Below are 110,171 nucleotides of genomic sequence, written 5' to 3'. Positions count from 1 at the left end.
GCGCAGCACGAGTGGGCGAACCGCGTCAGTGCGCAGGTCTCCTTGGAAGACCTGCGCACGACGCTCGCCACGATGACCGCGTTGGTCGCGGCTACTTCCTGATGCCCGGCAGGGGGTGGGGCATCGGGGTTTCTAGCCGATCGTGGTGGTGGTCAGCACGGGGCTGGGGTCCGGGTAGCCCTTCGCGGCGGCGTTGATCGGGAACCCGATCACCACGACGACGGCGGTGAAGGTGAGGCCTGGGGCGTCGTAGCTGGTGCCACCCAGCTTCGTGGTGATCGTCCCGGTGCCGCCGGCCTGAAGGTTGATCGTGACGGTCGGCAGCTCGAAGTCGGCGCCGCCCTTGATCGGACCGGGCACGCTCAGCACGACGTCGTTGCCCGACAAGGCGACCGTCGGCGTGCCACCCAGCCCGGAGCCGCCGGACAGCGACGCGGACTGGAACTTCGAGTTGGCGGGCACCGGCAACCTGAGCGCGAGACCCTTGATCTCCCGCACCTGCCGGCCACCGGCCTCGGTCGGAATCTTGTTGGGCGCGGGGTCGATGGTGACCTTGACCGTGCCGTTGGGCGCGACGGTCGCCGGCGCCGACGCGTCGACGCCCTGGTCGAGCGTGAAGTCCGACGTCTGCCCGACGGCAGTCGCCCGGAGCTTGTAGGTGATCGTCTGCGGAGCGGCGGCGGACGCGTTGGTGGCGAACATCAACATCGGTACCAGTGCGGCTGCGGCAATTCCGGCTAGCTTCATGGCCTCTCCCCGTTGAGTGGACGAGGGACATTTCCAGCACGCGGCGTAATCACCTGACTACTCATGAGTAGGTTTCACGTCAACAGTTCACAGTTCACATCGCCCGAACGGCTCTGCGCATTCGATCTTGTGGCGGCGGCTGAAAGTGGCGTCCGTTCACTCGTAGCCACGGGCGGCGTTGAGCTGCCGGGCGAGGCTCTTCCACGACGGCGGGTCGATCTCGTCCCTCGGGTAGTGCGGGCGGCCCTCGACGACCATCGCCTGCAGCCAGGAACCCCACCGTTCGAGGAAGATCCCCATGTCCGAGTGCGCCCAGCTGCCGTCGTAGTACGGGTTGCCGCTGGCCTTGGCCTTTCGCCTGTCCTCCGTGAAATCGGCGCTGAGCAGGTGCAGGTAGGCGACGAAGTCCGCGGCCGTTTCGACGGCTTCGGAGTCGTGGATGTCGCTAGGGGTTGCCATGGGGGCGATCGTGGCAGCCGCCAGGTCGGCGGGGAAGGCCGCAGCGGTTGGGCTCAAATGTGCTAGGCTGTTCGCATAGCCTCTGCCACTAGGTGGAGGAAGTGAGCCCAGGTGCGCTTCCGGACGGTTGCTGCCTGGGCTTCGCGCTTTTCAGGGCTGGACGCGGGTCACCACAGGATTGATCCGCCGCACCCAGTCGCCACCAGCTCCCAGGCACCACGCGACCGCGTCGCTCACCCACAGCGCCGGTTCGGCGGACGACTGGATGTGCTCGTAGACGATGCCCGCATCGCGGGCCTTGGTGCGAGCGAGCACCACACGGTCGCGCCCGTTGCCCGCGTGGTCACGGGAGTCGAGAACGAGCCTGCTCACGCCTCGGTCGATCGCCTCTGTCACCAGTCGTTCCAGCAGGACGGCACGCGCGGAGTCGCCCTTCTCGCAGCTGGACACCACGACTACTTCGAAGGTTCGTTCAACGAGGCGCGACACGATGAACTTGCGACGGCTGTCCTTTTCGGACTTGAAGTGCACTCGCCGCTCGCCGGGCAGGAGGAGACTCCGCATCAGTGACCGGGTCGAGTGCAGTGCGGCGGGAGCGACGAGCGTCGCGGCAAGCAGGTGACCGCCGCGTTCGGTCTCGTCGACGAACATATGCATCCAAACAGGATCGCAGGCGACCCCGACAAATCCCCATCGGGTGATCAGGCCGCAGGGGGAAGCCAGCCCCGGCTCATCGCCACGGTCACCGCGGCCGTCCGGTCACTCACGTCGAGCTTGCTGAACACGTGCAGCAGATGGCTTTTCACCGTCGCCTCACTGACATTCAGCGCCTGACTGATCGCGCCGTTGGACAGCCCACGCGCCACAAGCCCGAGCACCTCGGCCTCACGTGCACTCAGTCCAGGTCGTTGCACCGCACTCACGAGCTTGGTGGCGACAGGGGAAGCCAGCACGGTCTGGCCGCGCGAAGCCGCCCGCACCGCGTCGATCAGCTCCTCGCTCGGCGCGTCCTTCAGCAGGTAGGCCGTGGCGCCGGCCTCGATGGCGCGCAGGATGTCGCCGTCGGTGTCGAACGTCGTGAGGACGACGACTCGGCAGGTGGTCGCCGCGACCACGGCGGCGGTGGCGGTGGCGCCGTCGATGCCGGGCATCTTGAGGTCCATCAGCACGACGTCCGGCAGGAGTTCCGACGCCAGCCGGATTGCCTCGGAGCCGGAGCCGCATTCGCCGATCACGGTCAGATCCTCTTGTGCCTCAAGGATTGTGCGCAGGCCGAAGCGGACGACCGGGTGGTCGTCGACCAGCAGCACCCGGATCACGCGTCCTCCAGTCGTACGTGCACGCGGACTCCTGAGCCCGGCGCGGAACGGATGTCGAACACACCGCCCGCGGCGCGCACACGGTCTCGCAACCCGTCGAGGCCGTAGCCGTGCGGGGTGTCTGAAGAGAAACCGCAGCCGTCGTCGGCGATAGACAGCGAGACGCCGGCCGAGTAGTCGAGAGAGACGGTCACCAACGAGGCGTGTGCGTGCTTGCGGACGTTCGCCAGCGCCTCCTGCGTGACGCGCAGCAGCGTGACTTCGTGGTTGGGCGGCAGCGTGCGATACGTGCCGTGAACGGTCATCGATGCCGAGAGTCCTAGCTCGCGGCCCAACCGAGAAGTGAGGCGTTCCAAGGCCGCGGGGAGGGCGGCGCCGTTCAGCTCGACCGGTGTCAGCGCTGCTACCAACGCGCGGATCTCGGCCAGGTTCTCGGACGTGGTCTGCTCGGCCAGCGCCAGATGGTGGTCGCGCGCAACGGGATCGGTGGCGGTTCGGGCCGCTCGCAACAGCAGGAGCACCGAGGTCGCGCCCTGGGCGAGGGTGTCGTGCAGGTCGCGGGCCAGGCGTTCGCGTTCGGTGAGGACGCCGGCTTCGTGGCTGGCCACAGCCAGCTCGGCCCGTTCGCGGCTCTGCGAGATGATCCGCGCGATCCACAGGCCCAGCATCACGGCGGGGACGACGCTCAGGAAGATGACCACCGCCGCGCCGATCGAGTTCTCGCTGAAGCTGCCGGACACGAGCACGACGGTCCCGATCGACAGGGACGTCAGCGCGGTCGCCCAGATGGCGAGCCTGGGTTCCAGCAACGACCAGATGTGCGGGTACAGCGTGAAGAACAGCACCGACAGCGCGGGCACCAACGCGAACATCGCGATCACCAAAGGAATCGCCACGGCCAGGTAACGCACGCCGCGTGCGTCGCGGGCCAGTGGTGCTCCGACGCGCCAGTACCAGACACAAAGCACGGCCAGTAGCACCAGAGCGGCCGGCACGAACCGGTCTTCCGCGAGCACCAGCACCACGCTGACCAGAGCGAACACCGCGAAGGCCACGTGCCAGGCGACTTTGGTGCGGTCCCAGGCGTCATCGGAGGACACCGGAAAACTGTGCGGCCACGCGCGCGAAAACACCAGTAGCCGGTCGACTGAGCGCGAAACCCACCGGTCCGTCGATGCGCTCGGAATCCGAGAAGCCCGAGGATTCGGAGCCATGACGAGGAAGAAGTCCGGACTGGTCCTGCTGATCCTGTCGATGGTCTACGCGGCCGTCATCGCCCTGCTCGCGGTCGCCGATTCGAGCGCGCTCACCGCCGTCGCGATCGCCGGGGGAGCGTTGCTCGGCATCGGCTGGGCGACGGTCGGATACCTGTCGAACCAGAAGAGCTAGGCGGCGACGGTCTGACGTGCCAGGGCGAAGTCGTACCGGTCCAGCACGAGCTGCGCGACCTCGACGTCGTCCCCCAGCGGTCGCGCGACCACGGCGTCGCCCGCGAGCGTCGCCACCTTGTCCGGCAGCAGGCCGGGAGCGAGGAACCACGACGACACGGCGATCTTCGTGGCCCCCTTCATCCTCAACCGCTCGATCGCCTCGGGCACGGTGGGAGAGGCGATCGACGCGAACGCCGCCTCCACACCGGCCCAGCCCGACTCGCGAGCCCAGCGCCGGGCCACGCGCGCCACGGCCTCGTTCGCCGGAGCGTGCGAGGACCCGGCGCCGGCCAGCACCACGCCCAAGTTCTTGTCCCCGAACGAGACCCCGGCCTCGGACAGCCGGCGCAACGCGGCCGATTCCAGCCGTGGGTCCGGGCCGAGCACGTCGGTCACCACGGCGGGCACCCGAGACTCGGCCACGGCGGCCGGAACGTCGACGCGGGCGTGATAAGCCTTGCCCAGCAACAAGGGCACGACCACCGCGGGCTCGCGCAACACGTCGTGAAGCCGGGGCGCGCACAGGTCGAGGAAGCAGCCGCGCACGTCCAGTTCCGGCCGCAACGACCGCACCACGTCCAGCAACGCGTGGATCGACGCCGCCGAACGCGGGTCACGACTGCCGTGCGCAACGGCCACAAGCGGTGTCACAGGGCCCCCGTCAGACCACGAGCCCGCAGCACGGCGCGCTCCAGCGGACGGAACAGCAGCAGCTCGATCCCGATACCCACCAACAGGATCAGGAAGATCGCCGCGATCACCATGTTGATGTCGTTCAACGACGACCCGTTGTGCAGGTACTGGCCAAGGCCGACGCCGAGCTGGGGCGAGGTCGCGATGATCTCCGCGGCCATCAGCGACCGCCACGAGAACGCCCAGCCCTGCTTCAGACCGGCCAGATACCCGGGCAGGGCCGCGGGAAGCAGGATGTGCCGCGCCGAAGCCAGCCGGCCCGCTCCCAGAGCACGCCCGACTCGAGGCAGCAGCGGGGGGATCTGGTCGATGCCCGCCACCAGGCCGTTCGCGATCGACGGCACCGAGCCCATCAGCACGACGAAGTAGATCGTGGACGGCGTGACGCCGAACCACAGGATCGCGGCCGGAACCCAGGCGACGGAAGGAAGCGACTGAAGACCGGTCAGCAACGACCCGATCGCCGCGCGCACCACCCGCACCTTGGCGATCAGCAGCCCCAGCGGCGTGGCGATCAGCACCGCCGCGAGGAACCCGAGCACCGCGCGGTGCAACGAGGTCCACAGGATGCCGAACGCCTCACCGGTGGAGATCGAGCGGACGAGCTCGTTCCACACGTTGACCGGCGCGGGCAGCTGGAACTCCGGCAGGATCGCCGAGGCCCAGAGTCCCTGCCACACGCCGAGCAGCAGTGCGAAAGCGATGATCGGTGGCACGCCGGTCTTCAGGAAACGCTGCCACAGCGACGCCTTGTGCGCCTCTACGGGCACATCCAGCGCGTCGAGGCCGGCTCCGACCTTGTCGAGCGTGTCAGGAGGCGTGGCCACTGATGACCTCTCGCAGATGAGTGTTGATCTCGTCCAGAACCTCGTCCCGCGAGTCCGTCACGTCCCACTCCCGCACGACGCGGCCGGGACGTGACGACAGCAGCACCACCCGCTGGCCGAGGCGCACGGCCTCGCGCACGTCGTGCGTCACGAAGATGATCGCGGTGTTCGTGGTCTCCCACACCCGGATCAGCTCGGCCTGGAGCACGTCGCGCGTGATGGCGTCGAGCGCGGCGAACGGCTCGTCCATCAGCAGCAGGGCGGGAGAACCGTCCGCGGACACGGTGGTGGACGCCAGCGCGCGAGCCAGAGCCACGCGCTGACGCATACCACCGGAAAGCTCGTGCGGACGCTTGTCCGCGACGTCGCCGAGCCGCACCAGTTCGAGCAGCTCCTGGGCGCGACGCCGGCGCGCCAGCCGGCCGACACCGGCGAACCGCAGCGCCAGCTCGACGTTGCGCGACGCCGTCAGCCACGGCATGAGAGCGGGCTCCTGGAACATCACGGCCGGGCGCGACGTGTTGAGCTCCAGCGAGCCCGACGTCGCGCCGTCCAGACCGGCCACGATGTTGAGCAGCGTGCTCTTGCCGCAGCCGGACGCGCCGAGAAGGCACACGAACTCACCGGGCTTGACCTTGAGATCAACCCCGTCGAGCGCCACCACGGCCGAGTTGCCGTGGCCGAAAACCTTGCGGATGCCGGACAGTTCGACGGCGGTATCCACAGTGGACAGAGAAGTGGTCTCGAGCGTGGCGGTCATGGTCGTGTGCCTTCCCCTCAACGTCTCGGAACTACTTCTTGTCCAGGCCCGCTGCTTGCACCTGCGGCTTGCCCTGTGCCTGAAGAACCTTGTTCAGCAACGTGAAGTCGGCGTACCCGGCGACGTTCGCGGCCTCCTTGGCCACCCCGGCGGTCACGGCGTCCTTCGCGAGCTGCGGGAAGTGCTTGGCCTGCGCGTCCGTGGTCAGCTCGATGTTGTCCCACGCGGCGTCGAGGATCTTGTCGCCGAGCTTCTTGGACGTGAGCTTCTCCAGATGGGCGTTCGCGGCCTTCTTGGCCTCGTCCTTGTTCGCCTTCGCCCAGTCGATCGCCGCGACGTGACCCTTCAGCACGGCCTCGACCGTCTCCGGGTGCTCCTGCAGGAACTTCGTCCGCACGATGACCACGGTGGTCGGGAACGCCCCGCCGTCCCACAGCGTCTTCTCGTCGAGCAGCACCTTGCCGCCACCCTCGTTGACGATGCGCGCCGACCAGGGCTGCGGCGCCCACGCCGCCTGGATGTCGCCCTTCTTGAACAGGTCGAGCGACGCGGCGTTCTCCACGTTCTGCACGGTGACCTGGCCGGTCAGGTTCTTCTCCGCCAGGTACTTCTTCAGCGACACGTCCTGCGTGTTCGCGAGCTGCGGGGTGGCGACGATCTTGCCCTTGAGGTCCTCGATCGAGTTGATCTCGGGCTTCACCACGAGCTGCGCACCGCCCGAGGTGGCGCCCGCGATGAGCTTCACGGCCTCACCCTTGGACTTCGCGTAGGCGTTGATCGCCGGCCCTGAGCCGATGTAGGCGATATCGAGGGACTCGCCCAGCAGGGCGTTCACCTCGTCGGGTCCCGCGTTGAACGTCTGCGTCGTCAGCTTGGTGTTGCCGAGTTCCTTGGCGTACAGACCCTTTTCGACGCCGATCAGCGCGGCGGCGTGGGTGATGTTCGGGAAGTACCCGAGGCGGACCTCGGCGGCGGCGCCCTTGGACTCGGCGGCGGGAGTCTCGGAGGTGCCTGCGCGGCTGCAACCGGACAGGGCTGTCAGTGCGATCAGTGCGACGGCGATGGCGGGCTTGAGGTTCACGGGGAAGAGGCCTTTCAGGGACCGGGGGAGACGAGGGCATGGGTGTCGGGGGTGGCGTTGACGCCACCCCCGGTACAGCTCTCCACGCCGTCCTCAAGCAGCGGCAGCGGAGCCCCGACCAGTCCGGCGGCGAGCGTGGAACCATCGCTCGCGTCGATCACCAGGAAGGATCCGGTGCGCCGGCTGAAGCTGTAGTCGTCCAGCGGAACAGGCTCTGCCAGGCGCAAAGCCACTCGGCCGATCTCGTTGAGCTCCAACGAACTGGGGCTGTCCACACTGGACAGGTTCTGCTCGTCGAAGCGGTCGCGCAGGTCGGTGACCATCGCCTGCACGGTGCGCGTGCCGTGCTTGACGAGGACTCGGGCGCCGGGTCGCAGCGGCTTCTCCGCGAGCCAGCAGAGAGTGGCGTCCAGTTCGTCCGTGACCGTGGGCTCGTTGCCCGCCACCGAGATCAGGTCGCCGCGGGAGATGTCGATGTCGTCGGCCAGCAGCAGCGTGACGGACTGGCCCGCCGCCGCCTCGGTCAGCTCGCCATCGGCCGTGTCGATCTTCGTGACCGTCGAGCGACGGCCCGACGGCAGCACCACGATCTCGTCGCCCGGCTTGACCGTGCCGGCCGCGATCAGACCGGCGTACCCCCGGTAGTCGAGGTGCTCGGCCGTGCGCGGGCGGATCACGTACTGCACCGGGAAGCGGAACGGCGCGTCGTGCGGGTCGGGCTCGACCGGCACGTTCTCCAGGTGCTCCAGCAGGGTCGGGCCGGAGTACCACGGCGTGTTCGCCGACTTGTCCACCACGTTGTCACCGGCCAGCGCCGACACCGGGATCTCGACGACCGCGTCCTCGGTGTAGCCGAGAGCCGTGGCGTGCGCGGTGAACTCCTTGGCGATGCGGGAGAACGTCACCTCGTCGTAGTCCACGAGGTCGATCTTGTTGACGGCGAGGACGAGCCTGGGCACGCCCAGCAGCGCGAGAACCGCCGCGTGGCGCCGAGTCTGCTCGATGACGCCCTTGCGCGCGTCGACGAGCAGCACCGCGAGCTGCGCGGTGGAGGCGCCGGTGACCGTGTTGCGGGTGTACTGCACGTGGCCAGGAGTGTCCGCGAGCACGAACGACCGCTTCGGCGTCGCGAAGTACCGGTACGCCACGTCGATCGTGATGCCCTGCTCGCGTTCCGACCGCAGGCCGTCGACCAGCAACGACAGGTCCGGCGTCGCGAGACCGCGGTCGGCGCTCGCCCGGTGGACGGCGTCGAGCGTGTCCGCGAGCACGGACTTGGTGTCGTAGAGCAACCTGCCGACGAGCGTGGACTTTCCGTCGTCCACGCTACCGGCGGTAGCCAACCTCAACAGGTCGCTCATTTAGAAGTAGCCCTCCCGCTTGCGGTCTTCCATGGCGGCCTCGGACAGCCGGTCGTCGGCACGTGTGGCGCCGCGCTCGGTCAGTCGTGACGCGGAGACCTCGGCGATCACCGCGTGGATGTCGGCGGCGTCGGACTCGACGGCACCCGTGCAGGAGCCGTCACCGACCGTGCGGTAGCGAACTGTCTTGCGCAGCAACGTTTCGCCGTCGCGCGCCGTGCCCCACGGGCCTTCGGCGAGCCACATGCCGTCGCGCAGGAACACGTCGCGCTGGTGCGAGTAGTAGATGTCCGGCAGCTCGATGCCCTCGCGCTCGATGTAGTTCCAGACGTCGAGCTCGGTCCAGTTGGACAGCGGGAACACGCGGACGTGCTCACCGGCGCGGTGCCGGCCGTTGTAGAGGTTCCACAGCTCGGGCCGCTGGCGCTTCGGGTCCCACTGGCCGAACGCCGTGCGCAGACTGAAGATCCGCTCCTTGGCGCGGGCGCGTTCCTCGTCCCGGCGTCCGCCGCCGAAGACCGCGTCGTACTTGTGCTGCGTGATGGAGTCCAGCAGCGGCACGGTCTGCAACGGGTTGCGGGTGCCGTCCGGACGCTCTTCGAGGCGGCCGTCGTCGATCCAGTCCTGGACCTTCGCGACCTCCAGGCGCAGACCGTGCTGCGCGACGACGCGGTCGCGGAACTCGATGACCTCGTCGAAGTTGTGCCCGGTGTCGACGTGCAGCAACGGGAACGGCACCGGCGCCGGGTAGAACGCCTTGATCGCGAGGTGCAGCAGCAGCGTCGAGTCCTTGCCGCCGGAGAAGAGGATCACCGGCCGGTCGAACTCCCCCGCCACCTCGCGGAAGATGTGGATCGCCTCGGATTCCAGGCGTCCCAAGGTGTCGAGCGCGAGTGTCATCCGTGCAACCCACATTCCGTCTTGGACTGACCGGCCCACCGGCCGCTGCGGGCGTCCTGCCCCGGCAACGGCTTCGCGGTGCACGGCAGGCAGCCGATGGAGGGATATCCCTCCTGCACCAACAGGTTCTCGAGGACGCCCTTCTCGCGGATGTAGGCGTTGAACTCGTCGTCGCTCCACGGCGCGATCGGGTTGATCTTCACCAGGCCGTTGCGGTCGTCCCACTGCACGATCGGCGTGTTCGCCCTGGTCGGGGCGTCCACGCGGCGCACACCGGTCACCCACGCGTCGTACTTCGCGAGCTCCCGGCGCAGCGGCACGACCTTGCGCAGGTTGCAGCACGTGGCCGGATCCGACTGGTACAGCAGGCCGAACTCGCGTTCCTGGTCCTCGACCGACTGCTCGGCCGCGGCGTTGACGATCCGCACGTCCGGGTAGACGACGCCGACGGCGTCCCGCACGCCGATCGTCTCCGGGAAGTGGTAGCCCGTCTCCAGGAACAGCACGTCGAAGTTCGGCTTCACCTTGGCGGCGAGGTCGATCAGCACGGCGTCCTGCATGTTGGAGGCGACGATGTAGTTGTCACCGAACGTCCGCGCGACCCACTCCAGCGCCTCTTCGGCGTTCGCGTCCTTCAGCTCCAGCTCCGCAGCCTCGGCGACGATCTTGAGGTCTTCCTTGAGATCGCTCACTTCTTCACCTCCTGCGGCAGGTTGAGCCCGACGAACGAGACCTTGAAGACGCGGCGGCACCCGGTGCACAGCCACGCGTAGCTGGGTTCCTCCTGCGGCCGGAGGTCCTCGTCGCCGCAGTAGGGGCAGTAGAACGGCGTCGCGCGTTCGGTCATCGCAGCGAACCTTCTTCCGCCCGGCCGACCCACTGAGCGAACCGCTCGTCGGTCTCCCGCTGGGCGACGAAGTTCCGCACGATCCGCTCGACGTACTCGGGCAGTTCGTTCGCCGTCACCTTGTGGCCGCGCAGCTTCCGGCCGAACCCGGCGTCGAGACCGAGTCCGCCACCGAGGTGCACCTGGAAGCCCTCGACCTGGTTGCCCGTCTCGTCCGTGACGATCTGGCCCTTGAGGCCGATGTCCGCGGTCTGGATGCGGGCGCAGGAGTTGGGGCAGCCGTTGATGTGCACGGTGATCGGCGCCGTGACGCCGTCGACGATGTCCTTGAGGTTGGCTTCGAGCTGCGTGACGAGGTCGTTGGCGCGGGCCTTGGTCTCGACGATCGCGAGCTTGCAGAACTCGATGCCGGTGCAGGCCATGATGCCCCGGCGCCACGGCGACGGGTCGACCTGGAGGCCGAGCTTGGCGAGACCGTTCTTGAGCTCGGGGACCTCGGACTCGGCGACGTCCAGCACGATGATCTTCTGCTGCGGCGTGAAGCGGACGCGCGTGGAGCCCGCCCGTTCGGCGATCTTCGCGACCTCGACCAGGATCGAGCCCGAGACGCGGCCCGCGACCGGCGCGGCGCCGACGTAGAACAGGCCGTCCTTCTGCCTGTTCACACCGATGTGGTCGAGCTGCTGCTTCAGCGTCTCCGGCGCCGGGCCGTCGATCATCTTGCGCTTGAGGTACTCGTCCTCCACGACCTGGCGGAACTTCTCCGGGCCCCAGTCGGCGACGAGGAACTTGATGCGCGCACGGTGCCGAAGCCTGCGGTAGCCGTAGTCGCGGAAGACGCTGATGACGGCTTCCCACACGTCCGGCACCTCGTCGAGCGGCACCCAGGCGCCCAAACGCTTGCCCAGCATGGGGTTCGTGGACAGACCACCGCCGACCCAGAGGTCGAAGCCCGGCCCGTGCTCGGGGTGGTTCACGCCGACGAACGCGATGTCGTGGATCTCGTGCGCGACGTCCTGCAGACCGGAGATGGCGGTCTTGAACTTGCGAGGCAGGTTCGAGAACCGCGGGTCGCCGATGTAGCGCTCGAGGATCGTGTCGATCGCCGGCTGCCCGTTGATGATCTCGTCCTCGGAGATGCCCGCGACCGGCGAGCCGAGGATGACGCGCGGGCTGTCGCCACACGCCTCCATCGTCGTCAGGCCGACGGCTTCGAGCTTCTGCCAGATCGTGGGAACGTCCTCGATCGCGATCCAGTGGTACTGGATGTTCTGCCGATCGGTGATGTCCGCGGTGTCGCGCGCGTAGGTCTGCGAGATCTCGCCGAGGACCTTCAACTGCTGCGTCGTGAGCGCGCCACCATCACTGCGGACGCGCATCATGAAGTACTCGTCGTCCAGCTCTTCCGGCTCCAGCGTGGCCGTGCGGCCGCCGTCGATGCCGGGCTTGCGCTGCGTGTACAGGCCGTACCAGCGGAAACGCCCGCGCAGGTCGGCCGGGTCGATCGAGTCGAAACCACCGTGGGCGTAGATGTTCTCGATGCGGGTGCGGACGTTGAGCGGGTTGTCGTCCTTCTTGCTCCGCTCGTTGGGGTTCAGCGGCTCTCGGTAACCGAGTGCCCACTGCCCCTCGCCGCGACGCTGCTTGGCGCGCGGTGACGTCTGCGGCGGGACCATCGCCATCCTCCGGGGTTTCGAGGCGCTCGGTGCGCATGCGAGCCCGGAGGTGCTTGTGGTGGGGGCGTCGTCAGCGCGCCGGGCGCCGACGGGAACAAATCAGCGCGCGGTCAGGCCGAACGACGGCACATCGCGCTGGAGACACGACGGAAGTCGACGTGGCGGCGGGCCACGAGGCGGACTCCAGTCGAATGCATGTCCTCAGTGTGCCTCGCGTCCAGTACCTGGTCCACCAGCAACCGAATGCTGGGATTGACGAGGGGAAGTTGACATCCTCGGCTGGTTTCACTCCGTAATACTTCTGTCACCGACAGATACTTTCCCTGGTCGAACACCGCCATTCGGGCCGTGTAGGGGACACTGGGAGTCATGCCCTCCGCTCTGCCCGAAGGCGAGCCCGCGCCCGCCGACGGTTCGCTTCCCTCTTCCGCTCTCGCCGGTGTCGGTTCGCGCCCGTTCGGCATCTACGTGCACGTGCCGTTCTGCGCGACCCGCTGCGGCTACTGCGACTTCAACACCTACACGCCCGGTGAGCTGGGTTCCTCCGCCTCGCCCGAGTCGTGGCTGGAGGGCCTGCGTCGCGAACTGGACCTGGCCGCGTCCGTTCTGGGCACCGCTCCGTTGGCCGAAACCGTGTTCGTCGGCGGCGGTACGCCATCTTTGCTGGGCGCCTCGGGCCTCGGCGAGGTGCTGGACGCCGTGCGTCAGTCGTTCGGCCTGGCTCCCGGCGCCGAGGTGACGACGGAGTCGAACCCCGAGTCGACGTCCGTTCCGTTCTTCGAGGGCATCCGTGCCGCCGGCTACACGCGCGTGTCCTTGGGCATGCAGTCCGCGGCCCGGCACGTTCTGGCCGTGCTGGACCGCAAGCACACCCCCGGCCGTCCGGGGGAAGCGGCGCTGGAGGCCCGGAAAGCCGGCTTCGAGCACGTGAACCTGGACCTGATCTACGGCACGCCGGGGGAGCGGCCCTCCGACCTGGCTTCGTCGCTGGACGCCGTGCTGGCCGCGGGCGTCGACCACGTGTCCGCCTACGCGTTGATCGTAGAGGACGGCACGGGTCTCGCCCGCCGGATTCGCCGCGGCGACCTGCCCATGCCCGACGACGACGTGCTGGCCTCGTCCTACGAGATGGTCGACTCGGTGCTGTCCGGCGCGGGCTTCTCCTGGTACGAGGTGTCGAACTGGGCGACCTCCGTCGAGGCCCAGTGCCGGCACAACGTCCTGTACTGGAAGGGCGCGGACTGGTGGGGCTTCGGGCCCGGCGCGCACAGCCACGTCGGGGGAGTGCGCTTCTGGAACGTGAAGCACCCGGCCCGCTACTCGTCCCTGCTGGCCGAGGGCAAGTCGCCGGCGGCCGGTCGCGAGCTGTTGTCGGCCGAGGATCAGCGAGTCGAGCGGGTGTTGCTGGAACTTCGCTTGGCCGAAGGGCTGCCCGTCGACGTGCTGGACGAGGCCGGTCGGGAAGAGGCCAGGCAGGCGATCGCCGACGGGCTGCTGGAGCCGTACGACGATCGCTGCGTGCTGACCGACCGGGGACGGCTGCTGGCCGACGCCGTGGTCAGGCGATTGCTGCCGTGATCAGCGGGCGCGCAGGTCGTGCTGACTGCGCACCTCGGTGACCGTGCGACCGTTCTTGTCGTACGTCACCGTGCCCCACCAGAGCCCGTCCTCCCTGCGGGCCTCTTCCCAGACAACTGAGCCCCTCCACCACTCGTCGTCGCTGAGCACCAGGCATGGTTTGCCGGGTGGCCGCAGCCACACCACGTTGTCCACGTTTGGACCCTAGCGACCGCCACCGACAGAAACGGTCGAGCGAGCCTGCTCGTAGAACCACTTCAACGTCTCCCGGACAACGGCACGCGCCGCGGGATCGAGGAGCACCTCGACGGGAAAGCTCGGCCGCAGCTCGATCCGGTCCGCCGCGATGTCCACGCCGGGGGCCTCGTTCAGCCGTTGCCGGAGCTCCTCGCGCAGCGCTGCCTGGTCGAACGGCGGCCGGATCATGAGGTGCTTGAACACCACTTCCACCCTGCCGCTCGGATAGATCGCGAGCGGCCAGATGTTGCCGCCCTCGTCGTCCTTCTGGCGAGCGAAGAGGAAGCACGACGTCTCGCGACCAGCGCCGAACCCGATGTCGCCGCCGAGTTCGTCCCAGACCTCGATGAGCTCCGTGAGCGCCATCGTGACCTCGTCGCCGTGTTTCTCGTTCAGCTGAAGAAGAAACCGGTCGGGCAGTGCCTCGGTGGACGGCTCGGCTGCGGGCTCCACGTCCAGGCCGATCAGCTCGGCGAGTTCCTCGAACCAGATGCGCTGCTCGGCGGACGCCTGCCCGTGCTCGTCGATCTCCACCCCTTCTGAACGCAGCAGGTCGCGGGCGTCGGGCGGCACCAGGCCACCTGCTGGGAGCACGCGGTGCGCGTGGGGCGTCGTCGTGGTGGCAAGCCGGGTGACGACAGCAGGGGAGTCCCTGCCGATGATCGACGCGATGTCGCCACAGGTCGTCCACGATCCCGCCGGCAACGCCGCCAGCACCGTGTTCATCAGATTCCACGCCGCACTCGTGACGGGTGTTGTGCCCGCCAGCGGACCGGGCCACGCGGCGATGACGCGCTCGGCCAGCGCGTCGGCCCTGGCGAGGATCTGCGGCCGGCCCCACCCGGACTGCTCGGCGATGTGCTGGTTCATCACGAGGCCGCTCTTGGCGAGCTTGGCTCTCTTCACGTCGAACGGGCTGTTGCTCAGCTCCGAGTTGTAGCCGGTCAGGGTCAGGTTGCCGAGCGTGTGCACCAGTGAGCTGTGCACCTGCTCGTAGGTCTCGCCCGGCTCCAGGGCCTCGCTGACTGCCTGTTCCCACTCGTCGGTGGAGGTCTGCGGCAGGACGTGTTCGATGGTCAGCGAGGAGAGGTCGACGGGTTCCTTGCTGCCGTGTTCCGCTTCCAGCCAGCGCAGGATCGACGTTCGCTGGTTCGCTCTTCCGTTCAGGTAGTACGGGACCGTGCGGACGAGGGCGCGGATCTCGTCGTCATCGGCGTAGTGCTTGCGGCCGGTCGAGAGGTAGGCGTGCACTGCCTGGTCGACGGGTTGCGCGCGGTCCATCTCGGTCACGACCGAGAGCAGGATCCGGTTGATGTTGGCGGTCGCACGGCCGATGAGCTGGCGTCTGACGAAGAAGCTCTCGACGTACAGCATCGCCGACGCGATCTCTTCGGAGGTGGAGCCGCCTTGCCGCCGCCGGTCGAGCAGGTGGAGCAGCAGCGGATAAACCGTTGTGGTGCCCCAGTCCTTCAGTCGTTGGAGCCTGGTGCGCACGGCCCTGTCGGCCTCGGTCTCCGGGTGCAGGATCGTGTGGAGCAAGGTGCCCAGGCCGCAGAGCCTCGCCACCTCCGCCTCGATGGCCTCCTCGCCGTCCAGGCGGTCGAGCCGGGCCTGCTGTTCCGCGTAGGTGTCGGTCTGCTTGATCCGTGCGTCGCGCTGGACGAGGTCGAGCCAGAAGAGCAGTTCGAGGTTCTTGGGTTTCTCCAGCTGGTCCTGCAGAGGGAGCCAGAGCGATCGGTAGACCTGCTCGCCGCGGGTCGGCAGGCGCATGAACAGGTAGTTGCGCAGCAGATCGGCCTGTGTGAGCGCCGCACCGGTGTTGTTCAGCGACTCGAAGATGCGGTGGGCGTTGTCGCCGGGGTGCGTGGTGATCGACACGAGAGCCAGTCCGCTGATGACCGCGTTCTCGAGCCGTTCGACGTCGAGCGGGTCGTCGGGGTCGTCCAGTTCCACGAGCTTGGCCGCGAAGAAGCGGTAGGCGGCGCCGATCGGATCCCTGCCGCCGGCGTGCGGTGTCGAGTCGACGCACGCCTGGTAGGCCTCGCGGTCGGTCTGCGTCGGCATGACCTTGAGCCGCTGCGCTTCCGGCTTGTACGGGTTCGTCAGGTACAGGTCGTTCATACGGCCGCGGTGGATCGGGTCCTCGTGCGTAGCGCGGTGGTCGCGGATCGCGCACAGCAGCAACGTGAGAGTGGTGAGCCGTTGCTGTCCGTCGACGACCAGGTACTGAGGCACGCCCGTCGGGCCGTTGCCCGGGCTGGGCGCGAGAACCACCGATCCGATGAAGTGGGTGGTCGAGTCCTGGGTGACGCGGTCCTCGGCCAGCCCGACGACGTCGTTCCAGAGCTGAGAGAGCTGCTTCGTCTCCCAGGAGTACGTCCGCTGGTACAGCGGAACCCGGTACTGCTTCGAGCCTTCCAGCAGATGCTGAAGCGTCGTTTCGTTCGCGGTGACCACTCGCGCACGCTATTCGCGAGGGGCCGTGCGCGGGTTCTTTCGGTTCCTTATCACTCGAACGGCCCCAGCGGGCCGTACCCAGGTTCAGAGCGCGCACCAGGCCCGAATCCGGCTGGGTAAACTCGGGAGTAGTGGACACGGAGGTGAACAGCGATGAACGCCGATGAGCGTCGGTTCGAGGTGTTGCGCGCCATCGTCGCCGACTACGTGTCCAACCAGGAGCCCGTCGGGTCGAAAGCCCTGGTCGAGCGGCACAACCTGGGTGTGTCGAGCGCGACCGTGCGCAACGACATGGCCGCGTTGGAGGACGACGGGTACATCGCCCAGCCGCACACCAGCGCCGGGCGCGTGCCGACGGACAAGGGCTACCGGCTCTTCGTCGACAAGCTGAGCGAGATCAAGCCGCTCTCGCAGGCCGAGAAGCGGGCCATCCGCAGTTTCCTGGACGGTGCGATCGACCTCGACGACGTGATGCGCCGCAGCGTGCGGTTGCTCGCGCAGCTGACCCGGCAGGTGGCGGTGATCCAGGTGCCGACGCTGTCGCGTGCGGCCGTGCGTCATCTGGAGGTGCTGCCGATCACGCCGTCGCGGCTGATGCTGGTGCTCATCACCGACACCGGCCGCGTCGACCAGCGGATCGTCGAGCTCGGGGACGTGATCAGCGAGGAGCACACGGCGCAGTTGCGCGGCGTGCTGAACCAGGCGATGGCGGGGCAGCGACTCGCGGAAGCGTCGGCCAAGGTCGCCGAGCTTCCGGACGAGGTTCCGCCGAACCTGCGCGACCCGATGCTGCGAGTCGCTACTGTGCTCATCGAGACGCTGGTGGAGCACCCCGAGGAACGGCTCGTGCTCGGCGGTACCGCGAACCTCACGCGCAACATCACCGACTTCCCGGGCTCGCTCCGGCAGGTGCTGGAGGCGTTGGAGGAGCAGGTCGTCGTGCTCAAGCTGCTCGCCGCCTCCCGCGACCCCGGTCGCGTGCTGGTGCGCATCGGCGAGGAGAACGAGGCCGCTGAGATGCGCAGCACTTCCGTGGTGTCCATCGGCTACGGCAGCCGTGACAATCCGCTCGGGGGCCTGGGTGTCGTCGGACCGACGCGCATGGACTACCCCGGAACCATGGCGGCCGTCCGCGCGGTCGCCAACTACGTCGGTGAGATCCTGACCGGTCGTTGACCACACGTACTTGCAGTAGTTGATGAACATGAAAGCGAACAAGGTGGCCAGGGATTACTACGGCATCCTCGGTGTCTCGCAGGACGCGACGCAGGATGAGATCAAGCGCGCCTATCGCAAGCTCGCCAGGCAGCTGCACCCGGACGTCAATCCCAACGAGGAGGCTCGCTTCAAGGAGGTGACGGCCGCCTACGAGGTGTTGTCGAACCCCGAGAAGCGCCGCGTCGTCGACCTGGGAGGCGACCCGCTCGACTCGGGCGGCGGTGGCCGCCCAGGCGGAGACCCGTTCTCCGGCTTCGGCCTCGGCGACATCATGGACGCCTTCTTCGGCGCCTCGACCGGCGGTGGCCGTGGTCCTCGTAGCCGCGTGCAGCCCGGTTCCGACGCGCTCATCCGGCTCGACATGACGCTGGAGGAGTGCGCGGCGGGCGCCACCCGTGAGCTGACCGTCGACACGGCGATCCTGTGCGACCGCTGCCACGGCGCGGGCACCCAGAACAACTCCAAGCCGGTCCAGTGCGACACCTGCCACGGCCGCGGCGAGGTCCAGTCGGTGCAGCGCTCGTTCCTCGGCCAGGTCGTGACGTCGCGCCCGTGCCCGGTGTGCCGCGGCTACGGCGAGGTCATCCCCGACCCGTGCCAGCAGTGCGCCGGTGACGGCCGCACGCGTTCGCGCCGCACGATCTCCGTGAACATCCCCGCCGGTGTCGCCGAGGGCATGCGCGTGCGCCTCGCGGGCCAGGGCGAGGTCGGCCCCGGCGGTGGCCCGGCCGGCGACCTCTACGTCGAGGTCGAGGAGCACCCGCACGAGATCTTCGAACGCGATGGCGCCGACCTGCACTGCATCGTCCAGATCCCGATGACGACGGCCGCCCTGGGCGCCACGTTGCCGTTGAAGACCCTGGACGGCGAGGAAGAGCTCCAGATCGACCCCGGCACGCAGCCGAACACGCAGCTCGTCATGACGGGCCGCGGCATGCCGAAGCTGCGTTCCACCGGCCGTGTCGACGGCCGCGGCGACCTGCACGTGCACCTCGAGGTCCTCGTGCCGACCAAGCTCGACGCCGCCCAGTCCGCGTTGCTGCGCGACCTCGCCGAGATGCGCGGCGAGAACGAGCCCTCCCTGTCCCACAACGGCAAGGGCGGCGGCGGACTGTTCTCCCGCCTGCGTGCCTCGCGCGGCCACCGGTGACGCTGCCGGTCTTCCTCGTCGAGGCTTTGCCCTCCGGCGAGGAGCTCGTGCTGGACGGACCGGAAGGCCGCCACGCCGCGACCGTGAAGCGTCTGCGCGTGGGCGAGGAACTCGTGCTGTCCGACGGATCCGGCGCCCAGGTGCGCTGTTCCGTGACGGCCGTGGAGAAGGACGCGTTGGCGTTGCGCGTGGTCGAGCGCTGGGTGGAGCCTGAACCGGCGCCGCGCGTGGTGCTCGCCCAGGCGCTGGTGAAGGGCGACCGCGGCGAACTCGCGGTCGAGCTCGCCACCGAGGCCGGAGTGGACGGTGTGGTGCCGTGGCGTGCCGCCCGGTGCATCACCAAGTGGGAGGACGGGCCGCGCGGCGCGAAAGCGTTGGGGCGCTGGCGATCCACCGTCCGCGAGGCGGCGAAGCAGGCCCGCCGTTCGCGCGTGCCGGTGGTCGACGAACCCGTGAGCACGACTCAGCTTTCTCATCGCGTGTCGTCGTCCGCGTTGACGCTCGTGTTGCACGAGAGCGCGACCGAACGGCTCGCCGACGTCCCGTTGCCCGACTCCGGGGACGTGCTGCTCGTCGTGGGTCCCGAAGGCGGAATCACGCCCGAGGAGCTCGACGCTCTGCGATCTTCGGGTGCGCGGATCGTCCGATTGGGCCCAACTGTTCTGCGTGCATCTACCGCTGCGGCGGTTGCTCTTGGTGCCATTGGGGTACGTACAGCACGCTGGTGACCCCGATCACTCCTGAGATGAACATCGGATGGATTGGCTTGACGGAAGTTGTAGCGAATCCCAGGCAACTGGGGTTACCCTAGTTCGTAGAGGGGCTGATTGGTCTATCCGGAAACGGAGTAGACGATTAGACCTTCTGACCAAAAGACTCGCCGGACACCTCCCCCCTCGGTCCGGCGTCGGCGCCTCGCGGCGAAGCGACCCCCAGGCTTCGGACCGCGAGGCGCCTCCAAACTTCTTTCGCATTGGCTGCTCGGCGCCTGCGGCGCCTCGCCTCCCAGCGAAGTTTGCGTATCTTTTGGGGGCCGAGCCCCCAAGCCCCACGCCGGGGGCAAGCCCCCGGACCCCCGGCCACCTCGCCTTCGGCATCGGGTGGCCCATCAGGTGTAGGGGCGCGGCGGCTTGTTCGGCGTATCAAGTCCGGCGTTTGAGGCGGCGGTCGCTGTCGGTTGTTGTGTCTTCCTCGTTATTTATTGGCGTTCGCGTAAGTTCTGCGTGTGCAGCGAATTGCTTACGGTGACCACCCCAGTCAGTTTGGCGAGCTTTACCTTCCTGACGGTGTTGCTCTGGGTGCTGTTGTCGTCATTCACGGTGGTTTTTGGCATCAGCGGTATGGGTTGGAGCTTGGGCGGCCGCTTGCGGACGTGCTCGTGAGTGACGGATTTGCCGTGTGGAACGTCGAGTACCGGCGAGTCGGCGGTGGCGGTGGGTGGCCGCAGACCGGTGAGGACGTGCTCGCGGCCATTGACGCCGTCGACATCGGGCCCGTCGTGACGCTCGGACACAGCGCTGGAGGGCATCTCGCTGTGTGGGCGGCCAAGCACAGCGCGCGAGTGGTCGGAGCGGTGGCCCAGGCGGCGGTGCTGGACTTCACGAAGCACATCACGCCGCGGGCGTTGGAGCTGTGCACCGAGGAGCAGTTCGCGGAGGCCTCGCCCGCCGCGTTGGTTCCCATCGGCAAGCCGGTCGTGTGCGTGCACGGTGATCGGGACGAGGACGTTCCGGTCGAGCAGTCCGTCGAGTTCTGCGCGGTGGAGCCGCAGGCGGAGCTCGTCGTGGTGGAAGGGGCCGGGCACATGGACATGATCACGCCGGGCACCGAGGCGTGGGAGAGGTGCCGCGCGGCTGTCGGCCGGCTTGCGCGCGACTGCTAAAAAGGGCCGGTGCCGAAGGTTGTCGACCATGACGAACGCCGCCGCGAACTCGCTGAGGCCGTGTGGCGCATCGTGCAGCGGGACGGGATAGACCACGCCTCCGTGCGCGCCGTCGCGGCCGAGTCCGGGTGGTCGAGCGGGTCCTTGCGCCACTACTTCCCGACGCAGGACGCGTTGCTGGGGTTCGCGATGGAGCTCGCGTACCGGCGGTTCATCGCGCGGCTGGAAAAGATCGACACCTCGGCCGGGAACCGGGAGGTGCTGCGGTCCTTCGCGCACGAGATGCTGGCGATGGACGACGATCGCCGGGTCGAGGCGGCGGTGCTGCTGTCGTTCCTGCCGCGGGCGATGGTGGAGCCGTCGTTGCACGAGCTGGAACGCCTCGGCACGCGCGAGTTGTACGGCGAGATCGCGCGCGTTCTCGTTGCCTCGCAGGAAGCCGGTGAACTGCGGGAGGGCGTCGTGCCGATGAAGGCCGCGCGGCGGTTCATCGTGCTGATCGACGGGCTCAACATCCACCACGGGCTCGGGCCCGACGAGCTCACGGTCGACGACATGGTCGAGGCCGTCGACGAGCAGCTGGACCGGCTGTTCGTCTAGCTTGGGGCATGTCCTGTTTGTTCTGCCGGATCGTCGCCGGTGAGATTCCCGCGACGATCGTGCACGAGACCAAGACGACGCTCGCGTTCCGCGACATCCAGCCCAAGGCGCCCGTGCACGTGCTGCTCGTTCCGCGCGAGCACGTGCCGAACGCCGTCGACCTGAACGGCGACCAGCTCGGCGACCTCTTCGCCGCCGCGAAAGAGGTCGCCGAAGCCGAGGGCGTGGCCGAGTCCGGATATCGCCTGCTGTTCAACACCGGGCCGGACAGCGGGCAGGAGGTCTTCCACGCCCATCTGCACGTGCTCGGCGGCCAGCGGCTCTAGCCGAGAGCCTGGAGCAGCGGCGCGTGGTAGCGGGTGCGGTCGCCGGGCAGCTTCTCGGCGCCCCGGACCATCCAGGTGGCCTCACCCCACGACTCCAGGCCGTGTTCCCGTACGAACGCGATCACTTCCGGGTCGTGCACGTCCACGCGCACACGGCCGTTGCCGACCGCCGAGTCGGCGATGAGCGCGCACGCGTCGGCGGGGGAGTCCGCGATGACCGGGCCGATCAGGAGCAGGTCGTCGCTCACGCGCAACGACCCGGCGATGCCGTGGTCGGAGACCCTGACGGATCCCCTGGCGAGCAACGACTCCCACAGGAACGGCCGGGTGAGACCGGTGACCTTGGTGTCGAGCGCGACGAGGTCGTCGAGGTCGGCGGCCGTGGCGATATGCGATATATCGGCTGCCTGGCCCCTGCTTTGGTCAACGCTGAACGGGCCTGCGTGGATGTCGGTGAAGCCCACGGCGTGGAAGCCGAGCTGTTCGTAGAGCGGGCGGCCCATCGACGTGGCGAACAACGTCGACACACCCGTATCCAATACATGGGATACCAGCCGGCGGGCGTGGCCCTGGCGCGCGGCGCGTTCCGCGACCAGCACCATGCTGATCGACGCCAGCTCGGGATAGCGCGTCACGATCGTCGTGCCGACGAGGCCTTGCTCGTCGAACAGCCCCCAGCCCTCGCCGTGCGTGAGCAGGAACGCCCACTTGGTCTCCTCGCGCGGCCACGACCGGCTCTCGGCCAGGTCGGAGCACGCGGGGAGGTCGTCCAGTTCGAGTCGTCGCAGTTCCACCAGAGAATCCCCCAGCTATCCGAGTGCGTGCGAGGCGGGAGCGAAGTACCGCGAGCGGTCGCCCGGTACGTCCGCGGCGCCGTGCACCATCAACTTGCAACCGCCCGTGCGTTGCTCAAAGCCTTGTCCCAGCAGGAAAGTGCTCACATCGGCGTTGTCGGTGTCGACGCGGACCCGGCCGGCGCCGGACGCCATGTCCGCGATCATCTCGCACGCGGCCGAGGCGGAAGGGGCGATCAGCGGACCGATCGTGACCCCGTCGGGATTCGGGCGGGTGGCGATCACACCGGAGTCCGACATCCGGACCTCGTACGGCGTCGACGGGTCGAGCAGTCGTTCCCAGAGGACGGGCCGGGTGTAGCCACTGACCTCGCGATCCAGCTCCGCGAGCAGCACGGCGTCGGCGGGAGTGGCGTGCCGCGTCACACCGGGGGCGGCATCGGTGAACACGCCGTGGAAGTCGGTGGTGGCCCCGACGGGGTGAAAGCCGAGCCTCTCGTACATCGGCTCGCCCATCGCCGTCGCGTACAGGGTCGAAGGGCTGATATCCAATATATTGGACATCAGCCGGGTGCCGATGCCTCTCCGGCCCGCCCAGGACGCGACCAGCACGCCGCTGATCGCCTGCATCTCGGGATACGGCGTCGTCAACGCCGTGCCGAGCAGTTCGGACGAGTCGAAGGCACCGAACCCCGGACCGAGGGCGAGCATCATCTCCCACTGCGCGGGCGTCCAGCTCCAACCCCGGTCCGTGATCAGCTTCATGCACTCGGGTATGTCGTCGACACCAAGCCTGCGGATCTCCACGCCCCTGAGCACACACCGTGAGCAATGCGCTAGCCACTCATTTTCGGCCGGACTAGCATCGACGGCACCAGATCCGAGCGACAGGAAGCAGGCCGGGGCCACGTGGCCGACGAAACACAGCAGAGCAACAAGGAAGGTCAGTCCCGGTTCGCCGTGCCGGAAGGTGCGGTGCTCACGCTGCTCGGGTCGCGCGACGAGAACCTCCGGCTCGCGGAGGAACTGCTCGACGCCGACGTGCACGTGCGCGGGAACGAGATCACCTTGTCCGGCGACCCCGCCGACGTGGCCTTCGCCGAGCGCGTCTTCTCCGAGCTGATCACCCTCGCGGGCCGCGGTCAGGCCATCGACCAGAACGCCGTCCGCCGCATCATCGCGATGCTCAGCGCGAACGAGGCCGAGTCGCCCGCCGAGGTCCTGAGCCTCGACATCGTGAGCCGCCGCGGCCGCACGATCAGGCCGAAGACGCTGAACCAGAAGCACTACGTCGACGCGATCGACAAGAACACCATCGTGTTCGGCATCGGTCCCGCCGGCACCGGCAAGACCTACCTCGCCATGGCCAAGGCCGTGCAGGCGCTGCAGGCCAAGCAGGTCAACCGGATCATCCTCACCCGTCCGGCCGTCGAGGCGGGCGAGCGCCTGGGCTACCTGCCCGGCACGCTCTACGAGAAGATCGACCCGTACCTGCGCCCGCTCTACGACGCGCTGCACGACATGGTCGACCCGGAGTCGATCCCGCGCCTCACGCAGGCCGGCACGATCGAGGTCGCGCCTCTGGCGTTCATGCGCGGTCGGTCGTTGAACGACGCTTTCATCATCCTGGACGAGGCGCAGAACACGACGCCCGAGCAGATGAAGATGTTCCTCACCCGCCTGGGCTTCGGCTCGAAGGTGGTCGTCACGGGTGACATCACCCAGGTCGACCTCCCCGGTGGCCAGCGCAGCGGCCTGCGGGTCGTCAGGGACATCCTCGAAGGCGTCGAGGACGTGCACTTCTCGACGCTGACCAGCCAGGACGTGGTGCGGCACCGCCTGGTCGGCGACATCGTCGACGCGTACGACAAGTGGCAGGTCCAGCAGGACCTCGTCGACCAGAACGGGCAACACCACGGACCCGGTGCACGCCGGGGGAACCAGCGGCGGGGACGATAGGCGCCGTGAGCATCGAGATCGCCAACGAGTCGGGTGTCGGAGTCGACGAAGGGTCCATCGTCTCCGCCGCCCGCTTCGCGCTGGACCGCATGGGCGTGAGCCCGCTGGCCGAGTTGTCCGTCCTGCTCGTGGAGCTGGACGTCATGGCCGACCTGCACGAGCGCTGGATGGACCTGCCGGGTCCGACGGACGTCATGGCCTTCCCCATGGACGAGCTGGACTCCGCGCGCCGCCCCGACGCCGCCGGCCTCGGCCCGGCGTTGCTCGGGGACATCGTGCTGTGCCCCGCGTTCGCCAAGGACCAGGCCAAGAAGGCGGGCCACGGCCTGCTGGACGAGCTGCACCTGCTGACCGTGCACGGTGTGCTGCACCTGCTCGGCTACGACCACGCCGAGCCCGCCGAGGAACGTGAGATGTTCACGTTGCAGAACCGCATCCTCGGCGACTTCCGCACCGCGCGGGACGAGGCCGAGCGGGCCGCTCACCAGCGCAGCACCGACGACAAGGTGCTCGGCGCGGTCGGCCTGGACGAGAAGAACGAAGAAGCCTGACGCGATGACCGCGAACCCTGCCAGTGTGATCGTGCTGGCCGTTCTGCTCGTGCTCGCCGCCGGTTTGTTCGCGTGTGTGGATGCCGCTCTCGGCACCGTGTCGCGTGCACGGGTGGAGGCTCTGCAACGGCAGGGTCGCTGGGGCACCGGGCAGTTGCTGCACGTCCTCAACGACCGGCCGCGGCACGTCAACCTGTTGTTGCTGCTGCGCCTGGCCTGCGAGATGTCGGCCGCCGTGCTGACCACGACGGTGTTCCTCGACTTCGTGGAACAGGACGGGCTCGCTGTCCTGTACGCCTGCCTGAGCATGCTCATCGTGTCGTACGTGCTCGTCGGTGTCGGACCGCGCACCATCGGCCGTCAGCACCCGTACGGCGTGAGCCTGCTCGCCGCGGGCACCGTCCGGCAGCTCGGGCGCGTGCTCGGGCCGCTGTCCAAGTTGCTGATCCTCATCGGTAACGCCATCACGCCCGGTAAGGGTTTCCGCGAGGGTCCGTTCAGCTCCGAGGTCGAGCTGCGCGAGCTGGTCGACATGGCGCAGGAACGCGGCGTCGTGGACGAGGGCGAGCGCGAGATGATCCACTCGGTGTTCGAGCTGGGCGACACGATCACGCGCGAGATCATGGTGCCGCGCACCGAGATCGTGTGGATCGAGCAGTCCAAGTCGCTGCGGCAGACGCTCGCGCTGTCGTTGCGCACCGGCTACACCCGCGTCCCCGTGATCGGGGAGAGCGTGGACGACGTGCTCGGCGTGGTGAACCTCAAGGACCTGATGCGGGCCACGCTCGCCGAGGGCGAGGACCCGAAGAGCGTCTCCGAGCTGATGCGCCCGATGAGCTTCATCCCGGACTCGAAGCCCATCGCGGACCTGCTGCGCGAGATGCAGGTGTCGCGCCGGCACATGGCGATCGTCGTGGACGAGTACGGCGGCACCGCCGGTCTGCTGACCATCGAGGACATCCTCGAGGAGATCGTCGGCGAGATCACCGACGAGTCCGACACCGACGACCGCCCGCCCGTCGAGCACCTGGAGGACGGCGCGGTGCGAGTGAGCGCGCGCCTGCCGGTGGACGACCTGGACGCGTTGTTCGGCACCGAGCTCGACGACCACGAGGTCGAGACCGTCGGCGGCCTGCTCGCGCAACGGCTCGGGCGCGTGCCGCTGCCCGGTACCGAGGCGGAGATCGCCGGCCTGCGCATGCGGGCGGAGGGCGGCAAGGACGAACGCGGCCGCATCCGGGTCACGACGGTGCTCGTACGCCCCGCGCAGAAGGAGAACGAGGATGACTGACGTCGATCCGGAGAACGCCAAGCTCATCACGCTCGCGCGGTCCGTCCGTGCGCGCAACGGCGCCGAGGAGGGCGCGGCCGTGCGGGACCTGGACGGCCGCACGTACAACGCGTCCACGGTCTCGTTGCCCTCCCTGAAGCTCACCGCGCTGCAGGCGGCCGTCGCCGCCGCCGTGTCGAGTGGCGCCGAGGGCCTGGAGGCGGCGGCCGTGGTCTCCGAGGCGAACCGGGTGGACGGGGAGTCGCTGGCGGCCGTGCGCGACCTCACGCCGACCGGCCCGGTGCTTTTGGCGAACACCTCCGGTGAACTGCGCAAGCAGTTCTAGACGCCCCGCGAACGGCCATAACCAGCAAGAGGGACAATGGGGCAATGGATGGTTACCGCTCCGGGTTCGCGTGCTTCGTCGGCCGCCCGAACGCAGGGAAGTCGACGCTGACGAACGCGCTGGTGGGCACGAAGGTCGCCATCACGTCCAGCAAGCCGCAGACCACCCGCCACACGATCCGCGGCATCGTGCACCGCGAGGACGGCCAGCTCGTGCTGGTCGACACGCCCGGTCTGCACCGGCCGCGGACGTTGCTGGGCCAGCGGCTCAACGACCTGGTGCGCGAGACGTGGTCGGAGGTCGACGTCGTCGGCTTCTGCGTGCCCGCGGACCAGAAGGTCGGCCCCGGTGACAAGTTCATCGCCGCCGAACTGGAGAAGGTCGCCAAGCGCACGCCCGTGGTCGGCATCGTCACCAAGACCGACCTGGTGTCGCAGCAGCAGGTGATGGAACAGCTGCTCGCGCTGCAGAAGGTCATGGAGTTCGCCGAGATCATCCCGGTGTCCGCCGTCGACGGCTTCCAGGTCGACAAGCTGAGCGACCTGCTGCTGAAGAAGCTGCCCGAGGGCCCGCAGCTCTTCCCGGACGGCGATCTCACCGACGAGCCCGAGCAGACGCTGGTCGCCGAGCTCATCCGCGAGGCCGCGCTGGAGGGCGTGCGCGACGAGCTGCCGCACTCCATCGCCGTGGTGGTCGAGGAGATGCAGGTGCGCGAGGGGCGCAAGGACCTGATCGACATTCACGCGTTCGTGTTCGTGGAGCGGCCGTCGCAGAAGGCGATCATCCTGGGGCACCGGGGCGAGCGGCTCAAGCAGGTCGGCATGGCCGCCCGCAAGCAGATCGAGGCGTTGCTCGGCTCCCGCGTGTACCTGGACCTGCACATCAAGATCGCCAAGGACTGGCAGCGGGACCCGAAGCAGTTGCGCCGTCTGGGCTTCTGATGGCGAACCTGTACCGCGACACCGGCGTCGTGCTGCGCGTGCAGAAGCTCGGTGAAGCGGACCGGATCATCACCTTCCTGACCCAGAAGCACGGCAAGCTCCGCGCCGTGGCCAAGGGCGTGCGGCGCACGTCGTCGAAGTTCGGCGCGCGGCTGGAGCCGTTCTGCCACGTCGACGTGCAGTTCCACCCCGGCCGGTCGCTCGACATCATCACGCAGGTGCAGACGCTGGACGCGTTCGGCGTCGGCATCGTCACCGACTACCAGCGCTACACGGCCGCGTGCGCGATTCTCGAGACCGCTGATCGCCTCACGGCCGAAGAGGGCGAACCGGTCTTGCGGCTCTACATGCTCGTGGCCGGGGCTTTGCGCGCGTTGTCGAACGGTGAGCGTGACCCGTCGCTGCTGCTGGACGCGTTCCTCATGCGTGCGATGGCGTTCGCGGGATGGGCGCCCGCGGTGAACGAGTGCGCGAAGTGCGGCAATCCCGGTCCGCACCGTGCGTTCAGCATCCAGGCCGGTGGCTCGTGCTGCCCGACCTGCCGTCCGGCCGGCTCCTCGTCGCCCTCCCAGGACACGCTGGCGTTGCTCTCGGCGCTGCTGCACGGCCAGTGGGCCGTGGTCGACGAGATCCCGCACCTGGCCCGCCGCGACGCGAGTGGCCTGGTCGCGGCGCACCTTCAGTGGCACCTCGAACGGCAGCTGCGGTCGTTGCCTCTGGTCGAGCGAAAGGCGCAGCCGGCGGACGGCTAATGTGGCTGCTACCGACAACGGTTTTCGCTCGAAAGGATGCCGAGCCCCATGTTGCGTCGCCGCCGCTCTGAGCGTGAGAAGCGCGTTCCGCGCCCGCCGGAGCCGCACGAGTCCGGTGCGACGCCTCCGGACATCCCGGCCGATCTGGTGCCCAAGCACATCGCGATCGTGATGGACGGCAACGGTCGTTGGGCGAACCAGCGCGGACTGTCGCGGGTGGAGGGCCACAAGCGCGGTGAGCAGGTCGTGCTCGACGTCGCGAAGGGCTCCATCGAGCTGGGCGTGAAGTGGCTTTCGCTGTACGCCTTCTCCACCGAGAACTGGAAGCGCAGCCCCGAAGAGGTCCGCTTCCTGATGAACTTCAACCGCGACGTGATCGCGCGCCGCACCGACGAGCTGGACGAGATGGGTGTCCGCATCCACTGGGCCGGCCGCTCGCCGCGCCTGTGGGGCAGCGTCATCAAGCAGCTCCAGGAGGCCGAGGTCCGCACGGCCGAGAACGACGTGCTGAACCTCGTGATGTGCGTGAACTACGGCGGCCGCGCGGAGATCGGCGACGCCGCCAGGGAGGTCGCGCGCCTGGTCGCCGCCGGGAAGATCAACCCGGACAAGGTCGACGAGCGCACCCTCGCGAAGTACCTGTACAAGCCGGAGATGCCGGACGTCGACCTGTTCATCAGGCCGTCCGGTGAGCAGCGCACCTCGAACTTCCTGCTGTGGCAGTCCGCGTACGCCGAGATGGTCTACCAGGACATCCTCTGGCCCGATTTCGACCGCCGCGACCTGTGGCGCGCCTGCGAGAAGTTCGCGGACCGCGACCGTCGCTTCGGCGGTGCCGTCGACAAGCCCGGTGAGGAGGTGGCGTCGTCGTGAACGCGAGCGGTGAGGCCCTGGAGGCCGCACGCAAGGCGTTGGAGCTGTTCCACGACGTCTCCGTGGACGACGACGGCGCGCTGAGCTTCCGCCACGGCGACGTGCCGTGCGCGGTGCAGGGCATGGAACTGGCCGAAGGGCTGACCGTTCTCTCGCTGACGGTCGTCGTCGCGTGGGACCTGCCGTCCGAGGCGGCCGGGTGGGTCGCTGAACGCGCTGGTCAAGGCCTGTTCGGCACGCTCGGCGTGATCCACTCCGAACGCGGCACGGACGTGATGCTGCGCTACGCGTTCCCGGCGGACGGCCTCAAGCCGGAACCGCTGAGCACGCTCCTCATGTTGGTCGTCTCGACCGCGTCGCAGGTGCGCGGCGAGCTCCTCTCCCGCTTTTCTTGAGAAAGGACCCTTCCATGGGTGGCGTGATCATTTACGAGCCGGAAGAGGACTCGGACGTCAACGAGTTCCCGTGGACCGTCACGTTCGAGCCCTCGGGCGGCGACGACTGGGACTCGTTCATCTGCGGCCCGTACGAGCGTGACCACGCCGTCGCGCTGGCCGAGGCAGTGGCGCTCGACGACGCCGAGGGCGGCGTGCTGGCCATCGTGAAGCCGATGCTGCCCGCGCTGTCGGCCGACGACGTCTCAGCCACGATCGAGGAGCTCCGCGAGGCCGCTCTCGAAGAAGAGGCCGACGAGGAGGAGACCGTCAACGGCACTCCCGTCGACTTCGACGACGACGATCTCGAAGAGGAGGAGGCGGAGTTCGACGAGCCGCCCTCGCCCGAGGAGATCCGCGAGGGCATGGCGCGCCAGTACCGCCGCCTGCTGGACCTGGACGCGGACGCGGAATGACGATCACCGGCGAGATCCGCTCGTCGAAGCGGCGCTCCGGCCCGCCTCGGCTGAAGATCACGTCGTTGGAGGTGCTGTGCGGGATCCTCGTTCTCGCACTGCTCTTCCAGTCCAGGCTCGTTGATCTTCTCGACGTGCCGAAGCTGCGCACGGCGTCGACCGTGTTCGTGGCGATCTGCGTGCAGGCGATGCCGTTCCTCGTGCTGGGCGTGCTGATCTCGGGCGCCATCGCGGCGTTCGTACCGGCCTCGGCGCTGCGCAAGCTGCTGCCGTCGAAGACCGCGCTGGCCGTGCCCGTGGCCGGTGTCGCGGGCATCGCCCTGCCGGGGTGCGAGTGCGCCTCGGTGCCGGTGGCCAAGCGGCTCATGCAGCAGGGCGTCGCACCGGCTGTGGCGCTGACGTTCCTGCTGGCCGCGCCCGCGGTGAACCCGATCGTGCTGGTGTCGACCGCCGTGGCGTTCAACGACACCCCGATGATGGTCGTGGCGCGGTTCGTCGGCTCGTTGCTGACCGCGATGGTCATGGGCTGGCTGTGGGTGCGCTTCGGCAAGATGGAGTGGATCGCCGAACGCGCGCTGGCGAAGCTGGGAGACCACTCGGGTCAGAACAAGTGGGCCGTCTTCGCCGAGAGCGCGCGGCACGACCTCGTGGACGCCGGCGGGTTCCTGGTGCTGGGCGGGCTGTTCGCGGCGGCGTTCAAGACGTTCGTGCCGGTCGCGTGGATGCAGACGCTGGGCGGTCAGATCGTGCTGGGCGTGATCGTGATGGCCTTCCTGGCCGTCATCCTGGCGCTGTGCTCGGAGGCCGACGCGTTCGTGGCCGTCGCGTTCTCCGCGCTGCCGCTGTTGCCGCGGCTGGTGTTCCTCGTCGTCGGCCCCGCGGTCGACGTGAAGCTGATCGCGTTGCAGGCCGGTGCGTTCGGCAAGTCCTTCGCCTTCCGCTTCGCACCCGCTACCTTCGTGGTGGCGATCTTGTGCGCCGTCGCGACGGGAGTGGTGCTGCTGTGAGGCGGGAAACCCAGAACATCCTGCTGGTCCTGCTCGGCGGCGCGCTGCTGAAGATCAGCTTCTCCGGGCTCTATCTCAGGTACGTGCAGAAGAGCCTGCTGCCGCTGCTGATCGCGGCCGGCGTGATCATGATCGGCCTCGCGCTGTTCGCGATCATCCGGGACGTCCGCCGGGGCAAGGCCGCCGACGACGGTCACGAGCACTCGCACTCGTCGCGCTCGACGTGGCTGATGCTGCTGCCGGTCCTGGCCGTGTTCCTGATCTCGCCCCCGGCACTGGGCGGCGACGTCGTCAACTCGGCCGCCGACACGAACCAGACGCAGCGCTCCCGCAACCTGCTCGGCGAGCTGCCGTCCGCCGACGTGATCCCGTTGTCCATGACGGAGTTCGTCACGCGCACGGCGTGGGACGAGTCCGGCACCCTGGACGGCCGCCGGGTCAAGCTGACCGGCTTCCTGCTGCGCGCGGACGGCGACACCTACGTCGCACGGCTCGCGATCTCGTGCTGCGCCGCCGACGCCCGGCCGTTGAAGGTGCGGGTGACCGGGGACGTGCCCGCGCTGCCCGACGAGCAGTGGGTCGAGGTGACCGGGAAGGTCGTGCCGAAGTCGGCGAACGAGAAGAACTCCTGGGTGCCGAGCTTCACCGTGGAGTCCTTCACGCCGGTGCCCGAGCCGGTCGAGCCCTACGAGTCCTAGGCCCTACTTGAGGCCCTTGGCCGTGCACTCCGCGCACGTGCCGAAGATCTCGACGGTGTGGCTGACCTCGGAGAAGCCGTTCTCGGCCGCCACCCGGTCCGCCCACTTCTCGACGGCGGGGCCCTCCACCTCGACCGTGCGGCCGCAGTGGCGGCACACGAGGTGATGGTGGTGGTGCGCCGAGCAACGGCGATAGATCGCCTCGCCCGAGTCGGTGCGCAGGACGTCGACCTGGCCCGCGTCCGCGAGGGACTGGAGTGTGCGGTAGACCGTCGTCAGGCCGATGCCCTCGCCGCGGCGGCGTAGTTCCTCGTGCAGTTCCTGGGCGCTGCGGAAGTCGTCGAGCTGGTCGAGCAGGTTCGACACCGCGGTGCGCTGCTTGGTGGACCTCAGTCCGGTCACAACTTCTCCTCGACGTGCGTCACAGCGTCCACCACGATGTGCGCCAGGTGTTCGTCCACCAGTCGGTACACGACCTCGCGGCCGTGTCTTTCGCCGTGCACCACGCCCGCCGACTTCAGCACGCGCAGGTGCTGGCTGATCAGCGGCTGGGCGACTCCCAGCGCCTCGACCAGTTCGTGCACGCAGCGGTCGTGTTCCCGCAGCTGCAGCACGATGGCGATGCGGACCGGGGCGGCCAGCGCGCGCAGCAGGTCGCCGGCCTCGGCGAGGGTGTGCGCGGAACGGGGTGGCGCGGGCGCGGGGGCCGCGCGTTCGGGGGAGTGCTCGCCGTGCAACTGGACGGTCATGGCGGCGCACCTCACCTGGTAGGGATTTTCACAACCAATTCTACGGTGATGATGAGCAGTACGAGCAGGACCACCACGCGCAATGTGCGCTGAGCTGGGGAAAGAACCTTCCAGGTGGCTGCCAGCAGCACGCCGGCGCCCACGATCAGCACACCGAGCAGCACCGCGCCGAGGGTGCCGCCCACCAACACGCCGGTGATGAACAGACCGAGCACGAGCACGAACGCCACGACGGGGCGGACGCGCGCGAGTGGGCCGTCGCCGGGCAGGAGAGGGCGCTTGGAGGTCACCGTGCCATCCTTGCACCGTGCTCCTCGTGTGCCGCTTTCGCGTATCCGATCCCGAGTCGTTCACCTCGCGCGTCGAGCAGGCGTTGAAGCTGCTGACGGCTCAGCCGGGGTGCCGCAAGGGCACGCTGGCGCGCTCGACCGACGAGGACGACCGCTGGGTGCTGACGGTCGAGTTCGAGTCCGTGGTGGCCTACCGGCGCGCGATGTCGCCGTTCCCCGTGCGCGAACACGTCATCCCGCTGCTGTCCGAGGCGCTCACCGACGAACCCGCCATGTACGAGCCGACGCTGACCAGTGCCGGCGGTGAGGTCGAGACGCACACGAGCGTGCTCGCCGAGGACGCGTTCACGGTGCGGCTCGGCGAGGCCGCGGGTCCGGCTACCCCTCGCTAGCGATCTTCGTCATCTCCGCGAGGAACTCCTCGTCGGAACCGTCCGGCAGCAGCTCCAACGCCCGGCGCGCCGCCTGCGCGGCTTCTTCGGTGCGGCCGAGGATGTGCAGCGTCTTGGCCTTGCCGTACGCGGCGTAGGGCGCGGGCGTCTGGTCGAACGCCGTCAGCGCGTCCTCGTAGCGTTCGTGCTCGAAGTAGTACCAGCCGAGGTTGTTGTACAGCGGCCCGAGCCAGTGCGTCAGGTTCGGGTGCTCCGAGATCACGTCGAGCCCGACCTGCGTCCACTTCTCCGGGTCGTCGACCAGGGCCACCATGTGCGCGGCGTCCGCGGCGAACCACAGGTCGTCGCGCTTCTTCGCGAGGACGAACGCCGCCACGAACAACGGTTGCGCCGCCTCCGGATCACCGCCGGAACGGTGCAGCCTGCCGCGTTCCAGCAACGTGCGCACGCGGCCCGTCGAGTCGGGGGACACGAGCGTCTCCGCCTCGTCGATCAACGCGTGACCTGCGGCGAAGTTGTCGCGCAGGCCCTCGACGCGGGCGAGCTGGGTCAGCACCTCCGCGCGCCCGTCGTCGGTCGCCTCGTCGTTCAGCGCCGCGCGGAACCTCGCCTCGGTGCCGCCCAGGTCGGCGAAGTCCCACAGCTCTCGCAGCCGGTCTTCCATCCGTGCAGGGTAAGGCTCCGGTCGCCCGTTCGGGGCCTGACGTGACGGGCTAGGCTTGAGGCCCCGATTCTCATTCGCCCGATGGAGTTCCCCTTGCCCGCCGATCGCATCGAGACCGTTGTCAGCCTCTGCAAGCGCAGGGGGTTCGTCTACCCGTGCGGGGAGATCTACGGCGGTACCCGCTCGGCATGGGACTACGGACCTCTCGGCGTCGAGCTCAAGGACAACATCAAGCGCCAGTGGTGGAACTTCATGGTCCGCGGCCGCGAGGACGTCGTCGGCCTGGACTCGTCGGTCATCCTGCCGCGTGACGTGTGGGTCGCCTCCGGTCACGTCGAGGCGTTCGTCGACCCGCTCGTCGAGTGCGAGTCGTGCCACAAGCGGTTCCGCGCGGACACGCTGTCCGAGGAGTACGCGGAGCGCACCGGCAAGGAGGTCGCCGAGGGCGACGTCTCCGACGTGCCGTGCCCCAACTGCGGCGTGCGCGGCACCTACACCGAGCCGAAGATGTTCAACGGCCTGCTCAAGACGCACCTCGGCCCGATCGAGACCGAGGAAGGCCTGCACTACCTGCGCCCGGAGACCGCGCAGGGCATCTTCACGAACTTCCTGAACGTGCAGACGACGTCGCGCAAGAAGCCGCCGTTCGGCATCGGTCAGATCGGCAAGTCGTTCCGCAACGAGATCACGCCGGGCAACTTCATCTTCCGCACCCGCGAGTTCGAGCAGATGGAGATGGAGTTCTTCGTCGAGCCGGGCACGGACGAAGAGTGGCACCAGTACTGGATCGACGAGCGCACCCGCTGGTACACGGACCTGGGCATCTCCAAGGAGAACCTGCGTCACTACGAGCACCCGAAGGAAAAGCTGTCGCACTACTCGAAGCGGACGGTCGACGTCGAGTACCGCTTCCAGTTCGGCGGCCAGGAGTGGGGTGAGCTCGAGGGCATCGCGAACCGCACCGACTTCGACCTGACGACGCACTCGAACCACTCCGGCGTCGACCTGTCGTACTTCGACCAGGCCACGAACTCGCGCTTCAAGCCGTTCGTCATCGAACCCGCCGCCGGTGTCGGCCGCCCGATGATGGCGTTCCTGCTGGAGGCCTACACCGAGGACGAGGCCCCGAACGCCAAGGGCGGCGTGGACAAGCGCGTCGTGCTCAAGCTCGACCGCCGCCTCGCGCCGGTCAAGGTCGCGGTGCTTCCCTTGTCGCGCAACGCCGACCTGTCGCCCAAGGCCCGCGACCTCGCGACGGCCCTGCGCCGCAACTGGAACGTCGACTTCGACGACGCCGGTGCCATCGGCCGCCGCTACCGCCGTCAGGACGAGATCGGCACGCCGTTCTGCGTGACGGTCGACTTCGACACGCTCACCGACCTCGCCGTGACGGTGCGGGAGCGCGACACGATGTCGCAGGAGCGCGTGGCGATGGACCAGCTGGAGTCGTACCTCGCGGCACGCCTGATCGGCTGCTAGTTCGACTGCTCCGTTCGGCCGCACCACGCTGCTACGCTGTGAAGTCGCTTCGTCACAGCGTGCAGGGGGTGAGTGGTGGTCGACGACTGGGAGTACGCGGCAGGGCGGCGCGCCACACCGCCGCCCGCCGAGCTCTACGGGCGAGTGCGTGCTGGCCGGCTCATCGCGCGTTGGTGCGACAGCACCGACCAAGGTGCGGTGGACGGAACCGTGCTCACCGCGGCCAGCAAATGATGATCATCGGCCGGGGGCCGGCACCGGCGTGGGTGTGGGTGTCCGCACCGCGCGTCGAGCGGATCAGGACGCGGCTGGCTTTGACGGGCCTGCCCCTCATCGGCATGGCGCTGGTGTTCGGGATCGCGCTGGTCGTGATCGGACTGAACCTGCCGTCCTCCCGCAGCCCGATCAACGTGATCGGCGTGATGACGGCCGGCATCGGGGCGTTCTGCGCGGTGTTGTCCGGCTTGAGTCTCGCCACTGCCCGTTCCTGCGCCCAGGGCGAGTACGTCGACGTGAACGGCGCACGACTGGTCCGCCGCCTTCTCGGGGTGTGGTGGGGCGGTGCGATCTTCTGCGTGCTGGTCGCCTGGTTCGCCGAGGTGATGGCGCTGAACGTGAAGACTCGACCGGTTCCCTTCACGGCCGGGGCAGCGGTGTACCTCGCGTTGCTGGGCCTGCTCATCGTCCTGGGCGGTGTCGCGTTCTTCACCGCGCACAGGGTGTTGCGGGCCGGCTGAGGCAACACTCCCGGGCGGTCTGGCGTGTAAGAGGTGTGACGGGGGAGCAGATCAGGAGGCGCGGCCTCGTGCAGGCCGCGGTGGGGGTGGCGTTCGTCGCCTGGGTGGCGGCGTTCTCGGCGCTGACCGAGGCCGGGAACCCGCAGGTGCTCGTGGCCGCGGCGGTGAGTGGCGGGCTGGTGTGCCTGTGCGCGGTGGCGGGTGGTGTGGTGGCGACCCGGATCACCGACGCGGCATCGGCAGCCAGGCTGCGGCACGTGTTCGTGGTGTTGGAGGGCGCCGCAGCGGTGATCTTCTTCCCGTTCTACTGGTTCGCGTCCAGCGTCGAGCCCGTGGGCAGGCCGGGCGACTTCGCGCTGGTGGCCGCGCTGGTGCTCCTGGTGCCGGTGGTGGCCGCGCTGGTGCTCGTCCTGCGGAGCAGCTTCGTCGTCCACAAGATCGTTGTGGGCGAGTTCGGGCCGCTCGTCCCGGTGTCCGCCGACTACGAGTCGGCGCACCGGATCAGGGTGCTCGGCACCGTGCTCGTCGTCGCGGGAGCCGCGTTGTCGGTGTCCGTGGTGGCGCTGGCGTTCACGGCGCCGTCGAGGTTGCTGCTGCTGGAGGTGTACGGCCTCCTGGTGACGCTCACTCCGGTGGTGCTCGGCTTGTCGCTGGCACGGGAGAAGAACGTCTACACGGTACGGCGACGGAACATCGTCGCTTGCATGGTCATCCCCGCCGCCGTCGGATGGGCCGCCGCCAAGGTCGCCTCCATCGGTGGTGGCGCCGGGATGTTGTTCAGCGGCTTGGTCTTCGCGGCGACAGTGCTCCTCGTGGTCGCGATCCTCGTGGTGCGCGAGTTCAGCGCGGTGTGGGACCGGCCGTCGCGGCGCCGTGAGGTTAGCCCTTGACGCCCAGCTTCGCGAGGACGGCCGTGGTGACGGCGTTGATCGACTGCCTGGCCGTGGTCCAGGAGCCGGTCGGGCTGGTGGTGAGCACGGCGACGGCGTAGCGGTCGTCGAGCACGCCCGCGCTGTGCAGGTAGACGTCGCTGGGCAGGTAGTACATCCAGCCCTGCTTGGCGTAGACGCCGGTGATGCCGAGCAGGCCGAACGCCTGGTCGAAGCCGTCGGCGGCGGTGGCGGGCGCCTTCGACAGCGCGCCGACGATCGCGTCGCGCTCCGGCGAATCGAGGATGTGGTGGTAGAGCCTCACCATGTCGTTCGCGGTGATGACGACCTCTCCCCACTGTGACGGGTCGTCCGGGGCGTGAGTGCCGGTCAGGCCCGCCTCGGCGGCGACGCGGCCGATGGCGTCCATGCCGTCGAACCTCGTCCACAGCACGTCCATCGCGTTGTCGTCGCTCGCGCTCAGCGCACGGTCGATGAGGTCGACGTCGTCGGCGGACAGCTGCTGGTGCAACGCGTCGAACGCGAGGATGAGCTTCGACAGCGACGCCGAGTAGAACGGCTTGTCGCCCTGCTCGGAGACGACCTGATCGGTCTGGAGGTCGAGCACCGCGACGCCGACGTCGGACGCGCCGCCCGCGGCCGCGATATCCGATATGTCAGCGGCTGATATATCGGATATCGCCGACGTCGTGCCGGTATCCGATATATCGGCGTCGCCGGGGTCCAACGAACCGTCACCCGTATCCAATACATCGGGACCGCGCGATATATCAGCGGAAGGCTTCCCGTGCGCGTGGCACGGCGCCGCCTCCGGGACGACGAACACGGCCGCCACGAGGAAGAGGATCAGGGCCCAGCGCACACATCCACGGTCCGTCTCACAGGAGTCTGGTGTCGAGCTTTTCCTCCTGTGCGGTTGCTGAAGAATCCTCCCTGACCACCACGTATGCGCCAGAACCCTGGCGTTCCGTCACCGCCTCGACGAGCTCGGTGCCGCGGTAGAGCAGGCCGACGCCGTCGTCGGTGCAGTACGTCGTCGGCAGCACTCCGGCGGCCACGGCGTCGTGGATCTTCGGACGGCGCTGCTCCTCGGAGTCGTAGTGCACGCCGTTGCCGTAGGGCAGGAAACCCAGGCCGTTCGTGACGATCCGGAGGTCCGGGCCGAACGAGTCCGTCGCGCCGCCCGTGTGCCAGCAGATCGAGCCGGCCGACACTCCGCTGAGCACCACGCCGGACTCCCACGCCTTGCGGAAGACAGCGCCGAGGCCGTGCACCTCCCACACCGCGAGCAGGTTCGCCACCGAACCGCCGCCCACCCAGACGACGTCGTGGGACAGCACGTAGTCCTCGAGGTCGTCGGTCGGCGGCATCGTGAAGAGGTTCAGGATCGAGACGTCGACGCCCGCGACCTTGCCCGCCTCGGCCATGTTCGCGTTCATGTGCCGCTGGTCGCCGCCTGCCGTCCCGACGTGGCACAGGCGCGGTGTGCGGCCATCGACGCCGGAGAGGTCCAGGGCGAAGTGGATCAGCTTGTTGAACTCGACGAAGGTCCGGCGCCCGGAGCGCAGACCTCCGGACGTGGCGAGGATGGTGGGCTGCTCAGCAGGCATGACGATGATCCTCGCAGGGGCGTCAACGCGGCACCCGCGCGGTCTGGGAGCATGCATGGTGTGCGGACCACGCCCCTCAAGCCCTTCGCCCGGATTCGCCGGATCGTGTTGCGCCTCGTGTTCGGGGCGCTGGTCATCGGCGTGCTCGTGGGCGGCGGCACGGCGTTCCGCGTGTGGCAGGTCGCCCGCGTGGACGACTGGACGAAGGCCGACATGGCCATCGTCCTCGGCGCCGCGCAGTACAACGGTGTCCCGTCCGACGTCCTCGCGGCACGGCTGGAGCACGCGCTCGGCCTCTACCAGGAGGGCGTCGTCGGCTACATCGCCACGACCGGCGGCCGGCAGCCCGGCGACAACTTCACCGAGGGCCAGGTCGGCAAGTTGTGGCTGGTCAAGCGGGGTGTGCCGGAGGACAGGGTGCTCCAGGTCGGCGAGGGCGCGGACACGCTCGGGTCGTTGCGGGCCGTCGCGTCCGTCGCCAAGGAACGCGACCTGAAGACCGCGGTGATCGTCAGCGACCCGTGGCACTCGTTGCGCGCCCGCACGATGGCCGAGGACGCCGGTCTGCGCGCCTGGACGTCGCCGACCCGCAGTGGCCCGAACGTGCAGACGCGCGAGACGCAGTGGTTCTACATCAAGCGTGAGACCGGAGCGTTGCTGTACTACCGCCTGATGAAGGCTCACGCGGGCGTGTTCGACGAGCTCAAGCTCCCTAAAATCGGCTGATGGGATACACCGGCCACGACGCGGAGCGCCTGCTCTCCGAAGACCCCAAGAGTGCCGCGCTGCCGGGTGCCCGCACCGACACGCGCACGCCGTTCTCCCGCGATCGGGCCCGCGTGCTGCACTCCGCGGCGTTGCGCAGGCTCGCCGGCAAGACCCAGGTCGTCGGCCCCGGTGAGGGCTCCGAGGTCACCGGTGTGCCGCGCACGCGCCTGACGCACTCGCTGGAGGTCGCCCAGATCGGCCGCGGCATCGGTGAGGAACTGGGCTGCGACCCCGACATCGTCGACACGGCCGGCCTCGCGCACGACATCGGGCATCCGCCGTTCGGGCACAACGGCGAGAGGGCGTTGAACGAGCTCGCGGGCCCGTGCGGCGGCTTCGAGGGCAACGCGCAGACGTTCCGCATCCTCGCTCGCCTCGAACCCAAGACCGCGCACGGACTGAACCTCACTCGCGCGGTGCTCGACGCGTCGACGAAGTACCCGTGGACGCGCACACCGGGCATCGTGAAGTTCGGCGTGTACGACGACGACCTCGAAGTGTTCGAGTGGATGCGTGCGGGCGCACCGGACCGTGAGCGGTGCATCGAGGCCCAGGTGATGGACTGGTCCGACGACGTGGCGTACTCGGTGCACGACGTCGAGGACGGCGTGCTGGCTCACCGCATCAGCCTCGGCGCGCTCGCCCGTCCCGACGAACGCGGCGCCATCGCGTCGCTCGCCGCGAAGACGTTCTCCGACGAGTCCGTGGCCACGCTCGAAGCCACCGCCGAGGAACTGCTGACGTTGCCGGTGATCGCGTACTGGACCGACCGCGAGTACGACGGCTCGCTCGGCGCGCAGGTGGCGCTGAAGAACCTGACCAGCGAACTGGTCGGCCGCTTCGCTTCCGCCGCCGTCACCGCGACCCGCGCCGTGCACGGTGACGGGACGCTGACGAGGTACAACGCGGCGCTGGAGGTCCCGAAGCAGGTCGCGGCCGAAGTGGCGCTGCTCAAGGCGATGGCGGTCCGGTACGTGATGAGCGACCCGGCCCGGCTGGCCATGCAGGCGAAGCAACGCGACCTGATCACCGACCTCGTCGCCCGACTGATGGAGCGCCCGACGCTGCTCGACCCCGCGTTCCGCCCGGTGTTCGCGGCCGCTTCCTCTTACGCCGCAAGGCTTCGCGTCGTCGTCGACCAGGTCGCGCTGCTCACCGACGCGCAGGCCGTGGCCTGGCACCGCGCATCGGCGTAGGTTCGAAGGGATCCGTGCCGAAGTCCGATCCTTGGGGAGAACCTGTGACCGACCAGGCCGACTTCGCCCTCACCCTGCACCGCGTCGCCGTACCTGATCCGTCCTCGAACGCGTGCTGGTCGCCGTTCTCGGTGGCCAGCGCCCTCGCACTGGCCCGCGAAGCCGCCCGCGGCGAGACCCGCGCCGAGCTCGACGGCCTCTTGCGGGACTTCGACGCCTCGGACGCGCTCGACGTCCCCGAACTGGCCGTCGCGAACACGTTGTGGGCCGACGACGACCTGACGATCGACCCGGGCTTCTCGCTCGCCGGTTCGGTCCGGCGCACGGCGTTCTCCGACCCCGCGACGGTCCGCAAGCTCGTCAACACCGACGTCGCCGAGACCACTCGCGGCCTGATCCCCGAACTGCTGACGGACGCGCCGCCCGCGGACGCCGCCGCGATCATCGTGAACGCCCTGTACCTCAAGGTCGGCTGGCTGAACCCGTTCTCCGACTGGGAGACCGCCGCGCAGCCGTTCCACGCGCCCGGCGGCGACGTGGACGTGCCGACGATGAAGGTGACGGAGAAGTTCCGCTACGCCCGCCACGACGGCTGGCAGACGATCGTGCTGCCCGCGGACTCGGGCGTCGAGACGGTGATCCTGCTGCCGGACGAGTCGCTGGAACAGCCGCTGACCCCGTCCGTGCTCGCCGCGCAGAACTTCACCCGGCTCGAACTCTCACTGCCCAAAGTGGACGTACGGGCGAGGTTCAACCTCAAGAACACGTTGCGGCAGCTCGGGGTCGAGCGCATGTTCGCGCGCGACGCCGACTTCTCCGGCCTCTCACCGGACGAGCGGATGTTCGTCGACGACGTCGTGCACGAGGCCGTGCTGCGCCTGGACGAGCAGGGCCTCGAAGGCGCGGCGGCCACCGCCGTCACGTTCCGGACGGTGTCGATCGAGATCCCGGTGGACCCGATCGTGGTGACGGTCGACCGGCCGTTCCTGGTCGCGGTGCGGCACGCGCGGTCCGGTGCGCTCTACTTCCTCGCGCAGGTCGCCCGTCCATGACCGATCAGACCACCTTCGCGCTGGACCTCCACCGCGTCGCCGTGCCCGATCCCGATGCCAACGCCTGCTGGTCGCCGTTCTCCGTCGCCAGTGCGCTCGCACTGGTCCGCGAGGCCGCCCGCGGCAAGACCCGGGACGAGCTCGACCAGTTGATCGCCGGCTTCGTCCCCGAGGACGCGCTCGACGTCGAGGACCTGGCGGTCGCGAACACGTTGTGGGCCGACGACACCCTGCCGCTGAACCCCGGTTTCTCGCTGGCGTCCTCGGTGCGGCAGGCGCACTTCGCCGACGCCAAGACCGTGCGCAAGAGGGTGAACGCCGACGTCGCCGAGTCGACCCGCAACCTGATCCCGGAGCTGCTGCCGCCCCCGACCAGTCCGTACGCCGGGGCGATCATCGTCAACGCCCTGTACCTCAAGGTCGGGTGGAAGACCGCGTTCAGCGCCGGCAAGACGAAGCCGAGGCTGTTCCACGCGCCCGGCGGCGACGTCGAGGTGCCGACGATGAAGGTGACGGCCCTCCTCGGCTACTCCAGGACCGAGGGCTGGCAGACGATCGCGTTGCCCGCCCGTTCGGGAGTGGAGGCGCTGGTGCTGCTGCCGGACGAGTCGTTGGAGCAGCCGCTGCACGCCGCCGCGTTCGAGGTGCGCGACAGCACCGCCATCGCGCTGTCACTGCCCAAAGTGGATGTTCGGGAGAAGTTCGAGTTGCGGGAGACGTTGGAGCAGCTCGGCGTGGGCACGATGTTCTCGCCGGACGCCGACCTCGGCGGACTCTCGCCTGACCCGCTGTTCGTGAGTGCCGTGATCCACGAGGCCGTGCTGCGCCTCGACGAAAAGGGCCTGGAGGGTGCGGCCGCGACCGCCGTGGTGAAGAGCCGGGGCGCGTCACCGAGAAAGCCGGTGGACCCGATCGCCGTGCAGGTCGACCGGCCGTTCCTGGTCGCGGTGAGGCACGCCCGCTCGAAAGCGATCTACTTCCTCGCGCAGGTCGCCCGTCCGTAACCACTTTCGGGACCATTCGCCCTGATGGGCGAGCGTTTCGCGCGGCAAGATCATGATCATGGCCTTACCGTTCCACGCATGACCCAGCACGGTGCCGGCGAGCAGCTCGTCGTGCTCGCCGCGGCGGGCGCCACGCGGATCACCTGCTTCAGCGGCGTCACCATTCCCGTCCTGCTCAGAACCGAGTGCTACGCGAAGGCGCTGGCCGGGGCGCTGGGCCTCGCGCCGACGCCGGAGCTCCAGCGCGACGGCGTGTTGCCGCAGTGCGTGTTCTTCATCCACGAGTACGCGCTGCAAACCGTGGTCGGCGGCAACCGGTTGATGGAGGACCAGGTCCTGCACCTGCTGTTCCACGCGCCGTCGATCCGGATCGTGCCGGCCAGCGCGGGCGGGGCGGCGGCGGTCGGGCTCGACTACGCGCTCATCCAGTACGAGCACGAGCCGCCGCTGGTCTACCTCGCGAACTGGACGCTCGCCAGTGACGCCGCGACCGTGGAACGGGCCGTGGCCATCTTTCAGCGCATGCACGCTGTTGCGCTCGACAACGAGCGGTCGCGTGACGTGCTGATGGAGTATGTGGCCGTGTACGACCGTTAGGGCGTGTTGCGGCGCAGGAACAGCCGCATGCCGTCCTCACCGGGCAGCGCGCACAGCAGCAGTTTGACGTTCTGGTGCCGCACCGGAACCGCACACGAGTCGCCTGCCAGCAATGTTCCCGCGAGCAGGCCGGCCGACTCGTGGTCGATGTCCAGCACGAAGTCGTTGCTCATGGATGGACCCTATGAGTAGACCGCCTCGCGACCCAGTCACCCAAAGGTGTTGTCACGTTCCGGCGAGCCGTCTCGTCCAGAGGGTATGACGAGGATCAAGGGAATCACGAAGAACGACGCGGGCCCGCTGCTCAAGGTCGCGTACTGGTTCGCGCGGCGCGAGTTCGGGGCGGTGCCGGAGCCCCTCACGGTGATGGCGCACCACCCGAAACTGCTGATGGCGAGCGGCCGGCACGAGTTGGCGATCAAGAAGACGATCCACGGGCCGTTGTTCGAGCTCTGCGTCTACCGGACGGCGGTGAAGCTCGGCTGCTCGTGGTGCGTCGACTTCGGCGCCATGCTCATGAAGCACGGAGGCCTCGACATCGAACGCCTCAAGCACATCGACGAGTACGCCACCTCACCGCTGTTCACCGACCTCGAACGCAAGGCGCTCGCCTACGCCGACGCGATGACGGACACGCCCGTCGCCGTCACCGACGAGCAGGTCGCCGAGCTGGAGAAGTTGCTGGGACGCAAGGAACTCATCGCGTTGACCTACCAGGTCGCGCTGGAGAACCAGCGGGCGCGGTTCAACAGCGCGTTCGACATCAAGGATCAGGGCTTCACCAGTGGTGACGCCTGCCGCGTACCGACAAACTAGAGCCGTGGAGAAGATCGCCCTGACAGGTGCGCAAGAGACCATGCTCGCCACGCTGTACGGCCGGGCGCTCGACAGCGAGCGCCCCGCGTCCGTGCTGCACGACGACGAGGCCAAGCGCGCCGTCGACCGAATCGACTACGACTTCGGCAAGACCGGAATGACCACGATCACCGCGGTCGGCGTCGCCATCCGGGGACGGGTGCTCGACGACTGGACCCGCGAGTTCCTCCGTGCCAATCCGTCCTGCACGGTGCTGCATCTGGCCTGTGGGCTGGACACTCGCGCGCATCGGATCGAACGGCCGGACACCGTGCGGTGGATCGACGTCGACATGCCGGACGTCGTCGCGTTGCGGCACAAGCTCTTGCCTGCGCCTCAAGGTGACTACCGGCTGGTGGCGTCGTCGGTCACCGAGGAGGCGTGGCTCGCCGAGGTGCCCGCCGACCGGCCTGTCGTCGCGGTGTTCGAGGGCCTCTCGATGTACCTCACGCAGGCGGAGGGCCACGCGTTGATCAGCAGGATCACCAGCCGGTTCACCAGCGGTGAGCTGCTGTTCGACGTCTACGGCTCGTGGGGCATCAAGCTCCAGAAGCTCGTGCCGGCCGTGCGCAACGCCGGCGCGACCTTGCACTGGGGTGTCGACGATCCGCGCGAGATCGAGGCGCTGCGTCCCGGACTGACCACTGTGGACGCCTGGCGCAGCGTGGACCTGCCGCACCTGGACGCGTTGCCCAGGTCCGGCAGGATCCAGATGAAGGTCGTCAGCGCGATCCCGAAGCTCCGCGACGTCGGGAAGCTGCTGCGACTGCGGTGGTAGGGCTCAGTTGTCGATGACGAAGTCGAACTTGGCGGTGTAGCGGTTGCCGACGAGCGGACCGAGCTCGACCTCGCACTCGCGGTCGAGGTAGGCGTCGCGCCGGTTCAGGTAGGCCACGTTCATCCCGTACGCCCTGAGGTTGTCCGGGAAGAACAGCTGCGTGGTGAGGATCGGGCCGCCCCGTGCCTGCACCTTGACGTGGATGTGCGGGGTGCGGCCGGGATAGTCCTTCGGCACGATCGTCTCCAGCACGTACGCGCCGGAGGCGTTGCTGAACTGGTGGCCGCGCATCTTGAACGTGGTGTTGTCGTACACACCGCGGTCGTCGGCCTGCCAGAAGTCGAGCAGTGCGTTGGGAATCGGCGCGCACTTCATCGTGTAGACGAACCCGGTGACGCGGAGCACGATCCCGGTGACTCCGGGCGTGCGCAGGTTCGTGCGCTGCGGGGAGTTCCGCTTGAAGTAGGGACCCTCGATGTTCGACGGGGTGTCGTCGTCATCGACGCAGGTCGGGGTCAGGGGAAGAGGCGCGCTGCGCGCCGTGGTGGTGCCGGCGGCGGTCAGTGCGACCACTGCGGCCGCACCGGTCGCCAGGAACGCCCGGCGTGAGGGGATGTCGTGTTCGGGCATGTTCGAACTCCGGTGGTTGCAACCCGCGGCAGGGGGCTTGGGCTGGACCAGCGGACAGGACGTTAGCGACGAAACGATCCCGGCTCCAGTTACGGTCCAGACCAAAACCCGTCAGAACGCGACGTGGGCGAGCTTGTCCGGGTTCGCGATGTCGTAGACGGCCACGACCTTGCCCTCGTGCACCGTGAACGACGTCACGCGCGCCGTCACCTCGCCGTACGCCGGCATGGCGAACCCGAGTTCGCCGTTGACGAACACCGGCCGGTGCTCCTCCGGGAAGCCGTACTTGCGGATGAGGCCGAAGAAGAAGCGCGCCACCTTGTCCGCGCCGGTGACCGTCTGGACCGCGGTGCGCACCTTGCCGCCGCCGTCGCCGATCATCACCGCGTCCGGGTGCAGCAGTGCGAGCACGGCGTCGAGGTCCCCGTTCGCCATGGCCCGCAGGAACTTCTCCAGCACCTCCTGCTGCTCGGCCAGCGCCGCGCGGGGCGGTGGTTCGGCGTCCGCGACGGCCTTGCGGGCCCGGGACGCGTGCTGGCGCGCGGAGGCCTCCGAGACCTGAAGCACCTCGGCGATCTCGGTGAACGGCAACGAGAACGCGTCGTGCAGCACGAACGCCACGCGCTGGTCCGGCGTGAGCCGGTCGAGCAGCACCAGCGCAGCCATCCGCACGCCGTCGGAGCGCACCACGCTCGCCAGCGGGTCGTCCTCCTCGCCGGTCGTGAGCAGCGGCTCCGGCAGCCACGAGCCGACGTACGTCTCGCGGCGCACCGCGGCGGAGCGCAACCTGTCGAGGCAGATGCGGCTCACCACGGTCGTGAGCCAGCCACGGGCGTCCTTCACGCCCTCGGCCTTCGCGAACCGGGGCCACGCCTCCTGCACGGCGTCCTCGGCGTCCGCGAGGCTGCCGGTCAGCCGGTAGGCGACGCCGATGAGGTGCGTCCGGTGGAGTCCGAAGACGTCAGCGGTGGTCACGGTTGGCAGTTTGCCAGGGCATTAGACTCAGTGATGTGGCAGGACGCATCAGGGAAAGCGACATCGCATTGGTGCGTGAGCGCAGCCGGATCGACGAGGTCGTCGGTGACCAGGTTTCGCTGAAACGAGCGGGCGGGGGCGCGCTCAAGGGGTTGTGCCCCTTCCACGACGAGAAGACGCCGTCGTTCAACGTGCGCCCGTCGCACGGCACGTTCCACTGCTTCGGCTGCGGTGAGGGCGGCGACGTGATCGCCTTCGTGATGAAGGTCGAGCACCTGTCGTTCGTGGAGGCCGTCGAGCGGCTCGCGGACCGGGCGGGCATCCACCTGAGCTACGAGGGCGGCGGCGCGACGATCCAGCGCGACCGGGGCACGCGCGGCAGGCTCATCGAGGCGCACAAGGTGGCCGCCGAGTACTACGCGGAGCAGCTCGCGACGCCCGAGGCGCAGCAGGCGCGGGAGTTCCTGGCCGAGCGCGGGTTCGACGAGGCCGCCGCCCGCCAGTTCGGCTGCGGCTTCGCGCCCGGCGGCTGGGACAAGCTCACCAAACACCTGCTGGGGCGTGGGTTCGACCTCCAGGAGCTGATCAAGTCGCAGCTCGTCAAGGAGGGCAAGCAGGGGCCGATCGACCGGTTCCACCGGCGGCTGCTGTGGCCCATCAAGGAGATCAGCGGCGACGTCGTCGGGTTCGGCGCGCGGCGGATCTTCGACGACGACCCGATCCAGGCGAAGTACCTCAACACCAGCGAGTCGATGATCTACAAGAAGTCGCAGGTGCTGTTCGGGCTCGACCAGGCCAAGCGCGAGATCGCCAAGCGCAAGCAGGCGGTCATCGTCGAGGGCTACACCGACGTGATGGCGATGCACCTGGCCGGCGTGCCGACCGCGGTCGCCTCCTGCGGCACGGCGTTCGGCACGGACCACATGAACGTGCTGCGCAGGCTGCTGATCGACGACGACGTGAACGGCGAGGTCATCTTCACCTTCGACGGCGACGAGGCGGGCCAGAAGGCCGCGCTGAAGGCGTTCGAGGGGGAGCAGCAGTTCTCCGCGCAGACCTACATCGCGGTCGCACCGGACGGCATGGACCCGTGCGAGCTGCGGCAGGCCAAGGGCGACGTGGCGGTGCGCGACCTGGTGGCGCGGCGCACGCCGTTGATCGAGTTCGCGATCAAGGCCCAGCTGCGGGCGTACGACCTCGACTCGGTGGACGGCCGCGTCGAGGCGCTGAAGAAGATGGTGCCGTTCGTCGCGCAGATCAAGGACCGCGCCAAGCGCGACGGGTACGCGACGAGGCTCGCCTGGTGGGTGGGCTGGGACGACGAGGCGATGGTCGTGCGCCGGGTGCGCCAGGTCTCCGGCGGCAAGACGCAGGTCGCCACCGCCGCGCGCGTCGACCCGAACCAGATCGCGCTGGGCGTGGAGGTCGACGGCCCGTCCCGGCCGAACCCGCGCGACCCGAGGCTGGTGCCCGAACGCGAGGTGCTCAAGGTCGCGCTGCGGCTGCCCGAGTACGCCGGGCCCTTGTACGACTCGCTGCCGGACGAGGCCTTCACCGACCCCGCCTACGTGGCGCTGCACCGGGCGATCCGGGCGGCGGGCGGCGCGGCCTGCGGGCTCGCGGGCTCGGCGTACCTGGAGGCGATCTCGCAGGAGTGCTCGCACGCGTCGGTGCGGTCGGTGCTGACCGAACTCGCGGTGGAACCGTTGGCCGTCAAGCAGAACGACGAGTTCCGCTACGTGTCGATGGTGATCGCGCGGCTGCAGGAGGTGCAGGTCGGCAAGCAGGTCGAGGACGTGAAGTCGCGCCTGCGGCGGCTGTCCCCGATCAAGGACGCCGACGAGTACCGGGCGCTGTGGGGTGACCTGGTGGCGCTGGAGGAGTACCGCAAGGCGCTGCTCCAGCAGAGCGCGGGAGTGCTGTAGTGGGGTTGTTCCGACGGGTGTTCGGCGACGGCGCGCCGGACGGGTTCACCGGTGAGCTGGAGCGCGACGAGACGGTGATCGCGCACGCGCCCGTGCAGACCGGCGGCCACATCGTGGTGACGTCGCTCGGGCTGTGGGTGCCGGGGGAGCCGCCGCGGCGGATCGGCTGGCACCTGGTCAGCAAGGTGAAGTGGGAGGGCTCGCTGCGGGTGGTCGAGGCCGTCGAGACGTCCACCGAGGGCGCTGTCGTGCTGCTGGAAGACCTTCCCGCGCAACGGTTCGCGCTCGACGACCCGCGTCGCGTGCTGCGCGCGATCAGCCAGCGCGTCGAGGGCTCGATCCGCGTGCGGGAGCGCGTCGAGTCGCCCGGTGTGTGGATCCTGCAGCGCAAGGTTCCGGGCCGCGACGGCGTCGTGTGGCAGGCGCGCGGCGATGCCGGCGTGGATCTCGCCGAGGTGCGCTCGGCCGTGGCGGTGTTCTCCGAGGGGCTGGCGCGCTAGCAGTACGCGTGTACTGTTAGCCGTATGTGGGATCCGGCGCAGTATCTGGCCTTCGCCGATCACCGTGCGAGGCCGTTCTACGAACTTGTGGCGCGTGTGCGGGCTTCGGAGCCTCGGCGCGTGGTCGACGTGGGCTGCGGGCCCGGCAACCTGACCGTGTCGCTGTCCTCGCGGTGGCCCTCGGCCGTGGTCGAGGCGTTCGACTCGTCGCCGGAGATGGTCGAGGCGGCGCGGGCGGCCGGTGTCGATGCCCAGGTCGACGACGTGACCACGTGGGAACCCTTGCCGGACACCGATGTCGTGGTGTCCAACGCGGTCCTGCAGTGGGTCGCGTCACATCCCTCGATCGTGTCTAAATGGGTCGCGGCGCTGCCGTCCGGCGCGTGGCTCGCGTTCCAGGTCCCCGGCAACTACGCGGACCCGTCGCACCGGCTGATCCGTGAGGTCGCCGGGGCGTCGCTGGAGCACGTTTTCCGTGCGGAGAAACCGGTTCTGGACCCCGTGGAGTACGCGGACCTGCTCGGCGACTGCTCTGTCGCGGACGTCTGGGAGACCACGTACGTGCAGCGCCTCTCCGGCCCGGATCCGGTGCTCGAATGGGTGACTGGCACGGCTTTGCGGCCTGTGCGCGCGGCACTGTCCTCAGCGGACTGGGAGGCGTACGTCGCGGAACTGGCGCCGCGGCTGCGTGAGGCGTACCCGCAGCGAGCCGACGGCACCACTTGGTTCCCGTTCAGGCGGATCTTCGCGGTCGCGCAGGTGTGAGGCCTGTCACTTTCGCGGCGTCATCGGGGGAGTGGCGATCTTGCCGTTGGTCTCCTCCTGATGGCGCCACGGAGCCTTCTCCGCTGCCTTTCCGGCGGCGTCCGCGGCCAGATCCTTGGCCTGAACTGCGGCTTCGAACGCCTTGTCCTTCGCCTGGGCCGCCGTCTTGCGCACCGTCGGGTTCGAAGTGAAGCGGTGCCAGAGGCGCACGATCTGGTCGTAACGCTCCCGTCCGGCCTTCGCGCCGAGCACGTAGCCGATCGCCGCGCCGACCAAGATGCCCTTCATGTGACGTCTCCTCTCGCATCGTGCCTGGTCAGAGGCCATGTTGCCGCCAAGTGGGGGGTGCCTGCAAAACCCCTTTCGCGACTCATGTAGAGTTACCCACTGTCAGGAGGAACCAAGCCTGACAAGCTAGAACAACCGAACATTCCCCCATAGCTCAATTGGCAGAGCATGCGACTGTTAATCGCAGGGTTACTGGTTCGAGTCCAGTTGGGGGAGCCATCGCCTAGACCCTAGTCCACCGACTGGGGTCTTTCGCTTTCTTCGGGCTTCGGTCAGCTTGGGTGCATGTCCCGCTTCGCGAATCTCCGTCGCATCTCCTCACTGGACCCGGTCGTGGACCACGAGGAGATCATGAGGATCTCCGCCGGCCTGGAGTTCCCGTGGGACTACCAGAAGTCCCTGGAGATGGCGCTGTTCCGCACGTACTGCGTCCCGACGATCTCGGGCCTGCTGGAACGCACCGGCGAGTTCGAACGGCGGCCGCAGAAGCGCTACGACGACACCGCGATCCTGATGGCCGAGCTCGTGGAACACGGCTACGACTCCCCGCGCGGACGTGAGGCGCTGCGCGTGGTCAACCGCCAGCACGGCCGTTACGACATCTCGAACGACGACATGCGCTACGTGCTCGCGACGTTCATCTACGACCCGATCGACTGGCTTCAGCGCTACGGCTGGCGCCCGCTGACGCACAACGAACGCCTGGCGGGCTTCCACTTCTACCGCGCGGTCGGCGCCCGCATGGGCATCCGGGACATCCCGGCCGGCTACGACGAGTTCCTGGCGTTCAAGACGGCCTACGAGCAGAAGCACTTCGTGTTCGCGCCGTCGAACCGCCGCATCGGCCAGTACACGCTCGACCTGTTCTGCTCGTGGTACCCGTCCGTGGCGCGCCCAGTGGTCGCACGGGCCGTGGTCGCCATGCTCGACCCGGCGATGGTGCGCGCGTTCGGCTTCACCGCGCCACCTTCGTGGGTCGGCGCCGCGGGGCTTTGGGCGCTGCGCCTGAGGGCTTTCGTGGTGCGCCGGATGCCGGTCCGGAAGGCCCTGAAGCTCACGAGCACCCCCAACCGCACCTATCCGGGCTACCCGCGCGGCTACCGGCCGTCGGACCTGGGCGCGAGCTCCAGCACCGCCCGCTGACCGTTGAGCACGAAGCCCATCGCCTTCAGGAACTCGTTGCCGGGCTTGAAGTCGTCGAGCCGCACGTGCACGCGCGTGACTTCCGGAAAGCGCTCGGACAGTGCTTTCGCCATCTCTCGCCCGATACCCCACCTGCGCAGGTCCTTCGGCACCAGGAAGAACCTGATGTCGGCGTGGCCGGGCGCCGGGTGGTCCACCACGAGGTCCACGAACCCGATCATGTCCTGGGCCTGCGCGACCAGCAGATGTTTTTGCTCGAACGCGGCACCTTCGGGCAACGCGTAGAAGAGACTTTGCACATCACCGGGTCCGGAAGGGTGGCCCGTGGCAGCCTGGAACCAGTCGTCGCAGTCGGCGAACAGCGCCAGCACCTCTGGCTCGTCCGCCGGGGTGAAGTCGCGGAGGGTCAAACGCACGTGTCCAGCCTATGTGTCGCTCGCCACGGGGGTGCGCAAGGCCCGTTCGGCGTGATCGGTATCCTCCACGACGCAGCGTGAGCGGGGGGAAGTAGCTCAGTTGGTCAGAGCAGCGGACTCATAATCCGTCAGGTCGTGGGTTCGAGCCCCACCTTCCCCACAAAATCTACGGCGCCCGCAGGCCCTCGACGTAGATCGACAGGAAGCGGCGCCACTCGCCGGGAGAATCGCGGATCACCTGGGCCATGGCCCTGGTCAGCGTGGCCATGTCCGTGATCGAGTAATCAGGGCGCAGGCCGCCGCCCGCGATGGCGCGCGTGATCAGGATCTCCGCGTGGCCTGCCCCGCGGTGACAGGCAGAGACGACTTCCGGGGCGTTCGGGAGGTCGCGGGCCAGGATGTCGTTGAGGCCGCGGTCCTCGGCCTGCAGGGCGTAGAGGTCGTCGAGGTAGACGACGAACGCGTGCCACGGGTCCGGGTCGGCCATGGCCTTGTCGCCGATGACGTCGAGGGCGGCGAGGCGCTCCGGGAAGATCGCCGACACCAGTTCCTCGCGGGTCGGGAAGTTCTTGTAGAGCGTGCCGATGCTGACTTCCGCGTGGCGGGCGATGTGTTCCATCGGCACGTCGAGGCCGCGTTCCGCGAACAGCGCTGTGGCCGCTGCCAGCAGCTTCTCCCTGTTGCGTGCCGCGTCCGCACGCAGGGGCCTCGACGCGGTGACCATGCGCGGATCCTACGCGGGAGCTAAGTCGAGGGTGCCCTCAAGTTTTGTGGTAGCTTCGGTCCGGTAAGTCGAGGGTGGCCTCGAATTAGCGTTCGGAAGGACGAAACCCATGTCTCCCACCGCGGTTGTGCTCGGGGTCGGTCCCGGGCTCGGCATGTCCATCGCGCATCGGTTCGGGCGTGAGGGCTACGACGTCGTGCTGGTGTCGCGCGGCGCCCAGCGACACGAGAGCTACCTGGCCTCGCTTGCCGAGGCGGGGATGAAGGCACGGGCGTTCGCGGCCGACGTGCGTGACCGCGCGCAGCTGTCGTCCACTTTGGACTCGATCGGGCCGGCCGACGTCGTCTACTACGGGCCGGGTGCCACCGACCTGAACGAGATGCCCGGTGAGATCACGACGACCACGTCCGACGAGGCGCGCGCCGCGATGGACTGGCTCTACCCGGCGATCGACGTCACGCAGCACGTGCTGCCGGGTGTGGTCGAGCGCGGAGGCGGGCTGCTGTTCGCCGGTGGGCTGAGCTCGGTGCTGCCGATGCCGGCGCTCGGCGCTCTCGCGCTGTCGTCGGCCGCGCTGCGGAACTACGCGGTGACGCTCAACGCGGCGCTGGCCGGCAAGGGCGTCTACGCGGGCACGCTCACCATCGGCGGCGTCGTCGAACGGGGTGACATCCACAAGCTGGTCGAGTCCAGGCCCGAGCAGTTCGGAGGACTGACCGCGCACACGCTCGACCCGGACGACATCGCCGAGACCGCGTGGCAGATGTTCGTGAAGCGGGACCGCGCGGAGGAGGTGTTCAACGTTCTTTAGAGGTACGAACCGGGGGTGTGGCCGAGCGAGCGGCGGAAGACGTCGATGAACGCGCTCGCGGTGGCGAATCCGCACTGCAGGGCCACCGCGGTGACGGGCTGGCCCTCGGCGAGCAGGCGCAGGGCGTGGTAGAGCCGCAGTTGCGTGCGCCACTGGGGGAAGGTCATGCCCATCTCGTCGCGGAACAGCCTGGTCAGCGTCCTGCCGCTCGCGCCGGCCTCCCGTCCTAGCGCTTCGAGACCGCGTGCGTCCGAGGGGTCGGTCTCGAGCGTCGCGCAGACCGCCGCGAGCCTGGGGTCGTGGGCGGCGGGGACGCGTACTGGTTGTTCGGACGCGGTGGCTAGTTGGTCGAGCAGCACCGAGCGCATTCGTTTGCTCGCAGGGGTTTCTCGGTCTGCGAGCTCTGTGTAGGTGATCAGCAGTTCTCTCAGCAGTGGTGAGACGGCGAGAGCGGTCGGCTCGTGGAGTTTCAGCGGATTCTGCGTGAGTCCGAGCAAGTGCAGCCGTGTGACGCCGTACGCGCGGTGCGAGTGCACGGCGCCGGACGGGATCCACAACGCACGGTGCGCGGGTGCGATCCATCTCGACGTCTCGGTGTGCACGGCCACGACGCCGCGGCTGGCGTAGACGATCTGGTGTTCGTCGTGCCAGTGCGCGCTGACACCACTGGCGGCGGCCAGGTCGCGGCTCGTGGTCGGCGCCGCCGGGAGATGGCGAGAATTCGACATACATCGGCAGAATATCGGAATCGCGAACGTCTCGACCGGGGCCACGATCGGCGCGTGAACAACTCTCGGTGGCGGATGTCGGTCCTGGTCGCCGGTCACGCGGTGGACGACCTCTACCAGGGCGCCGTGCCGGCCGTCGTGCCCTTCTTCGTGCTCGAACGCGGCTACAGCTACCTCGCGGCGGCCGGCATCACGGTCGCCGCGACGCTGCTGTCGTCGGTCGTGCAGCCGTTGTTCGGGGTACTGACCGACCGGCGTCCCATGCCGTGGCTGGTTCCCCTGGGCATGACGCTCGCGGGTGTGGGCATCGGGTTGTCCGGGCTGAGCGACTCGTACGTCCTCACGTGGCTCGCGATCGCGTTGTCCGGTCTCGGCGTCGCCGCGTACCACCCCGAAGCCGCTCGCCTCGCCCGTCGCGTCGCGCAGGACAGCCACGTCGGCATGAGCTGGTTCGCGGTGGGCGGCAACGTCGGGTTCGCACTGGGACCGGTGCTCGTCACGCCGGTGCTGGCGTTCGGCGGGCTCGCGTGGAGCCCGTTGCTCGCCGTTCCCGCGCTGGTGGGAGGCGTGTTGACGTTCGCTGCGTTGCGTGGCGTGCACGGTGCTTCGGCTGCGGTCCCGGTGGCGGTCGGCCGTGACGACTGGGGGCAGTTCAGCAGGCTGACCGTGGTGATCGTGGCACGGTCGATGGTGACGTTCGGGCTCGGCACGTTCCTCGCGATCTGGGTGTCGGATCGGGTCGGCGGTGGTCCGGCGGCCGGTGCGGCGGCGCTGGTCGTGCTGTTCGGGGCCGGCGCCGCCAGCACGTTGCTCGGCGGCGTGCTGGCCGGACGGTTCGGGCGCGTCCGGGTGCTGCGGGTGTCCTATGCGGCCGCGGTGCCTGCCGTCGCGGGCGTCGTGTTGGTGCCAGGGCCACTGGTTTACGTGATGGTGGCGCTCACGGCCGTGGCGTTGTACGTGCCGTTCTCGCTGCACGTCACCCTCGGCCAGGACTACCTGCCCAACCGTCTCGGCACCGCCAGCGGTGTCACGCTGGGACTCGCGGTCAGCATCGGCGGCTTGGGATCGCCGGTGGTCGGTGCCGTTGCGGGCGTGTGGAACCTCCAGTGGGGACTGTTGTCTCTCGTAGCGCTGCCCATCGTCGCGTGGGTGGCCGCACGCGGTTTGCGTTCACCTGTGCGCGTCTAGCTCGATGCGGGCTCTAGCCGCTGTGACTACCGTGGAGCGCGTGCGAGTGGCGACCTGGAACGTGAACTCCGTCAAGCAACGCGTGCCCCGCCTGCTGCCGTGGCTCGACCAGCGACAGCCGGACGTCGTGTGCCTGCAGGAGACCAAGCTGGCCGACGACGCCTTCACCGCGCTGCTCGGTGACGCCCTGAAGGAACGCGGCTACGAGGTAGCGCTGTTCGGCGAACCCCAGTGGAACGGCGTGGCCCTGCTCTCCCGCGTGGGCCTGGAAGACGTAGCAGTAGGCGTAGCCGGCGCACCGGGCTTCCCGCACATCGAGGCCCGCGCCGTAGCCGCGACCTGCGGCGGCGTGCGCGTCCACTCGCTGTACGTGCCGAACGGCCGTGAGCCCGAGTCGGACCACTACAAGTACAAGCTCGAATGGCTGGCCGCACTGCGCGACGTGCTGGAAGCCGGCCCTGCCGACGCCCTGGTGTGCGGCGACATCAACATCGCGCCGACCGACGCCGACCTGTTCGACCCCGAGGCCTACATCGGCCAGACCCACGTCACCGAACCCGAACGCGCCGCCTTGCAGGCCATCGAAGCGTTGGGGTTCCACGACGTCGTGCGCGACCGCTGGCCCACGGAGCGCATCTTCAGCTACTGGGACTACCGGGCCGGCATGTTCCACCGCGACCTCGGGATGCGGATCGACCTGATCCTCGCGTCCAGCTCCGTCGCGCCGCGGGCCAAGGCCGCCTGGATCGACCGGCACGCCCGCAAGGGCACCGGGCCGAGTGACCACGCGCCGGTGATCGTGGACCTGGACGAGGCTCCGGACGGGGACATCGGGCCCGTGGTGCCGCCGCCGTCCTCGCCGGGCTCGAAGAAGAAGGTCAGACTGCCGCAGGCGAAGTAGGCCGCATCTGCTCCCCTTAGGCCGCAGTAGGTCATCCTGGCCAGCGGATCTCGCCGGTCAGCAAGGCGGAACAGTTGTCTGCCGGTATGCCCGCAAGCGCGGGAATACCGGGTTGCAAGACTTCTGGTGGTGCCTCGAGCCGACACGCCTCCCACCGCCCCGAGATGGTGTGGTCCACCGGGACGTTGGCGGAGATCCAGTCGCTCGGAACGGTGGCGATCGCGGCTGGAACCAGTTCAGAAGTCAGGCGGACAGCTACGAGAAGCCACTGCGCGTCCCGCCGCATCGTCTCAAACTCGTGCCGCGACAGGTGAATGGTGAGACGCCCCCGGCGCAGCGTTGATTTCACTTCGAGGTGCGTGGCAAGCGGGGCCGTGTGGACAGCGATGTCGTAGCCATGTCCGTCCGACACTGCGGCGACGTGGTCTACGCGGGCTGGAACGTACTTGGCCAAGAGCTTGACGAGCGCGAGCTCACCAGCGGCACCAACTTGCTGGCGGCGTTCAAGATCCACCTTCCCCCACATCGCGACGATCTCGCCGTGCGCTTCCTCTGCGGAGAACCCGAGAAGATCGGCGACCCGGAGTGCGTCTGCTGGCAATTCGGACGGTTCCCTGACCAAGATGTCGGCGTCGGCGAACCACGCGGCGGGACTGCTGCTCATCGCCGCGGAGAAGACCCTGAGCTCAACGGAGCGAGAGCGCTCCGGGTCTCTCAGCAACCCGGCTTCCCTCAGCCAGACGTACGCCAGTTCGTACTGCGTCGGGGTGATGTCGCTGTAGTCGGTGTGGGTTGTGAAGAGCGCGCGGCAGCGCGCTGGGGAGGAATGCGGGAGCAACTCCAGCCAGCGAACGGCCGCGCGCAGGATTCGGTCAGACGGAATGGCCACGGAGATGTCCCAGCAACGCCCGGATGTCCCGCTGGTCGAGCCCGCCACCCACCGAGGGCTCCTCGTCGAGATCGGCGAGCTCGTGGACTGCCGGGTCGTCGAGTATCCGGCCCATGAACTCCAGCTTGTCTCCAAGACGCGCAGCGACGATCTCGTCGATGCTGGACTCGGTCACCAGAACCGTGATCCTGGTTTCCGTCTCGGGTGGGAGCCCTAGCCTGTGGATGCGGTCGAGGCTTTGAAGAAAACGACCTGCTGCGAAGTCGCGGTCCACGTACACGGCGTCGTGACAATGGTGGTGCAAGCTGATCCCCTCGCCGAGAGTGGCCGGGTTGGACAGCAGAACCATGCAGTCCGGGTCGTTGCGGAACCGGGTGATCTGGTCTTCGCGGTCTTCTGTGCCACCGTGCACCATCGCGGGATTGAACGTGCTCAGCAGACGTTGAAGCGTGTTGAGGCTCCGGATGAACGTGGACCAGACGAGCGTCTTCCGTCCAGCGGCGGCGTTTTTCGCAACGATCGCCAGAGTCTCCTGGTACTTGGGCGACAACTCGTAGGCAGGCAGATCCTGCATCAGCCTGAACAGCGGGGTATCAGGTGGGACGGCGAGGGGCGGCACCTGATACGCAAGAGGTTCGTGCCGAGTCGTGCCGACTGAGAGCAGCGCGGGACTGGTCGCGGCCATCAGCATGTACACGACAATCTTGCCCAACGCGGCGAAGTCTCCTTCCGCGCCGTTCGCCCGCGCCGAGAACCGGCCACAAAGCGCCTCGTACACCTCCCGATGCAGCGGCGGCATTGGAACCGGGACCATCTTCGTCTCCGGTGGGGTGAGCCCGAGATCTGATTTGGTCGTGCGGGCGAACAACGGCCGCAGCACCTTGCTTGCCTTCGGCAGGTCGCCACCCGCCACCGCTTGAATCACCTTCTGCCTGCCGTGGCCGGGCCAGACGAATCCGAAGAGGTTCTCGAGGTCCTTGACTCCGTTCGGCGCGGGCGTACCGGTCAGGATGAGCCGATGACGTGCTCGGGGCCCGAGCGCGAGACACGCCGAGCCGTAGGTGCCGTCGGCGCCAAGCTTCATCCTGTGGGCCTCGTCCAGCACCAGCATTGACGGCCGGGCGGTGAGCCACTGGCCGAGCTCGTCGACAGCGGGCGCGAGCCGTTCGTAGTTGACGATGAGCGCCTCTGAGGATGGGTCAGCCTCTCGGGAGAACACATCGGTGCGCAAAGGTGTGGCGAAGCAAATCTTGTTCTCCTCCTGCCAAGCCTCGTAGCAGGACTTCGGCCCGACGATGAGGATGCGCTCGATTCGCTTGGTCTGACGCAGAGCTTGGAACACGGCAAGGGCGACACGGGTCTTGCCAGCGCCAGGGACGGAAAAGTTGGCCCCGTGGCGCAGAGACAGCAGCTTTGCGATGTCTCTGCGCTGAAACGCCGTCAGGTCGCCGATCCATTCCGCGCCGGTAAGCACGTCTATGTCGTCAACGGACACCTCCGCCGCGGACGGCGTGTCCGAAGCCAGCCGGGCTTCGACCGTCTGCGCGTCCACTGCGGAGTCCGTCGCCAGAGCGGCGAGTTGCGGATCCCAGGAGACACTCGCCGGCTCAGGCCAGGTGGAGAGCGCGACGAGGTTCGTGAGCAGGTCGTCGATGGCGACGTCCATCGTGCTCGCCGAACGCTGCACGCCGCTGCGCAGACGCAGAGCGAGCCGGCGCAAGTCCGGCTCGTGTCCGTCGCCGGCACGGAGACGCGCCGTTGTCACGTCGTCACCGAACCCGATCACGAGGCTCGGCCCGGCGCTCCCCGTCATCACTGCTCCTTGGACGCTTCGAGCAACCACGCCACACCGTCGCCTGGAGCGGTGAACGTGCGGCCCGCGTGCTTGGCGAGGCTTGCCAGGCTTGCGCGCAGAGTCAGCAACGCGTCGTCGAACGAGTCCTCGTCCAGGGCATGCTTGGCTCTTGCCTCGGCGAACTCGGCGACGCACTGGTTGACGTAGTCCGCGGCGTCGGTGAGGCGCTCTGACACTGCCACCTGCCGCTTCAGCAACCTCGCGTTCTGCCCAGCGAGATCCACCGCCTTGTCGAAGACACCGCGCGCGGATTTCATCAGCTGGTCCGCCCGTGACACCTCACCGGCGGAGACCTTGTCGCCTGCTTGAGCGATGGCTTTCGCTCGAAGCAGCGTGTTGGTCAGCTCACGCGTGGTCTTCGTCTGGCTCGTGGCATCGGGGACGGTGATGCCCGGCAGTCCCGGGATGCTCACGCTGGCGGGTTCCTGAACCACCGGCTTGAGGTCATCGGGAAGCCGTGCGTCCAGGTACCGGTTGTGGAAGTCGGCTTCAGCCAGGCGCAGGGTGGTCTTCGGGTAGTTGAGCACGACCATCGCCAGGCGGGATTCTTTGAGCTGCGATGCCGCGTCCGGGTCCGTCGCAGCCAGCTTCTCGTAGTCGCGGTGAAGCTCGCGGAGCTTTTCCTGGTGATCTTCGAAGTCGACCAGCCTCAGCGCCACGCCGCCGTCCGTCGCGCTCCTCTCGATCGCGTCGCTGATGAGCTCGTAGACCCACCTGTCTTTGCGAAGCGTCGTGATCTTGATGTTGAACTCGCGAGCGACGTCGTCCTCACGCCTGCCTTCTGTGAGCTGCTCTTCGATCGCCATCAGCCTGTTGATGTACGAGTACTCGCGACGCTTGTCGCGGCGCAGCTGCAGGGCGAGTTCCACCCGGTTGACGTCGTTGCGGGAGGTGTCCGCAGGCAGGACACCGACCCTGATGTCCTTGACGCCGAGCTCCAGCAACGCAGCCCGGCGTGTGTTGCCGTCGACCAGGATGCCTTCCTGGGTGATGATCCCTGGCTCTTTTTGCTGGAAGTCGTCCAGCTCGTCCATCAGCGCGGTGTAGTCGGGATCGAGCTGAGACGGGTTGGACGGCCTGCGCGTGAGCAGGTGGCGGAGGTAGTCCTGACTTTCGTCGCTCCAGGGGTTCTCGTCGAGCGCCTTGTCCTTCGCAGGGTCGAGCGTGCGCTGGGCCCTGATCCGGTGAGTGTCCGGGTTGAAGTACAGCAACTCCACCGGCATGGAGATGACGTCGAGGTGCTTCTGCTCCCCACGCCAATCCACGGTGATCTTGGCGCCCTTCTCCCGGAGCGCCTGCTCAAGCCGCTCCTCCACGATGGAACGGATGTGGTCGCCTTGCGGTGGAACGCCGAACTTGCGGGACATGCAGTGGCCTCCAGCTGGACTGTCCGATCTTGCTCTGCCCGGATCATCGCAGGAACCACTGACAATGTTGCGCTTGTTGATCCACAATCGGTGAATCGACATTGAGAACGGAGTGGAGTTGGCGATCCCTGAGTGGAACGATCCGGCGCTGGAAGCAGGCGTCATGGTCAAGGGTGCTTTGTGGCTGTTGCAGCAGGTCGGTGAGGGAAACCGGTTCACCAAGGCGCAGCTCCGGGAAGTTTTTCCCGGCGTGTCTCAGGCTGACCGTCGCATTCGTGACCTGCGCGCTTTCGGCTGGGTGATCCTCACGAACACCGAGGACGCCACTCTCACCGCACAAGACCAGCGGTTCGTGAAGGCCGGGGTCCCGGTGTGGGATCCAGTTGCACGCCGGGCGGCCGCGCCGCAGAAGGCTGTTTCCGCCAAAGAAAAGAAGGCGGTCATGGCGCGCGACAGCTACATGTGCACGAGCTGCGGTATTTCTGGTGGCGAGGAATACTTGGACGACTCGAACCAGGCCGCTGTGCTCTCGGTGACGAGGCTGGAGGTGATCCTGCCTGATGGTGAGCAGGAGATCCTGCTGACGACTGAGTGCAAGCGGTGCCGGGCCGGCTTTGATGGCGCACCGGTCGAGGTTGATGACGTTCTTGCGGCGATCAAGGGGCTCGACCAAGCCGATCGTGCGCGGTTGCTGCGCTGGATGAATCGCGGCAGGCGTGGTTCGACGGCGCTGGAACGCGCGTGGAACGCCTACCGGCGCCTGCCGGAGGAGGCCAAGAGTGTTGTGAGGGCCGATTTGCTCAACTGATCCCGTGGACGAGCAGCCGAGTGGTAGTTGTGTTCACTCAAGATCGTGACCCGAGGCGTTGGGGACTAGACCGTGATCGACACTCCTGTTGGTTCAGATGCCGAACTTGAGCTCGTGAGGTCGGAGCTGTACAAGCTCGATCCGGATGGGCAGAGGTTCGCCGGCGTCCTCCGGGCGACCTACGACCAGTTGTACGACGGCCAGAGGACCGGCCGATGGAACTACGATCAGTTGCACAAGACCGAGAAGACTCACATGGGCACGTTGGTGGAAATCAACCTGCATCGTGAGTTCGGCTTCGATGATGGTGACCAGACCGACTACCGGATCGCCGGCGTCCAGGTCGATTGCAAGTTCTCGAAGGCCTGGGGAGAGTGGATGCTCCCGCCTGAGGCATGGAATCACGTTTGCCTGGTCGTGTGGGCCAGCGATGCGGAAAGCGCGTGGTCGGCGGGACTCGTCAGGGTTGACGGGAATCAGCTCTCAGCTGCGAACAGGGACAACAAGAGGAAGCTGAATCCAGCGGGCAAGGCGGCCGTGGTCCCGTTGTGGCAGGCGCGCGGTGTGCTGAGGGAGAATCTGTTGCTGCACTTGGACGACGCATCTCGCGGTCGCATTTTCAACGCGACCGCGAAGAGAGGGAGTCAGCACGGGCAGGCGCGAGTCAACCAGTTGTTCCGGGAGTTGCAGGGAGTGCTGGTCGGCCGCACTGTGATTGCCACAGTTGCACAACAGGACGACTTCATGAAGCGCGTGCGAGGCTACGGGGGCGCTAGGACTTATCTGCGTCCTGAAGGGATTCTGGTGCTGGGGCACCAGGACAACGACCCAGCAGTGGCGCGCGATCTCGGGCTCCCGGTACCTCACAAGGGCGAGGTGGTCGCGGCACGAGTGGTGCCAGCACCTGAAGGTGACTCAAGGCCATCCGCGGAGATCGAAGGACGGCGCTGGGTGATCGCGACCGCCGCGGATGGTGTGTGCGAGGCGCCGGTCGTCCCGCGAAAGCAGAGCGACCGCTAGAACTCGCGTGTCTGCGGCTGGTTACGCGAAAAGTGTCAGACCTCGGAGGTAGGGTCGAACTTATGTTCGGTCTGCTCCAGGGTGGCCACGACAGTGCCGACAGCATCCGGCACCTGCTCGTGTTCCCAGAAACGCAAGACACGCCAGCCTGCGGCGTTCAGCGCCGTGTTCACGGACTCGTCGCGTTCCATGTTCCGGCGGAGTTTGGGAGTCCAGTACCACTCGTTGGTGGTGGGCTGCCGGCCGTGCTCGGGACAGACGTGCCAGAAGCAGCCGTCAACGAAGATCGCGACTTTGCGTGCGGTGAAGACGATGTCAGGTTTCACTCGCATCCCGCCGTCGAGCCGGAGCAGGTGGTCCTTGCGGTAGCGGTAGCCGAGCCTGAACAGGGCGCTGCGCAGTGCGACCTCGGGCTTCGTCCCGGAACGCCGGTTCGCGCTCATGTTGCGGGAGCGGCCTTCGTTGAGGGGCGCTGGATAGAGCCCGGCCTCATGGGCGCGCTGCCGGGCTTCCGCCCTGCTCTTATCAGACATCTGAGGCCACCCGTGGCCGTAGCCGCTGCGGAACGCTGAACACCGATGGACGATACTGCACCACGTCAATCGCCTGATCTTGCTCGCGCTGGGGAGGAGTTCCTGTGCAGAACCTCGAAGTCGTAGAGATCTGCGCCGGCGCCGGAGGCCAGGCGCTGGGTCTTGAGAAAGCGGGCTTCAAGCATCGGCTCGCCGTTGAGCTCGATGTGAACGCCTCGGCCACGCTGCGGCGGAATCTTCCGCACGCCGAGGTGGCCACCGGTGACGTCGCGGACCTCAACGTGTGGAACCCGATGGAACACCTCGGAGTTCCGCTGCTCGCTGGTGGCGTGCCGTGCCCGCCGTTCAGCATCGCGGGCAAGCAGCTCGGCGCGAACGACGAGCGCGACCTCTTCGCGTGGGCGGTCGAGCTGTGCGAGGTGGTCAGGCCGCAAGCGTTGATGCTGGAGAACGTCAGAGGTTTGAGCATGCCCCGGTTCGCTGGCTACCGGCAGCACGTGCTCGATCGCCTTGGCCAGATGGGTTACGTCGCCGAATGGCGGTTGCTGCACGCCTCCGAATTCGGGGTGCCGCAGCTCAGGCCGAGATTCGTGCTCGTCGCTCTGCAGGACCAGTACGCCCCTTACTTCGCTTGGCCGAAGGCTCAGAGTTCGACGCCGGCAGTCGGGGCGGTGCTGAAAGACCTGATGGCATCGCGAGGCTGGGAAGGTGCGGACGACTGGGCGCGTCTCGCGAACGGCATCGGCCCGACCATCGTCGGCGGTTCGAAGAAGCACGGCGGGGCAGATCTCGGGCCGACCAGGGCAAAGCGCGCGTGGGCCGAGCTCGGCGTCGACGCGATGGGCGTCGCCGATGAACCACCGGCACCTGGTGATGTGTTCAAGGTGGGGCCCAAGCTCACGTGCGAGATGGTGGCCCGCATTCAGGGCTGGCAGGACAGCGACAAGTGGATCTTCGAAGGTCGTAAGACCTCTCGGTACCGTCAAATTGGCAATGCGTTCCCGCCTCCGGTCGCGCAGGCGATCGGCACTTCCATTCGCCGGGCGCTGAAGAAGACGGGCAAGCGGCACGAACGGGACGTCAACGCTGATCAGGATCCGATCTACCGCGTGCTGCGTGACAGCGGTGAGTTCATGACCCAGCGGCAGCTTGAGAAGGCCGTCGGCAGGTCTTTGGAGTCCTACGAGCTGGAGCGTGCGATCAGCGCTCTCAGCAGGGACTTCGCAGTTGAGGTCCGCAACGGCTCCAGTGCGACGGCGTACCGGCTGGGAACGTTCAAGGGGTTTGTGGGACAGGACGATCACCTGCGGCACGAGTTGTTCTTGAAACACCGCGCGAAGATCAGCTAGCCGAGCTTCCGTCTTCGCGGAGAGTGGCATGAACGTGGCCGGCTACGACTTAGTCGCAGTCGGCCACCATCGCCAAGAGAGTCACTCTGCTGACAGCAGCGTCACGGTGAACGCCGCCCCTCCCTCCGCAGCGGGCCCAGCCGTGATCGTCCCACCCATCCGCGTCACCAGCCCGTGCACCAACGCGAGCCCCACACCGGTCCCAACGGGCCGAGAGTCCTGGTACCGCGCGTGCAGCACCCCGCGGTCGAACGCCACGGGGTAGTCCTCGGCGGCCAGCCCGGGGCCGCCGTCCCGCACCTCCAGCACGGACGACAACGCGAGCACGACGGGACGGCCGGCAGGGGTGACGCGCAGGGCGTTCTCCATCAGGCCGTCGATGACCTGGCGCAGGCGCCGTGCGTCGGCCTGCACCACCGGTGAGGACGTCACCTCAAGCGAGAAGTTCACGCCGCGAGCGTGGCAGCGGGCGTGCCACACCTCGGCTGCCGTGCGTACGACGGGTTCCAGGGACACGGTTGCCATGTCCAGGCGGAAGTCGTCGGCGCCCAGGCGGGCCAGGTCGAGCAGGTCGGTGACCAGGCGGTCGAGGCGGCGGGACTCTTCCAGGATCACGGTGCCCACGGGGGCGACCTGTGCGCCGGAGACGACGCCGTCCGCCAGGGATTCCGCGAAGCCCGTCACGGCGGTGAGAGGGGTGCGGAGTTCGTGGGAGACGGAGAGCAGGAAGTCGCGTTGGCGGGATTCGCTGCGTTGCAACGCATCCGCGAGGGTGTTCACCGCCGTGCTCACCTCGGCCAGTTCGTGGGTGCCGGCCACCGGGACTCGGAGGTCTCGGCGGCCCGTGCTCATCGCGTGGGCCACGGAGGCGACTCGGCGTAGCGGGCGGGCCAGGAACGTGCCCAGGGCGAGGCCCGCCAGGCAGGCGACGGCCAGGCCTATGCCCAGGGCGCCGAGGATGTTGCGGACCAGTTTGCGGTAGGTGCCGGTGGTCTCGGTCTCCTGGACCAGGGCGAAGCCGCCCGCCCCCGACGGACGGGCTTCCACGTTCAGACGGCCGCTCACCCCGGACACAGGAGAACCTGACAGCACCGCGCGGTAGTCGACGGCACGGACCGCGCGGACTGCCGCGCGGTCGGCGCCGGTGACGTCGCCGGAGGCGGTGATCCGGACGATCGCGATGTCCTGGCCCTCCAGGATCTGTTCCACGCGGTTGTTCGAGATCTGGCCCGCCACGACGTCGGCCTGGGAGCGCAGGAACTCGCGGCTCACCTGTTGCGAGGTCGAGAGCACCAGGCGGAGCGACACGAAGCCGGCGACGGTCACGGCGACGAACGCGACGCCCAGGCACAGCAACGCGATCCGGCCGGCGAGGTTCACGACGCGTCCGCCGAGTAGCCGACGCCGCGCACTGTCCGAATTGGACTCAGAGCGCCGAACTTGGCACGTAGCTGGGCTATGTGGACGTCGACGGTTCGTGTGCCGGCTACGGAGGAGTAGCCCCACACGGCGGAGAGCAGCTGCTCGCGCGAGAACACCTGACGTGGGTTCTTCATCAGGTACGAAAGCAGCCCGAACTCCGTCGAGGTCAACGACACCTCGTCAGCACCGGCGAACGCTCGCCGTTCGCCCACATCGAGCCGTACGGAACCCACCTGCAGAACGTCCGACACGGGACCGGACGAGCGGCGCAGGACCGTGCGCACGCGCAGTGCCAGTTCGCGTGGGCTGAACGGCTTGGTGATGTAGTCGTCGGCGCCCAGTTCCAACCCGAGCAAGCGGTCCACCTCGTCGTCGCGGGCCGTCACGAACAGCACCGGCGTCCAGTCACCGGCGGCCCGCATGGCCCGGCAGACCTCGATGCCGTTGAGCACGGGCAGGCCGACGTCCAGGACGACCGCCACGGGTGACAGCGACCGGACCGCGGCCAGTGCCGCGTCCCCCGAGGACTCCAGGTGCACGCCGAAGCCGTCGCGCCTGAGGTACAACGCGACGAGTTCGGCGATCGCCGGCTCGTCCTCCACGACGAGCACCAGGCCACGATCCACGCGTTCACCCCGGCTGGTTGATGTCCGACTCGATGCTGTTCAGCGTTGATTCCACATCATCGAGGTCCGACACCGGTGCCTCACCCCGGCACGCCGTCAGCGTCAGCAGCAGAACGGCGGCGGCGACCCACCTCACTTGGACCCGCAGTGCTCGGACTTGAACTTGGCGACGCGCTCGCCGGCCTTCGCCAGCTTCACGAGCTGCGCGTCCCGCAGCTTCAGCCGCGCGTCGAGGACGTCCGCGCGGGCCGTGTTGCCGGCCTTGCGGGCGTCGGCGGCCTTCTGCTCGATCCACTTCTTCGAGCCCAGGGTCTCCGGACTGCCGTTGATCTTGTCGGTCAGCGCCTTGACCTTGGCCTCGACGCGAGGCACGCGGTTCGAGCAGATCTGCTGCACCTTCTCGGGGCTGATCGTGATCGGTTCCTGCGCCGACGCGGTACCCGCGCCCAGCAGCAGCATCCCCAGCACGAGCCCACTGATTCGCGAAATGTTCATGGCAGAACGATGACTGCTCACGATCAGAGCACGGTCCGCCCAATGTTCGGGTTCTGCAAAGATCAACCTGGCGACGTCGGCGCGGCGCCGTCACCGCAGGGAGACTCCGCGCGTGGCCGCCGTCTGCACCATCGGCCGCAACCGGTCCCACACCCGCTCCGACCGCAGCTCCTCCGCCGCGTTCACCGCCCGCGTCCCCACGGCCCGCCCCTCGTCGAGGTCGCCCTCGAGGAAGTGGCACGAGGCCAGCGTGATCAGGCAGAACGTCCTGCTGCGCGCCATCGCCGGCCCGAACCCCTCGATCGCCGACGTCAACGCCGGAATCGCCAGCCGGGTGTCGCCGAGCTCGGCGTGGATCGTGCCGGTCATCGCGCTCAGGTCCGTCTCGTCGTGGAACCGCGCCCAGTCCGGCGTGTGCGTCAGGTCCGCGGCCGCGAACGAGTCCTTTGCCTTGCCCAGCGCGCGCAACGCCTCGGCGGAACGGGTTTGGCGCGCGTATGCCCACGCTTCGTTCAAATACATGATGCTCGACGCCAACGGCGCGAAGGCGCCCCTCTGGAAGTAAGCCAGCGCATCGCCCGGTGCGCCGTGATGCAGATGTACGCGTCCACGCCGGTAAACGATGTTGGTCGTCAGGTCTTCGTCGTGACGCGCCAAATCCAGCGCACGGTCGAAATGGTGGTACGCCGCTCCGACCTGGCCGCAGTCGAACGACGTCCACCCTGCCAGGTTGTGCAGGTCCGCGACGGCGGACAACAGGCGCGCCCGCACGGTGTCCGAGGCTTCGGCGGCCAGAAGCTGTTGCGCCCAATAGATCCGCACGACGACGGCGTCCCGGCAGGCCCCTCCGCCGTACTGGTAGTCGACCGAACGCAGCGAACGGGTCTGCGACTCCAGCTGTTCGACATCGCTCGTGCCGATGCGGCTGGAGTGTGGGGGAGGGAAGTACGCAGGATCCGCCATGGAGTACACCTCTGCGCCGCCGTTGAAATCCGAGCGTAGGGCGCACGACACCTGCTGAGAAGGGGGCCCGCGCCGAATGGAATCCGGCGGAAGAAGTGATTGAGCAGGTATAAATCCGGGTATACCTGCTCTGGTTGGCGAGAGCATTCTGTGCATCATGAGGCGACGCGCGCATCTGCGGCTCGTGACCTCCTCCGAGGTGGGGGACACGACGCTGACGGCGGTTCTGAACGCCGAAGACCTGGCTGAGGAGCTCGGCCTCGACCCCCTGGCCCGAGTGACGTGTGGCCGGCATCGTTGCTGGTTGCACCAATGCGTGACCTCACCGCCAGACACGGTGGCGAATCGTCAGTTCGTCAGGGCCTACCGGACGAGCATCGCCGCGATGAACGCCGACAGGTGCACGCGCTAGAACGACCCGGAAGAACTAAACCTGGTGGGTGAAGACGGCGGCCTCCGGGAGATGGCTCGGAGGCCGCTGGCTGTCCTCCGGCACGTCGAGCAACGCCCAGATGACGTGCCGGCCGCCACCGGCAGGCGTTTCGCCCATGGTGAAGTTGCAGACGGCGATGGACGCGACGTTGTGCCGCATGACGTGCCACTGCTTGAGGTCGAAGCGTGCGGTCGTGCGCACGGCAACGGACATCTTGTCGCCGCGCATGCGCAGCAGCAGCGTGAGAGGGCTGTCGTCCTCGATGTGCGACACGAGCTCCATGGCCACCTGCGGCGCCACGTCGAGCAACGACTGGACGCCCCACCGTTCGCAGGCGCGTTCGGTGATCCGCTCGGCCACGTGCGGCAGGCAGCGGCACGTCGGCAGTTGCGCGTCCACCCGGTCCTCGTGCTTGAGCCGCACCACCGTCGCCAGCGCGTCCGCCGTCGTCAGGTGCATCGGGATGTGCCGGGGGAGACCGCGTGACTCCAGTGTCGACCGCAGCCGGTGATCGCTCACGACGAGGCTCAGCGAGATGCCCGGCCACCGCGCCGCGGACAGCCACACGACGTCGAACAGCACGAGCAGCGCGGGCGACTCGGCGACGAGATCGTCCAGTTCCACCACCACGCCGACGAGTTCCTTGGTCGCGCAGTCGAGCAGCACGTCCTGCGCGCGCATGTACGTCGTCCAGTCGAGTTGCCCGCTGAGCCGGACGACGAGCACGCCGTTCTGCTCCCGGACGTCCACCCCGAGGCTGTCACCGGCCACGATCCCGTCCCTCCCACAGGCACGTCCCAAGCCTTCAAGACTGGTGGGGGTCACCGCATGGGCCCTAGGGGGTAACTACCCGTGTTTCGCCGTTGGTACCTCCGGGGGACCGCGTTGCAGCGGGAGATCGCACCGACCTAGGGTGCCGCTGTGGGCGGTTCGCTTTCCCCAGGTCGCAGAGGCAATTTGCCTGCTGACACAACTACTTTCGTCGGCCGCAAGCGCGATGTCGCCGAGGTGAGAAGGCTGCTGTCCGAGTCGCGCCTCGTCACCCTTACGGGTGTCGGTGGTGTCGGCAAGACGCGGCTGGCGCTGCGCGCTGCCGCCGAGACGAGCAGGGCGTTCCGCGACGGGGTGTGGTTCGTCGAACTGGGCGGCGTCACCGACCCGGAACTGGTCGTGCACACGGTTCTGGAACAACTGGGCGTGCACAACGACACGGTCCGCATGCACCGCACCGTTCTGATGGAACACCTGCACGGCCGGCAGATGCTGATGATCCTGGACAACTGCGAGCACGTCGTCGGGGCGACCGCCGACCTCGTGGACGCGTTGCTGCGCGGGGTCTCGAGTCTGCGCGTGCTCGTCACCAGCAGGGAACGTCTCGGCGTCGACGGCGAACACCTCTGGCAGGTCGCGCCGCTGCCCCAGGACCCGGCGCTGGCGCTTTTCGCCGAACGGGCCGCGGCCGTCGAACCCGGATTCGTCCTCACCGCGCGCAACCACGCCCAGGTCAGCCAGATCTGCACCCTGCTCGGTGGAATCCCGTTGGCCATCGAACTGGCCGCGGTGCGCCTGCGCGTGCTCAGCCTCGACCACCTGTCGTCCAGATTGGACAACACGTTCCGGGTGCTCGTGGAGGGCAAGCGCGGCGGCGATCCGCGCCACCAGACGCTGCACGCCGCCGTCGACTGGAGCTTCCACCTGTGCACGCGGCCCGAGCAGATCCTGTGGGCGCGGGCGTCGGTGTTCTCCGGCACGTTCGACCTGGAGGCGGCCGAACGGGTCTGCTCCGGTGACGGCGTCGCGCCCGAGCAGGTCATGCACTCGCTGATGGGCCTGGTCGACAAGTCGGTCCTGGTGTCGGAGCAGCAGCCGTCCGGAACCCGGTTCCGGCTGCTGGAGCCGTTGCGCCAGTACGGCCTGGAGAAGCTGCGCGACGCCGGCCGCGAGCAGGTGATGCGGGAACGGCACCGCGACCACTTCATCGAGTGGGCCGAGCGGCGCGAGAAGGAGTGGTTCGGGCCCGGCCAGCCGCAGATCTTCTCGCTGACCCGCCTGGAACACGCGAATCTGCGGTCCGCCCTGGACTTCTGCTTCGACCACGACACCGACCACTGCGTTCATCTGGCCAGCACGCTGTGGTTCTACTGGGCGGGCTGCGGCATGCTCGGCGAGGGCCGCCACTGGCTCGACCGCGCCGTGGCGAGCGCGAAACCGGGCCCCTTGCGGGCCAAGGCGTTGTGGGTCAACGGTTATGTGTCGACGCTGCAGGGAGATCTGCCCGCGTCGACGCGGATGCTGGACGAATGCCGCGAGTACGCGGTCGCGTCCGGTGACGGGCCCGCGCTCGCCTACGCGACCCACCGCCTCGGCTGCACGCACCTGATCGGCGACGACCTGCACCTCGCGGACAGCCTGTTCGAGGAGGCCATGCGCCTCTACCAGGGCCAGGGCACGGTCAACAGCCACACCATGCTCGCCGGCATCGAGCTCGCGATCTCCGCGACGTTCCAGCACGACTTCGCCGCCGCGGAACGGCTCTGCGTCGAGGCCAGGGCCGTCGGCGAGGAACACGGCGAACTGTGGGCGCAGGCGTACGCGGTCTACGGGCTGGCCCTGTGCGCGTGGGTCAGCGGTGACCTCGTGCGCGCCGATCGGCTCGGCCGGGAGTGCCTGCGGATGAAGCGCTCGTTCCACGACCTGCTGGGCATCGTGCTCGCGATAGAGGTGCTGGCCTGGATCTCCGCCTCGCAGGGCGACGCGGTGCGCGCGGCCACGCTGCTGGGCGCCACCAACGAGATCTGGCAGTCGGTGGGCTATCCCATGTTCGGGTCGCGCTACTTCGGCGCCCCGCACGGCGAGTGCGAGTCGGCGACGGTCTCCGCGCTCGGCGAGCACGAGTTCCGGGAGATGTTCCGCAAGGGCATGGACCTCCAGCTGGAGGACGCCATCGCGTTCGCCATCGGTGAGGAGCAGGCCGAGGAACCGGCCCCGGTCGTTGCCCTCACCCCGCTGACCCGCCGCGAGCAGCAGGTCGCCGACCTCATCGCCGACGGCAAGTCGAACAAGGAGATCGCGGCCAGGCTGGTGATCGCGCGCCGGACCGCGGAGGGACACGTCGAGCGGATCCTGCAGAAGCTCGGGTTCACCTCACGCGCGCAGATCGCCACCTGGGTCACCGAAAGACGCGCCTAGTCGACGCACGGAATGCCTCCGTTCGGCGGCGGGGGCGGTGGGGCGGTGGCCAGTTCGGTCACCTTCGCCCGCACCTTGGCCTGGTCCACCTTGTTCACGTCGAGCCCGCCCAGGTGCGCGCCGCCCTCGATCGGCAGCGTGTCGAACCGCACCTCCGCGGGAACGTCGCGGGCGAACTCGATCAGGTCGAACCGCGCGTCCAGCACGACGTCCTGCTTCGCCATGTCGATCATCGCCTGCACCGCGGTGACGTCCGCTCCTGTGAGCCTCTTCGTCACGGCCGACAGGAACGCCTGTTGCCGTCGCGTGCGGTCCAGGTCGCCGTTCGGCAGGCCGTGCCGCTGCCGCACGAACGACAGCGCCTGGCCCGCGTCGAGGTGCTGCGGCCCGGCCGGGAAGTCCGCGCCGGACAACGGGTCCTTCGTCGCGTTGCGCAGGCACACGTCCACGCCGCCGAGCCCCTCGGCGATGTGGAAGAACCCGATCAGCGAGATCTCCACGAGGTGGTCGATCGGCTGGTTCAGGAACGCCGACACCGTCCGCACCTGGGCCCTGCGTCCCGCCTCACGCCCGGCGCGTTCCAGCTCCCGCTTGTCGTGCGTCCCGGCCTCGCGCAGGCGGTCCTCCTCGACGATCTTGGCCCGGCCGTAGGCCTCCTTGATCTTGCCCTCGCCGCCCGAGGTCAGCGGCACGAGGTTGTCGCGCGGCACGGACATAGCCACCGCGGGCCCGGAAGCGGGGATGTGCAACAGGATCAGCGTGTTCGCGTTGTACCCGCCGCGGTCGCTCTCGCCCGCCTGCATGCGCCGCAGCACGTCGTCGGGCAGCGGTTCGCCGTGCAGGTCCAGCCTCGTGGTCAGGCCCATGATGAGGATGTTGCGGCCGGACTCCGACCGGGGCGCGTCGTCCGGGATCGCGTAGGACCGCTCGACGCCGGTCGAGATGGTGGACACAGTGGACCAGGCGAACGCCGACGCGGCGAGCAGGACCGCGCTCAGGGCCAGCCACGCGGTGCGCGTCACGACGAGAAAGACCGTGCGGTGATAGCCGCCACCTGATTGCATGAACAGGACACCCCCTGAACTATTCTAGGTGGTCATGGGGGTTCAACTGCCCAGTCTCGCCGCGCTCGCGATGCTGGCGTTGTTCACGCAGACGGGGGTCTGGGTGGACGGGGGCGACATCGGCTGGGCCTTCGGCGTGTGGCTGGTGGGCGGCACGGTCGTGGCCTCGGCACTGGTTCGTCGCATCGGGTTGTGGACGGTGGCACCGGCGCCACCTCTCGTTTTCGTCGTCGTCGCGGTGGGCAACGCGGCCTGGGAACGGCAGTCGAAGAGGCTGGCTCCGTGGGGGAGCAGCAAGGAGTTCGCGGCGGACGCGGTCCCGTGGCTGGTGAACGGGTTTCCGTGGATGGCGGCGGCGGTCGGCGCGGCACTGGTGGTCGTGGTCGTCCGCGTTTTCATTGGGGGCAGAAGGAAATGCAGGTCTTCGTCGATCCAAGAGGCGGTAGACGCGTAGCGGCGAGGCTGGTCAGCTGGACCGTCGCGAGTGGACTGATCGTGTTCGCCGCCGTGGTGGGCGGCACGCTGCTGGGAGCGTGGTGAAGCGCACGCCACGGTTGCACTGGATCTCCATCCTGCTCGGTCTGCTCGTGCTGATGAGCGTGGTGTCGTTCCACGCCTACGCCGCGATCAAGCCCGAACCCGTGCGGCACGCCGGGGCGCACCGGGAGCTGCCGGACGGCACGCTCGCGCTGGCGTTCCACGGCGGCCCCGACCCGAAGTGGACCCCGCGCACCCTGGAGAGGCTGAACGCCGCCGGCGTCAAGGCGACCTTCTACGTCACCGGTGCCCAGGTCACCCGCCATCCCGACGTGGCACGCCGGATCGTCGCCGAGGGGCATCGGATCGGCATCGACGGGTTCCGCGCCGAGGGTGATCTCACCGGCCCGTTGAACCTCGCCTTCGCGCAGGCCGCGCTCGCCGACGCGCTGGGTGTCCACACGCGACTGATCGGCGCTCCTGCCGAGGTCGACAGCGGCGACCGCGAGTACCAGGACATCGGCACGCTGGTCCGGATGTCGTTGCGGGAGAAGGGCGGCGTCGTCCGGCTGCACGACGACGGCAGCATCGGCGGCGACATCGCCCGTGAGCTCGCGAAGCAGCCCGGCTACCGGTTCGTGCTGGTCGGCGACGAGCAGCCGGTCGCAGCCTCCGCCCGCGAACGGTTCACCGGAGCGGTCACCACGTGGTCGCAGCGCAACGGCGGCATCGTGCTCGTGCTGTTCGGCACGGCCATCGCGATCGCCGCCCTGCTCGGCCTGCTGCGCACCCTCATGCAGCTCGGCCTCGCGCACACCGACCGCCGGCTGCGGCGTGAGGGCGAGCAGGAGCCGCCGCCGTGGCACGCGCCGCCGGTCTCCGTGGTCGTCCCGGCGTTCAACGAGGCGCTGAACATCGTCGCCACCATCAGGTCCATCGCCGGGAACAACCACCTCGCGGATGTCGAGGTGATCGTCGTGGACGACGGCTCGACGGACGGCACCGCGGACATCGCCGAGGAAGTGGACCTGCCCGGCGTCACCGTGATCCGGCAGACCAACCAGGGCAAGCCGGCCGCGTTGAACGCGGGCATCCGCGAGGCGACGCACGACGTGCTGGTGCTGGTGGACGGCGACACGATCTTCGAGCCGGACACGATCGGCCAGCTCGTGCAGCCGTTCGCGGACAACGGTGTCGGCGCGGTCTCCGGCAACGCGAAGGTCGGCAACCGGCAGGGCCTGCTCGGGCGCTGGCAGCACCTGGAGTACTGCGCGGGGTCCAACCTGGACCGGCAGATCCTGCACGCGCTGCGCTGCATCCCGACGGTGCCGGGCGCGGTCGGGGCGTTCCGCAGGGCCGCGCTCGTCGACGTGAGCGGCGTCAGCGACGACACGCTGGCCGAGGACACGGACCTCACGATGGCCGTCACGCGCGCGGGCTGGCGGGTCGCCTACCGGCCGGAGGCCAAGGCGTGGACGGAGGCGCCGGCCACCGTCCACGGCCTGTTCAAACAGCGTTATCGCTGGTCGTACGGCACTTTTCAGGCGATGTGGAAGCACCGCGGCGCGTTGGTGGAGAACGGGCCGATGGGCCGGTTCGGCATCCTCTACCTGCTGGCGTTCCACCTGCTGCTGCCGCTGCTCGCACCGGTGATGGACCTCTTCGTGCTGTACGGGTTCCTCGTCGCGGACGCACCGCTCGCGTTGATCGTGTGGACGGTGTTCCTGCTGATCCAGACGGCGAGCGCGGGCTACGCGCTGCGGCTCGACGGCGAGTCGCTCAAGCCGTTGTGGGCCTATCCCCTGCAACAGGTCGTGTACCGGCAGCTGATGTACGTCGTGGTGATCCAGTCGTTGATCACGGCGGTGCACGGCACGCAGATGCGGTGGATGTCGGTGCGGCGGACGGGTCGGCTCACGGACGCGCCCGGCGGTAGTGTGCACGTCACCTGAGCAATGCTGAACGCGAGTTCGCGTCGGTCGTCCGGTTTCCTCTTCGGGTCAACTGCCGCAGGCGATTCGGGCCGAAGCGGAGGCCGGATGGCCGACTCAAAGGCGAACTCGCCGCCGTCTGCGGAGCAGCGGCCACAGATGGAGGTCGGTTGGGCCGCACCCCCCTGGACGCGCCGGCGCGTCAGCAGGAGGTCTTCGCCGCCGTGCTCGGAGTGCTGGCCGAAGTCGGCTACGCGCGGTTCAACATGGACCTCGTCGCGGGCCGGGCGCGCGCCAGCAAGGCGAGCCTCTACCAGCGCTGGCCGTCCAAGGCGCGGCTCATCACGGACGCCCTGAAGGCGAACCTGCCCCAGCTGCCGCAGCCCGACGAGGGGACGTTCGCCGAGGACGTCCGCCAGATCCTGCTGGCGTGGGGCGAGCCGATGCCGTTCGACACCGCCGGGATCTTCCTCGGGCTGCTCGAAGGCAGCCGCCAGGACGCCGATCTCGCGTGCCTGCGCGAGGAGCACATCGACCGCGCCTACACCGAGCACCTCCGGGTCGCCGTGGACCGGGCGAAGGCGCGCGGCGAGCTGCCGGAACGCCTCGACGCGGACATCCTGATCACCGCGCTGATCTCGACCTTCGTCCTGCGGTCCGGGGAACCAGGCGTGATCGACGGCATCGTCGACGGCCTGTTGAGACCGTTGACCAGTGCATTTCGGACCAAATAACTCGTCAGATCGTAGTCGTTGCGCTACTTTCGGTCATGGATTCAAAAGAACAGTTCTGTTCTGTTGAGGGGGATTTCCCGTGACCGAAACTGCCGTCTGCCCCGTCCTGCACGAGCGCGACCACCCGCTTCAGCCGCCGGTCGGCTTTCCCGAGGCCGTCGGCGACGGGCCGGTGAAGATGCTGTGGCCCAACGGCGTCGAGGCCTGGATCGTGTCCAGCTACGCCGGTGTCCGGCAGGTGCTGTCCGACGCGCGGTTCAGCACCCGCAAGGGCGGTCAGCCCGAGATGCGCACCGACGAGGGCGAGACCGTGCTCGACCCCGACCAGCCGGGCAACATCAACGGCATCGACGGCGCCGAGCACATGCGGTTGCGTCGTCCTCTCTCGCGCGGCTTCATGGTCAAGCGCATGAACGAGCTGCGCCCGCGCATCCAGCAGATCGTCGACGAGCACCTCGACGTGATGGAGGCCAAGGGCGCTCCGGCCGACCTGGTCACCTCGCTGTGCCTGCCGCTGCCGTCGCTGGTGATCGCGGAGCTGCTGGGCGTGCCGCCGGAGCATCAGGAGCTGTTCCAGGCCACGGCCGGCGACCTGTTCGGCAAGAACGGCTCGAAGGACGAGTACCTCGCGCACGCCACCAAGCTCGCCGAGGTGCTCGCGCCGATCGTCGCGGAGAAGAAGGCCGCCGGGACGAACGACGACATGATCGGCCTGATGGCCAACGACACCGACTTCAGCATGGACGAGCTGATCTTCCTCTGCATCGGCCTGCTCGCGGCCGGGCACGAGACGACGTCGAACTTCCTCGGCCTGTTCACGTTGCACCTGTTCGAGAAGCCCGACCAGCTGGAGATCCTTCGGCGCGACCCGAGCCGCGCCGACGTGATGGTCGAGGAGCTGATGCGGTACACGGTGGGCCAGCTCGGCGGTGCCGGCCTGACCCGCAGGGCGACCGAGGACGTCGAGGTCGACGGTGTGCTGATCAAGGCGGGGGACTGGGTGAGCGTGTCGCTCATCGCGAACCTCGACGAGGAGCTCTGCCCGCGGGCCGAGGAGCTCGACCTGGAACGGGACGCCGTGTCGCACCTGGGGTTCGGTTTCGGGCCGCACCAGTGCCTCGGCGCCAACCTGGCCCGCGCGGAGCTCCAGATCGGGCTGCGGTCGCTGTTCGAACGGTTCCCGAACCTGCGTCCCGCCGTGCCCGTGACGGAGATGGACTACCGCGACGACATGATCACCTACGGCGCGGCCGAGATTCCGGTGGTGTGGTGACGTGACCGTCCGGATAGACCAGACGAAGTGCATCGGATCGGGCCAGTGCGTGCTCGCCGCACCGGACGTGTTCGATCAGTCGGATGACGACGGGCTCGGCCTCGTGCTGGTCCCCGAACCGTCCGCCGAACTGCTGCCGGGCGTTCGTGACGCGGTGGACAGGTGTCCCGCTCAGGTGGTGAGCCTGGAAGAGTGACTTGATCGGCCGTTCCGGTGAGGAACAATTACCGGAAATGGATTCAGTTGGGCCGTGCTGACACCTTGTTGGCCCCTTTCCGATCACCATGGCCGTCCGAAATCGTAGGCGCGGCCACCACGGCGTTGTGGTGGCCGCGCCGACGTGTTCCGGGAGAGTCCAAAGACCCTTCCCGACCAGGCCCGACAGAGGGATGGTGGCGGCGGCGCGGTGAATACCGGCGGTGTGTAACGGGTACCTCGACAGAAGGTGCGCGGCGCACGTCAGGAGGGCCAACCTATGTTCAGCGGCGAAGCTTTTCCAGCTCGCGTGGACAAAACCGACGTGCGGCATGTCGAAACTCTGACAAGTGCGCTACGGGCACTCGACTACGAATACGGCGGCGGCGCCTGCCGGGACGCTTGTGTCGCATTGCTGAACTGGGCGAACCCGTTGCTCGACACCGGCTCCAGCGGACGGGTGCTGCACCGCCTCCAGGTGGCGATCGCCGACCTGCACAACCTGGCCGGCTGGGCGTCGTTCGACATGGGACTCCTCGAGTCGGCGCACCTGCACTTCGGCCGTGCGATGGGCCTCGCGCGCGCGTCGGGCAACAGCGCGCTGGAGGCGAACATCCACTACCGGATGGGCCGGGTGCACCTGCACTACGAGCTTGCCGAGGACGCTTTGGCCTCGTTCCAACGAGGTCTGCCCATCGCGCAGGCCAGTGGGTCCACGTTGGCCGTGTCGATCCTGCACGCCAACGAGGCGTGGGCGTTGGCGAAGATGGGCGCGGAAAGGCGGGCGTTGCGCCAGTTCGCGCGCGCTGAGGACGAGTTCGGACGGTCCGTCGCGGAGGACGCACCGCCGTGGACGCGGTTCTTCGACCTCGCCGACCTGGTGTCCATCGGCGGCATGGTGCACACCGAACTCGCGCGCACCTGCGACGTGAAGTACGCGCGGTCGGCGATCCCGCTGCTCACCAGGGCCATTTCCGCCGGGGGAGAGGAAACGTCGCGCAGCCAGTCGTTCCGGCTGGCCGCACTGGCGATGAACTACATGGTGCAGAACGACACCGAACGCGCCCGCGAGGTCGGGGAACAGGCGATCGCGGTGTCCGGTCCCATCCGCTCGGCCCGCACCCGGGATCGCATGCGGCCGTTGAAGCAGGAGGCGGAACGGTTGCGGGGCAACGAGGCCGCGGACGATCTGGCGTCACGTCTGGGGAAGTTCATGACGACGTCACAAGGCGCGGCCTGAGATCGTGGAGGCGTCGCCGGGGCCCGAGGAGAGGTTTGGGCTTCGAGCCCCGGCGACACCGTCTGGGGAGGAGCGACGCCCCGCTGGGGGGCCAAGACGCCGCTCCTGTCTTGGCGTCAGCAGCGAATCTCGGTGCTGACCTGGTAGAGCGTGCCGTCGACAGTCCGCTCACCGTGGGCGGACGTGCGCACGTCGAGCGTGGCGGCACCGCCGGACCACAGCTTCTTCTGCCCGCTGGAACCGATGTGGGCGGTCATGCCGATCTGCATCACCGGTCTGCGGCCGGTGCGCTCTCGGCCTGAGCCTGGCCGGAGGTCACCACTCCCAATAGCAACGCCGCGGCGGCGACGAAGGTTGTCCTGCTCATGGGCGAGAAGCATCACGCGGCCCGCTGACATTTCGCTGACACCTCGGGTTACCGGCTGGTTAGGATCGGCTCCATGCAACGGCGGTGGGAGTTCAGAGTTCTCGGATCGTTGCAGGTCATCGACTCGGGCCGGGCGGTGGAGCTGCGCTCGGCCAAACAGCGTGTCCTGCTCGCCGCGTTGCTGATGAAGGCGAACGCGCCGGTCTCGTCCTACGAGCTGATGGAACACCTCTGGGGCGAGGAGCCGTCAGGTGCGGCGCGCGCGACCCTGCAGACGTACGTCATGCGGTTGAGACAGTCGCTGGACGACCTGGCCGACCGCAAACTCGTCCGCACGTGGCCCACCGGCTACTCGATCCACGTCGAGGACGACCAGCTCGACCTGCTGACGTTCCAGCGGCTGCGCGCCGAGGCCCGCCGCGCGCCCGACCTGGAGACGGAGGCGCGGCTTCTGGGCGAGGCCGCGGCGTTGTGGCGCGGACCGGCCCTCGACCAGGTGTCGTCGCTGCGGATGGAACAGACCGACGTGCAGCGCCTGAACGAACAGCGCTGGGAGGTGCTGGAACGCCGCAACGACGCCGAGCTCCAGCTGGGCCGGCACGACCAGATCGTCGACGAGCTGCGCTCGCTCGTCGCGGAACATCCGCTGCGCGAACGCTTCTGGTACCAGCTCATGCTCGCGCTGCACCGCACCGGCCAGCAGGCCCAGGCGCTGGACGTCTACCGCCGGGCCAGCGACGTGCTCGCCGACGAGCTCGGCATCGACCCGAACGCCGAGCTCCGCGCTCTGCACATGGAGGTCCTGGCGGGTTCTTCGGCGCCGGTCGCGGTCCAGTCCGGACCTTCCTGGCTGCCGCCCGCGGTCGGCGACTTCTCCGGGCGGTCCGACGAGGTCGTGCGGCTGACCGCCGGGTTGCGCGCCGGGGGCACGTGGACGATCACCGGGCCCGGTGGCGTCGGCAAGACCTCGTTGGCCGTGCAGTGCGCTCACGCCGTCCGGGACGCCTTCCCGGACGGGCAGCTGTACCTGAACCTGCGCGGCGGCGAGCAGAAGTCCGTCGAACCCGCTGCCGCGCTGGACCGGTTGCTGCGCGGTCTCGGCGTGTCGGGCGGCGCCATTCCGTCCTCTGTGGAGGATCGGGTCGATCTCTATCGGGACCTGTTGTCGGACCGGCGGATCCTCGTCGTGCTGGACAACGCCGTGAACGAGGCCCAGGTCCGGCCGCTGCTGCCGGGGACCACCTCGGGTGCCGCCCTGGTCACCTCGCGGGCCGCGCTGGCCGGGCTGGAAGCCGCGCACGTCGTGCCGCTGGACGTGCTGCCGTCCGCGGACGCGCTGGCGTTGCTGCGGGCCGCGGTCGGTGAGGCCCGCTGTGCCGCCGAACCCGCCGCGGCGCAGGAGATCGTGACCTACTGCGGCAAGCTGCCGCTGGCGCTGCGGGTGGCCGCGGCCCGCCTCGTGGCACGTCCGCACTGGCAGCTCGCGAAACTCGCCGGCCGGTTGTCCGACGAACGCCGCCGGTTCGACGAGCTGTCGCTGGGCGACCTCGACGTGCGGGCTTCCCTCGCGTTGTCCTACGACGGCCTGGACAAGACGCACCAGACCGCTTTCCGGCTGCTGTCCCTGGTGGACACCCCGGACTTCCCGGCGTGGGTCGCGTCCCCGTTGCTGGGCCTCGACCTCGACGACGCCGAGGACCACGTCGAGGCACTGGTCGACGCCCGGCTGGTCGACTACGCGGGTCGTGACGCGCTGGGGCAGGTGCGGTACCGGCTGCACGACCTGTTGCGCGCCTTCGGACGGGAGGCCGCCTCCGAGGATCCGGCCATCGCGCTCCAGGCGTTGTTCGAGCACTGGCTCGATCTCGCGACGCGGGCCGACGCGGAGCTGCCGCACCAGGGCGTCCGGCTGGAACCCCTTGCGCTGGAACGGTTCGACCTCGGCGACGCGGCCGACTGGTTCGACGCGGAGTGGCTGAACATCCACGCCGTGATCACCCAGGCCGCGGCGCTGGGGCTGGGAGTCCTGGCCGCCGAGCTGGCGATCCGGTCGGCGGCGTTCTGCGACCTGCGGGCCCGGTTCGACGACTGGGGACAGATCAACGACCTCGGCCTGTCGTGCGCGCCCGAGTCGCACCGGCCGATGCTGTTCCAGCAGCGCGGGATCCTGAGCGCGCGACTGCACGACTACGCCGCGGCTTCCGCTCATTTCCAGGCCGCGCAGGAGGGTTTCGCCGCCGCCGGAGACGTGTGGGGTGAGGCCTACGCCTGGTACGGCGTGGGCTGGATGCATGAGTGGAGCGGACGGTCCGCGGAGGCCCGTGAGGCCCATCGCGAGGCCATGGCGCGTTTCGCCGCCTCCGACAACCCGCACGGCGAGATCGAGGTGTTGTGCTCGCTGGGAGCCATCGAGCGCCGGGCCGGCGGGCTGGTCGCCGCGCAGGGCTACCTGGAGCGGGCCTGCCGGCTCGCCGGGTCGATGGGGGACTCGCAGAGCGAGTTGATGGCCAAGCTGGAACTGGGGAGGTTGCACCAGTTCACCGGCGAGCTGACGCTGTCGGTGGAGTTCCTGAGGTCGTCTCTCGCCGCCGCGCAGAAGTTCGGCGATCCGGACCTGGCCGCGAACATCCGGCTGTTCCTGGCGGACACACTGGTGCGATCCGGGCAGGACTCCCTCGCCGAGGACCAGTTGCGGCAGGCCTGGGAGTTCTTCGACGAGCACGACGACCGGCAGGGCCGCATCTGGGTGTGGCGCCTGAGGTCCGGGATGGCCTCTTCGGCGGAGGAGGCACTGACGCTGGCCTCGCTGGCGATGGAACAGGCCAGGAAGATGGGGTCGCCGCCGGAGTTCGGGCGGTCGTTGCGGGTGCTGGGCGACGCCCTGGCGCGGACCGGGCGGCTGGAGGAGGCGCGCGAGCACTGGCAGCTGGCGGAGGAAACGCTGACGGCGGCGGGGTTCCAGGCCGAGGTCGACGAACTCCGCCTCGCCACCAGGGCCTGAATCGAAGTCTGGTCCGCGACAGCCGGGGCCCGAGGCGGCCCCACCTCAAGCGCGACTCTCATCGAACCAGACTTCGACACAGGCCCTAGCCCTGGTTCTGGCTGAGCACCGTGTCGACCGTGACCCCGGACGCGATGATCATGCTGAGCAACGGGTCCGGCACCTGGCGGTGGAACTGCACGACGTAGTTGTCCGCCGTCGAGAACATGGCTTTCGCCATGCCCTGCCAGGTCTTCGTGATGCGCGCGACCTCGGTGTCGGTGTGGTCCTGCAACGAGAAGTTCCACGCGCGCCAGTTCTCCGCGTAGATGCCGCCGACCTTCATCCCGTTGCACATGTAGGAGAAACGGACCTTGCCGAAGACGTTCTCCTGCACGATCTCCCCGATCGGCATGCCGTCGCCGCGCTCGACCAGGACCTTGGACTTCCACATCGTCGCGGGGCGGGTGATGCGCAGCAGCGGAAGTCCCTGCACGTCGCGGATCTCCAGGCGGACGTCGAGCATCGCGTCCATCTTGGTGAAGGCGCGCAGGGCTTTGGCGGCACCGGACTGGCCGACCTGTTCCACGGTGCCGATGTGGCGGGCGTGCTGGTCGTAGACGACGTAGGAGTTCGACATCTCGACGAGCTTCGCCTTCTGGTTCACGACCAGGACCGGCTCGGTGAACAGGGTGCCGCCACCGCCGCCGACGACGCCCTGGACGCCGGCGCGCTGCACCTGCCGCGCCACGCGGTCCTGGCCGGTGCCGCCCATCTGCACCTCGGCGTGGTGGGCGTCGGACTGCTCCTGGCGTGGCTGCACGTGGGGCGTCCACTGGGTGCCGTCCCACCAGCGGACGAAGCGCTGGTCGGCGTTGTCCGGGTACCAGCCTGGCGCGAAGTTCACACCGATGAGAGTAGTGCGCCGGTCGCGGAACTGCGTCAGGATCGGGAGCATGTTCGTAGGCAAACGATTCTTCGCGGCGTTGCTGGCCGCGGTACTCGTCCTGTTCGGCGTCAATGCCGGAATCGCTGGTGCCGCACCGGAAGCGTGCGCGGGCGCCTACCAGAACGACAGCAGGCTCGGGCCGGAGACGTTGCCGCGGCCGTGGCAGCAGCCGGTGGGGCCGCTGGTCGCCGGGTACCAGCGGTTCGGCTCGCTCGGGCAGGACGCGTTCCTGGCCAGGTACTGGAACGGCACGGGGTGGAACTACCCGCCGCAGGACGGGTTCTGGCTGCGGCCCGACGGTGAGCCGATCAAGTACAGGACGACGTTGCGCCCCGAGACCAGGCTCGACCGGTTCGGCAGCGAGTTCGGCGGGTTCCTGGCGTACAAGGGTTCGCACTACTCGAGCAGGGCGATTCCGCCGCAGAGCCTCTATACGTTCGATGCCGCGTACCGGTGCAACTACCACGCCTACAAGGTGACCAAGGCGTTCGCGGTGTGGGAGGGACCCATCGCGCCCTGGTTCGAGCAGCCCGGCGGCGGGCTCCAGCAGAAGCTGGACAGGGCGCTGGTGCCAGGCGACGGGGCACTGAACGTCGCCTGGCTGCTCTCCAACGGCTACCTCGTGCGGATCAACTGATCGTGATCGCGCCCGCCGGGCACAGGCCCGCCGCCTCCTTCGCGGTGGCCTCGTGCGCGGCGTCGGGGTGCTCTTGCAGCAGTACGACGGTGCCGTCGTCTTCGCTCTGGTCGAAGAGGTCCGGGTCGGTCAGAACGCACATTCCCGAACCGCAGCACTTCGTCTGGTCGACGGAGATCTTCATGCCGACCACGCTACTGGCAGCGAGTGGACCCCGTAGATCCCCATGTCGGTGCGCAGCGGCACCTCCTCGGGGTCGATGTCGAGGCGGAGGTCCGGGAACTCCTGGAACAGCCTGGAGAAACCGATCCGCATCTCGATGCGGGCGAGCTGCTGACCCAGGCACTGGTGGATGCCGTGCCCGAACGCCACGTGGCCGCCGGCCGGACGCCGCAGGTCGAGCTCCTCGGGGTTGCCGGGGAACTTCTCCGGGTCGCGGTTCGCGACCGGCACGTGCATCAGCACGGTGTCGCCCGCCTTGATCAGGTGGCCGTCGATCTCCACGTCCTCGGTGGCGGTGCGCACCGGTCCGAAGTGGATGATCGACAGGTAGCGCATCAGCTCCTCGACGGCGTTGTCGACGACCTCGGGCTCGTCGCGCAGGATCTTCAGCTGGTCCGGGTGCTGAAGGAGCGTGAACGCGCCGATTCCCAGCATGTTCGCCGTGGTCTCGTGGCCGGCCAGCAGGAGCAGCAGCGCCATGTTCGACGCTTCCTCGTCGGTCGGCTCCCCGGTGGCCAGCAGATCGCTGATCATGTCGTCGCCACCGGGGTTCGCCTTCTTGCGCTCGATCAGCTCGCGCATGAAGTCCTGGATGCGCCTGATGGCCTCCATGGCCTCCTTGAAGGTCGACTCCAGGCTGAGCATCTTCGCCGTGTCCTCCTGGAACCTGTGCCGCTCGTCGTAGTCGACGCCGAGCAGCGCGCAGATCACCAGTGACGGCACCGGCAGCGCGAACTCCTTCACCAGGTCCGCTCTGCCTTCGAACGACCGCAGGTGCTTGAGCTGGTCGTCGACGATCGTGCCGATCCACTCGGACAGCTGGTTCATCCGCCGGACCGTGAACTGGCCCTGAAGCATCTTGCGCAGCCGGGTGTGGTCCGGTGCGTCCTGGCTCAGGAACATGCCCGGTTCGACCTTGCGGCCTTCCTCGGGCGCCTCGCCCTGGAACCTGGCGTCCAGCTGGTGGTGCTTGGCCGGGTCGGTCGTGAACTTCGGGCTCCCCAGGACTTCGCGCACCTGGTGGTGGCCGGTGACGAGCCAGCCGAGGTGACCGTCGGCGAACCTCAGCCTGCTGATGCGGGCCTGCTCGCGGATCCGCGTGACCTCGGCGGGCGGGTCGAACGGGTTCTGGCGCGTGGTTGGCAGTTTCTCGGAGATCAGTTCGGTCATCTCGCACACCTCCCAGTGCTTGGCAGAAGACCTATTTCGAAGCTACAGAAGTTTCATGACTCCGTGAAGGTGAATCGAGGGTCACGGACCGCCACGAACCGAAATCTGTCCGCATCTGGCGGTCGTGGGTCGCGACGGCCACCGCCGCACGGGTCCGGTCCAGCGCTTCGGTCAGTTCGTCGACCAGGGCGATCGACAGGTGGTTGGTCGGTTCGTCGAGCAGCAGGACGTGCGGAGCACTGCTCAGCAGGATCGCCAGCTCCAGGCGCCTGCGTTGTCCAGTGGACAGCCGGCCGACCGGGCGCACCAGGTCTTTTCCTCTGAGCAGACCGAGTTCCTCCACCCGCGAACACAGCTGCGCGGCCGTGGCGTCCTCGTTCTCGAACGTCGACTCCTGAGCCAGCAACGCAACCCTGCCGACGTGGTGCACCGTGCCGTTCGACGGTGGGACACGGCCGGCCAGCACGTTCAGCAGCGTCGTCTTGCCCGCTCCGTTCGGTCCGGTGACCAGCAGCTTCTCGCCCGCGCTGAGCGAGATCGGCTCGGTGAGGCGCAGTCGTCCCGGTACGTCGAGCGGAGTGGCGTGCAGCAGGTCGCCGCTCGCCTCCAACTCCGGCGGGGTGAAGCGCAACGGTGGTGGGGGAGCGTCGACGCGTTGGTCGTCCAGCTCTTCCAACCGGCGTGCGACGTTGCGCATCTTGTTCGCGGCACGAGTGCTGCGCTTGTGCTTGAACGCGCCCTTCGGCGGGCGCCAGGCGTCCTGGAGGCGGGACTGGGCCCGTTCGACCTTCTCCGCCAGCTCGTCGTGCTCCGCTTCCTCCTGGGCGAACCGCTGCTCCCAGCGCTGGCGTTCGGCGCGCTTGGCCTCCTTGAACGCCCGGTAGCCGCCGCCGTGCAGGTGCACCTCGCCGTCCGGGGACGGGTCGAGGTCGAGCAACTGCGTGCAGACGTCGTCCAGCAGCGTCCGGTCGTGGCTCACCAGCACCACGACGCCGTGGTGCTGCTCAAGGCGTTCGGTCAGGAAGGCCAGTGCACCCGCGTCGAGGTGGTTGGTCGGTTCGTCGAGCAGCAGGACGTCGGCGCGCTCGGCGAGCAGGCAGGCGAGCCGGACGCGGTACCGCTGCCCGACGCTGAGCTCCGACAGCCTCGCCGACCTGACGTGGTCGGCGTCGAGGGCCTTGAGCGCGATGTCGGCACGGCGCTCGGCGTCCCAGGCCTCGATGTTCTCGGCGTGGGCCAGGGCCCTGGAGTAACGCTGCTCGTCGAACGGCTCCGCCGCACCGTCCAGTTCGGACAGTGCCTGACGGCTTTCGCGCAGCGCCTCGGACAGCAGGTCCCCCACCGTTTCGGCTTCGTGGAACGGCATTTCCTGTTGCACGAGGCTCAACGAACCGTGCCGGGTGACAGTTCCCTGGTCCGGCACCAGGTCTTCGGCGAGCAGACGGAGAAGTGTGGTCTTGCCGCGGCCGTTCTCGCCGATGATGCCGAGACGCTGGCCCGCGGAGACCTTCAGCGAGATGCCGTCGACGACGGGCCCGGCCTCATAGCCCTTGGTGAGATCTTGGGTCGTCAAATGAACATGCGAACGCACGGGGATCCTCTTCTGGGTACGCGAAATCAGGACGTGTTGCGCGGTGGCACACGTCCGTGATCAGAGGTAGAAGACCCCGTACCCGAATCCCATGAAACCCACGGTACTTACGGCCGCAACGCTTTTTCGACGGCCTTGCGGAGGTCCCGCACGCTCTCCTCGGTGCCGGGCGTCGGCCCGACCGTGCTGCCGCCGCCGACGAGCCGGTAGAAGAGCAGGCCCTCCAGGAACGCCGTGAAGTGCGCGCCCGCCCGTTCGGGATCCTCGTGCCCCAGCATCTTCGCGATCGCGGTGGCCTGCTCGCGCGGCGAGTGGACCATGATCGACTTCAGTTCGGGGTGGTGCGTGGCCTCCAGCATCGCCGCGTACCTCGCGAGCGTCCTGTTCCGCTCGACCAGCCAGCTGTCGAGCGTCCTCGCGATGCTGCCCGCGACGTCGTCGGGATCGGGCACGACGTCCAGCCGTTCCTGGTCCGCGAGCCGTGCCACGAACCCCTCGATCAACGCCTTGCGCGTGCGGAAGTACGCGCTGGTGGAGCCTTCCGGCAACCCGGCCCGACGGTCGACCGCGCGGTGGGTGAGCCCGCGCATGCCCTGCTCGGCGACGAGCTGGATCGCGGCGTCGGTGATCAGGTCCCTGCGCACTGTGCTCCTCATCTCTCTACAGCTGTAGTCTACAGATGTAGAGTCTTCTACACCTGTAGAGGAGGATGCGATGAAGGCGATCGTGGTGGGCGGTGGCATCGGCGGGCTGGCGGCGGCGGTGTCGTTGCGACGCGTCGGCTGGGAGGTCGTCGTCCACGAACGCGCGGCCGCCTTCGGTGAGATCGGCGCCGGCGTGGGCGTGATGCCGAACGCGCTGCGGGCGCTGGAGTGGATGGGTGTCGCCGACGAGGTCCGGCGGCTGGGCACGCCGCGCGTGTCGGGCGGCGTCAGGGCGGTCGACGGCCGCTGGCTCGTGCACCTGCCCGACGTCGGCCAGGAGAAGGTCATCGCGATGCACCGCGCCGACCTGCACGGCGTCCTGCTGCGCGCACTCCCGTCCGAGATCCTCTTCACCGACACCGAGGTGACCAGCGCCGACGACCTGGACGCGGACCTGGTGGTGGCGGCGGACGGCATCAACAGCCGCCTGCGCGCGGAACTGCTGCCCGACGCGCCGGGACCGGTGTACGCGGGGGCGACGGCGTGGCGAGGGGTGGCGCCGGGCCCCTGCGACCTGCCCCTCTCGCAGACGCTCGGCCCCGGCGGCGAGGCGGGTGTCCTGCCGCTCGGGGACGGCAGAGTCTGCTGGTACGTCGCGACCGTCGCTCCCGCGCAGGCCGATCTCGACCCGGTGTCGTTGTTCGCGGGCTGGCACGACCCGCTGCCGGAGCTGATCGCCTCGACCGCCGACGTGATCCGGCACGACATCTACCAACTGCCTTTGCTGCCGACGTTCGTGAAAGGCCGGGTGGCGTTGCTGGGCGACGCGGCGCACGCGATGACGCCGTACCTCGGGCAGGGGGCGTGCATGGCGCTGGAGGACGCGGTCACGCTGGCCTCGGTCGACGGTGATCTGGCTCGGTACGACGCGGTGCGCCGCCCCCGCACGCGGTCGGTGTGGAAGGGATCGCTGATGGCGGGCCGGTTCGGCATCGAGGTGCGGTCGCCGATCGCGCTGGCGTTGCGGAACTTCGCCTTCCGCGCGTTGCCGTCGTCGCTGGCGGTGCGGGGAATGACCCGTTTCACCGCGTGGGAGGTCCCCGCGATGCCACGATGACGTTCGTGGACCTCGTGTTGTTCCGCCGCGTGAGCACGGCGGTGATGGTGCTGCTGATGGTCGCGTTCCTGGTGACGGCCGTGCTCGGCGCGGTGGCGGGCGGGCACCCGACCGGGCTGACGTTGTGGCTGGCCGGAAGCGCGATCGTGCTGGGACTGGTGTTCGCCGCGGTCCGCACGATGAAGTTCGCCGTGGCGGGCGACGGCATCGACACACGCGGTCCGCTGCCGGTGTTCCTGTTCGTGCTCTTCGCGGGGTTCATCGGCGGAATAGGGCTTCAGCACACGGTTCTCGCACTTCAGCCCACGATTTCGGTGACCGCCGAAGTGATGGCGTGCGGGTACAGCGGCCGCACGAGGACCTGTGCGGGCGAGTACACAGTGGACGGTGTCGCGTACGCCGGCGAGATGCCCGTGCGGTCGGTGCCGGCCGGGCACGAGGTCGCGATCGAGGTGCTCGCGTCCGACCACTCCGAGGTGGTTTCCCGTTCGTGGCTGGACATCGCGTTCTTCCGCGGCGGCGGAGTCGTTCTCGTCGCGCTGGCGATCGGTTACGGCGTGCGGTGGAATCGGCTGGCGCGTGCGGCGTCCACCCGGCTGCGCGAGCGGACCATTCGTGAAGTTCACTCGAACGGGTCGAATCCAGCGGTGAAGTGAATCACTGGTCAATGTTTGATGTCGGCGCGATAACGGTCGAGAACCACCCTTTGTAGCGCCCATTGTCACCCGGTTGCGGTATCAAGTAATCGCTGTGCGTATCGGACGCGCTCAAGTGATCCAGATGGCGTAACGCGACAGGCGGTTCCCGCTCCACGAAAGCGCAACTACGGTGCCTCGCCATGACCCCCGTCCCGACTGATGTGATGCCACGTTCCCTCAGGGCGCTTCCCCCGGCGCAGGTCGAGAACATCGGCGAGATCGACATCTCCGAGGCTGAGGACTTCGTCCGGCAGCACCACGCCGAACATCCGGAACTCGGTCCCGTCGAGGCCAGGCTGGCCGAGGTGCACGCGGAGATCGCCGCGACCGGCACCTACCGCCACACGACCGCCGAACTGACCTTCGGCGCCCGCGTGGCCTGGCGCAACAGCTCACGCTGCATCGGCCGCCTGTACTGGCGGAGCTTGAAAGTGCGTGACCAGCGCGAGGTCTCGGCCCCCGCCGACGTGGCGGCGGACTGCGTCGAGCACCTCCGCGTCGCCACGAACAAGGGCAAGATCCGGCCCGTCATCACGATCTTCGCCCCCGCCGAGCCGGGCATGGACGCGCCGCAGATCATCAACGAGCAGGTCATCCGCTACGCCGCCTACCGCGGCACCGACGGCGGCGTGCTCGGCGACGCGCGGAACCTGGCGCTCACCGACCTCGCGTTGAAGCGCGGCTGGCAACCACCCGCGACGCGCGGCCCGTTCGACGTGCTGCCGCTGATGGTGTCCTGCAAGGGCCACGACCCCGCGCTCGTCGAGATCCCCGCCGACGCCGTGCTCGAGGTCCCGCTGACACACCCGGACTTCCCGTGGCTCGGGGCGCTCGGCGTGAAGTGGCACGCCGTTCCCGCCATCAGCAACATGCGCCTGCGCATCGGCGGCATCGACTACCCGTCGGCGCCGTTCAACGGCTGGTACATGGGCACCGAGATCGGCGCCCGCAACCTGGCCGACCACGACCGCTACGACCTGCTGCCGTACCTCGCCAAGCGAATGGGCCTGGACATGTCGTCGGAGGCGACGTTGTGGCGCGACCGAGCTCTCGTGGAGCTCAACCGCGCCGTCCTGCACTCGTTCGGCGAGGCCGGCGTGACGATCACCGACCACCACACCGAGTCGAAGAGGTTCCTGACGCACCTGGAGAAGGAGGAGGCCGCGGGACGATCCTGCCCCGCCGACTGGTCCTGGATCGTGCCACCCGTGTCGGGCGGGGTGACGCCGGTCTACCACCGCTACTACGACTCCGGTGAACTGCTGCCGAACTTCTTCCCCGCCGACAAGCCGACCGGATGCCCTGTTCCACACTGACCGGGTGCAACTGACCCGGAGCCTGAGCCTGACCGACGCCGTCTTCGTGGGGCTCGGCTCCATGGTCGGAGCCGGTGTGTTCGTGGTGTTCGCCCCGGCCGCCGCCGCGGCCGGGTCCGCGTTGCTCGTCAGCCTGGTGGTGGCGGGCGTGATCGCCTGCTGCAACGCGTTGTCGAGCGCCTGGCTCGCCGCCAGGTACCCGCAGTCCGGCGGCACGTACGTCTACGGTCGCGAACGCCTCGGGCGTGTGTGGGGCGATCTGGCCGGGTGGGCGTTCGTGCTGGGCAAGACGGCGTCGTGCGCCGCCATGGCGTTGACGGTCGGCACCTACGCCGGTGCGCCGAAATCCGTTGCGGTGGCGGCGATCGTGGCGTTGACCGTGCTGAACCTGACCGGTGTCCAGAAGTCCGCGCTGGTCACCCGGATCATCGTGGTCGCGGTGCTGCTCGTGCTGGCGTCGACCGCGGTCACGGCTCGCGACGCCGTGCAGCCGGCGGAGTTCCTGCCGTCAGGAATCCTTCCCGCCGCCGCGCTGCTGTTCTTCGCGTTCGCCGGCTACGCGCGCATCGCCACCCTCGGAGAGGAGGTGCGAGAACCCGCACGGACGATTCCACGCGCCGTCGTCATCTCGTTGGCGATCACGCTGGTCGTCTACGCGACCGTGGCTCTCGTGGCGTTGAACGCGCTGGGCGGCGATCTGGCCCAGAGCACGCTCGCTGACGTGTCGCCCTCGCTCGCGCCCGTCATCCGGGTCGCCGCCTGCCTGGCCGCTCTCGGTTCGTTGCTCTCGCTGCAACTGGGGGTCAGCCGGACCGCGCTGGCGATGGCGCGCGACCGCCGGCTACCCGGCCTGCTGGCCGACCTGCGCGCCGCCGAGATCGCCACCGGACTGGCCGCGATCGCACTGGTGCTCACCGTCGACGTCACGCGCGCGATCGTGTTCAGCTCGTTCTGCGTGCTGCTCTACTACGCGATCGCCAACGCCAGCGCGTGGACGCTCGGTAAGCGCGTCGTACCCGCGATTGGGCTGGTGGGGTGCCTGACGCTGGCCGGTGCAGTGCTCTGGCAACTGTGATGTGGCCCAGGTCACCTTTGATCGCGTAACGTGCGTACGGTGAAAGTGGGAACCCCCGCAGAGTCGCGGCCCGCCGAGCGCCGAGTCGCCTGCGTACCGGAAACGGTGTCGTCGTTGGTCGACGCTGGACTGACCGTGCACGTCCAAGAAAACGCCGGGCGTCATGCCCACGCCCCCGACGCCGCCTACCGCGCGGCCGGGGCGACCGTGACGCCCGAGGACCCGACGCCGGAATCCGACGTCGTCGTGTCCGTGCAACCGCTGACCATCGACCAGGCCGAGAAGCTCAAACCCGGCGCGGTCACCATCAGTTTTCTGCAGCCCCAAGGCGAGCGGGAACTACTAGAGGTCTATGCGCGGCGGAACGTCACGTCGTTCAGCTTCGACCTGCTGCCCCGGGTCACCCGTGCCCAGAGCGCGGACGCCCTGTCCTCGCAGGCGTTGGTCGCCGGTTATCGGGCCGTCCTGGTCGCCGCCGAACGACTGCCGCGGTTCCTGCCGATGTTCACCACCGCCGCCGGCACCGTGCCGCCCGCGAAGGTGCTGGTGCTGGGGGCCGGAGTGGCTGGTCTGCAAGCGATCGCGACCGCACGCAGGCTCGGCGCCGTCGTGGAGGCCTACGACGTGCGCAAGGCCGCGGGCGAGGAGGTGCGCAGCCTCGGCGCGAAGTTCCTCGAACTCGAACTGGAGACCCAGTCCGGCGTCTACGCGTCCGCGCAGTCCGAGGAGTTCCTGGAACGCCAACGAGAACTCATCGGCGAGCACGTCGCGGCGTCCGACGTCGTGATCACCACGGCCGCGATCCCCGGCCGCAAGGCCCCGGTGCTCGTCACGACCGACATGCTCAAGGCCATGACCCCCGGTTCCGTGCTGGTCGACCTGGCGGCGGAGTCCGGCGGCAACTGCGCGGCTTCCGTTGTGGGACAGGAGACCTGGGTCGGCGAGGTGCTCGTGCACGGCGCGTTGAACCTGCCGTCGTCGATGCCGGTGCACGCGAGCAAGCTCTACTCGCGCAACGTGCTGAACCTGCTCAAGCTGATGATCGCGGACGGGTCGGTGCGGCCGGACCTCTCCGACGAGGTGCTCGACGGCTGCTGCCTCACCCACGACGGTCAGATCCGCAAGGAGTTGCCGTGATCGACCTGCTGACGATCTTCGTGCTGGCCGTCTTCGTGGGCTTCGAGGTGGTCTCGAAGGTGTCCACGATCCTGCACACGCCGTTGATGTCCGGTGCCAACGCCATCCACGGCGTCATCCTGGTCGGCGCGATCCTGATCACGGGGTCCGCCGAGAGCACCCTGGAGCTGGTTCTGGGGCTGCTCGCGGTGTTCCTGGCCACGGTCAACGTGGTCGGCGGCTTCGTGGTGACCGACCGGATGCTGGAGATGTTCAAGCGATGACGGTCCAGTTGATGTACCTCGTCGCGTCGGTGTGCTTCATCCTGGCGCTGAAAGGCCTGAGCTCGCCCAAGTACGCGCGCTACGGCAACTTCATCGGCGCGTTCGGCATGCTGGTCGCCGTCATCACCGCGTACGTGCACGGCGTCGTCCACAACGGACTGTGGATCCTGATCGCCGTCGCACTCGGTGTCGTGGTGGGCATTCCGGCCGCGCGGTCGGTGAAGATGACGGCCATCCCGCAGATGGTGGCGCTGTTCAACGGAGTCGGTGGCGCGGCGGCGGCGCTGGTGGCACTGGCGGAGTTCTTCGCGGTGCCGGACACCGACTTCCTGTTCCGGCTCGCGACCGTGCTGACGGTGCTGATCGGCTCGGTCAGCTTCTCCGGTTCGGTGGTCACGTTCCTCAAGCTTCAGGAGCTGATGACGACCCGCCCGGTGCTGTTGCCGGCCGGGCAGCAGCTCGCGATCGCGGCCGGTGTGTCGTCGGTTGCCCTGTGCGCCTTGACGACAGCGGTGCCGAACGGGTTCCTGCTGTGGTTGCTGGCGGTCGTCGGGCTCGCTTTGGGCGTGTTGTTCGTGCTGCCCGTCGGTGGCGCGGACGTGCCGATCGCGATCTCGTTGCTCAACGCGTTCACCGGCCTCGCGGTCGCCGCGTCCGGGTACGTGCTGGCGAACACGCTGCTGATCGTCGCGGGCACGCTCGTCGGCGCGTCCGGCACCATCCTGACCCGGCTGATGGCGCAGGCCATGGGGCGGTCGCTCACGAACATCCTGTTCGGCGCGTTCAAGGCGACAACCGTTGCGGTGCACGGAGAAGAGCAGCGGACGGTCAAGTCGGGCACGGTCGAGGACGTCGCGATCCTGCTGGGATACGCGAACAACGTGGTCGTTGTCCCGGGGTACGGGCTCGCGGTCGCGCAGGCGCAGCACGCCGTGCGCGAGCTCGTGTCGCAGCTCGAACGGCGTGGAGTCTCGGTCGCGTACGGGATCCATCCCGTCGCGGGCCGCATGCCGGGGCACATGAACGTGCTGCTGGCCGAGGCGGACGTGCCGTACGAGCAGCTCAAGGAGCTCGACGACGTCAACCCCGGCATCACGTCGGTCGACGTGGCCGTGGTGGTCGGCGCGAACGACGTGGTGAATCCGGGCGCGCGGGACGAGCCGTCCAGCCCGATCTACGGCATGCCGATCTTCGACGTGGACCGCGCGAAGTCCGTGGTGTTCATGAAGCGCTCGATGCGGCCGGGGTTCGCGGGCGTCGACAACGAACTGCTCTACAACCCGAAGACGACGCTGCTGTTCGGGGACGCGAAGGACTCGCTCACGAAGCTGCTGGCGGCGGTGAAGCAGCTGTAGCCAGCAGTTCGGTCACCTCTTCCGCGGTCAGAGCGGGCAGCAACCCGATCACGCCGTCCGCGCCCGCCTGTCTCCAGTGCTCGGCGTCGGTGAGGGTGTGCACCTCGTCGACGCCGAACCGCACTCCGAAGCTGTGCACGGTCGCGATCAGGGCGCGCATCGCCTGGTGCAGCGGGGAGTCCGGGTCGGGCGCGGGCGCACGGGTGATCACCGAGCGGACCGGCACCTCGGTCAGGACGGCCAGTTCGTCGTGGCCGCCGTGGAACCCGTCCAGGGCCGTGACGATGCCGCTGTCGTGCAGCACCACCGCGTTGTCGTCGCCCGCGAGCACCGACGAGATGTCCAGGGCGAGCCGCAGCCGTTCGGGCGGCAGACCTGTCTCGTCGAGCGCCCGCTTGACGTCGGCGACCAGGTCCTCGTCGCGAGACTGCAAGGCGCCCAACGCGATGTGCAGCGTGGGCGCCCGGTCGCCGAACTCCTCCACCCATCTCGCGGCCTGCGCGCACGCCTCCCGCAGCAGCCACCGGCCGATCGGCAGCGACAGGCCCGTCGAGTCGGCGAGCGCCATGGTGTCGTTGTGGCTCAGGTCGTCCCAGTGCAGGCGGGCGACGGCGCCGAGCACCTCGCTCGTCTCCAGGTCGTGCACGGGCGCGTAGACGATCTCGATCTCACCGTGCTCCCACGCCCCCGGCATCGACGCGGCCAGCGCGTACTTGCCGCGGCGGCGGGCGTCGTCATGCGGGTCGTGCAACGCCCACTGCCGTTTGCCGCGCGCTTTCGCCTGGCGCAGCGCGGAGTTCGCGCAGCGCATGAGCTCGGAGGCCGTCACGAACGCCGGCGGCCGGTCCACCACACCGATGCTCGCCGACAGCGCGATGCCGTGATCGTCCACAAAGGTCGGTTCGCCGAGGACCTCCTGGATCTCCTCGACGGTCGACGTGACGGTGTCCGCGTTGACCATGATCGCGAACTCGTCACCGCCGACCCGCGCCAGCACCGCGTTCTTCTCGGCGGCGAACCTGCTCAGCCTGGTCGCGACGATCTTGAGCAGCTTGTCGCCGGTCTCCTGGCCGAGGCCGATGTTCACGACCGAGAACGCGTCCAGACCCAGGTGGTACAACGTGATCGGCCGGCCGTCGAGCTGCCGTTCCACCTGGGAGATGAAGTGCTGGCGGTTCGACAGGCCGGTGAGCGAGTCGTGCAGCAGCTGGTGGTCGAGGTTGCGCTGCAACAGGTGCAGCTCGCTGATGTCCTCGACCATCGTCACGTGGTGCGTCGGCCGGCCGTCCGCGTCGCGCAGCACCGACACCGCGAGGTACACCCACACCGGTTCGCCGTCCACGCGGACCAGCTTGCGCTGGTCGCGGAACCTGTCGATGTGCCCTTCCTGCACCTTCCGGTACGAGGCGCCCAGGGCGGCCACGTCCTCGGGGTGGTAGAACTCGCGCAGGTCGCGGTCGTTGACGTCGGCGCCCGACTCCAGCCCCACGATCTCGGCGAGCGCGTCGTTCGCCTGGACGCACCTGCCGGTGAAGTCGGTGATCGCGATGCCCAGCGCCGCGGAGTCGAACACCTCCTGGAACCGCGCCTGGCTGACCATCAGCGTGCGCTCGACCCGCTGTTTGGCCCGCACGATCGCGACCTTGATCTCCTCCTGCTGGTCGAACGCGTCCATCCGCATGGCCTGGGCGTACGCGGAGGCCATGCGGGCCAGCACGGGTAGTTCGAACGTGGGCGAGAGAACCTCGATCGTGGCACGCAACGAGTCGGGTCCGGTCGCGTGCAGTGACACCAATCGATAGGCGACCGATTCGGGTGACTCCGGCAGTTCCCGCAGCGAGTCGAGCAGCGCCTGCTCGATTTCGGCGTGGGACAGCGGGATGTACGCGGTTGGAGTCAGCGCGTGCATCCAGCGGGCGGCGAGTTCCGGTAGTTCCATCCTGTTCACAGAGCGTACGGATTCACCGCTCCCACGGCCAACAACGACAGGCGCACTACAACTTCCGGCCGACGGCGGCGTAGATGCCCGCCCTGTCCGGATCGTCGGTGTTCGTGCCCTCCGGCCGCCACAACGGCGTCGGCACGATGCCGGGCTCGAGAAGTTCGAACCCGCTGAAGAGCGCCTCGATCTCGCTCTTCGTGCGCGGGTACATCGGGTTCTGGCTCTTCTTCATGACCTCGACGATCCCGGCCATCTCCTCGGGCTGGAGGTCCTGCGTGAACTGCGAGACCGCGAGGTAGCTGCCCGTGGGCACGGCGTCGCGATAGGCCGCCACGATCGAGTTCGGGTCTGCCTGCGGCGGCACGAAGTGGAAGACACCGGCCGTGAGCACCCCGACAGGCTGCGAGAAGTCGATCAGGCCGCTGTGCCGCGCCGACCGCAGCACCGCGTCGGGCCTGGTCATGTCCTCCTGGATGATCGTCGCGCGCGGGTCGCCCTCCAGGATGAGCTGGCTGTGCGCGACCGCGACCTCCTCGAAGTCCACGTAGACGACGTGCGCCTCCGGATCGGCCTTCCGGGCGATCTCGTGCACGTTGCCGACCGTCGGGATGCCGGAGCCGAGGTCGAGGAACTGGCGGATGCCCTCGTCGATCATGAGCAGCACGGCCCGGCGCAGGAACGCCCTGTTCAGCCGGGCGATCGTGCGGGCGTTCGGCTGGGCCTGGAGGAACTTCTCCGCGAGTGCCCGATCGGCCGCGAAGTTGTGCCCTCCCCCGAGCAGGTAGTCGTAGAGGCGCGCCGCGCTCGGCCTGCCCACGTCGACGCCTTCCGGAACCCAGCTCACCCGTTCAGACATGTGACCAGGCTACTGAGACGCCACACGCGTACGGCGGCGCTTGAGTCCCATTGCTCCAACAGAACCGCTGCTATCACTGGAAAGTGTGAATCAGCAGCGTCGCCACGGCGACGCCCAGTGCCGTGCCGAGTCCCCGCGCGACGTTGACCAACCCGCTCCCGACCCCCGCCGACCCCTCCGGCAGCGCGCCCATCACCCGTTTCGTGCAGGCCGGCGCGATGATCCCGAGCCCGACGCCCGCGACGACGAGCTGAATCACCTGCGGCACAGGCAGGATCAGCGCGACGGCCGTGATCAGCGCTCCGGTCCTGATGCCCGGCCTGCTCAGCACCGTCGCCGCGATCGCGAACCCGAGCGGCAACGCGGCGACCGTGAGTCCTATATGTGCCAAGGGTTGTTTCATGGTGAACGGCAGCAACGTCATCGGCGCGAACAACGCGGCATAGGTGAGCAGCACGCCCACCAGCCCCGGCAGGACCTGCCACGACGGTTTTCCCTTGTCACGCGCGGTTTTCGTGCGGGGCAGCAGGTAGTGACCCATGACCATCGCGACGACACCGATGGGCACGTTGATGGCGAACACGGCCTGCCATCCGTAATTCTCCGTGAGGTACCCGCCGAGCAACGGCCCGGCCGCCAGTCCGGTGGCTTGAGCCGCGGCCTGCACCCCGAGCGCCCTGCGCCGCTGCTCCGGCGCGACCGCCGTGGTGACCAGCGCGACGCTGTTCGCCTGCAACATCGCCGCACCCACGGCCTGAGCGATCCGGGCGGCGATGAGCGAGTCGAACCCCGGCGCGTACACGCACGCGATGGACGCACCGGTGAACAACGCGAAGCCGTAGATGTAGACGATCTTGCGGCCGATCCGGTCCGCGATCCTGCCCATTGGGACGAGCAGCGCCACGAGCGTGATCAGGTAACTGAGCGAGATCCACTCCGGGTCGGCCTGGAAGTGCGCGCTCATCGCGGGGAACGCCAGCGTGACGATCGAGGCGTCGAGCTGCCCCATGAACGCACCGAAGCAGACCGTCGCGATGACCAGCCAAGGCGCGTACGACCGGCGGGCGATCCACGCCGGTCTGGGCGACTCCGTGACGAACCAGTTCATCGTGGTCCGATTATATCTGACACAGAGCTATTGTCGTGAGCCCAGTAAGATTTCCGCATGTCAGACGAAGCCCGCACGCTCACCGACGTCGTCACTCGCCTGCGCCGGGCGTTGCGGACGAGCATCCGGGCCGACTGGCCGTGGGAGTCCCTGCCGATGGCGCAGGTAGAGCTGCTGCAGACCCTCGCGGAGCGCCCGCCGATGAAGGTCGGCGACCTCGCCGCGGCGCTGCGGCTGGCCCCCAACACGGTGTCCGGACTGGTGTCCCAACTGATCGACTCAGGCCTGGTCGTGCGCGGCGGAGACCCCAAGGACAGACGGGTAGCGCGGCTATCCGTCTCACCCCGTGGACACGAACAGCTGCTCGTCTGGCAGCGCGAACACGAGAAGCGGATCGGTGCCGCACTGGGCAAGCTGGAGTCCTCGGAGCGTGAGGACGTCGTGCGCGCGTTGAAGGCCCTGGACCACCTGGTGGAGCACCTTGCAGAGCCCACAGCCTGAACCGGTGGACCCGGACGTCGACCTCCACGTCCCGGCACAGCGCGCCGAGCTCGGGCTGCCGTTCGTCGCGCTGGTGTCGCTGGGTGGCGGACTCGGGGGAGTGGCGCGCTACGGCCTGTCGGGTTGGGTTCCGGGCGCGTGGGGGCTGTTCGTCATCAACGTGCTGGGGTCGTTCCTCATCGGCGTGCTGATGGGGCTGGTGCCCAAGCCATTGGTGCGCGCCTTCTTCGGGGTGGGGATCCTCGGCGGGTTCACGACGTTCTCGTCGTACGCGGCTTCGTGGTCGTGGGCGCTGCTGGCCACGCCGGTTTGTGCTGTGCTGGCGGCGTTTCTCGGGTTGCGGGTGAAGCGGTGACGGTGCTCGTGGTGTTCCTCGGGGCTGCTTTGGGTGCTCCGGCGCGGTATCTGCTCGACCGGTTCGTGCAGTCGCGGCACCCGTCGGACTTCCCCTGGGGCACCTTGACGGTGAACGTCGTGGGATGCCTGCTCATCGGGTTCGTCGTTGGGACGTCCTGGATGCCGCTGCTCGGGGTCGGGTTCTGCGGTGGGCTCACCACGTACTCGACGTTCAGCTACGAGACGGTGAGGCTGCTGGAGGCCGAGAAGTACCGGTCCGCGTTGCTGAACGTCATCGTCAGCGTGGTGCTCGGTGTCGGCGCGGCGGCGGTAGGTCTCGCTCTGGCGCACTGACCTCGGGAGAGCCTGGGGGCGAACAACCGCCACCCAGGCTTCCGGTCGGTCGCTACGAAACGTCCTTCAGGCGGGACAACATGTCCGGCAGCGTTCCGGTGTGCACGACGCTGAGCCGTTGCGTGGCACGGGTCAGCGCGACGTACAGGTCCGACGCGCCGCGCGGCGACTCGTCGAGGATGCCGTCCGGGTCGACGACGACCACCGAGTCGAACTCCAGGCCCTTCGCGTCGGTCACGCCGAGCACGACGACCTGGGCCTCTTCCAGCTCGTTGCCGACGGAGGAACCCGGGACCGACGACGCCACGGCGGAACCCACCGACGACAGCAGCGCGGCCGGCACGATCACCGCGATCTTGCCGTCGCCGACCGCCGTGACCTCGCCGGCGATCAGCGCGGGCACCTCGGACGGGTACGACGACACCGTGGAGACCCAAGGTGCCACACCGGTTTCCCGCACCGACGTCGGCGGCACCAGGGAGGCGTCGACCGAGGCGAGCACGTCCGCGGCCACCTCCATGATCTCGGCCGGCGTGCGGTAGTTGACCGTCAGTTCCGTGAGGCGCCAGCGGTTCTGCACGTACGGCGACAGCACGGAGCCCCACGAGGTGGCGCCGCCGATGTCGCCAGTCTGTGCGATGTCGCCCACGACCGTCATGGACTTGCTGGGGCAGCGGCGCATCAGCGTGCGCCACGCCATCGCCGACAGTTCCTGGGCCTCGTCCACGATGATGTGGCCGAACGTCCAGGTGCGGTCGGCCGCGGCACGTTCCGCCGCGGTCTCGTAGCGGTCGACGCCGTGGCGCTCGGCCAGGCGGTACGCGTCCATCAGGTCCGTGGCCATCAGGATGTCGGGGTCCGCGTCGTCCTCCAGGTCGAGGATGTCGAGAACTCCCTGCGCGTACTCGATGGCCTGGCGGCGCTGACGTTCGGCGCGGGCCTTGGCCTCCGTGTCGTCCTCGCCGAGCAGTTCGGCCGCCTCGTCCAGCAACGGGACGTCGGCGGGTGTCCAGTCGTCCGTCGAACGCTGGAGCAGGTCGCGCTCTTCGCGGGTGAACTTCGACATCGCGCGGTTGCGGCGCTTCGGGTTCGCGTAGAGCTCCGAGAGCAGCGAGAACGGCGTCAGCACCGGCCACAGCGACGAGATCGCGGCCTGGACCTCCTCGGACTCGCGCAGTTCGCGGCGGATGTCGTCCATGTCAGCCTTGTCGAGCAGGTGCCCGCCCAGCCTCGAAGCCACCATGCCCGACAGCGTCGAGATGATCTCGCGGGCGAACGTGCGGCGCGCCTCGTTGTGCGCGCGGCGGGTCCGGCGTGCCCTGCCTCGCGCTTCGGAGATCGCACGGCGGTCCAGGCGCAGCACGTCGTTGTCGAAGCGGATCTCGACGGACGGCGGTGCCTCCTGGCGGTCCCGCACGGCCGCGGCGATCACGTCGGCCATCTGGATGCGGCCCTTGACCGCTGCCGCAGCGGCCGACTCGCGGCCGGTGGCGGTCAGGTTCGGGTAGAGCTCGCCGACCGTGGACAGCAGGACGCCGGTCTCGCCCAGCGACGGGAGGACCTGACTGATGTATCGCAGGAACGTCGTGTTCGGGCCCACGACGAGAACGCCGCGTTTCGCCAGCTGTCGACGGTGTGTATACAGCAGGTATGCGGCTCGGTGCAGGGCCACGGCGGTCTTGCCGGTGCCGGGTCCGCCCTGTACGACGACGACGCCGTTGAGCTCGGACCGGATGATCCTGTCCTGCTCGGCCTGGATGGTCGCGACGATGTCGCTCATCTGGCCGGTGCGCGACTCGTTCAGCGCGGCGAGCAGCGTCGCCTCGCCGGTCAGCGACTCGCTGCGGCTCACGTCGGCCGAGTTGATGTCGAGCACCTCGTCGTCGAGGCCGATCACCTTGCGCGAGCGGGTCCGCAGGTGCCTGCGCCGCCGCACGCCGTCAGGGGAGGCGGCGGTGGCGAGGTAGAACGGCCTGGCGGCGGGCGCCCGCCAGTCCATCAGCAGCGGCTCGTATTCCTTGTCCTCGTCGAAGAGACCGATTCGGCCGATGTAGAAGCGGTCCTCGTTGTGGAAATCGAGCCGGCCGAACGCGAGTCCGTTCTCGACGGCGCTGTACTGGGCCAATTGATCTGTGTACATCGCGACGGACGTGTCGCGCTCGGACCGCATCTGATGCGTGCCGCCGGTTTGTCGCAACGATTGTGCGAGTCGTTTCGACGTCTGTTCGCGGAGGTCGTCGAGCCGGCCGTACAACATGGCCACGTATTCCTGCTCCGGCTCCATTTCGGCGAGCCGGAGGTCATCGGAGGGGCTTGACAACTTGCCTCATTTCTCGATACAATGCGACGTCGGATTGTTATTCCGATTCGCGCTGTAGTTGTACAAAAACAGGCTGCCCGCGCCGGGTTCGCGTGAGCGCAGACTGTCTAATCTACACGCATATCAGCGTGATGCAGGTACGCCTTACGCAGCAGTGTGGCCAACGTATCGCGCTCGTGCGGGGTCAACGGTGCCAGCAGCTCGTCCTCATGCGCCCGAGCCGCCTCCAGTCGCTCGCGCAACGCCTGTCTGCCCCCGTCGGTGATCGACACGGTGAACCGCCGCCGGTCTCTCTCGTCGCGTCTGCGCTGGGCGAACCCGAACCCCTCGAGCTCGTCGAGCACCGACACGAGGTCGCTCGGGTCCATCCGCACCCGGTCGCTGATCCGCTTCTGCGCCACCGCCTCCTGCTCGGACAGGTACGCGAGCACCGTCAGGTGAGGCCCCCGCAGATCCGCTCGCCCGATCCGGCGCGCTTCCCGCACCAGCCCGAGCATCAGGTAGCTGGGAAGGCACAGAAGCTGATCAATGCTCATGTCGTCAGTCTAGAAAAGATCTGTCCCCCGATCGTGGATAGCGCTCCGTGATGAACCGCCCCGGACGGGGGCCGACAGGGTGAGCGTTGGGGTGACGTTTCTCCGCAAACCACCAGGAAACGGCAAGGTGGGGGTATGACGCGTGCGGAGATCGTCCGGCTCGCCCGTTGCGTGGTGCGCCGGCCCCGGTGGCAGCTCGTCGTGGCGGTCCTGCTGTCCGCGTGGACGCTCGCCTGGGTGCTCGGCCAGCTCGCCGATGATCCCCTGAGCCCGCTCGGGCTACTCGCCTGGACCGGCATTCCCCTCGATTCGGCATCCCTATGGGCTCAGGAGCGCGCTGAGGTCCTCGTCTGGTTCGCCACGCTCGGCGGCCTGAGCTGGGCGGCCACCACCGAACAGGGTCAGCTGCCCGCTCTCGCCGGGTGGTTCGCGGTGCTCGTCGCGGGAGAAGCAGCCGGGTACGAGCACGCGGTCCAGCGGGCGATGCTCAGCATGGTCGTGTTCCTGCTCGTCCTCGCGGCCGTGTCGATCACCGGACGGCGCGCGTTCGTCGTCGACCGCGTCGCCGTCATGCCGAAGGACGTCGTGCGAGCGGGCATCACCGCCGCCGTGCTGACCGCCGTGGTCCCGCTCATCGCCCCTGGTCTGGCCGTGACGCGTCTCGTCAGGCCCTACGTGACGAAACCCCCGCGCCGGCTGAGGCGGGTTGAGGCACCGTTGCTGCGGGAAACCGGGTGAGGTGAGCGACTACCTGCCACCCCCTGCGCCCCCGCGCAGCGCGCTGACCTTGCGGTTGTGGCTGGCCGGGTTCGGCCTGGTCTTCAACTCGGTGGCGGGCTGGCTGGCGCTGCGAGCTGACCTCGTCTGGCTTGGAATCCTGCTTTTACTACTCGCCGTCGTCTGCCTCGTGGACTTCGGTTGGGTCGTTCATCGCAAACGGCGCGGAGATCCGGGCTGAACCTGTCGGCAACCTGTGCTGGGCAATAAGCACTCTTATGGATAAAGATGTTCGTGTGCATGAAGATCCGGCAAAAGGCAGGTTAGCCAGGGTGATGCGCCGGCAGCCTGTGCAACAGCGCGGCGCGGCGACTGTCTCCGCGATCCTGGACGCTTGTGCGAGCCTGCTGAACGAATACGACTACGACGACATCACCACGGCTCGCATCGTCGATGTGGCCGGAGTGCCCATTGGTTCCTTCTATCAGTACTTTCCCGACAAACGATCCGTTGTGCACGCTCTGGCACTTCGCGGTATGGAGACCTATCTCCGCGAGATCGAGGAGCTGTTCGCCGCGGATCTGATCGCGGACACGTGGCGCGGGGCCATGACGCAGATCGTCGCGGTGTACATGCGGATGCTGACGGACGTGCCGGGCTTCGGCCGGGTGCGGTTCAGCGACATGCTGGACAGCCACCGGCTCGACTCCAGCGTCGACCAGTACGAGCTGATGGCCGAACGGCTGGCGGAGATGTTCGTCAACCGGTTCGGCGCCCACGGCGACGCCCCGGTGATGCTGACGTTCCGGATCGCCGTGCAGACCGCGGACGCGCTGTTCAAGCTCGCCGAACGAGTCGACGAGGACGACCGCGCGTACGTGATCGGCACGGCGAACGAACTGCTCACCGGCATGCTCGGGTCCGTGCTCGAAGAGCCCCAGGACCCGATTCAGAGCCCGTAGGACTCCAGCAACCGCAGCCACACCTCGCTGATCGTCGGGTACGAGGGCACCGCGTGCCACAACCGGTCCACGGTGACCTCCCCGACGATCGCGACGGTGGCCGAGTGCAGCAGCTCGGCGACGTCCTGACCGACGAACGTGACACCGACGAGCGTCCGCGTGCGCTCGTCCACCACCATCCGAGCCTTGCCCTTGTACCCGTCGGCGTGCAGCGACGACCCGGCGACCGCGATGTCCAGGTCGACCACCTTGATGTCACGGCCCTGAGCCCGCGCCTCCTCGGCGGTGTGCCCGACGAACGCCACCTCCGGGTCGGTGAACACGACCTGCGGCACCGCCACGTGATCAGCCCACGCCTGGCCAGCCGACCACTGCTTCGGCTCGAACCCGCGGGACCGCTCCAGGATCGCCGTGCCGACCGCCCGCCCCTGGTACTTGCCCTGGTGCGTCAGCAACGCCCGGCCGGTCACGTCACCGGCCGCGTACAGCCAGCGGCCGTCCACACCGGACACCAGACCGGAGTCGTCGATGGTCAGCGGCTTGCCGTCTTTGGTCGCCGGTACCCGCCCGGTCGCGACGAGGATGTGCGACCCCTGCACGACCCGGCCGTCCTGCAACGTCAGCTCGCCCGGCTTGATCGACGAGGCACGCCCGTTGAGCAGCACCTCGACGCCGTCCTCCCGCAGGCCCTCCACGACCAGCGGGCCGACGAAATCCTCCAGCCTCGGCAGCGGCCGGTCACCGGACACCACCAGCTTCACCTTCGAGCCGAGCCGCGCCCACGCCTGCGCCATCTCGACACCGACGACCCCGCCGCCGAGCACGACCAGCGACTCGGGCACTTCACGGGCCGACGTGGCCTCGCGCGAAGTCCACACAGGAGTGTCGGCGAGGCCCTCCAGCGGCGGCATCTTCGGCACGCTGCCGGTGCACACCACCACGGCCTGGCGAGCGCGGTACACCTCACCACCGACGGTGACCTCGCGTTCGCCGGTGACCTCACCGTCGCCGCGGATGACGTGGATGTTCTCCGACTCGGCCCACTTGACCTGGCCGGTGTCGTCCCAGTTGGAGGTGAAGCCGGTGCGCCGCTCCAGCACCGCGGCCGCGTCGAGCGACCCGCCGACCACACCCTTGACCCGCTTCGCGGCGGCGAGCGCGTGCCCCGAACGCAGCAGCGCCTTCGAAGGCATGCACGCCCAGTACGAACACTCGCCGCCGACGAGCTCCTTCTCGATCATGGCGGTGGACAGGCCCCCCGCGGCCGTCCGCCAAGCCACGTTCTCACCTACGGGGCCACCACCGATGACGATGACGTCGAAGTCCATGGCGCCACATTAGGCCCTGCGCCGCAGGTCCGTGTTCGCGAAAGCCGGGGCTGAGGCGGCCCCTGACGGCACGGGCGGCCGACCCGAACACAACACCGGTGTGCAGGTCAGCCGCCCGCACCACCAGGAACCACCTCAGCCGCGACTTTCGTCGAACGAGACCCGCGGCGCAGGGCCTGCCCGGATCAGGAAAGCCACACGAGGCAGAAAGGGTGCCCGACCGGGTCCGCGTAGACCCGGAACCAGCCGCCGGTGTCCTTCTGCAGCAGCCGCGCGCCGAGTGCCAGCACCTTCGGCTCCGCCTTCTCGACGTCGTCGACCACGACGTCGAGATGGACCTGCTGAGACGCGTGCGGATCAGGGAACACCGGCGCCACGTACTCGGGGGCGAGCTGGAACGCGAGCCGTGTGCCGTTGGCGACGATCACGACCCACGTGTCGTCGCCGTAGGGAAGACGTTCGGCGCCGAGCAGGTCTTCGTAGAACGACGCGAGCTCCGCGGGATTCGGGCAGTCGAGCACGACAGAACGAAGTTGTCCGACCATGCCCTCCAGCCTCTACCGGGTGGCAGGAAGCCGCAACGCCTGCTTGGCGATCGGGTCGAGCGTCCGATCGCCCGCGCCACCCGACCACACCGCGAACGCCAGCGTCACGTGGCTGCCCTTGGTGCCGTTCGCGAAAGCCGCGTTCTCCAGCGGCTTGCCGTCCAGTCCGTGCACGCCACCGGATCCCGGCAGCACGACGACCGCGTGCAACGACTTCGCGCTGGGCGCGTCGTACAGGTCCATGTCCGCCACCAGCACGGTCGCCGCCTTGCCCTGCACCGACGTCTCGTAGGTGGCGCGCAGCAGCACGCCGCAGTCGTTCGCGATCAGCCACGCCTTCACGTCGCCGAACGCCTGCGACTGGCAGTCCTGGTCCTTCTTCATCTCCTTCGGCACGAACGTCGTGCCGTCCACGACCACCGTCGTCGGCTGCGTCGAGGTCGGCGCGGGCGTCGCGTCGGCCGGCTTGTCGTCGCCGGGCAGCGCCACCACCAGCCACCCGACGAGGATCAGCGCGACCACCGCCGCGACCGCGAGGTACGGCCAGGTCAGCTTGCCGGGCAAGCGTTTGCGCGAGAGCATCGGCCTCATCGCGGCCTTGGGGATCAGCATCGTGTTGGCGGACGCGAGATCCGACACCGCGTCGCTGAAGCCCTCGGAGAGCAACGACCGCGCGTCCGGTGGCGTGCCGGTGGTCTGCAGGATCGCGAGGAGCTTCACGGCGTGGTCGGCCGTGCAGGGCACCGTCGAGGTCGCGAGCTCACGGGCCGCACTGAGCAAAGTGGACGGTTTGGGGTGCAGCACCCGCACGCCTCGGTTGAGGTCGACCGTCGGCTGCACGACCTGGTCCACGAACGGGCCGACCGCCACGACGGTGCTCACCGGGAGCGGTTCCGCGCGCATCGCCTGGATCCGCTGCGCCACCGCGGTCGCCGCCGCCACGGCCTCGGTCGCCGGGTTGGGCGCGCCGTCCTGGGCGACCAGCGGCCAGCCGTCGATCGTCCACTGACCGCCGAGCGGTGCCTCCAGCTTCAGCGCGGGGTCGGGCAGATCGACACCGACGATCACGAGAACGCCCTTGGGCAGCACGACGATCGCGTCCAGCGGCATCGGACAGTCGGGTGGTTGCACGCCGATGAGCGCAACGCCACCCAGAGCTTGGGTACCCGCGCCGCAGGCCGTGAGGGCGGCACGGACGTCCGCCCCAATGGCCGAAGGTTCAGCGCCCAGACGGATCAGCCGCACGAGTCCCTACCTTTCCGCACGGGGGGACACCGTAGCGGTCCGGGGTCGTCCCAACGCAGCCGGTCGAGACATTGCGTGATGGCCGTCACCGATAAGTGGATCACTCGTTAGATGGATTGCCTGCCAATGTTCACGGAGGGTCCATGTACACACGCGCTGCACTGCTCGCCGCACTGCTGGTGGCCGCCGCATCCCCTGTCGCGACGGCCGCGCCGACCTCCACGGTCTACGTCCACGGAGCCGACATCACCGCCGCGGAACAGGCGGTCGAAGCGGCTGGTCTGCAGAAGCTCACGAGCTTCCGCAAGATCGGCGTCGTAGCCGCGCGGGGTGACTCCGCGCAGATCTCCTCCGCCAGGGCCAAAGCGGGCGTGACGCGCGTCGAGGTCCAGAAGCCGATCAAGTTCCTCGGGTCGACCTCGCACACCGCCACGCGCGGCCTGGACGCCCGCAACAGCCTCGGGCTGACCGGCGCGGGCGTGTCGGTCGCGGTGATCGACTCGGGCGTCGACCCGAACCACCCGTCGTTCGGCGGCCGGATCGTCCGCAACCTGAAGAGCCTGTGCCTGGACGGCTCGACGCAGACGAACTGCATCGTGCCGGTGCCGAACTTCGTCGACACCGACACGACCTCGCTGGGCGGCCACGGCACCCACGTCACCGGCATCGCGATCGGCGGCGACGTGCAGACCACCGGCGGACCGGTGATCCACGGCGCGGCGCCGGGCGCGAAGGGCGTCGTGATCTCGACCGGCGCGGCGATCCTCATCCTCGGCGCGGACGCCGCGCTGAACTGGGTGCTGGAGAACCACCAGGCCCCGTGCGGCGCCGGCGTGCCCGCCTCGACCTGCCCGCCGATCAAGGTGATCAACAACTCCTATGGGCCATCTGGCGGCGGTGCGTTCGACCCTGAGTCGGTCACTGTCAAGCTGCAACGACAGCTCGTGGCCGAAGGCGTCGTCGTGGTGTGGGCGAACGGCAACGACGGCGGCGATGGTTCAGCGAACCTGTCGAACCCGCCCGGCATCGACCCGACGCCCGGCGTGATCTCGGTGGCCTCCTACAACGACCAGGAGACCGGTACTCGCGACGGCGCCGTGTCGGACTTCTCGTCCCGTGGTCTCGCCACGAACTCCGCGACGTGGCCGGACATCTCGGCGCCGGGGGAGAACATCACCTCGTCGTGCCGGCTCTACCTGCCGATCTGCGCGACCGGCCTGAAGCCGCAGAACGGGCCCGGACTGCTCGACCTCGGCACGTTCAACACGATCAGCGGCACGTCGATGGCGGCACCGCACATCGCCGGGATCGTCGCACAGCTGTTCCAGGCCAAGCCTTCCGCGACCCCGGCCGACATCGAGCGGGCGCTGAAGTCGACGGCCTACAAGTACGGCACCGGTTACGGGCCCGTCGGCCCCTTCACCTCGTCGTTCGACAAGGGGACGGGTCTAGTCGACGTGGTGGCCGCGGTAAACGCTCTGTAGATCACGATCAGGCATCACTCGGCCGGGAGATCGGGACTTAAGACCTGTATCTGCCCCGGTCGGGTGATGATCGAGCTGGTTCTTATGGCGGACATGCCTCAAGTCGAGGCAGAATGCAGCGAACGGGTTTCGCGGTGATCACCTCACTCTCGACAAAGGCGTAGGGGAAGACGTCCCTCGTCGAGTAGCGGAGGTCAGCAGTGAGCACCCGTGGCAGCACCAGTGGCGTGGTTTACGTCCACTCGTCGCCGTCTGCGGTCTGTCCGCACGTCGAGTGGGCGATCTCGGGCACCCTCGGTGTCCGGGTAGACCTCAGGTGGGCAGCGCAACCCGCGGCACCAGGCCAGTTGCGCGCTGAATGCGCATGGACCGGAGACGCCGGCACCGGCGCCAAACTCGTGGCTGCGCTGCGCGCGTGGCCCATGCTCAGGTTCGAGGTGACCGAGGAACCGTCCTCCGGTCAGGACGGCGAGCGCTTCTGCTTCGCGCCCGTTTTGGGGCTGTGGCACGCCCGCACGTCGGCGAACGGCGACATCGTCGTGAACGAGGACCAGCTGCGGTCACTGGCTGTACGTGCCAGAGGCGGCGAATCCTTCGCGCACGGCGTTGATGAGCTGCTCGGCGCCGCGTGGGACGACGCGCTGGAACCGTTCCGTCGCGCGGGCGACGGCGCTCCGGTGACCTGGCTGCACCGTGTCGGCTAACGGGACTGTTTAGTCCTGTGTGGACCCCGCTCACCGTTTGGGCAGCGGGGTTTCCTTCCGGTGCGTGGGATCCCAGGCCAGCATGAGCTGCCCGTAGAGCGCGGACGTCTTGAGCAGGTGTTCGTGGGAGCCGAGCAACGGCTTGCCGCCGTCCATGACCAGCACGCGGTTCGCTCGCAGAGCCGAGCTCAGCCGGTGCGCGATCACCACGAGAATTCCGTTCCGTTGCGCGAAAGCCCGTTCGACCCGGGCCTCGGCGGCGGGATCCAGATGTGAGGTCGCCTCGTCGAGGATGACGACGCCCGCGGACGTGACGTAGACCCGCGCGAGTGCCAGAAGCTGCGCCTCACCAGCGGAAAGTCCTTCTCCGCCATGGCCGAGCGCGGCGTCCAGGCCACCCAGTCCGTCCAGAAGTGGTTTGGCGCCAACCTTTTTCACTGCGTCGACGAGATCCTCGTCGGTCGCCCACGGCGCGAGAAGCGTGAGGTTCTCGCGCACAGTGCCCGTGAACAGGTACGTCTCCTGCGGAATCAGTGCGATCGCGTGGTGCCTGACCGTCGGCGCTACCCGGTCGACCGGCGCGCCACCGAACAGGACGCAGCCGTTGTCCGGTGGCATCAGACCGGTGAGCAGACTGGCCATTGTGGACTTGCCGATGCCGGACGGGCCGACCACCGCCAGGTGGTCGCCGGGACGCAGGTCGAGTGACAGGCCGCGCAGCACCGGTTCCGCGTCCGGGCTCCAGCCGAACGTGACGTCCCGCAGCACGAACTCGCCGTTGGCCGGAATTTCGGTGCCGATCTCCTTGCCGGTGCGCGGCGCGGCCTCCTGAAGTCGTTTGAGCGCGACCATCAGCCGCATCACGACGGTGCTGGTGGTGCGGGCGAGGCCGTGCAGCGCGGGGTTCACGCTGTTGGTCAGGTAGACGACCGCCGCCAGGACGGCACCCGTGGTGAGCTGACCGGAAGCGACCAGCGGGGGAGCGAACGCCACCAGCAGCACGACGGGCGTGAAGCCGCCGATCGCGATCACCGTGGCGCGCAACGAGTTCGCCCACGCGACCGTGACCGTGGCCCTGGCCTGCAGGTTGATCTGCTTCGCGACGTCCCCGTACGCCTCGGCGGCCGCGTCGCAGGCGGCGACGTCACGCAGTCCGGTCAGCACCGCACCGGACGCCTCCGCCGTGCGTTCGTCGGCCATGACGGCGTCGCGCTGTCGTTTGGCCAGCGAGGGAAGCATCAACCCGAAGAGCAGCAGCGCCGCCACGATCGGCAGCACGACCAGCCAGATCAGCGCGGCGGCCGTGGTCGCGAGACCGATGAGCGCGGCGATCGTCGTGACCAGAAGTGCGCGAGCCTGCACCAGAACGCCCGCAGTGGCGTCGCGGACCACCTCGACGTGCCGGGTGATCATGGCGACCGCGCTGGCGTCCGGTGTGCGGCGGTGCGACGGGTCGTTCAGCACGCCCTTCACGACCCGCGTGACCAGGGCGTCGCGCATCGGTTCGACGACGGCTCCGAGCCGTGCGAACACCTGCCGCTGGCCGAGCGCGCCCGCCACCGCGAGCGCCGCGAACGCGAGCAGCCACAGCACGCCGGCCAGCGGATCTCCTGCCGCGAAGCCCTGGTCGACGGCGGTGCCGACGAGCCTGCCACCGAAGAACGCCGGGATGCCTTCGAGCATGGACCAGCCGAGCAGGATCAGGACGCCCCTGCGGTGTCCTGCCAGCGTGGAGAGGTAGAAACGCATCACTCGCCCCCGGTGAACACAGCGCGGTAGTCCTCGTCGTTCCACAGCTCCTGATGGGTGCCGGTGCCGCGGACCCGGCCGTCTTCCAGCCACACCACGAGATCCGCTCTCGCGGCTGTGGCCGGGCGGTGCGTCACGACCACGCGGGTCCGGCCGGGCAGTGCCGTGGTGAGCGCCTTGTCCACTTTGGCCTCGGTCACGGTGTCCAGACTCGCGGTGGCGTCGTCGAGCACGAGCACCTCGGGATCCCGGATGATCGCGCGGGCCAGGCCGACTCGTTGCGCCTCACCGCCGGACAACGGTGCGTCGGCCATCGGCGTCTCGTATCCCTGCGGCAGACGGATCAGCACGTCGTGCACCTGGGCGGCGACGGCGGCGTCGCGCACCTGGATCTCGTCGGCGTCCGTTCCATAGCCGATAGAACGACCGATCGTGGCGCCGAGCAGCGCGGGGCGT

Annotated in this window: 124 protein-coding genes and 2 tRNA genes (2 of these 126 running past the window's edge); 68 read left to right on the top strand and 58 right to left on the bottom strand. The window is 68.5% G+C overall.

Annotation, left to right across the window (positions count from 1 at the left end):
- Positions 1-102, top strand: partial view of a MarR family winged helix-turn-helix transcriptional regulator gene (locus tag BM417_RS27750; protein ID WP_245822200.1) — the 3' end only. Its footprint begins 333 nt before the window's first position; 102 of the gene's 435 nt are visible here — the last part of the coding sequence; its start codon lies beyond the left edge, outside the window; the stop codon is at positions 100-102.
- 30 nt (positions 103-132) lie between these two features.
- Here the strand turns inward: BM417_RS27750 and BM417_RS27745 are convergent, their stop codons facing one another.
- The 5 genes from BM417_RS27745 to BM417_RS27725 all read right to left on the bottom strand — a co-directional run bounded on the left by BM417_RS27745 (position 133) and on the right by BM417_RS27725 (position 3,625).
- Positions 133-747, bottom strand: a complete 615-nt coding sequence (locus tag BM417_RS27745; protein ID WP_093600551.1) for a hypothetical protein — start codon at positions 745-747, stop codon at positions 133-135.
- Between the two features lie 156 nt (positions 748-903).
- On the bottom strand, positions 904-1,206 hold the full coding sequence (locus BM417_RS27740) for a hypothetical protein (protein WP_093600548.1): 303 nt from the start codon (positions 1,204-1,206) through the stop codon (positions 904-906).
- Positions 1,207-1,356: 150 nt separating this feature from the next.
- Positions 1,357-1,863 carry a hypothetical protein gene (locus tag BM417_RS27735; protein WP_143138823.1) on the bottom strand — a complete coding sequence of 169 codons (507 nt, stop codon included), beginning with the start codon at positions 1,861-1,863 and terminating at the stop codon, positions 1,357-1,359.
- 44 nt (positions 1,864-1,907) lie between these two features.
- Positions 1,908-2,525 carry a response regulator gene (locus BM417_RS27730; protein ID WP_093600542.1) on the bottom strand — a complete coding sequence of 206 codons (618 nt, stop codon included), beginning with the start codon at positions 2,523-2,525 and terminating at the stop codon, positions 1,908-1,910.
- Positions 2,522-3,625, bottom strand: coding sequence for a sensor histidine kinase (locus BM417_RS27725; protein WP_177320626.1), 1,104 nt, complete (start codon positions 3,623-3,625; stop codon positions 2,522-2,524). Before BM417_RS27725 ends, BM417_RS27730 begins: the two co-directional genes overlap by 4 nt.
- 112 nt (positions 3,626-3,737) lie before the next feature.
- Here BM417_RS27725 and BM417_RS47990 point away from each other — a divergent pair, with 112 nt between their 5' ends.
- Complete coding sequence (locus BM417_RS47990) at positions 3,738-3,914, top strand: hypothetical protein (protein ID WP_177320625.1); 177 nt, start codon at positions 3,738-3,740, stop codon at positions 3,912-3,914.
- Here BM417_RS47990 and BM417_RS27720 read toward each other — a convergent pair.
- The 9 genes from BM417_RS27720 to BM417_RS27680 are packed head-to-tail and all read right to left on the bottom strand — an operon-like array spanning position 3,911 to position 12,100.
- Positions 3,911-4,606: a sirohydrochlorin chelatase gene (locus tag BM417_RS27720; protein ID WP_093600536.1), complete on the bottom strand. Its 696-nt coding sequence runs from the start codon at positions 4,604-4,606 to the stop codon at positions 3,911-3,913. The two genes, BM417_RS47990 and BM417_RS27720, sit on opposite strands and share 4 nt — an antisense overlap.
- Positions 4,603-5,475, bottom strand: a complete 873-nt coding sequence (locus BM417_RS27715; RefSeq protein ID WP_093600533.1) for an ABC transporter permease — start codon at positions 5,473-5,475, stop codon at positions 4,603-4,605. The genes BM417_RS27720 and BM417_RS27715 overlap by 4 nt, the downstream gene beginning before the upstream one ends.
- Complete coding sequence (locus BM417_RS27710; protein ID WP_093600530.1) at positions 5,459-6,235, bottom strand: ABC transporter ATP-binding protein; 777 nt, start codon at positions 6,233-6,235, stop codon at positions 5,459-5,461. Before BM417_RS27710 ends, BM417_RS27715 begins: the two co-directional genes overlap by 17 nt.
- Positions 6,236-6,266: 31 nt before the next feature.
- Positions 6,267-7,316, bottom strand: coding sequence for an ABC transporter substrate-binding protein (locus BM417_RS27705; RefSeq protein ID WP_093600527.1), 1,050 nt, complete (start codon positions 7,314-7,316; stop codon positions 6,267-6,269).
- A gap of 14 nt (positions 7,317-7,330) precedes the next feature.
- The gene (locus BM417_RS27700; RefSeq protein ID WP_093600524.1) at positions 7,331-8,677 is read right to left on the bottom strand and encodes a sulfate adenylyltransferase subunit 1; all 1,347 of its coding nucleotides are present in this window, start codon (positions 8,675-8,677) and stop codon (positions 7,331-7,333) included.
- Positions 8,678-9,577: a sulfate adenylyltransferase subunit CysD gene (gene cysD, locus BM417_RS27695; RefSeq protein WP_177320624.1), complete on the bottom strand. Its 900-nt coding sequence runs from the start codon at positions 9,575-9,577 to the stop codon at positions 8,678-8,680.
- Positions 9,574-10,269: a phosphoadenylyl-sulfate reductase gene (locus BM417_RS27690; RefSeq protein WP_093600518.1), complete on the bottom strand. Its 696-nt coding sequence runs from the start codon at positions 10,267-10,269 to the stop codon at positions 9,574-9,576. Before BM417_RS27690 ends, cysD begins: the two co-directional genes overlap by 4 nt.
- Positions 10,266-10,424, bottom strand: a complete 159-nt coding sequence (locus BM417_RS27685; RefSeq protein WP_090006108.1) for an Insertion element protein — start codon at positions 10,422-10,424, stop codon at positions 10,266-10,268. The genes BM417_RS27690 and BM417_RS27685 overlap by 4 nt, the downstream gene beginning before the upstream one ends.
- Complete coding sequence (locus tag BM417_RS27680) at positions 10,421-12,100, bottom strand: nitrite/sulfite reductase (RefSeq protein ID WP_281251356.1); 1,680 nt, start codon at positions 12,098-12,100, stop codon at positions 10,421-10,423. Before BM417_RS27680 ends, BM417_RS27685 begins: the two co-directional genes overlap by 4 nt.
- A gap of 369 nt (positions 12,101-12,469) precedes the next feature.
- Here BM417_RS27680 and hemW point away from each other — a divergent pair, with 369 nt between their 5' ends.
- Positions 12,470-13,678: a radical SAM family heme chaperone HemW gene (gene hemW / locus BM417_RS27675; RefSeq protein WP_093600513.1), complete on the top strand. Its 1,209-nt coding sequence runs from the start codon at positions 12,470-12,472 to the stop codon at positions 13,676-13,678.
- Here the strand turns inward: hemW and BM417_RS27670 are convergent, their stop codons facing one another.
- Together BM417_RS27670 and BM417_RS27665 are read right to left on the bottom strand one after the other, a co-directional pair.
- The gene (locus BM417_RS27670; RefSeq protein WP_093600510.1) at positions 13,679-13,873 is read right to left on the bottom strand and encodes a hypothetical protein; all 195 of its coding nucleotides are present in this window, start codon (positions 13,871-13,873) and stop codon (positions 13,679-13,681) included.
- A 9-nt stretch (positions 13,874-13,882) separates the two neighbouring features.
- Positions 13,883-16,372: a GmrSD restriction endonuclease domain-containing protein gene (locus BM417_RS27665; RefSeq protein WP_093600508.1), complete on the bottom strand. Its 2,490-nt coding sequence runs from the start codon at positions 16,370-16,372 to the stop codon at positions 13,883-13,885.
- 153 nt (positions 16,373-16,525) lie between these two features.
- On the opposite strand from BM417_RS27665, the gene hrcA reads away from it, so the two are divergent.
- From hrcA to BM417_RS27635, 6 genes are all read left to right on the top strand, one after another.
- Entirely contained in the window at positions 16,526-17,548 is a 1,023-nt protein-coding gene (gene hrcA / locus BM417_RS27660; protein ID WP_093600505.1) for a heat-inducible transcriptional repressor HrcA, read from the top strand.
- 43 nt (positions 17,549-17,591) lie between these two features.
- A complete protein-coding gene (gene dnaJ, locus BM417_RS27655) occupies positions 17,592-18,740 on the top strand; it encodes a molecular chaperone DnaJ (RefSeq protein WP_093600743.1) in 1,149 nt (382 codons plus the stop codon).
- The gene (locus BM417_RS27650) at positions 18,737-19,468 is read left to right on the top strand and encodes a 16S rRNA (uracil(1498)-N(3))-methyltransferase (RefSeq protein ID WP_093600502.1); all 732 of its coding nucleotides are present in this window, start codon (positions 18,737-18,739) and stop codon (positions 19,466-19,468) included. The genes dnaJ and BM417_RS27650 overlap by 4 nt, the downstream gene beginning before the upstream one ends.
- A gap of 497 nt (positions 19,469-19,965) precedes the next feature.
- The gene (locus BM417_RS27645; RefSeq protein ID WP_093600499.1) at positions 19,966-20,622 is read left to right on the top strand and encodes an alpha/beta hydrolase; all 657 of its coding nucleotides are present in this window, start codon (positions 19,966-19,968) and stop codon (positions 20,620-20,622) included.
- 9 nt (positions 20,623-20,631) lie between these two features.
- The gene (locus BM417_RS27640) at positions 20,632-21,222 is read left to right on the top strand and encodes a TetR/AcrR family transcriptional regulator (protein ID WP_093600496.1); all 591 of its coding nucleotides are present in this window, start codon (positions 20,632-20,634) and stop codon (positions 21,220-21,222) included.
- Positions 21,223-21,230: 8 nt separating this feature from the next.
- Positions 21,231-21,548 carry a histidine triad nucleotide-binding protein gene (locus BM417_RS27635; RefSeq protein WP_093600493.1) on the top strand — a complete coding sequence of 106 codons (318 nt, stop codon included), beginning with the start codon at positions 21,231-21,233 and terminating at the stop codon, positions 21,546-21,548.
- Here BM417_RS27635 and BM417_RS27630 read toward each other — a convergent pair.
- Together BM417_RS27630 and BM417_RS27625 are read right to left on the bottom strand one after the other, a co-directional pair.
- Positions 21,545-22,342, bottom strand: a complete 798-nt coding sequence (locus BM417_RS27630; protein ID WP_177320623.1) for a GNAT family N-acetyltransferase — start codon at positions 22,340-22,342, stop codon at positions 21,545-21,547. The genes BM417_RS27635 and BM417_RS27630 overlap by 4 nt on opposite strands.
- Before the next feature lie 15 nt (positions 22,343-22,357).
- Positions 22,358-23,107, bottom strand: coding sequence for a GNAT family N-acetyltransferase (locus BM417_RS27625; protein ID WP_143138821.1), 750 nt, complete (start codon positions 23,105-23,107; stop codon positions 22,358-22,360).
- 144 nt (positions 23,108-23,251) lie between these two features.
- Between BM417_RS27625 and BM417_RS27620 the strand changes: the two genes are divergently transcribed.
- Genes BM417_RS27620 through BM417_RS27570 form a run of 11 tightly spaced genes read left to right on the top strand, consistent with a single transcriptional unit; the run spans position 23,252 to position 31,589 of the window.
- Positions 23,252-24,301: a PhoH family protein gene (locus BM417_RS27620; RefSeq protein ID WP_093600485.1), complete on the top strand. Its 1,050-nt coding sequence runs from the start codon at positions 23,252-23,254 to the stop codon at positions 24,299-24,301.
- A 5-nt stretch (positions 24,302-24,306) separates the two neighbouring features.
- Positions 24,307-24,852 (top strand): rRNA maturation RNase YbeY, encoded by a 546-nt coding sequence (gene ybeY, locus BM417_RS27615; protein WP_030474423.1) that lies wholly within the window; start codon positions 24,307-24,309, stop codon positions 24,850-24,852.
- 4 nt (positions 24,853-24,856) lie between these two features.
- The gene (locus BM417_RS27610) at positions 24,857-26,143 is read left to right on the top strand and encodes a hemolysin family protein (RefSeq protein WP_093600482.1); all 1,287 of its coding nucleotides are present in this window, start codon (positions 24,857-24,859) and stop codon (positions 26,141-26,143) included.
- Complete coding sequence (locus BM417_RS27605) at positions 26,136-26,468, top strand: cytidine deaminase (protein WP_093600479.1); 333 nt, start codon at positions 26,136-26,138, stop codon at positions 26,466-26,468. Before BM417_RS27610 ends, BM417_RS27605 begins: the two co-directional genes overlap by 8 nt.
- Before the next feature lie 44 nt (positions 26,469-26,512).
- The gene (gene era, locus BM417_RS27600) at positions 26,513-27,409 is read left to right on the top strand and encodes a GTPase Era (protein ID WP_093600476.1); all 897 of its coding nucleotides are present in this window, start codon (positions 26,513-26,515) and stop codon (positions 27,407-27,409) included.
- The gene (gene recO / locus BM417_RS27595) at positions 27,409-28,161 is read left to right on the top strand and encodes a DNA repair protein RecO (protein ID WP_093600473.1); all 753 of its coding nucleotides are present in this window, start codon (positions 27,409-27,411) and stop codon (positions 28,159-28,161) included. Before era ends, recO begins: the two co-directional genes overlap by 1 nt.
- 48 nt (positions 28,162-28,209) lie before the next feature.
- Entirely contained in the window at positions 28,210-29,034 is an 825-nt protein-coding gene (locus BM417_RS27590; RefSeq protein ID WP_093600470.1) for an isoprenyl transferase, read from the top strand.
- Entirely contained in the window at positions 29,031-29,429 is a 399-nt protein-coding gene (locus BM417_RS27585) for a YbjN domain-containing protein (RefSeq protein ID WP_093600467.1), read from the top strand. Before BM417_RS27590 ends, BM417_RS27585 begins: the two co-directional genes overlap by 4 nt.
- A gap of 23 nt (positions 29,430-29,452) precedes the next feature.
- Positions 29,453-29,884: a hypothetical protein gene (locus tag BM417_RS47985; protein WP_177320622.1), complete on the top strand. Its 432-nt coding sequence runs from the start codon at positions 29,453-29,455 to the stop codon at positions 29,882-29,884.
- Positions 29,881-30,891: a permease gene (locus BM417_RS27575; RefSeq protein WP_093600464.1), complete on the top strand. Its 1,011-nt coding sequence runs from the start codon at positions 29,881-29,883 to the stop codon at positions 30,889-30,891. Before BM417_RS47985 ends, BM417_RS27575 begins: the two co-directional genes overlap by 4 nt.
- Entirely contained in the window at positions 30,888-31,589 is a 702-nt protein-coding gene (locus BM417_RS27570) for a TIGR03943 family putative permease subunit (protein WP_093600461.1), read from the top strand. Before BM417_RS27575 ends, BM417_RS27570 begins: the two co-directional genes overlap by 4 nt.
- Before the next feature lie 3 nt (positions 31,590-31,592).
- On the opposite strand, the gene BM417_RS27565 is transcribed toward BM417_RS27570, so the two are convergent.
- From BM417_RS27565 to BM417_RS27555, 3 genes are read right to left on the bottom strand one after another with little or no spacing between them, the layout of a single operon-like run.
- Positions 31,593-31,991: a Fur family transcriptional regulator gene (locus BM417_RS27565; protein WP_090100492.1), complete on the bottom strand. Its 399-nt coding sequence runs from the start codon at positions 31,989-31,991 to the stop codon at positions 31,593-31,595.
- Positions 31,988-32,338, bottom strand: coding sequence for an ArsR/SmtB family transcription factor (locus BM417_RS27560; RefSeq protein ID WP_089950753.1), 351 nt, complete (start codon positions 32,336-32,338; stop codon positions 31,988-31,990). The genes BM417_RS27565 and BM417_RS27560 overlap by 4 nt, the downstream gene beginning before the upstream one ends.
- 11 nt (positions 32,339-32,349) lie before the next feature.
- Complete coding sequence (locus BM417_RS27555; protein WP_093600458.1) at positions 32,350-32,628, bottom strand: hypothetical protein; 279 nt, start codon at positions 32,626-32,628, stop codon at positions 32,350-32,352.
- A 17-nt stretch (positions 32,629-32,645) separates the two neighbouring features.
- On the opposite strand from BM417_RS27555, the gene BM417_RS27550 reads away from it, so the two are divergent.
- Positions 32,646-33,020 (top strand): antibiotic biosynthesis monooxygenase family protein, encoded by a 375-nt coding sequence (locus BM417_RS27550; protein ID WP_093600455.1) that lies wholly within the window; start codon positions 32,646-32,648, stop codon positions 33,018-33,020.
- Here BM417_RS27550 and BM417_RS27545 read toward each other — a convergent pair.
- Complete coding sequence (locus tag BM417_RS27545; protein WP_093600452.1) at positions 33,007-33,684, bottom strand: hypothetical protein; 678 nt, start codon at positions 33,682-33,684, stop codon at positions 33,007-33,009. The two genes, BM417_RS27550 and BM417_RS27545, sit on opposite strands and share 14 nt — an antisense overlap.
- A 93-nt stretch (positions 33,685-33,777) precedes the next feature.
- On the opposite strand from BM417_RS27545, the gene BM417_RS27540 reads away from it, so the two are divergent.
- The 3 genes from BM417_RS27540 (at position 33,778) to BM417_RS27530 (ending at position 36,790) form a co-directional block, all read left to right on the top strand.
- On the top strand, positions 33,778-35,163 hold the full coding sequence (locus BM417_RS27540) for a glycine--tRNA ligase (RefSeq protein WP_093600740.1): 1,386 nt from the start codon (positions 33,778-33,780) through the stop codon (positions 35,161-35,163).
- Positions 35,164-35,435: 272 nt separating this feature from the next.
- Entirely contained in the window at positions 35,436-35,900 is a 465-nt protein-coding gene (locus BM417_RS27535; RefSeq protein WP_218164572.1) for a hypothetical protein, read from the top strand.
- A gap of 68 nt (positions 35,901-35,968) precedes the next feature.
- Positions 35,969-36,790 (top strand): hypothetical protein, encoded by an 822-nt coding sequence (locus tag BM417_RS27530; protein WP_143138819.1) that lies wholly within the window; start codon positions 35,969-35,971, stop codon positions 36,788-36,790.
- Here BM417_RS27530 and BM417_RS27525 read toward each other — a convergent pair.
- A complete protein-coding gene (locus BM417_RS27525; protein WP_143138818.1) occupies positions 36,780-37,652 on the bottom strand; it encodes a serine hydrolase in 873 nt (290 codons plus the stop codon). The two genes, BM417_RS27530 and BM417_RS27525, sit on opposite strands and share 11 nt — an antisense overlap.
- A 16-nt stretch (positions 37,653-37,668) precedes the next feature.
- On the bottom strand, positions 37,669-38,400 hold the full coding sequence (locus BM417_RS27520; protein ID WP_093600440.1) for a Type 1 glutamine amidotransferase-like domain-containing protein: 732 nt from the start codon (positions 38,398-38,400) through the stop codon (positions 37,669-37,671).
- A 60-nt stretch (positions 38,401-38,460) separates the two neighbouring features.
- On the opposite strand from BM417_RS27520, the gene BM417_RS27515 reads away from it, so the two are divergent.
- From BM417_RS27515 to BM417_RS27495, 5 genes are all read left to right on the top strand, one after another.
- Positions 38,461-39,126, top strand: a complete 666-nt coding sequence (locus BM417_RS27515; RefSeq protein ID WP_245822198.1) for a YdcF family protein — start codon at positions 38,461-38,463, stop codon at positions 39,124-39,126.
- A complete protein-coding gene (locus BM417_RS27510; RefSeq protein ID WP_093600434.1) occupies positions 39,126-40,364 on the top strand; it encodes a deoxyguanosinetriphosphate triphosphohydrolase in 1,239 nt (412 codons plus the stop codon). Before BM417_RS27515 ends, BM417_RS27510 begins: the two co-directional genes overlap by 1 nt.
- 44 nt (positions 40,365-40,408) lie before the next feature.
- Positions 40,409-41,416, top strand: coding sequence for a serpin family protein (locus tag BM417_RS27505; protein WP_093600431.1), 1,008 nt, complete (start codon positions 40,409-40,411; stop codon positions 41,414-41,416).
- Positions 41,413-42,420 carry a serpin family protein gene (locus BM417_RS27500; protein ID WP_093600428.1) on the top strand — a complete coding sequence of 336 codons (1,008 nt, stop codon included), beginning with the start codon at positions 41,413-41,415 and terminating at the stop codon, positions 42,418-42,420. The genes BM417_RS27505 and BM417_RS27500 overlap by 4 nt, the downstream gene beginning before the upstream one ends.
- A gap of 78 nt (positions 42,421-42,498) precedes the next feature.
- Positions 42,499-43,017: a Scr1 family TA system antitoxin-like transcriptional regulator gene (locus BM417_RS27495; protein WP_093600425.1), complete on the top strand. Its 519-nt coding sequence runs from the start codon at positions 42,499-42,501 to the stop codon at positions 43,015-43,017.
- On the opposite strand, the gene BM417_RS47980 is transcribed toward BM417_RS27495, so the two are convergent.
- Positions 43,014-43,190: a hypothetical protein gene (locus tag BM417_RS47980; protein WP_157512840.1), complete on the bottom strand. Its 177-nt coding sequence runs from the start codon at positions 43,188-43,190 to the stop codon at positions 43,014-43,016. The two genes, BM417_RS27495 and BM417_RS47980, sit on opposite strands and share 4 nt — an antisense overlap.
- 85 nt (positions 43,191-43,275) lie before the next feature.
- Here BM417_RS47980 and BM417_RS27490 point away from each other — a divergent pair, with 85 nt between their 5' ends.
- Together BM417_RS27490 and BM417_RS27485 are read left to right on the top strand one after the other, a co-directional pair.
- On the top strand, positions 43,276-43,833 hold the full coding sequence (locus tag BM417_RS27490) for a carboxymuconolactone decarboxylase family protein (protein ID WP_093600421.1): 558 nt from the start codon (positions 43,276-43,278) through the stop codon (positions 43,831-43,833).
- Positions 43,834-43,837: 4 nt separating this feature from the next.
- Positions 43,838-44,650 (top strand): class I SAM-dependent methyltransferase, encoded by an 813-nt coding sequence (locus BM417_RS27485; protein WP_245822197.1) that lies wholly within the window; start codon positions 43,838-43,840, stop codon positions 44,648-44,650.
- A gap of 3 nt (positions 44,651-44,653) precedes the next feature.
- On the opposite strand, the gene BM417_RS27480 is transcribed toward BM417_RS27485, so the two are convergent.
- Both BM417_RS27480 and BM417_RS27475 read right to left on the bottom strand, forming a co-directional pair.
- Positions 44,654-45,280 (bottom strand): dioxygenase family protein, encoded by a 627-nt coding sequence (locus BM417_RS27480; RefSeq protein WP_093600418.1) that lies wholly within the window; start codon positions 45,278-45,280, stop codon positions 44,654-44,656.
- Positions 45,281-45,391: 111 nt separating this feature from the next.
- Complete coding sequence (locus BM417_RS27475; protein ID WP_093600415.1) at positions 45,392-46,264, bottom strand: sigma-70 family RNA polymerase sigma factor; 873 nt, start codon at positions 46,262-46,264, stop codon at positions 45,392-45,394.
- Between the two features lie 26 nt (positions 46,265-46,290).
- Here BM417_RS27475 and dnaG point away from each other — a divergent pair, with 26 nt between their 5' ends.
- Genes dnaG through BM417_RS27460 form a run of 3 tightly spaced genes read left to right on the top strand, consistent with a single transcriptional unit; the run spans position 46,291 to position 49,445 of the window.
- Entirely contained in the window at positions 46,291-48,180 is a 1,890-nt protein-coding gene (dnaG, locus tag BM417_RS27470) for a DNA primase (RefSeq protein ID WP_093600412.1), read from the top strand.
- Positions 48,180-48,680, top strand: a complete 501-nt coding sequence (locus BM417_RS27465; RefSeq protein WP_093600409.1) for a hypothetical protein — start codon at positions 48,180-48,182, stop codon at positions 48,678-48,680. Before dnaG ends, BM417_RS27465 begins: the two co-directional genes overlap by 1 nt.
- Positions 48,681-48,704: 24 nt before the next feature.
- Positions 48,705-49,445, top strand: coding sequence for a trans-aconitate 2-methyltransferase (locus BM417_RS27460; RefSeq protein ID WP_093600406.1), 741 nt, complete (start codon positions 48,705-48,707; stop codon positions 49,443-49,445).
- 6 nt (positions 49,446-49,451) lie between these two features.
- Here the strand turns inward: BM417_RS27460 and BM417_RS27455 are convergent, their stop codons facing one another.
- The gene (locus BM417_RS27455) at positions 49,452-49,733 is read right to left on the bottom strand and encodes a hypothetical protein (protein WP_093600403.1); all 282 of its coding nucleotides are present in this window, start codon (positions 49,731-49,733) and stop codon (positions 49,452-49,454) included.
- A 143-nt stretch (positions 49,734-49,876) separates the two neighbouring features.
- On the opposite strand from BM417_RS27455, the gene BM417_RS27450 reads away from it, so the two are divergent.
- A tRNA-Asn gene (locus tag BM417_RS27450) sits at positions 49,877-49,952 on the top strand.
- A gap of 66 nt (positions 49,953-50,018) precedes the next feature.
- Positions 50,019-50,876, top strand: a complete 858-nt coding sequence (locus tag BM417_RS27445) for an oxygenase MpaB family protein (protein ID WP_093600400.1) — start codon at positions 50,019-50,021, stop codon at positions 50,874-50,876.
- Here BM417_RS27445 and BM417_RS27440 read toward each other — a convergent pair.
- Complete coding sequence (locus BM417_RS27440) at positions 50,831-51,292, bottom strand: GNAT family N-acetyltransferase (protein WP_093600397.1); 462 nt, start codon at positions 51,290-51,292, stop codon at positions 50,831-50,833. The genes BM417_RS27445 and BM417_RS27440 overlap by 46 nt on opposite strands.
- 85 nt (positions 51,293-51,377) lie before the next feature.
- On the opposite strand from BM417_RS27440, the gene BM417_RS27435 reads away from it, so the two are divergent.
- Positions 51,378-51,452: transfer RNA gene (locus BM417_RS27435), tRNA-Ile, on the top strand.
- 6 nt (positions 51,453-51,458) lie between these two features.
- Here the strand turns inward: BM417_RS27435 and BM417_RS27430 are convergent.
- Positions 51,459-52,016, bottom strand: a complete 558-nt coding sequence (locus BM417_RS27430; protein WP_093600394.1) for a TetR/AcrR family transcriptional regulator — start codon at positions 52,014-52,016, stop codon at positions 51,459-51,461.
- A gap of 109 nt (positions 52,017-52,125) precedes the next feature.
- Between BM417_RS27430 and BM417_RS27425 the strand changes: the two genes are divergently transcribed.
- The gene (locus BM417_RS27425; RefSeq protein ID WP_093600391.1) at positions 52,126-52,827 is read left to right on the top strand and encodes an SDR family NAD(P)-dependent oxidoreductase; all 702 of its coding nucleotides are present in this window, start codon (positions 52,126-52,128) and stop codon (positions 52,825-52,827) included.
- Here the strand turns inward: BM417_RS27425 and BM417_RS27420 are convergent.
- Entirely contained in the window at positions 52,824-53,555 is a 732-nt protein-coding gene (locus tag BM417_RS27420; protein ID WP_093600388.1) for an AraC family transcriptional regulator, read from the bottom strand. The genes BM417_RS27425 and BM417_RS27420 overlap by 4 nt on opposite strands.
- 75 nt (positions 53,556-53,630) lie before the next feature.
- Here BM417_RS27420 and BM417_RS27415 point away from each other — a divergent pair, with 75 nt between their 5' ends.
- Both BM417_RS27415 and BM417_RS27410 read left to right on the top strand, forming a co-directional pair.
- Complete coding sequence (locus tag BM417_RS27415) at positions 53,631-54,743, top strand: MFS transporter (protein WP_093600385.1); 1,113 nt, start codon at positions 53,631-53,633, stop codon at positions 54,741-54,743.
- 31 nt (positions 54,744-54,774) lie between these two features.
- A complete protein-coding gene (locus BM417_RS27410) occupies positions 54,775-55,644 on the top strand; it encodes an exodeoxyribonuclease III (RefSeq protein ID WP_245822194.1) in 870 nt (289 codons plus the stop codon).
- A 31-nt stretch (positions 55,645-55,675) separates the two neighbouring features.
- Here the strand turns inward: BM417_RS27410 and BM417_RS27405 are convergent, their stop codons facing one another.
- Genes BM417_RS27405 through BM417_RS27395 form a run of 3 tightly spaced genes read right to left on the bottom strand, consistent with a single transcriptional unit; the run spans position 55,676 to position 59,755 of the window.
- A complete protein-coding gene (locus tag BM417_RS27405) occupies positions 55,676-56,533 on the bottom strand; it encodes a DUF3883 domain-containing protein (protein ID WP_093600379.1) in 858 nt (285 codons plus the stop codon).
- Positions 56,517-58,346, bottom strand: a complete 1,830-nt coding sequence (locus BM417_RS27400) for a DEAD/DEAH box helicase (protein ID WP_093600376.1) — start codon at positions 58,344-58,346, stop codon at positions 56,517-56,519. The genes BM417_RS27405 and BM417_RS27400 overlap by 17 nt, the downstream gene beginning before the upstream one ends.
- Positions 58,346-59,755, bottom strand: coding sequence for a hypothetical protein (locus BM417_RS27395; RefSeq protein ID WP_093600373.1), 1,410 nt, complete (start codon positions 59,753-59,755; stop codon positions 58,346-58,348). The genes BM417_RS27400 and BM417_RS27395 overlap by 1 nt, the downstream gene beginning before the upstream one ends.
- 118 nt (positions 59,756-59,873) lie before the next feature.
- On the opposite strand from BM417_RS27395, the gene BM417_RS27390 reads away from it, so the two are divergent.
- Together BM417_RS27390 and BM417_RS27385 are read left to right on the top strand one after the other, a co-directional pair.
- Entirely contained in the window at positions 59,874-60,563 is a 690-nt protein-coding gene (locus BM417_RS27390; protein ID WP_218164571.1) for a hypothetical protein, read from the top strand.
- 72 nt (positions 60,564-60,635) lie between these two features.
- The gene (locus tag BM417_RS27385) at positions 60,636-61,583 is read left to right on the top strand and encodes a NaeI family type II restriction endonuclease (protein ID WP_093600370.1); all 948 of its coding nucleotides are present in this window, start codon (positions 60,636-60,638) and stop codon (positions 61,581-61,583) included.
- Between the two features lie 35 nt (positions 61,584-61,618).
- Here the strand turns inward: BM417_RS27385 and BM417_RS27380 are convergent, their stop codons facing one another.
- Positions 61,619-62,116 carry a very short patch repair endonuclease gene (locus BM417_RS27380; RefSeq protein ID WP_093600367.1) on the bottom strand — a complete coding sequence of 166 codons (498 nt, stop codon included), beginning with the start codon at positions 62,114-62,116 and terminating at the stop codon, positions 61,619-61,621.
- 104 nt (positions 62,117-62,220) lie between these two features.
- Here BM417_RS27380 and BM417_RS27375 point away from each other — a divergent pair, with 104 nt between their 5' ends.
- On the top strand, positions 62,221-63,465 hold the full coding sequence (locus BM417_RS27375) for a DNA cytosine methyltransferase (protein ID WP_093600364.1): 1,245 nt from the start codon (positions 62,221-62,223) through the stop codon (positions 63,463-63,465).
- 81 nt (positions 63,466-63,546) lie between these two features.
- Here the strand turns inward: BM417_RS27375 and BM417_RS27370 are convergent, their stop codons facing one another.
- The 5 genes from BM417_RS27370 to BM417_RS47975 form a co-directional block, all read right to left on the bottom strand.
- Positions 63,547-64,845: a HAMP domain-containing sensor histidine kinase gene (locus BM417_RS27370; RefSeq protein ID WP_093600361.1), complete on the bottom strand. Its 1,299-nt coding sequence runs from the start codon at positions 64,843-64,845 to the stop codon at positions 63,547-63,549.
- Entirely contained in the window at positions 64,842-65,513 is a 672-nt protein-coding gene (locus BM417_RS27365) for a response regulator transcription factor (RefSeq protein WP_245822193.1), read from the bottom strand. The genes BM417_RS27370 and BM417_RS27365 overlap by 4 nt, the downstream gene beginning before the upstream one ends.
- Positions 65,514-65,517: 4 nt before the next feature.
- Positions 65,518-65,649 (bottom strand): hypothetical protein, encoded by a 132-nt coding sequence (locus tag BM417_RS49915; RefSeq protein ID WP_281251355.1) that lies wholly within the window; start codon positions 65,647-65,649, stop codon positions 65,518-65,520.
- Positions 65,646-66,008 (bottom strand): hypothetical protein, encoded by a 363-nt coding sequence (locus BM417_RS27360; RefSeq protein ID WP_143138817.1) that lies wholly within the window; start codon positions 66,006-66,008, stop codon positions 65,646-65,648. Before BM417_RS27360 ends, BM417_RS49915 begins: the two co-directional genes overlap by 4 nt.
- Positions 66,009-66,098: 90 nt before the next feature.
- Positions 66,099-66,971 carry a MalT transcriptional regulator family protein gene (locus BM417_RS47975; protein WP_177320621.1) on the bottom strand — a complete coding sequence of 291 codons (873 nt, stop codon included), beginning with the start codon at positions 66,969-66,971 and terminating at the stop codon, positions 66,099-66,101.
- A 157-nt stretch (positions 66,972-67,128) separates the two neighbouring features.
- Here BM417_RS47975 and BM417_RS27350 point away from each other — a divergent pair, with 157 nt between their 5' ends.
- Positions 67,129-67,383: a hypothetical protein gene (locus BM417_RS27350; protein WP_093600355.1), complete on the top strand. Its 255-nt coding sequence runs from the start codon at positions 67,129-67,131 to the stop codon at positions 67,381-67,383.
- A gap of 15 nt (positions 67,384-67,398) precedes the next feature.
- Here the strand turns inward: BM417_RS27350 and BM417_RS27345 are convergent, their stop codons facing one another.
- Positions 67,399-68,175 carry an STAS domain-containing protein gene (locus BM417_RS27345; RefSeq protein WP_093600352.1) on the bottom strand — a complete coding sequence of 259 codons (777 nt, stop codon included), beginning with the start codon at positions 68,173-68,175 and terminating at the stop codon, positions 67,399-67,401.
- Between the two features lie 237 nt (positions 68,176-68,412).
- On the opposite strand from BM417_RS27345, the gene BM417_RS27340 reads away from it, so the two are divergent.
- Positions 68,413-70,593, top strand: coding sequence for an ATP-binding protein (locus BM417_RS27340; RefSeq protein ID WP_177320620.1), 2,181 nt, complete (start codon positions 68,413-68,415; stop codon positions 70,591-70,593).
- On the opposite strand, the gene BM417_RS27335 is transcribed toward BM417_RS27340, so the two are convergent.
- Positions 70,590-71,657: an LCP family protein gene (locus tag BM417_RS27335; RefSeq protein WP_093600346.1), complete on the bottom strand. Its 1,068-nt coding sequence runs from the start codon at positions 71,655-71,657 to the stop codon at positions 70,590-70,592. The genes BM417_RS27340 and BM417_RS27335 overlap by 4 nt on opposite strands.
- A 34-nt stretch (positions 71,658-71,691) precedes the next feature.
- Here BM417_RS27335 and BM417_RS27330 point away from each other — a divergent pair, with 34 nt between their 5' ends.
- The 6 genes from BM417_RS27330 (at position 71,692) to BM417_RS27305 (ending at position 77,507) form a co-directional block, all read left to right on the top strand.
- Positions 71,692-72,111, top strand: a complete 420-nt coding sequence (locus BM417_RS27330) for a DUF6542 domain-containing protein (protein WP_093600344.1) — start codon at positions 71,692-71,694, stop codon at positions 72,109-72,111.
- 82 nt (positions 72,112-72,193) lie between these two features.
- Positions 72,194-74,086, top strand: coding sequence for a glycosyltransferase (locus tag BM417_RS27325; protein ID WP_245822192.1), 1,893 nt, complete (start codon positions 72,194-72,196; stop codon positions 74,084-74,086).
- A 149-nt stretch (positions 74,087-74,235) separates the two neighbouring features.
- Positions 74,236-74,799, top strand: coding sequence for a TetR/AcrR family transcriptional regulator (locus tag BM417_RS27320; protein WP_093600341.1), 564 nt, complete (start codon positions 74,236-74,238; stop codon positions 74,797-74,799).
- 79 nt (positions 74,800-74,878) lie between these two features.
- Positions 74,879-76,072: a cytochrome P450 gene (locus BM417_RS27315; RefSeq protein WP_093600338.1), complete on the top strand. Its 1,194-nt coding sequence runs from the start codon at positions 74,879-74,881 to the stop codon at positions 76,070-76,072.
- A gap of 1 nt (position 76,073) precedes the next feature.
- Entirely contained in the window at positions 76,074-76,268 is a 195-nt protein-coding gene (locus BM417_RS27310; protein WP_093600335.1) for a ferredoxin, read from the top strand.
- A gap of 309 nt (positions 76,269-76,577) precedes the next feature.
- The gene (locus BM417_RS27305) at positions 76,578-77,507 is read left to right on the top strand and encodes a hypothetical protein (RefSeq protein WP_143138816.1); all 930 of its coding nucleotides are present in this window, start codon (positions 76,578-76,580) and stop codon (positions 77,505-77,507) included.
- Between the two features lie 116 nt (positions 77,508-77,623).
- Here BM417_RS27305 and BM417_RS47970 read toward each other — a convergent pair whose 3' ends face one another.
- The gene (locus BM417_RS47970; RefSeq protein WP_177320619.1) at positions 77,624-77,764 is read right to left on the bottom strand and encodes a hypothetical protein; all 141 of its coding nucleotides are present in this window, start codon (positions 77,762-77,764) and stop codon (positions 77,624-77,626) included.
- Positions 77,765-77,947: 183 nt separating this feature from the next.
- On the opposite strand from BM417_RS47970, the gene BM417_RS27300 reads away from it, so the two are divergent.
- A complete protein-coding gene (locus BM417_RS27300) occupies positions 77,948-80,875 on the top strand; it encodes an AfsR/SARP family transcriptional regulator (RefSeq protein ID WP_093600329.1) in 2,928 nt (975 codons plus the stop codon).
- Positions 80,876-80,960: 85 nt separating this feature from the next.
- Here the strand turns inward: BM417_RS27300 and BM417_RS27295 are convergent, their stop codons facing one another.
- Positions 80,961-81,812 carry a phospholipid scramblase-related protein gene (locus tag BM417_RS27295; RefSeq protein ID WP_093600326.1) on the bottom strand — a complete coding sequence of 284 codons (852 nt, stop codon included), beginning with the start codon at positions 81,810-81,812 and terminating at the stop codon, positions 80,961-80,963.
- Between BM417_RS27295 and BM417_RS27290 the strand changes: the two genes are divergently transcribed.
- Positions 81,811-82,440 carry a TNT domain-containing protein gene (locus BM417_RS27290; protein WP_218164570.1) on the top strand — a complete coding sequence of 210 codons (630 nt, stop codon included), beginning with the start codon at positions 81,811-81,813 and terminating at the stop codon, positions 82,438-82,440. The two genes, BM417_RS27295 and BM417_RS27290, sit on opposite strands and share 2 nt — an antisense overlap.
- Here BM417_RS27290 and BM417_RS27285 read toward each other — a convergent pair.
- From BM417_RS27285 to BM417_RS27270, 4 genes are all read right to left on the bottom strand, one after another.
- The gene (locus BM417_RS27285; RefSeq protein ID WP_093600724.1) at positions 82,433-82,624 is read right to left on the bottom strand and encodes a ferredoxin; all 192 of its coding nucleotides are present in this window, start codon (positions 82,622-82,624) and stop codon (positions 82,433-82,435) included. The genes BM417_RS27290 and BM417_RS27285 overlap by 8 nt on opposite strands.
- Entirely contained in the window at positions 82,621-83,832 is a 1,212-nt protein-coding gene (locus BM417_RS27280; RefSeq protein ID WP_093600320.1) for a cytochrome P450, read from the bottom strand. Before BM417_RS27280 ends, BM417_RS27285 begins: the two co-directional genes overlap by 4 nt.
- 31 nt (positions 83,833-83,863) lie before the next feature.
- Positions 83,864-85,405, bottom strand: a complete 1,542-nt coding sequence (locus tag BM417_RS27275; RefSeq protein ID WP_245822191.1) for an ABC-F family ATP-binding cassette domain-containing protein — start codon at positions 85,403-85,405, stop codon at positions 83,864-83,866.
- Between the two features lie 125 nt (positions 85,406-85,530).
- A complete protein-coding gene (locus tag BM417_RS27270; RefSeq protein ID WP_093600314.1) occupies positions 85,531-86,079 on the bottom strand; it encodes a TetR/AcrR family transcriptional regulator in 549 nt (182 codons plus the stop codon).
- Positions 86,080-86,137: 58 nt separating this feature from the next.
- On the opposite strand from BM417_RS27270, the gene BM417_RS27265 reads away from it, so the two are divergent.
- The 7 genes from BM417_RS27265 (at position 86,138) to BM417_RS27235 (ending at position 93,028) form a co-directional block, all read left to right on the top strand.
- Complete coding sequence (locus tag BM417_RS27265) at positions 86,138-87,184, top strand: FAD-dependent monooxygenase (protein ID WP_093600311.1); 1,047 nt, start codon at positions 86,138-86,140, stop codon at positions 87,182-87,184.
- 5 nt (positions 87,185-87,189) lie between these two features.
- Complete coding sequence (locus tag BM417_RS27260) at positions 87,190-87,840, top strand: hypothetical protein (RefSeq protein ID WP_143138815.1); 651 nt, start codon at positions 87,190-87,192, stop codon at positions 87,838-87,840.
- 206 nt (positions 87,841-88,046) lie between these two features.
- Positions 88,047-89,198, top strand: a complete 1,152-nt coding sequence (locus tag BM417_RS27255) for a nitric oxide synthase oxygenase (RefSeq protein WP_093600305.1) — start codon at positions 88,047-88,049, stop codon at positions 89,196-89,198.
- A gap of 10 nt (positions 89,199-89,208) precedes the next feature.
- Positions 89,209-90,273 (top strand): APC family permease, encoded by a 1,065-nt coding sequence (locus tag BM417_RS27250; protein WP_218164577.1) that lies wholly within the window; start codon positions 89,209-89,211, stop codon positions 90,271-90,273.
- Between the two features lie 39 nt (positions 90,274-90,312).
- Positions 90,313-91,410 carry a Re/Si-specific NAD(P)(+) transhydrogenase subunit alpha gene (locus tag BM417_RS27245; protein WP_093600302.1) on the top strand — a complete coding sequence of 366 codons (1,098 nt, stop codon included), beginning with the start codon at positions 90,313-90,315 and terminating at the stop codon, positions 91,408-91,410.
- Positions 91,407-91,673 (top strand): NAD(P) transhydrogenase subunit alpha, encoded by a 267-nt coding sequence (locus BM417_RS27240; protein ID WP_053737731.1) that lies wholly within the window; start codon positions 91,407-91,409, stop codon positions 91,671-91,673. The genes BM417_RS27245 and BM417_RS27240 overlap by 4 nt, the downstream gene beginning before the upstream one ends.
- Positions 91,670-93,028: an NAD(P)(+) transhydrogenase (Re/Si-specific) subunit beta gene (locus BM417_RS27235; RefSeq protein ID WP_093600296.1), complete on the top strand. Its 1,359-nt coding sequence runs from the start codon at positions 91,670-91,672 to the stop codon at positions 93,026-93,028. The genes BM417_RS27240 and BM417_RS27235 overlap by 4 nt, the downstream gene beginning before the upstream one ends.
- Here the strand turns inward: BM417_RS27235 and BM417_RS27230 are convergent.
- The 3 genes from BM417_RS27230 to BM417_RS27220 all read right to left on the bottom strand — a co-directional run bounded on the left by BM417_RS27230 (position 92,994) and on the right by BM417_RS27220 (position 96,934).
- Positions 92,994-94,967, bottom strand: a complete 1,974-nt coding sequence (locus tag BM417_RS27230; protein ID WP_093600293.1) for a diguanylate cyclase domain-containing protein — start codon at positions 94,965-94,967, stop codon at positions 92,994-92,996. The two genes, BM417_RS27235 and BM417_RS27230, sit on opposite strands and share 35 nt — an antisense overlap.
- A 55-nt stretch (positions 94,968-95,022) precedes the next feature.
- Complete coding sequence (locus tag BM417_RS27225; protein ID WP_093600290.1) at positions 95,023-95,826, bottom strand: SAM-dependent methyltransferase; 804 nt, start codon at positions 95,824-95,826, stop codon at positions 95,023-95,025.
- A gap of 73 nt (positions 95,827-95,899) precedes the next feature.
- Positions 95,900-96,934, bottom strand: a complete 1,035-nt coding sequence (locus tag BM417_RS27220) for an MFS transporter (RefSeq protein WP_093600287.1) — start codon at positions 96,932-96,934, stop codon at positions 95,900-95,902.
- A 57-nt stretch (positions 96,935-96,991) separates the two neighbouring features.
- Here BM417_RS27220 and BM417_RS27215 point away from each other — a divergent pair, with 57 nt between their 5' ends.
- Genes BM417_RS27215 through crcB form a run of 3 tightly spaced genes read left to right on the top strand, consistent with a single transcriptional unit; the run spans position 96,992 to position 98,125 of the window.
- On the top strand, positions 96,992-97,435 hold the full coding sequence (locus tag BM417_RS27215; protein ID WP_093600284.1) for a MarR family winged helix-turn-helix transcriptional regulator: 444 nt from the start codon (positions 96,992-96,994) through the stop codon (positions 97,433-97,435).
- A 4-nt stretch (positions 97,436-97,439) separates the two neighbouring features.
- Positions 97,440-97,790 carry a fluoride efflux transporter FluC gene (locus tag BM417_RS27210; RefSeq protein ID WP_245822190.1) on the top strand — a complete coding sequence of 117 codons (351 nt, stop codon included), beginning with the start codon at positions 97,440-97,442 and terminating at the stop codon, positions 97,788-97,790.
- Entirely contained in the window at positions 97,787-98,125 is a 339-nt protein-coding gene (gene crcB / locus BM417_RS27205; protein ID WP_093600278.1) for a fluoride efflux transporter CrcB, read from the top strand. The genes BM417_RS27210 and crcB overlap by 4 nt, the downstream gene beginning before the upstream one ends.
- 52 nt (positions 98,126-98,177) lie before the next feature.
- Here crcB and BM417_RS27200 read toward each other — a convergent pair whose 3' ends face one another.
- Both BM417_RS27200 and BM417_RS27195 read right to left on the bottom strand, forming a co-directional pair.
- Positions 98,178-100,409, bottom strand: a complete 2,232-nt coding sequence (locus BM417_RS27200) for a HelD family protein (RefSeq protein ID WP_093600275.1) — start codon at positions 100,407-100,409, stop codon at positions 98,178-98,180.
- Between the two features lie 143 nt (positions 100,410-100,552).
- Positions 100,553-100,981: a MarR family winged helix-turn-helix transcriptional regulator gene (locus tag BM417_RS27195; RefSeq protein ID WP_093600272.1), complete on the bottom strand. Its 429-nt coding sequence runs from the start codon at positions 100,979-100,981 to the stop codon at positions 100,553-100,555.
- A 135-nt stretch (positions 100,982-101,116) separates the two neighbouring features.
- Here BM417_RS27195 and BM417_RS27190 point away from each other — a divergent pair, with 135 nt between their 5' ends.
- From BM417_RS27190 to BM417_RS27180, 3 genes are all read left to right on the top strand, one after another.
- Entirely contained in the window at positions 101,117-101,719 is a 603-nt protein-coding gene (locus BM417_RS27190; protein WP_093600269.1) for a hypothetical protein, read from the top strand.
- A gap of 1 nt (position 101,720) precedes the next feature.
- Positions 101,721-101,939, top strand: coding sequence for a DUF6343 family protein (locus tag BM417_RS27185; RefSeq protein ID WP_093600266.1), 219 nt, complete (start codon positions 101,721-101,723; stop codon positions 101,937-101,939).
- A gap of 94 nt (positions 101,940-102,033) precedes the next feature.
- Positions 102,034-102,660, top strand: a complete 627-nt coding sequence (locus BM417_RS27180; protein ID WP_093600263.1) for a TetR/AcrR family transcriptional regulator — start codon at positions 102,034-102,036, stop codon at positions 102,658-102,660.
- On the opposite strand, the gene BM417_RS27175 is transcribed toward BM417_RS27180, so the two are convergent.
- From BM417_RS27175 to BM417_RS27165, 3 genes are all read right to left on the bottom strand, one after another.
- Positions 102,648-103,988 (bottom strand): dihydrolipoyl dehydrogenase family protein, encoded by a 1,341-nt coding sequence (locus BM417_RS27175; protein WP_093600260.1) that lies wholly within the window; start codon positions 103,986-103,988, stop codon positions 102,648-102,650. The genes BM417_RS27180 and BM417_RS27175 overlap by 13 nt on opposite strands.
- A gap of 185 nt (positions 103,989-104,173) precedes the next feature.
- Entirely contained in the window at positions 104,174-104,533 is a 360-nt protein-coding gene (locus tag BM417_RS27170) for a VOC family protein (RefSeq protein WP_093600257.1), read from the bottom strand.
- Between the two features lie 12 nt (positions 104,534-104,545).
- A complete protein-coding gene (locus tag BM417_RS27165; protein WP_093600254.1) occupies positions 104,546-105,778 on the bottom strand; it encodes a hypothetical protein in 1,233 nt (410 codons plus the stop codon).
- Between the two features lie 143 nt (positions 105,779-105,921).
- On the opposite strand from BM417_RS27165, the gene BM417_RS27160 reads away from it, so the two are divergent.
- A complete protein-coding gene (locus BM417_RS27160; protein WP_093600252.1) occupies positions 105,922-107,262 on the top strand; it encodes a S8 family peptidase in 1,341 nt (446 codons plus the stop codon).
- Positions 107,263-107,462: 200 nt separating this feature from the next.
- Positions 107,463-107,966, top strand: coding sequence for a DUF3145 domain-containing protein (locus tag BM417_RS27155; protein ID WP_030474501.1), 504 nt, complete (start codon positions 107,463-107,465; stop codon positions 107,964-107,966).
- Positions 107,967-107,996: 30 nt separating this feature from the next.
- Here the strand turns inward: BM417_RS27155 and BM417_RS27150 are convergent, their stop codons facing one another.
- Complete coding sequence (locus tag BM417_RS27150) at positions 107,997-109,715, bottom strand: ABC transporter ATP-binding protein (protein WP_093600249.1); 1,719 nt, start codon at positions 109,713-109,715, stop codon at positions 107,997-107,999.
- Positions 109,715-110,171 carry the 3' portion of an ABC transporter ATP-binding protein gene (locus BM417_RS27145; RefSeq protein ID WP_093600246.1) on the bottom strand. Its footprint extends 1,160 nt past the window's final position, so 457 of the gene's 1,617 nt are visible here — the last part of the coding sequence; the start codon falls outside the window, past its right edge — the gene reads right to left on this strand; the stop codon is at positions 109,715-109,717. Before BM417_RS27145 ends, BM417_RS27150 begins: the two co-directional genes overlap by 1 nt.

Origin of the sequence: Lentzea waywayandensis, from assembly GCF_900115955.1 — a bacterium.
GTDB classification, from domain to species: Bacteria; Actinomycetota; Actinomycetes; order Mycobacteriales; family Pseudonocardiaceae; genus Lentzea; species Lentzea waywayandensis.
The sequence above is the reverse complement of the archived record's forward strand: the minus strand, read 5'-3'. Positions and strand labels throughout refer to the sequence as shown.

Coding starts and splice junctions, on each gene's coding strand:
- BM417_RS27420 (WP_093600388.1), bottom strand. CDS start 53,555: ATGTCGAATTCTCGCCATCTCCCGGCGGCGCCGACCACGAGCCGCGAC.
- BM417_RS27170 (WP_093600257.1), bottom strand. CDS start 104,533: ATGGTCGGACAACTTCGTTCTGTCGTGCTCGACTGCCCGAATCCCGCG.
- BM417_RS27500 (WP_093600428.1), top strand. CDS start 41,413: ATGACCGATCAGACCACCTTCGCGCTGGACCTCCACCGCGTCGCCGTG.
- BM417_RS47970 (WP_177320619.1), bottom strand. CDS start 77,764: ATGACCGCCCACATCGGTTCCAGCGGGCAGAAGAAGCTGTGGTCCGGC.
- BM417_RS27285 (WP_093600724.1), bottom strand. CDS start 82,624: ATGAAGATCTCCGTCGACCAGACGAAGTGCTGCGGTTCGGGAATGTGC.
- BM417_RS27160 (WP_093600252.1), top strand. CDS start 105,922: ATGTACACACGCGCTGCACTGCTCGCCGCACTGCTGGTGGCCGCCGCA.
- BM417_RS27430 (WP_093600394.1), bottom strand. CDS start 52,016: ATGGTCACCGCGTCGAGGCCCCTGCGTGCGGACGCGGCACGCAACAGG.
- BM417_RS27425 (WP_093600391.1), top strand. CDS start 52,126: ATGTCTCCCACCGCGGTTGTGCTCGGGGTCGGTCCCGGGCTCGGCATG.
- BM417_RS27195 (WP_093600272.1), bottom strand. CDS start 100,981: ATGAGCATTGATCAGCTTCTGTGCCTTCCCAGCTACCTGATGCTCGGG.
- BM417_RS27395 (WP_093600373.1), bottom strand. CDS start 59,755: ATGTCCCGCAAGTTCGGCGTTCCACCGCAAGGCGACCACATCCGTTCC.
- BM417_RS27455 (WP_093600403.1), bottom strand. CDS start 49,733: ATGAAGGGCATCTTGGTCGGCGCGGCGATCGGCTACGTGCTCGGCGCG.
- BM417_RS27265 (WP_093600311.1), top strand. CDS start 86,138: ATGAAGGCGATCGTGGTGGGCGGTGGCATCGGCGGGCTGGCGGCGGCG.
- hrcA (WP_093600505.1), top strand. CDS start 16,526: ATGAACGCCGATGAGCGTCGGTTCGAGGTGTTGCGCGCCATCGTCGCC.
- BM417_RS47975 (WP_177320621.1), bottom strand. CDS start 66,971: ATGGCGGATCCTGCGTACTTCCCTCCCCCACACTCCAGCCGCATCGGC.
- BM417_RS27700 (WP_093600524.1), bottom strand. CDS start 8,677: ATGAGCGACCTGTTGAGGTTGGCTACCGCCGGTAGCGTGGACGACGGA.
- BM417_RS27445 (WP_093600400.1), top strand. CDS start 50,019: ATGTCCCGCTTCGCGAATCTCCGTCGCATCTCCTCACTGGACCCGGTC.
- BM417_RS27180 (WP_093600263.1), top strand. CDS start 102,034: ATGCGCCGGCAGCCTGTGCAACAGCGCGGCGCGGCGACTGTCTCCGCG.
- BM417_RS27610 (WP_093600482.1), top strand. CDS start 24,857: ATGACCGCGAACCCTGCCAGTGTGATCGTGCTGGCCGTTCTGCTCGTG.
- BM417_RS27415 (WP_093600385.1), top strand. CDS start 53,631: ATGTCGGTCCTGGTCGCCGGTCACGCGGTGGACGACCTCTACCAGGGC.
- BM417_RS27490 (WP_093600421.1), top strand. CDS start 43,276: ATGACGAGGATCAAGGGAATCACGAAGAACGACGCGGGCCCGCTGCTC.
- BM417_RS27460 (WP_093600406.1), top strand. CDS start 48,705: ATGTGGGATCCGGCGCAGTATCTGGCCTTCGCCGATCACCGTGCGAGG.
- BM417_RS27635 (WP_093600493.1), top strand. CDS start 21,231: ATGTCCTGTTTGTTCTGCCGGATCGTCGCCGGTGAGATTCCCGCGACG.
- BM417_RS27150 (WP_093600249.1), bottom strand. CDS start 109,715: ATGCGTTTCTACCTCTCCACGCTGGCAGGACACCGCAGGGGCGTCCTG.
- BM417_RS27350 (WP_093600355.1), top strand. CDS start 67,129: ATGAGGCGACGCGCGCATCTGCGGCTCGTGACCTCCTCCGAGGTGGGG.
- BM417_RS27400 (WP_093600376.1), bottom strand. CDS start 58,346: ATGACGGGGAGCGCCGGGCCGAGCCTCGTGATCGGGTTCGGTGACGAC.
- BM417_RS27740 (WP_093600548.1), bottom strand. CDS start 1,206: ATGGCAACCCCTAGCGACATCCACGACTCCGAAGCCGTCGAAACGGCC.
- BM417_RS27560 (WP_089950753.1), bottom strand. CDS start 32,338: ATGACCGTCCAGTTGCACGGCGAGCACTCCCCCGAACGCGCGGCCCCC.
- BM417_RS27235 (WP_093600296.1), top strand. CDS start 91,670: ATGACGGTCCAGTTGATGTACCTCGTCGCGTCGGTGTGCTTCATCCTG.
- era (WP_093600476.1), top strand. CDS start 26,513: ATGGATGGTTACCGCTCCGGGTTCGCGTGCTTCGTCGGCCGCCCGAAC.
- BM417_RS27480 (WP_093600418.1), bottom strand. CDS start 45,280: ATGCCCGAACACGACATCCCCTCACGCCGGGCGTTCCTGGCGACCGGT.
- BM417_RS27230 (WP_093600293.1), bottom strand. CDS start 94,967: ATGGAACTACCGGAACTCGCCGCCCGCTGGATGCACGCGCTGACTCCA.
- BM417_RS47980 (WP_157512840.1), bottom strand. CDS start 43,190: ATGAGCAACGACTTCGTGCTGGACATCGACCACGAGTCGGCCGGCCTG.
- BM417_RS27680 (WP_281251356.1), bottom strand. CDS start 12,100: ATGGTCCCGCCGCAGACGTCACCGCGCGCCAAGCAGCGTCGCGGCGAG.
- BM417_RS27215 (WP_093600284.1), top strand. CDS start 96,992: ATGTCAGACGAAGCCCGCACGCTCACCGACGTCGTCACTCGCCTGCGC.
- BM417_RS27605 (WP_093600479.1), top strand. CDS start 26,136: ATGACTGACGTCGATCCGGAGAACGCCAAGCTCATCACGCTCGCGCGG.
- BM417_RS27360 (WP_143138817.1), bottom strand. CDS start 66,008: ATGAACATTTCGCGAATCAGTGGGCTCGTGCTGGGGATGCTGCTGCTG.
- BM417_RS27295 (WP_093600326.1), bottom strand. CDS start 81,812: ATGCTCCCGATCCTGACGCAGTTCCGCGACCGGCGCACTACTCTCATC.
- BM417_RS27220 (WP_093600287.1), bottom strand. CDS start 96,934: ATGAACTGGTTCGTCACGGAGTCGCCCAGACCGGCGTGGATCGCCCGC.
- BM417_RS27710 (WP_093600530.1), bottom strand. CDS start 6,235: ATGACCGCCACGCTCGAGACCACTTCTCTGTCCACTGTGGATACCGCC.
- BM417_RS27510 (WP_093600434.1), top strand. CDS start 39,126: ATGGGATACACCGGCCACGACGCGGAGCGCCTGCTCTCCGAAGACCCC.
- BM417_RS27380 (WP_093600367.1), bottom strand. CDS start 62,116: ATGTCTGATAAGAGCAGGGCGGAAGCCCGGCAGCGCGCCCATGAGGCC.
- cysD (WP_177320624.1), bottom strand. CDS start 9,577: ATGACACTCGCGCTCGACACCTTGGGACGCCTGGAATCCGAGGCGATC.
- hemW (WP_093600513.1), top strand. CDS start 12,470: ATGCCCTCCGCTCTGCCCGAAGGCGAGCCCGCGCCCGCCGACGGTTCG.
- BM417_RS27495 (WP_093600425.1), top strand. CDS start 42,499: ATGACCCAGCACGGTGCCGGCGAGCAGCTCGTCGTGCTCGCCGCGGCG.
- BM417_RS27685 (WP_090006108.1), bottom strand. CDS start 10,424: ATGACCGAACGCGCGACGCCGTTCTACTGCCCCTACTGCGGCGACGAG.
- BM417_RS27330 (WP_093600344.1), top strand. CDS start 71,692: ATGGGGGTTCAACTGCCCAGTCTCGCCGCGCTCGCGATGCTGGCGTTG.
- BM417_RS27735 (WP_143138823.1), bottom strand. CDS start 1,863: ATGCATATGTTCGTCGACGAGACCGAACGCGGCGGTCACCTGCTTGCC.
- BM417_RS27745 (WP_093600551.1), bottom strand. CDS start 747: ATGAAGCTAGCCGGAATTGCCGCAGCCGCACTGGTACCGATGTTGATG.
- BM417_RS27590 (WP_093600470.1), top strand. CDS start 28,210: ATGTTGCGTCGCCGCCGCTCTGAGCGTGAGAAGCGCGTTCCGCGCCCG.
- BM417_RS27190 (WP_093600269.1), top strand. CDS start 101,117: ATGACGCGTGCGGAGATCGTCCGGCTCGCCCGTTGCGTGGTGCGCCGG.
- BM417_RS27255 (WP_093600305.1), top strand. CDS start 88,047: ATGCCACGTTCCCTCAGGGCGCTTCCCCCGGCGCAGGTCGAGAACATC.
- BM417_RS27200 (WP_093600275.1), bottom strand. CDS start 100,409: ATGGAGCCGGAGCAGGAATACGTGGCCATGTTGTACGGCCGGCTCGAC.
- BM417_RS47990 (WP_177320625.1), top strand. CDS start 3,738: ATGACGAGGAAGAAGTCCGGACTGGTCCTGCTGATCCTGTCGATGGTC.
- BM417_RS27520 (WP_093600440.1), bottom strand. CDS start 38,400: ATGCCTGCTGAGCAGCCCACCATCCTCGCCACGTCCGGAGGTCTGCGC.
- BM417_RS27175 (WP_093600260.1), bottom strand. CDS start 103,988: ATGGACTTCGACGTCATCGTCATCGGTGGTGGCCCCGTAGGTGAGAAC.
- BM417_RS27290 (WP_218164570.1), top strand. CDS start 81,811: ATGTTCGTAGGCAAACGATTCTTCGCGGCGTTGCTGGCCGCGGTACTC.
- BM417_RS27225 (WP_093600290.1), bottom strand. CDS start 95,826: ATGTCTGAACGGGTGAGCTGGGTTCCGGAAGGCGTCGACGTGGGCAGG.
- BM417_RS27545 (WP_093600452.1), bottom strand. CDS start 33,684: ATGGAAGACCGGCTGCGAGAGCTGTGGGACTTCGCCGACCTGGGCGGC.
- recO (WP_093600473.1), top strand. CDS start 27,409: ATGGCGAACCTGTACCGCGACACCGGCGTCGTGCTGCGCGTGCAGAAG.
- BM417_RS27335 (WP_093600346.1), bottom strand. CDS start 71,657: ATGCAATCAGGTGGCGGCTATCACCGCACGGTCTTTCTCGTCGTGACG.
- BM417_RS27270 (WP_093600314.1), bottom strand. CDS start 86,079: ATGAGGAGCACAGTGCGCAGGGACCTGATCACCGACGCCGCGATCCAG.
- BM417_RS27575 (WP_093600464.1), top strand. CDS start 29,881: ATGACGATCACCGGCGAGATCCGCTCGTCGAAGCGGCGCTCCGGCCCG.
- BM417_RS27280 (WP_093600320.1), bottom strand. CDS start 83,832: ATGACCGAACTGATCTCCGAGAAACTGCCAACCACGCGCCAGAACCCG.
- BM417_RS27625 (WP_143138821.1), bottom strand. CDS start 23,107: ATGAAGCTGATCACGGACCGGGGTTGGAGCTGGACGCCCGCGCAGTGG.
- BM417_RS27300 (WP_093600329.1), top strand. CDS start 77,948: ATGCAACGGCGGTGGGAGTTCAGAGTTCTCGGATCGTTGCAGGTCATC.